This is a genomic window from Kitasatospora sp. NPDC051914 (assembly GCF_040680995.1).
Lineage (GTDB): Bacteria > Actinomycetota > Actinomycetes > Streptomycetales > Streptomycetaceae > Kitasatospora.
Map to the genome: position 1 here is coordinate 1 of NZ_JBFAXX010000007.1, position 115343 is coordinate 115343.

Sequence of the window (115343 nt, forward strand, 5' to 3'; positions counted from 1 at the left end):
CGCTCCCGGGGCGGGCCCCCCACCAGCCGGGGCCCCCCCGCGCCCGCCCCCCCCGGCCCGCCCCCCCCGCCCCCCCCGCGCCCCCGCCCCCCCCGGCGGGTGGCCGCGGGCGGACAGGACAGCCGGTCCGGCTACGGCAGCCAGTCCGGGGCCGGCTGCATCACGACCAGCCGGTCGACCTCCATCGTCGCGGGGCGGGAGTCCTGCGGCGGGGTGTGGAAGTTCCCGTCGTCCACCGACAGGTTGAGGATCGGGTACGCGGCGAAGCCCTTGCCGACGCCCAGGTCGTCCTCGTACGCGCGGACCAGGTGGCCCAGATCGGTGCCGACGTACCAGGCCACGCTGTCGGCGCCGAACCGTGCACCCACCCAGAGCCAGCGACCCGCACCGATCTCCGGCCCCGAGTACAGCGCGCCCGAGCCGGGCGACAGGACGTGGTTGGCGAACTCGATGGTGCTCGGATTGTCGGCGTGCCACTCGAAGACGTCCAGCTCGTTGTGGCCGTCCCGCCACGTCCACAGCGCCGGCCAGGTGCCGGAGCCCGCGGCGGGCAGCCGGACGTGGGTCATCAGCAGGCCGCCGGTGCGGATCTGCGCACCGGCGCCGCCCGAGTCGCAGGAGTCCCCGGTGGTCAGCAGCCCGGTGTTCCACTGCCCGTCGGCCCGCCGCGTGGCGGTGATCGTCAGGTGCCCGGAGGCCGTGCTGAGCGCCGTCGTGGTGAGGTGGTCCAGCTTGTACTGGCCGGGATTGGTGATGCACTGCGAGTGCGCGGCGCTCTGCCAGCCCCAGGTGCGGCCCGGACCGAGGTCCAGCCTGCGGAAGGTCTCGTCCAGCACGGTGGTCGGGGACCGCTCCGCGGCGGCTGCAGGTGCCGCAGCCACCGAGCACAGCAGCGCGGCCGAGGTCAGCAGGCGCAGGAACATCGAGCTCTCCGATCGTGGCGGGACCGCCGGTGCTCCCACCATGGGGCCGCTGCCCGAGATCCTCATCCCGACTGGCCCGTGCGGGCTATCGTGTCGCGCTGACCGTAGGCTCGTAGGGACTGCATGTTCGGATGCTCGAAGCGCCGTACCGGAGGGGCCATGGCAGTGGAGGAGCGGACCGGCGGCCGGACGAGCCGCCTGGAGGTCCGGCTGGTCCGGCGCGGATTCGCGGACCCGGACGCCGCGGTCCGGCGCCTCGCCGAACCGGCGCTGCACGGGCTCGCCGAGGACCCGCTGCTGCTGGACGCGCTCGGCGCCACCGCCGACCCGGACCTGGCCCTGCTCGGACTGTCCCGGCTGCTGGACGCCCTCGACGAGCCCGAACGGCACACCCTGCGCGACACCCTCACCACCTCCAAGCCGCTGCGCGACCGCCTGCTCGGCGTCCTCGGCGCCTCCGCCGCCCTCGGCGATCACCTGGCCCGCCACCCGGAGGACTGGCACGCCCTGGTCACCTTCGAGACGCACGACATCCACCCCGGCCAGGCCGAGTTCCGCCACGCCCTGACCGAACGCGTCTGGGCCGCCGAACCGTTCCGCCGCCCCGACGTCCTGCGCACCGCCTACCGCCGCTGCCTGCTCGCCATCGCCGCCCGCGACCTCACCGGCACCACCGACCTCCCGCAGACCTCCGCCGAACTCGCCGACCTGGCCGGCGCCACCCTGCAGACCGCCCTGGACATCGCCTCCGCCGAGGACCCGGACGCCGCGGCCGCCTGCCGGCTCGCCGTCATCGGCATGGGCAAGTGCGGCGGCGGCGAACTCAACTACGTCTCCGACGTGGACGTGGTCTTCGTCGCCGAGGCCCGGGAGGGCACCGACGAGCACCGCGCCCTCCAGGCCGCCACCCGGCTCGCCGCCCGGCTGATGCGGGTCTGCTCCGACACCACCGGCGAGGGCGTCATCTGGCCGGTCGACGCCAACCTGCGTCCGGAGGGCCGCAACGGGCCGCTGGTGCGCACCCTGGCCAGCCACCTCGCCTACTACCAGCGCTGGGCCAAGACCTGGGAGTTCCAGGCGCTGCTCAAGGCCCGGCCGGTCGCCGGCGACACCGAACTCGGCGCCGCCTACACCGACGCCATCTCCCCGCTGGTCTGGCAGGCCGCCGCCCGCGAGAACTTCGTCGCCGACGTGCAGCAGATGCGCCGCCGCGTCGTCGACGCCATCCCCGCCACCGAACTCGACCGGCAGCTCAAGCTCGGCCCGGGCGGGCTGCGCGACGTCGAGTTCTCCGTCCAGCTGCTCCAGCTGGTGCACGGCCGCACCGACCCCGCCCTGCGCAGCGGCAACACCCTGCAGGCCCTGCAGGCGCTCAGCGCCGGCGGCTACGTCGGCCGCGCCGACGCCGCCTCCCTCGACACCGCCTACCGCTTCCTGCGCTCGCTCGAGCACCGCATCCAGCTGCACCGGCTGCGCCGCACCCACCTGATGCCCACCGGCGAGGACGACCAGCGCAGGCTCGCCCGCTCCCTCGCCGCCCTGATCAACGACGACACCCGGGCCGACCCGGTGGCCGCACTCCAGCGCGAGTGGAAGCGGCACGCCGTCGAGGTCCGCCGACTGCACGAGCGGCTGTTCTACCGCCCGCTGCTGGACGCCGTCGCCGAGCTGCCCGCCGGCGCCGCCGGCCTGCGCCCGGAGGCCGCCAAGGCGCGGCTGGAGGCACTCGGCTACGCCGACCCGGCCGCCGCGCTGCGCCACCTGACCGCGCTGGCCGCCGGCGTCAGCCGCAAGGCCGCCATCCAGCGCACCCTGCTGCCGGTGCTGCTCGGCTGGTTCGCCGACTCCGCCGACCCGGACGCCGGGCTGCTCAACTTCCGGCAGGTCTCCGACGCCCTCGGCCGCACCCCCTGGTACCTGCGCCTGCTGCGCGACGAGGGCGCCGCCGCCGAGCAGCTCGCCCGGGTGCTCTCCGCCGGCCGGCTCGCCCCCGACCTGCTGCTGCGCGCGCCCGAGGCGGTCGCCATGCTCGGTGACCCGCAGGGCCTGGTACCGCGCGGCCGGGCCGCCCTCGAACAGGAGATCCTGGCCGCGGTCGGCCGGGCCGGGGGAGCCCCGGCCGGCGTCGCGGCCGCCCGCTCCGTCCGCCGCCGCGAGCTGTTCCGCACCGCCGCCGCCGACGTGCTCGGCCGTTTCGGCGAGGACCCGGCGGAGGCGGTCGACGCCGCCGGCGAGGCCCTCACCGCCCTCAACGCGGCCACCCTCCAGGGCGCCCTGCGCGCCTGCATCGCCGGCTGGGAGGCCCGCAACGGAGAACTGCCGACCCGGCTCGCGGTGATCGCCATGGGCCGTTTCGGCGGCCACGAGCTCGGCTACGGCTCCGACGCCGACGTCCTGCTCGTCCACGAACCCGTCCTGGAGGCGCTCGAGGAGGACGCCGCCAAGGCCGCCCACGCGGTCTGCCACGAACTGCGGACCCTGCTCGCCGCCCCCTCCACCGAGCCGCCGCTGCTGGTCGACGCCGACCTCCGCCCGGAGGGCCGCAACGGCCCGCTGGTGCGCACCCTCGGCTCGTACGCCGCCTACTACCGGCGTTGGTCGCACGTGTGGGAGAGCCAGGCACTGCTGCGCGCCGAGCCGGTCGCCGGCGACCCGGGCCTGGGGGAGCGGTTCCGGGCGCTGATCGACCCGCTGCGCTACCCGGGCGGCGGCGTGCCCGAGCGGGACCTCACCGAGATCCGCCGGATCAAGGCCAGGATCGAGTCCGAACGGCTGCCGCGCGGCGCCGACCCCACCACCCACACCAAGATCGGCCGCGGCGGCCTGGCCGACGTCGAATGGGTGGTGCAGCTCTACCAGCTCCAGCACGGCCACGAGCTGCCCGGGCTGCGCACCACCCGCACCCGCAAGGCCCTCGCGGAGGCCGCCCGGGCCGGGCTGCTGTCGCACGAGGACGCGATGGTGCTGGACGCCGCCTGGGTGCTGGCCTCGCGGGTGCGCAGCGCCGTGATGCTGGTGCGCGGCCGGCCCGGCGACAGCTTCCCCGGCGACGCCCGCGAGCTGTCCGGCGTGGCCCGTTACCTGGGGTACGGGGTCGGCCACAGCGGGGAGCTGGTGGACGACTACCGGCGGACGACCCGCCGGGCGCGGGCGGTGGTGGAGCGGCTGTTCTACGGGCCGTGACGGGCCCGGCGGCGGGCCGCCGCGGTCAGCGGCGGCCGGCGGTGACCGGCGTCGTCCAGTCCACCGGGACGGTGACCGGGCGCTCGCTCGGCCCGCCCGGCACCCTGGGCAGCTGGTACACCCAGACGTGGTACAGCAGCCGGGCGGCCAGGAAGCCGACCGCGAGGCAGGCGATGCCGCCGACGGCGTCCATCCAGAAGTGGTTGGCGGTGGAGATGATCACGACCAGGGTCGCCACCGGATAGACCAGGCCGAGCACCCGCACCCATGTCCGCCGGGCCAGGAAGAAGATCGTCAGACCGCACCAGAGCGACCAGCCGATGTGCATGGACGGCATCGCCGCGTACTGGTTGGAGACGTGCGCCGCCGGGCCGGAGGCCATCGAGCCCCAGGTGTTGTGGAGGGCGACGGTGTCGATGAAGCCGCCGCCCGTCATCAGCCGGGGCGGGGCCAGCGGGAAGCAGTAGAAGCCCACCAGGGCGATGCCGGTGGTCACGAAGAGGACGGTTCGGGTGGCCGCGTAGCGGCCGGGATGTCTGCGGTACAGCCAGACCAGCACGCCGATCGTGACGATGAAGTGCAGGGTCGCGTAGTAGTAGTTCATACCGACGATCAGCCACTCGGCCCGGTCGACCGTGTGGTTGACCGCCCTCTCTATGCCGACGCCGAGGGTGCGCTCGAAGCGCCAGATCCAGTCCGCGTGCTTCTGGGCGATGGTCGCCTGCTCGGGGACGGCGTTGCGCACGAGCGAGTACAGCCAGTAGCTGATGCCGATCAGCGCCAGCTCGAACCAGAGCCGGGGCCGGGCCGGGGTGCGCCGCTGGGCGTTGACGCGGCCGCGGAGCGCGGCGGAGCGCGTACGGGCGGCGCTGGTGGCTCCGTCCGGCAGCGGGCTCCTGTCGGTGGCCTCGCCCGGGACGGAACCGCTGGACACCGCGCCGGCGCGGTCGGCGTCGGCTGTCTGGATATCGGTCGGTTCCCCCATGGACGAGAAGTCTGCCAGACGTCCCGTGGCCGTCCGCTCATCCTCTGGTCGGGGATTCTTCACCGGCTGTCCCCCTGCGGATGGAGGGGGAGTGAGCCTGGGGGGACGCATGCAATCCATTGTTGCCTGCGCTCAACACGGGGGTCGACCCCGGGGTGCACCGGGAGTCCCCCTCGCGAGCAGCCCCCTCGCGCCCGGAGGCGGGTTGAGGAAGAGAGGCCCGTCGGGCTCTGTCAGGGTTCCGGACCGGTTTCTCCGGACCCGACGGGCAACCGTCTCCCCGCGCGGGGCGCGCCGCTTCTTGCGGCTCCGCGCGTCGTGCCCGGCTTCCGGCGGTCATGCCCGGGCACGCCTATGACTCTGCGGCCTCGGCAACGGTTCGGTCAAGAGGTTGGTTGCAACATTTTCAGCATCTTGCTGAAACATCTTGCAGCGCGCTACCGTCCACGCCACCTCAACTCAATGACGAACGAGCCGCCCCAAGGGAGCCCGCTGTGGCCGATGTGCAGCCCCGCCGTTCTCGGAGCACCACCCCGTACCGCAGACCCCGCCGAGCAGCCGTCCTGCTGGCCGCGTCCCTGATCTCCGCCACCCTGGGTTCCGCGCCGCTCGCCGCGGCCGCCGCCCCTCCCGCCCCGCCGTCGGACGCCGCGCTGGCCGCCACCGCGGCCCGGCACGACCTGACGAAGGAGCAGTTCTACTTCGTCCTTCCCGACCGCTTCGCCAACGGAAACACCGCCAACGACAACGGCGGCGTCACCGGCGGTCGCCTCGACAACGGCTTCGACCCCGCGGACAAGGGCTTCTACCACGGTGGCGACCTCCAGGGCCTGATCGACAAGCTCGACTACATCGAGGACCTCGGCACCACCGCCATCTGGATGGCGCCGATCTTCAAGAACAAGCCCGTGCAGGGCGCCGGCGCGGACGCCTCCGCCGGCTACCACGGCTACTGGATCACCGACTTCACCCAGGTCGACCCGCACTTCGGCACCAACGACCAGCTCAAGGAGCTGATCCGCAAGGCGCACGACAAGGGCATCAAGGTCTTCTTCGACGTCATCACCAACCACACCGCCGACGTCATCGACTTCGCCGAGCACAGCTACGACTACCGCTCCGCCGGCGCCTACCCGACCCTGGACGCGGACGGCAACCCGGTCGACGAGACCGCCGTCGCCGACGCCGGCACCGCCTGGCCGAAGATCACCAAGGACTCGTTCCCGTACAGCCCGGTGCTGCGCTCGCCGGCCGACGCGAACGCGAAGACCCCGTCCTGGCTGAACGACCCGTCGCTGTACCACAACCGCGGCAACTCGACCTTCGTCGGCGAGTCCTCCACCGAGGGCGACTTCTCCGGGCTGGACGACCTGGACACCCAGAACCCCAAGGTCGTCGAGGGCTTCAAGAAGATCTACCAGACCTGGGTCGCCGAGGCCGGCGTGGACGGCTTCCGGATCGACACCGTCAAGCACGTCAACATGGCGTTCTGGCAGAACTGGGCGCCCGCGCTCAAGCAGTTCGCCGCGCAGCGCGGCAACAAGGACTTCTTCATGTTCGGCGAGGTGTACTCCGCCGACCCGTCCGTCACCGCCCCGTACGTCACCAAGGGCAAGCTGCAGGCCACCCTGGACTTCGCCTTCCAGGACGCGGCCCGCCGGTTCGTCTCGCAGAACGGCTCCGCCAAGTCCCTCGCCGAGCTGTACGCGCAGGACTACCGCTACACCACCGGCGCCACCGACGCCTACGAGCTGCCGACCTTCCTCGGCAACCACGACATGGGCCGCTTCGGCAGCTTCCTGCAGAGCGACAACCCGGGCGCGAGCCAGGAGCTGCTGCTCAAGAAGGACCTGCTCGCCAACGAGCTGCAGTTCCTCACCCGGGGCCAGCCGGTCGTCTACTACGGCGACGAGCAGGGCTTCACCGGCGCGGGCGGCGACAAGGACGCCCGGCAGGACATGTTCGCGTCCAAGACGGCCTCCTACAACGCGGACAACGTCATCGGCGGCAGCAAGGGCTCCGCCGACCGCTACGGCAAGCACGGCGCGCTGTACGAGGGCATCTCCGACCTCGCCTCGCTGCGCGAGGCCCACCCGGCGCTCGCCGACGGAGCCCAGGTCGAGCGGTACGCCGCCGACGGCCCCGGCGTGTACGCCTTCTCCCGGATCGACGCCAAGCAGCAGGTCGAGTACCTGGTCGCGGTGAACAACGCGGCCGAGCCGAAGACCGTCGCCCTGGACACCTACTCCGCCGGCATGGACTTCCGGCCGGTCTACCCGGCCGCCGGTGCCAAGACCACCACCGGTGCCGACCGCAAGCTCACCGTGACCGTGCCGCCGATGTCCTCGGTGGTGTACAAGGCGTCCGGCAAGCTGGCCAAGCCCGCCGCCGGCCCGCAGATCACCCTGCAGGCGCCCGCGGACGGCTCCTCCGGCACGGTCACCGTCGGCGCCCAGGTGCCCGGCACCGGCTTCAACCGGGTGACCTTCGCCGCGCAGGTCGGCAACGGCCCCTGGCAGGTCCTCGGCACCGCCGACAACGGCTCCTTCAAGGTCACCCAGGACGTCTCCTCCGCCGCCCCCGGCACCGTCGTCCGCTACAAGGCCGTCGTCCAGGACTCGGCCGGCACGCTCGCCTCCGCCACCGGCTCCTTCACCACCGGCGCCCCGGTGCCGCAGCAGGCCCCGAGCGCCACCTCCCGCCCGTACGCCGTCGTCCACTACCAGCGCAAGAACGGCGACTACGACGGCTGGAACCTCTACGCCTGGGGCGACATCGCCGACGGCGAGGCCACCACCTGGCCGGACGGGCACGGCTTCGTCGGCCGTGACGCCTACGGCGCCTTCGCCTACGTGAAGCTGAAGACCGGCGCCTCCGACGTCGGCTTCGTGGTGGAGAACAACGGCACCAAGGACGTCGACGCCGACCGCCACATCGACCTCGGCACCACCGGCGAGGTGTGGATCAAGGAGGGCGACCCGACCGTCCGCACCGCCAACCCGGACCCGGCGGTGCCGGTGAAGGAGAACACCGCGGTCATCCACTACCACCGCGCGGACGGCAAGTACGACGGCTGGGGCCTGCACGACTGGACGGGCGCCGCCACCCCCACCGACTGGGGCAACCCGCTGATGCCGGCCCGCAAGGACGCCTTCGGCGCGGTCTTCGAGGTGCCGCTCGCCGAGGGTGCGACCAGCCTCAGCTACATCGTCCACAACGGCAACGACAAGGACCTCCCGCAGGACCAGTCGCTGAACTTCGCCTCCAGCGGCCGCGAGGTCTGGATCATCGGCGGCCAGGAGGGCTACCTGCTGCCGCAGGCCTCCGGCGCCTCCTCCCAGCTCGACCTCTCCTCCTCGCGCGCCCAGTGGATCGACGCGAAGACCGTCGTGGTGCCCGCCAACTACGGCGCCGGCGACGCCGCGCTCAAGGGCGGCACCAGCGCCCAGCTGATCTACGACCCGGCCGGCGGCATCGCCGTCGACAAGGGCGTGCTCACCAAGCCCGGCCGCTGGATCCGGCTCACCCCAGGCGCCCTCACCGACGCCCAGAAGGCCGCCTACCCGCACCTGGCCGGCTACCGCGCCTTCACCGTCGACAGCCGCGACGCGGGCCGGATCACCGACGCCCTGCGCAGCCAGCTGATCTTCAGCGAGCACCTGCCGAACGGCGCCGCCCTGGCCGCCACCGGCGTCCAGATACCCGGCGCCCTCGACGACCTGTACGCCGCGAAGGCCGCCAAGGCCCAGCTCGGTCCGGTCTACAGCGGCCGCAAGGAGGAGGGCTGGTTCGGTGACGACAACCGGAAGGTCACCCTGTCGCTCTGGGCGCCGACCGCCACCGAGGTCTCCGTCGACCTGTACGACAAGGCCACCGGCGGCAGCCCCGAGAACGTGCCGCTCAAGCGGGACGAGGCCACCGGCGTCTGGTCGCTCACCCGCGACCACGAGGACCTGGACGGCAAGTACTACACCTACAAGGTCGAGGTCTGGGCGCCCAGCGTCCAGCAGGTGGTGACCAACACCGTCACCGACCCGTACTCGGTCGCGCTCTCCACCGACTCCAGGCGGAGCCTGGTCGCCGACCTCGGCTCGCAGCGGACCAAGCCCAAGGGCTGGGACCAGCACCGCAGCCCGGCGGGCATCCCGGCCGCCAAGCAGCAGATCCAGGAGCTGCACGTCCGCGACTTCTCCAGCGCCGACACCACCGTGCCGGCCGCCGAGCGCGGCACCTACCTGGCGTTCACCCGGTCCAAGTCGGCCGGCATGCAGCACCTGCGCGACCTCGCCAAGGCCGGTGTCACCACCGTCCACCTGCTGCCGACCTTCGACATCGCCACCATCCGCGAGAACCGGGCCGACCAGAAGCTGCCCGCCTGCGACCTCGCCTCGCTCGCCGCCGACAGCGAGCAGCAGCAGGAGTGCGTCGCCGCCGTCCAGGCCGAGGACGCCTACAACTGGGGCTACGACCCGCTGCACTACACCGTGCCCGAGGGCTCGTACGCCACCGACCCCAATGGCACCGCCCGCACCGTGCAGTTCCGCGAGATGGTGCAGGCGATGCACGACGCCGGCCTGCGGGTCGTCCTCGACGTGGTCTACAACCACACCGCGGCCGCCGGACAGGCCGAGCACTCCGTGCTCGACAAGATCGTCCCCGGCTACTACCAGCGGCTCAGCGACGCCGGCAAGGTCACCACGGACAGCTGCTGCGCGGACACCGCGCCCGAGCACGCCATGATGAACAAGCTGGTCGTCGACTCCGTGGTCACCTGGGCGCGGCAGTACCGCGTCGACGGTTTCCGCTTCGACCTGATGGGCCTCGACCCGAAGTCCACCATGCTCGACGTGCAGTCGGCGCTGCGCGGCCTCACCAAGCAGAAGGACGGCGTCGACGGATCGAGCGTCTTCCTGTACGGCGAGGGCTGGAACTTCGGCGTGGTCGCCAACGACGCCCGGTTCGTCCAGGCCACCCAGACCAACATGGCCGGCACCGGCATCGCCACCTTCAACGACCGCATCCGCGACGCCGCCCGCGGCGGCAACTACATGCTCTCCTCGGCGCCACAGCAGGGCTTCGCCTCCGGCCTGTTCACCGACCCCAACGGCTCGGCGGACAACGGCACCGCGGCCGAGCAGAAGGCCCGCCTGCTGCACCAGATGGACCAGGTGAAGGTCGGCCTCACCGGCAACCTGGCCGGCTACTCCTTCACCGACACCGCCGGAAAGACCGTCACCGGCAAGGCCGTCGACTACAACGGTGCCCCCACCGGGTACGCCGCCCAGCCCGGCGAGGCGGTCGAGTACCTGGACGCGCACGACAACGCCGACCTGTTCGACGCGCTCGCCTACAAGCTGCCCGTCGGCACCTCCCCGGCCGACCGGGCCCGGATGCAGGCGCTCGGCCTGTCGCTCACCGCGCTCAGCCAGGGCCCCGGCTTCATCCAGGCCGGCAGCGACCTGATGCGCTCCAAGTCGCTGGACGCCAACTCCTACGACTCCGGCGACTGGTTCAACTCCATCCACTGGGACTGCACCCAGGGCAACGGCTGGGGCCGCGGCCTGCCGATGGCGGCCGACAACCGCTCGATGTGGCCGACCGCCAAGTCGCTGCTCGCCGACCCGAAGCTGGCCGTCGGCTGCAACGAGATCAACGCGTCGGCCTCGATGTACCAGCAGTTCCTGCGGATCCGGCAGTCCTCGCCGCTGTTCTCGCTGAGCACCGCCGCGGAGGTGCAGAAGCGGCTGTCCTTCCCGCTCTCCGGCACCGCAGGGGAGGCGCCCGGCGTGATCACCATGCACCTGGACGGCACCGGCCTGCGCGGCGCCGAGAAGGGCATCACCGTGGTCTTCAACGCCACGCCCACCACCCAGCGGCAGACCCTGGCCGCCCTCAAGGGCACCGGCCAGGCGCTGCACCGGGTGCAGGCGGCCGGCGCCGACGCGGTGGTCAAGAACTCCGCCTTCGACCCGGCCACCGGCACCTTCACGGTGCCCGCCCGGACCGTGGCGGTGTTCGTCCAGAACTGACGGAACGTCCGTAGGCAGAAGGGGCTCCGCGGCCATGCGGGGCCCCTTCCGCATTGGCCGAAAACCGCCCTACGGAGGCGGGATGGCGCACCGGTGCCGGCACCGGACGGCGGGTTCGCACACCCACCGGCCCGGCCACCGGGCCGGTCGGGGCCAATGAGACCGGCTGTCAGCCGGCCGCGGGCGCGGCGGACGTCCGCCGAGTCGATCGAGGCGACTTCCCGTCAGGCGTTAACGCCCGTTGGCGTTTCCCTGCCATCTTGGTGGCATGCATCTGTCACTCACCGGTCGTTTGCTGCCACGATTCCTCCGGCCGCAAGCGGGCTGGACCCCAACCCCCCGGTGCGGCCGCACCAACGACATGTAAAGCGCCTCCGCAACACCTGCACGGCCCCCACTTGCACCGCACCCGTGCCGCGCACCCACCGGCCGGGCCCCCGCTGCGCCGCAACCCCGCGGCCCAGGTTCTCTCCACCGTTCGTGACCCCGCGACCGGTCGGAAAAGGAGTCCGCATGTCCCGCTACACCCCTGCCCGGGTGAGTATGGCCGCGCTGGCGGCCACCACCGCTCTGCTGGTGTCCGGCATCCCGGTCGTGGCGAACGCCGCGCCGGCCGCGCCCTCGGCCGTGGCCCCGCAGGCGGCCCTGAACCGCGCCCAGCTGCTCTCCGACGCCGGCCAGCGCAGCGCCGCCGTCGCCCAGACGCTGGGCCTCGGCTCGCAGGAGAAGCTCGTCGTCAAGGACGCCGTGGTGGACGCCGACGGCAGCCGGCACCTGCGCTACGAGCGCACCTACGCCGGACTCCCCGTCCTCGGCGGCGACCTGGTCGTGCACCAGAACGCGGCCGGCGCGACCAAGAGCGTGGACAAGGCCAGCCAGGCCGCCCTGACCGGCATCGCCACCACGCCGAAGCTGGCCGCCCCGAAGGCCCAGGCCGCCGCGCTGGCCGCCGAGTCGGGTTCCGCCCTCGACACCGCCCCGCGCCTGGTCGTCTGGGCCGCCGACGGCTCGCCGCGCCTCGCCTGGGAGACGGTCGTCTCCGGCACCGAGTCGGACGGCACCCCGAGCCGGATGCACGTCGTCACCGACGCCACCAGCGGCAGCGTCATCCACAAGTTCGAGGGCATCAAGACCGGCACCGGCACCGGCGTCTTCGTCGGCAACGTCACCATCGGTACCACGCTGTCGGGTTCGACGTACCAGATGAAGGACGCCGGCCGCGGCAACGGCTACACCACCAACCTGAACCACGGGACGTCCGGCACCGGCACCCTCTACACCAAGTCGACCGACACCTGGGGCAACGGCTCGGCCTCCAACTCGGAGTCCGCCGCGGTCGACGCCCACTTCGGCGTCGCGTCCACCTGGGACTACTTCAAGAACGTCCACGGCCGCAGCGGCATCAAGGGCGACGGCGTCGGCGCCTACAGCCGCGTGCACTACGGCAACAACTACGTGAACGCGTTCTGGGACGACGACTGCTTCTGCATGACGTACGGCGACGGTGCGAGCAACACCCACCCGCTGACCGAGCTGGACGTGGCCGGCCACGAGATGAGCCACGGCGTCACCTCGAACACGGCCAACCTCAACTACTCCGGCGAGTCCGGCGGCCTCAACGAGGCCACCTCCGACATCTTCGGCAGCATGGTCGAGTTCTACGCCAACATCCCGTCGGACAACCCCGACTACCTCATCGGCGAGCTCATCGACATCAACGGCAACGGCACGCCGCTGCGCTACATGGACAAGCCGTCCAAGGACGGCAACTCCGCCGACTACTGGTCCTCCACCGTCGGCAACAAGGACGTCCACTACTCGTCCGGCGTCGCCAACCACTTCTTCTACCTGCTGGCCGAGGGCAGCGGCGCGAAGGTGATCAACGGCGTCAGCTACAACTCGCCGACGTACAACAACATCGCGGTCACCGGCATCGGCCGCGACAAGGCCGCGAAGATCTGGTACCGGGCGCTGAGCGTCTACATGACCTCGACCACCAACTACGCGGCCGCCCGCACGGCCACCCTCAACGCCGCCACCGACCTGTACGGCAACGGCAGCGCCGAGTACAACGCGGTCGCCACCGCCTGGGCCGCCGTCAACGTCGGCTCGCTGCCCAGCGGCACGGTCACCGTGACCAACCCGGGCAACCAGACCACCGCCCTCAACGGCACCGCCAACCTGCAGATCCAGGCCAGCGGCGGCACCGCCCCGCTGACCTTCACCGCCACCGGCCTGCCGACCGGCCTCTCGATCAGCTCCGGCGGCCTGATCACCGGCACCGCCACCACCGCGGGCACCTACAACGTGACCGTGACCGCCAAGGACGCCGCCAACAAGACCGGCACCACCAGCTTCACCTGGACGGTCAACTCCGGCGGCGGCGGCACCTGCACCCCGGCGCAGCTGCTCGGCAACGCCGGCTTCGAGTCCGGCAACACCACCTGGACGGCCTCCAGCGGTGTGATCGACAATTCCGCCTCCCAGGCCTCGCACAGCGGCTCCTGGAAGGCCTGGCTGAACGGCTACGGCTCCAGCCACACGGACACCCTCTCCCAGACGGTGACCATCCCGGCCGGCTGCAAGGCGACCCTGAGCTACTGGCTGCACATCGACACGGCGGAGACCACCACCTCCACCCAGTACGACAAGCTGACCGTGACGGTCAACGGCACCACCGTCGCCTCGTACTCGAACCTCAACAAGGCGACCGGCTACAGCCAGAAGACGATCGACCTGTCGGCCTACGCCGGCCAGTCGGTCACCCTCAAGTTCACCGGCGTGGAGGACTCCTCGCTGCAGACCAGCTTCGTGATCGACGACACCTCGATCCAGACCAGCTGAGCCTGAACCGGTAGCCCGCAGGGGCCCGGCCGCACTGTGCGGCCGGGCCCCCGCGCATGCCCCGCCGGCCCTGCGGATTCCCCCGGCGGCTGCCCGCACTGTGAGACTCCGGAAATCCCGGCGCAACACGAAACACCGCGGAAACACCGCCGTCCGCGGCGGGTAATACGGCCCGGACACACTCTCCCGATCGGTGCGCCCCCACCACCCGCCGGCGCACCCACGGGAAGGTTCCGCATGCTGCTCGCTGACTCCACGGCCGGCCTCGACACCGGCGACACCGCCTGGCTGCTGGCCAGCACCGCGCTCGTCCTGCTGATGACCCCGGGCCTGGCGCTGTTCTACGGCGGCATGGTCCGCACCAAGAGCGTGCTCAACATGATCATGATGAGCTTCGTCTCCATCGCGGTGGTCACCGTGGTCTGGCTGGTGGCCGGCTACTCGCTCGCCTTCGGCCCGGACGCCGGCGGCTGGGGCCTGATCGGCGGCCTGGACCACCTCGGCATGGCGGGGATCACCCCGGCGAGCCTCACCGGTCACGTGCCGACCCTGCTCTTCGCGACCTTCCAGCTCACCTTCGCGATCATCACCGCGGCGCTGATCAGCGGCGCGGTCGCCGACCGCACCCGGTTCGGGGCGTGGGTGGCGTTCACCGCCGCCTGGACCCTCCTGGTGTACGTGCCGGTGGCGCACTGGGTGTTCTCGCCCGACGGCTGGGTGCTGGCGAAGCTCGGCGCGCTGGACTACGCGGGCGGCATCGTGGTCGAGGTCAACTCCGGCGCCAGCGGCCTCGCCCTGGCCCTGCTGCTCGGTCCCCGCCTGGGCTTCCGCAAGGAGGCCATGCGGCCGCACAACCTGCCGCTGGTGCTGCTCGGCGCCGGCCTGCTCTGGTTCGGCTGGTTCGGTTTCAACGCGGGCTCCGCGCTCGGCGCCAACGGCACCGCCGCGGCCGTCCTGCTCAACACCCAGGCGGCCGGCTGCACCGGCCTGCTGGGCTGGCTGCTGGTGGAGAAGCGCCGGGACGGCCACGCCACCACGCTCGGAGCGGCCTCCGGCGCGGTGGCGGGCCTGGTCGCGATCACCCCCTCCTGCGGCAGCGTCGACCTGCTGGGCGCGCTGGCGATCGGCCTGGCGGCCGGCGTGGTCTGCTCGTACGCGGTGAGCTGGAAGTTCCGTTTCGGCTACGACGACTCGCTGGACGTGGTGGGCGTCCACCTGGTGGCCGGCGTGATCGGCACGGTGCTGATCGGCGTGTTCGCCTCCGCGGTGATGACCGGCGGCCCGGTCGGACTGCTGCACGGCGGCCTCACCCTGATCGGCAAGCAGCTGCTCGCGGTGCTGGTGGTGGGCGCCTACGCCTTCGGCGCCACCTACGGCATCGGCAAGGCGATCGACCGCCTCATGGGCCTCCGGGCCCCGGCCGAGCACGAACTGACCGGCCTGGACCTCGCCGTGCACGCCGAGACGGCGTACGATCACGGCGTCCTGGGCCACGGCACGACGGCCCACGCCACCGTGCTGGCACAGCACCCGTCCGACAAGGCCGCCACCGCATGAAGCTGATCACCGCCGTCGTCAAGCCGTTCAAGCTGGACGAGGTCAAGACCGCGCTGCAGGAGCGCGGGGTGCACGGGCTCACCGTCACCGAGGCGAGCGGCTACGGGCGCCAGCACGGCCACACCGAGGTCTACCGCGGCGCCGAGTACCGGATCGACCTGGTGCCCAAGGTGCGGATCGAGGTCGTCGTCGAGGACGAGGACGCCGAGGACGTGATGGACACCATCGTCGCCGCGGCCCGCACCGGGAAGATCGGCGACGGCAAGGTCTGGTGCGTGCCGGTCGACGGCATCGTCCGCGTCCGCACCGGCGAGCGCGGGCCGGACGCGGTCTGACCCGCTGTCGCCCGCTCGCCTCCGGGCCCTCCCGACCCGACGCCGACACTCGTCGCTCCGTCGCTGCGCTCCCGCGCTCCTCGCTTTCGGCGCCGGCGGGCCCTTTGGCTCGGGGCGGGGGTCGCCCGCTCGCCTCCGGGCCCTCCTGACCCGACGGCCCGGGCCCGGCCCGGCGCTCACTCCTGGATGGCGGAGGCCCGGTTGGCGCCGTCCCTGGCGGTGTCGACCGGGATCCGCAGGCTCCACAGCGGGGACTTGGCGACGTCGCCCCAGAACTTCGGCGTCTGCGGCGGTTCCTGCCGGGTCTGGGTGATGGGCTTGTCGTAGTGGGCGGGGCGGAGCTGCCCGCTGTAGACGGCCAGCTCGACGGCCGAGCCGTCCTTCCGCTTGAACAGGAACCGGTAACTGTGGGGGAGCGCGTTGCCCGGGAACGACTCCTGGTGCAGCTCCCCGACGGGGATGTCCGTGCAGGCGTGCGCCTGCGGGCTGTCGCCCACCGGGCAGACGTCCTTCACCCAGTCCTTCCTGAGCTCCACGGTGACGGTGCTGGGCAGGTGGTCGCCGAAGTCCACGTCGACCCGCATCGTGGCGGACCGGTCCTGGAAGCCGCTGCCGGTGAACGAGGTGAACCGGGTCGAGTCGGGCAGCAGCTCGGCGAGGATTCCGAGCAGCCCGGCCCCGGTGGTGGCGACCTTGCCGTTCACCGGGGGGTCGGTCGGGCCGAGGACGGACAACGCCGTGGGGCTCGCCGTGCTCGCCGCGGGCGCCTGGGAGCGGTTGAAGGTGTCGGGGTCGAACGCGGCCACCCCGCCGGTGATCAGGACCACCGCGGCGGCCGCGCCGACGGCCCTGGTGATCCGGCGGCGCCGGCGCAGCCGGCGGCCGCGGACGGTCGCCTCGGCGACGATGGTCTGCACGGGGATGTTGAGCTGGTCGGCGCCTGCGCCGAGAAGCCTGCTGAGATCGGCTTCGATGTCCATGGTGGGTGCTCCGGGGGCAGTGAGGGGACGGGCAGGAGTCAGAGCCGGAAGAGGAGTTCGCGGTCGTCGCCGAGGATGTCCCGCAGCCGGGCCAGGGACCGGGTGTTGAGGCTCTTCACCGCGCCTGCGGAGATGCCCATCATGTCGGCGACCGCCTCGATGCTGTGGTCCTCCAGGTACCGCAGGACCACCACCGCCCGGTTGCGCGGCGGCAGCTGGCCGAGCGCGGCGGTGAGGGTGAGGCGCAGGTCGCTGCCGTGGCCGGCGGGCTGCGGGTTGTCCGGCAGGTCGGCGAGCACCACCTCGGTGGAGCGCTTGAGCCGGCGCTGCGAGAGGTAGCTGCGCAGCAGCACGGTGCGGGCGTAGGCGTCGAGCCCGGCCTCGTCCTCGCGCCGCTGCAGCCGGGGCCAGACCGAGAACATCTTGGCGAGCGCGGTCTGGACGAGGTCCTGGGCCTGGTGCCAGTCGCCGCACATGAGGTACGCGACCTGGAAGAGCCTTCGCGTGCGGGTGCTCGCGAACTCCTCGAAGTCGAGAGCTCTTTGCATGCCGTCGTTCCCCCGTGTGTGCGTGGTCGGTGTGGTTGTCGTCCCCCTCATAGACGCGCCGGGGTGCAGATGAGGTATCAGTGGAGTCCGGCGATGTTACCGGCGAGTCCGATTCGTTGCCTTCCACGGTCTTGACGCTCTGTTCACGCCCGCCGTAAGTTCGGCGCGCTGAAAGTTTCCTGCAAGTTTCAATGGTCTTGCAGAAAACATAAGCGGCGGGTTGCGCGAAGACGGCGTATCGCGGTCGCGCACCCACTCGTGCTCCACCGCCCGCCACCCCTGCGCCGCGGGCGGTCCTGGCTCACCCCCACCCAGCCCCAGGAGACACCGTGGTCACCACCGTCAGCGCAGGCCGTCGCGGCCGCGCGATCGGCGCACTCACCGCGTCCGCCGCCCTGGCCCTCTCGATCGGTGCCGGGCTCTCGATCGCCCCCACCGCCGAGGCCACCCCGCCCAGCACCAAGGACGTCACCGCCACCCTCTTCGAGTGGAAGTTCGACTCCGTCGCCAAGGCCTGCACCGACACGCTCGGCCCCAAGGGCTACGGCTTCGTCGAGGTCTCGCCGCCCCAGGAGCACATCCAGGGCTCCCAGTGGTGGACCTCCTACCAGCCGGTCAGCTACAAGATCGCCGGCCGGCTCGGCGACCGCACCGCTTTCCAGTCCATGGTGAGCACCTGCCACGCCGCGGGCGTCAAGGTGATCGCCGACTCGGTGATCAACCACATGTCGGCCGGTTCCGGGACGGGCACCGGCGGCACCAACTACACCAAGTACAACTACCCGGGTTACTACCAGGACCAGGACTTCCACTCCTGCCGCCAGGCGATCAGCAACTACGGCGACCGCTCCAACGTGCAGAACTGCGAACTGGTCAACCTCTCAGACCTCAACACCGGCGCCGCGTACGTCCAGCAGACCATCGCCAACTACCTCAGCGACCTGCTCACCCTCGGCGTGGACGGCTTCCGGATCGACGCAGCCAAGCACATGGCCGCCTCCGACCTGGCCGGCATCAAGGCCAAGATGAGCAATCCCAACGCCTACTGGGTGACCGAGGTCATCTACGGCGCCGGCGAGCCCGTCCAGCCCTCCGAGTACACCGGCCTCGGCGACGTCGACGAGTTCCGCTCCGGCACCTGGCTGAAGAGCGCCTTCAACGGCGGGAAGATCTCCGACCTCTCCACCTGGGGCAACGGCCTGCTCGCGAGCAACCAGGCCCGCACCTTCGTCGACAACTGGGACACCGAGCGCAACGGCTCGACCCTCACCTACAAGTACGGCTCCGCCTACACGCTGGCCAACGTCTTCATGCTGGCCCACCCGTACGGCTCGCCGAACGTCTACTCCGGCTACGCCTTCACCGACCACGACGCCGGCCCGCCGAACGGCGGCACGGTCAACGCCTGCTACAGCGACGGCTGGAACTGCACCCACGCCTGGCGCCAGGTCGCCAACATGGTCGGCTTCCGCAACGCCGTCTCCGGCACCGCGATGACCAACTGGTGGTCCAACGGCAACAACGCGATCGCCTTCGGCCGCGGCGACAAGGGCTTCGTCGCGATCAACCGCGAGTCCGGCCCGATCACCCAGACCTTCCAGACCTCGCTGCCCGCCGGCACCTACTGCGACGTCCAGCACGGCGACCCGGTCTCCGGCGGCTGCAGCGGCACCAGCTACACCGTCGGCTCGGACGGCAGGTTCACCGCCACGATCGGTGCCGGCGACGCCGTCGCCGTCTACGTCGGCGCGGGCGGCCAGCCCACCTCCACCCCGACCGCCACGCCCACCGGCAGCAACAGCACCACCGTCTTCTACTCCACCAACAAGAACTGGTCCGCCTACTACCTGCACTACGCACCCACCGGTGGCACCTGGACCACCGTCCCCGGCGTCGCGATGACCGCGGCCTGCACCGGCTGGGTCAAGTACACCGCGAGCCCGGGCAGCGCCACCGGCCTCACCGCGACCTTCAACAACGGCTCCGGCACCTGGGACAACAACAACAGCGCCAACTACGCGCTCGGCACCGGCAACGTCACCGTCAAGGACGGCGTGGTCGGCACCGGCGACCCGTGCGCCACCGCCACCCCGACGGCGACCCCGACCTCCAGCACCATCGGGGCGTCGTTCGCGGTCAACGCCACCACCGTGACCGGCCAGAGCATCTACGTGGTCGGCAACAACGCGGCCCTCGGCAACTGGAACACCGGCTCCGCCCTGCTGCTCTCCTCGGCGGCCTACCCGGTCTGGAAGCTGGACGTCGCGATGGCCGCCGGCACCGCCTTCGAGTACAAGTACATCCGCAAGGACGCGAGCGGGAACGTCACCTGGGAGAGCGGCGCCAACCGGACGGCCACCGTCCCGGCGAGCGGCCTGGTCACCCTGAACGACACCTTCCGCAGCTAGCCACCCGCCCCACCCGGACGGCCGCCGCACCCACGGTGCGGCGGCCGTCACGGTTGCCGGGACGAAACCCCCCGAAGGAGTGGAGTACCGGCGGAGCCGACGCTCACCGCCCCGCCCGGCTGCCAGCATCGCCGGGGTGACCAGAACCCCCACCACATTCACGATCCTGGAGACCGAGCTCTGCGGCGGCCGCTGGGACGGCCACCTGAAGCGCGTCCACGCCTTCGCGCCCCCTCCCTTCCTGCGCATGGTGCTGCGCGCCGACCTCCCGGTCCCCGAGGCCGGCGAGTACTGGCCCACCACCAGCGTTTACCGCCTCGACACCGGCGGCCCCCACCCGTGCTACCGGCACTCCCACGACGAGTGAGGCCGACCCCGGCCGGCGGACGGCACGGCCGCGCCGCCGCCCTGCCGGGGGTGCAGCGGCGCGGCCGCGGGGGTGTCAGTGGCCGAAGTCGAACCAGTTGACGTTCACGAAGTCGGCCGGCTGTCCGCTGGTGAAGGTCAGGTAGACGTCGTGGGTGCCGGTCACCGCGGAGATGTTGGCCGGTACCGTCCGCCAGTTCTGCCAGCCGCCGGTGTCGCCGATCGCGAAGGAGCCGATCGGGGCGTTGCTGCGGCTGTCGAGGCGGACCTCCACCAGGCCGCTGACCCCGCCGCCGGCGCCGGAGGCGACCCGGGCGAGGAACTGGGTGGCCGGGCTGGAGCCGAAGTTGACGCCCTTGTACTGGGCCCAGTCGCCGTTGGCCAGCCAGCCGATGTCCTGGCCGCCCTCGCTGCAGGTCTCGGTGGCGATGCCGGACTGGCTGTTGAAGGACTCGGCCTGGATCGGGCTGTAGGCGTCCCGGTTGCCGGGCGGCGGGGTGGTGGGCGTGGGCGTCGGGGTGGGCGTCGGGGTGCTCGACCCGCCCGACCGCCAGACGCTCACGTAGTCGACCACCATCGGCACGCCGGAGACGGTGCCGCCGTCGGGGCCGCCGCCGAAGGCGCCGGGGAAGCCGCCGCCCATGGCCACGTTGAGGATGACGAAGAAGCCGTGGTTGGTGGCGTTGTTCCAGGTCGTCGCGTCCACCTGGTTGGAGTTGACGGTGTGGAACTGCACGCCGTCGAGGTACCAGCGCAGCTGCTGCGGGCTGGTGGAGCGGTCCCATTCGACCGCGTAGGTGTGGAAGCCGCTCTGGCAGGTGGGCGTGCAGGCGCTCTGGCCGCCGATGCCGGTGGTCTCGTTGCACGGGCCGCCCGGGCTGGTGCCGCAGTGCAGGGTGGCCCACACGTTGTTGAGGCCCTGGACGTTCTCCATGATGTCGATCTCGCCGATGCCCGGCCAGTTCCACCAGTTGCCGCGGAACGGCTCGCCGAGCGCCCAGAACGCCGGCCAGTAGCCCTTGGCGGCGGCGCCGGTGACGTTGGGCATCTGCAGCCGGGACTCGATGCGCAGCTTGCCTCCGGCCGGGGGCTGGAAGTCGGCCCGGTTGGTCTCGATCCGGCCGGAGGTCCAGTTGCCCGCCGCGTCCCGCAGCGGGGTGATCCGCAGGTTGCCGTTGCCGTCGAGGGAGACGTTGGCGGTGCTGGCGGTCATCGTCTCGATCTCGCCGGTGCCGAAGCCGGCGGGGCCGCCGGGGTACGAGGTGCCGGTGGTGTAGCGCCAGTCGGCGGTGTTGACGCCCGACCCGGCCGGGCCGTTGAAGTCGTCCGCGAAGACCTGGGTCCAGCCGGAGGGAGCCGGGGGGACGCTGGCCTCGGCGCTCATGGTGCCGGCCAGGCCGGTGGCCAGCAGGCCGAGCAGCCCGGCTGCGGTGAGGACGTGCCGTATGCGTGGTCTGAGCCGCATGGGTGCCTCTCGTGGGGGTGGTAGCCAAGGGAGTGAGAGCGCTCTCGAATGTGGTACCGAAGGCGGCAGTTGGTGTCAACGACTGAAGGCGGATCAGACCTTAAGGCAGGGTTATCCTTCATGACTCGTACGCAATGCCTTGACAGTCGCGGGTTCGGCCGCCACCCTCCGATCGAGAGCGCTCTCATCACGGACAGGGCCGACGCCCGGTCACAAGCCGCATCCGGCAGAACCTCCGCCCGGAACAGCGGGTTTCAGCCGCGCCCGATGTACGGCATCGCGGTGGCCATCACGGTGGCGAACTGGACGTTCGCCTCCAGCGGCAGCTCCGCCATGTGTCGAACGGTGCGCGCGACGTCCGCGGCGTCCATGGTGGGCTCGGGCGCGATCCTGCCGTCGGCCTGCCGGACGCCGGCGGTCATCGCGGCGGTCATGTCGGTGGCGGCGTTGCCGATGTCGATCTGGCCGCAGGCGATCCGGTAGGGGCGCCCGTCCAGCGACAGCGAGCGGGTCAGCCCGGTGACGGCGTGCTTGGTCGCCGTGTACGCGATCGACTGCGGGCGGGGCACGTGCGCGGAGATCGAGCCGTTGTTGACGATCCGGCCGCCCTGCGGGCGCTGCGCCTTCATCTGTCGGAAGGCGGCCTGCGCGCACAGGAAGGCGCCGGTGAGGTTGAGGTCGACGACGGCCCGCCAGTCCTCCACGGCGAGGTCCTCGACGGGGGTGGGCGCGCCGAATGTGCCGGCGTTGTTGAACAGCAGGTCCAGCCGGCCGAAGCGCTCGGCGGTCTCGGCGAACAGCGCGTCCACCGCGGCCGGGTCGGTGACGTCGGTGGGCACGGCCACCGCCCCGCCGCCGGCCAGCGCGGCGGTCTCCCGCAGCGGCCCGGCCCGCCGCCCGGCGAGCACGGTCCGCCAGCCGGCGGCGGCGAGCTCCAGCGCGACGGCCCGGCCGATCCCGCTGCCGGCCCCGGTCACGACGGCGATCTGCTGCGGCACGGCGGGGCTCCCTCGGTTCGGCGTCCGGGCGGTCCCCCGATGATCGCGCCGCCGTCCGGGCGGTGTCACTCGTGGCGGCGTCCAACACGCCGCCCGTCCGGCCGCCGCCCGGCTGGTGCAACCTCCCGAACCCCGCCGTCCGGCGGGGGCGCACCCCGCCGAACGGCCGGTTGCCCGTCCTGTCGCAACCGGGTCCGCGCAGGTCGGCGTCATAGGATCACGGACGGCACGGACGCCTCCCACCCGGGCGGCCGTGCCGTCCCGGGGTGCCCGGGGCCGTCGCGCCGCGCCCCGGACAGGCCCCGCCCGGGGCGCCCGCCCGGCCGCCCCGGGGCGTCACACCGTCGGAGAGATCGATCGTGCACCCGCAGACCACCCGCGCCCGCAGCCGGGCCGTCCGTACCCGTACCCTCGTGGCGGCCGGCGCAGCGGCGGCCCTCGCCGCCGCCCTGTCCGCCTGCGGGAGCACCGCGGAGACGACGAACTCCCAGGACGGGGCCAAGCCCGCGGCCGCCTCCGGCGCCCCGGCGAGCCCCACGCCGCCGCCCAGGCCCAAGAAGGTGCTGATGCCCACCGGGCCGGCCGCCGACCTGAAGAAGGTCCGCGACACCGAGGCCGGGCCGATCATGATGACCACCCTGAACGGCCCCAAGTCCGGGGTCAGCGGCAAGGTCTGGGTCTGGCTGCCGCCGCAGTACGACGACCCCGCCTACGCGCACCACGGCTTCCCGGTGCTCACCCTCTACGCGGGCGGCCAGAGCGCCGGCTACAACACCTGGACGGACAACCAGCTGCCGATCCAGAAGATCGACGCCGAGCTGTCCAAGGCGGGCAAGGCGCACCCGTTCATCCTGATCATGCCGGTGCAGAACCTGAACTCCAGCGAGTCCAAGGCGCTGGAGTGCTCCGACATCCCCGGGCAGCCGAAGATGGGCACCTGGATGGCCGAGGACCTCCCGGACTTCGTCCGCGCCAACTTCCGCACCGTCAAGGGCCGGGACGGCTGGGGCCTGATGGGCGCCTCCACCGGCGCGTTCTGCAGCGCCAAGCTCGCCCTGCAGCGCCCCGACGTCTTCAAGGCCGCGGTGCCGATCGACGGCTACTTCAACCCCGATTCCCCGCTGTGGAAGGGCCACGAGCAGGAGCGGCTCGCCAACAGCCCCGGCGAGCTGGTCGCCAAGGGCAAGGCGGACGTCCGGATGCTCGCCACCGCCGGCGGCGCCAACGCGTACGAGACCGGGCTGGTCAAGGCGTGGGTGAAGAAGGCGGTGCCGCCGCTGACCGTCGAGTACTACGAGCAGCCCGGCGGCAAGCACCTCACCTCGGACTTCAAGAAGATGATCCCGGACACCCTGATGTGGCTGAGCAAGAACCTGGCGGGCCCGCAGGCCGACTGACGCGCCGCCCGGGGTCCCGCGTGTACGAATTCGGCGAGTTCGCCCCCGCGGGGCCCCGCGGAGCGGGATACTCCATTCCGGCGGCGGGCGCAGCCCGCCGGCCCGCGCCCGTTCCAGCCGCAGCGCGCCCCGAGCGGGCGCCGGGCACCCCGGCGCCCGGGCCCGCGGCGATCGACCGGATCGTTCGGAACGTCCCGATCACCCCGCTGACCTGCGCGTCAATCGGTCATTGATTCGACTCTGATGGGCTTTCCGCACGCTGGAGCCCTGGCCGAGCACCACTCGCGGTGCCGGAGCCGTTCCAGCCCCAGTCAGCCGCGAAGAGAGCGCCATGTCCTGCCACCTGCTCCCTGTCGACTCGCCCCAGATCCCCGCCCAGCCGCTCTCGGAGCGCCGGATGCCGGAGGTCGAGCCCATCCCGTTCGCCGGACTTCGCCTCGTGCACGCCGCCCTGCGCCGCGACCTCGCCCGGCTGCCCAACGCCCTGCGCCTGCTGCAGCCCGGCGACGACACGACCGCCCAGGCCCTGCAGCGCCACTGGGACTTCATGACCGCCATGCTCACCTGCCACCACGAGCAGCAGGACACCCGGCTGTGGCCGCTGCTGCGCCGCTTCGCCCCGGAGCTGCGGCTGCTGCTCAACTGGCTGGAGGCCGACCACCACAACCTCGACCACTCCTTCACCCGGGTCACCACCCTGGTGCGGATCGCCACCCGCGACCCGGCCAGCTCCTGGCCGGTCGCCTACGCGGTGGAGGAGCTCGCCGCGCGGCTGGAGACGCACCTGCGGATCGAGGAGCGGCAGCTGCTGCCGCGGATGGCCGGCGTCTTCCCGGCCGGGTCGCGCATCGGCACCCTGCCCGAGCTGCTCGACCTGCTGCGCGCCGCCGACGGCCCGGCCGCCTCGGACGCCCTGGTCTGGCTGCTGGACGGTGTCGACGAGGCCCAGATCGACCGGCTCCTCGCCGACTGCGACGACTCCACCGCCCGCCACTGGCCGCACTGGCGCGCCACCTACGCCCGCTGCTCCGAGCAGCTGTGGGGGCCGGACCGCTGACCGGCGGTCAGGCGGCGCCCAGGGTCGCCAGGTACGGGCCCAGGTCGGCCGCGTCCGCGGTCGCCAGCCCGATGTAGCCGTCCGGCCGGACGAGCAGGTAGCCCTCGCCGTACCCCTCGGCGACCCGTGCCGTCCGCACCTCCGCGGGCAGCCCCGCCGGGTCGGGCAGCGCGGTGCCGGCCACGACCAGCGTCAGGTGCGTGCCGCGCAGCACGTCGAACAGCCGCCCGGTGCCGTCCGGGGTGGTGCACCGCGCGTCCGGGGCCCGGTCGCCGGCCTGCAGGTCGTCCTCGGCGAGGCCGTCGCGCCGCTCCTCGGCGAGCGGGCCGCCGCGGTAGCCGAGGCCCAGCTGCTCGGTGTGCGGGCCGCGCTTGGCGGAGACGCCGACCGCGCCGGCCCGGTGCAGCGAGGTGGACATCTCCAGCACGTCCGCCGCGACCGGCAGCCGCTCCAGCTCGTAGCTGTCCAACAGCGCCTCGGGAGCGCCGTGGCGCAGCACCCGGCCGAACTTCCAGCCCAGGTTGTAGGCGTCCTGGACGCTGGTGTTGAGGCCCTGCCCGCCGGCGGGGGAGTGCACGTGCGCCGCGTCCCCGGCGAGGAACACCCGGCCGGCCCGGAACCGGTCGGCCAGTGCGGCCCGCGGCCGGAAGCCGGAGGCCCAGCGGACCTCGGTCACCGCCTCCCCGGACAGGTGGGTGCGCTCGGCGACGATCCGCCGCACGGCCTCGGCCGAGGTGTCCGGCTCGCCCTCCTCGTACTGCGCGAACAGCTGGAAGTCCGCCTCGGTGCCGCCGGGCATCGGGCACAGCAGGGCCGCCCCGCCGGGGGCGTGCTGCCAGACGTGCCAGTGGCTGCGGGCCAGCCCCTCGATGCGGACGTCGGCGACCAGCGCGGCCTTCTCGTCGACCGTCTCGCCGGCCATCGGGATGCCCGCCGCGCGGCGCACCGTGCTGCGGCCGCCGTCCGCGGCGACCAGGTAGTCGGCGGTGGCGGTGCCGGCCGTGGTGTCGACCTCGACGCCGTGCGCGTCCTGGCGGACGGCGAGGACGCCGGTGCCGAACTCGACGGAGCCGCCCAGCTCCAGCAGCCGCGCGTGGAGGATCTCCTGGGTGCGCCACTGGGGGAGCATCCACACCTCCGGGTAGGGCGCGCCGTCCTCGGCGGGCCGGCGCTCCATCAGGTCCCACTCCGGGCCGGGCTCGCCGCCCTGCCAGTTGCGCATCAGCGGGTACGGGGAACCGGAGGCGTGGACGGCGCCGATCACCCCGAGGTCGTCGAAGACCTCCTGGGTGCGCGGCTGCAGGCCCTTGCCGCGGGAGCCCGGGAAGAGGCCGGGCGCCTGCTCCAGCAGGCGGAACCGGACACCGCGGCGGGCCAGGTCGCAGGCGAGGGTGAGGCCGGTCGGGCCGGCTCCGACGATCAGGACTTCGGTGTGCATCCCCGTCTCCTTAACGCTGTTAAGTGGCTGTGGTCAGAGCATCGCCTTAACGGTGTTAAATTGTCAAGGGGGGATTCGACAGGAGACAGTGCGGCGCAGAACCGGCGCCGACCCGGAGGTGGACGTGGCAGCCAAACTGGAACGCACGAAGGTGGTCGACACCGCCCTGCGGCTGCTCGACGAGACCGGTCTCGACGGCCTCACCCTGCGCCGGATCGCCACCGAACTCGACGTCAAGGCCCCCGCCCTGTACTGGCACTTCGCCAACAAGCAGGCCCTGCTCGACGAGATGGCCACCGAGATGCTCCGCCGGATGACCGCGTCCGCCGAGCCCCCCGGCCCCGACGCCGGCTGGCAGGACTGGGTCCTCGCCACCTGCCGCACCCTGCGCCGCGCCCTCCTCGGCCACCGAGACGGCGCCAAGGTCTTCAGCGGCACCCGGCTCACCGACACCGGCCACGCCGACCGCTTCGAGGAGCAGCTGCGCGCCTTCGTCCGGGACGGCTTCTCCCTCGACGCCGCGATCGAGGCCTACTTCACCGCCTACTCCTTCACCATCGGCTTCGTCATCGAGGAACAGGCCGTCCACCCGCTCCCCGGCGAGCGCACCCCCGGGTACGACACCGGCGAGCGCGCCCGCGCCATGGGCCCCGACCACCCGCTCGCCGCGGCCTCCGGCGAGGGCCTCTTCACCGACTACGACCGGCGCTTCGAACGCGGCCTCGCGGTGGTCGTCGCCGGCGTCGACGCGGTGCTCAGGCCCTGACCCGAGGCCTCCTGAGCCGGATCGGCAGACCTGGCCGACTGGTCGGGGGAATTCGGCCGGAGGCGTACCGGCCGCCCGGGCGGGCGCTCCTACGGGTGCGCGGTGCCGGGTGCGTCGGTGCCGGGAGCGGCCGGGGCGGGGACCGAGGTCAGCCCGGCCTCGACGGCGTTGGCGAAGCCGTCGTCGACGGCCACCACCTCGCGGCCCGCCGCGTCCAGTAGCGAGGCGGCGATCGCCGCCCGCATGCCGCTCGCGCAGTGCACCCAGACCCGGCCGGGCGGCACCTCGCCGATCCGGCCCGGCAGCAGGTGGACGGGGATGTGCACGGAGCCGCTGACCGCTCCGCCGGCCCGCTCGGAGGACCGGCGGACGTCCAGTACCACCGGCCGTTCGGCGTCCGGGGCCACGGCCGGTTCGAGCGCCGCCGCCAGGGCGGCGAAGTCCGCCCGGGGGAAGGATCGCGGCCGATCGCCGTCGGCCGTCCAGTCCTGCGGGCCGCCGGTGGCGGCCGCGGCGGGCCGGTCGATCCCGACCCGGGCCAGTTCGCGCTGGGCCGCGGCGATCTGCTCGGGGCTCTCCGCGAGCAGGGTCACCGGCCTGCCCCACGGGATCAGCCAGGCGAGGTAGGTGGCGAGGCTGCCGCCGCCCTCGATGTTGAACGAGCCCGCCAGGTGCCCCTCGGCGAAGGCGACCCGGCTGCGCAGGTCGACCACCCACTCGCCGGCGGCCAGCCGGGCGGCGAGTTCGGCGGCGTCGGCGCGCCGCGGCGGGGTCAGGTCGATGGGAGCGGGACCGGCCGCGTTGGCGGGGCCCATGTGCGCGTAGTAGGCGGGGATGTCGTCCAGCCCGGCGAGCAGGTCGGCGACGAAGGTGTCGGCCTCCTTGACCAGGGCCTCGTTCTGCTTCCGCTCGGTGCCGATGGTCGTCCCGCTGTGGCCGTCGGCGGAGTGCCCGGCCGCGCAGAAGCTGCCGAAGCCGTGGGTGGGCAGCACCGCGGTGGTGTCCGGGAGGCTGTCGGCGAGCCGGTGCGCGGAGGCGTGCTGGGCGCGGGCGAGCTGTTCGGTGAGCCGGGGCTCCACCAGGTCGGGGCGGCCGACGGTGCCGATGAGCAGCGAGCCGCCGGTGAACGCGGCGACCGGGCGGCCGTCCTCCTCCAGCACGTACGCGGTGTGGTGCGGGGTGTGGCCGGGGGTCGCGACGGCGCGCAGTGCCAGGCCGGCGTCCACCTCGAACACGTCGCCGTCCGCGACCGGCACCCGGTCGAAGGCGACGCGGGCCGCGGCCGGCACCAGGTAGCGGGCGCCGGTGAGCCGGGCGAGCTCCAGCCCGCCGGTGACGTAGTCGTTGTGGAGGTGGGTCTCGACGACGAGCGCGATCCGGACGCCCTGCCGGGCGGCGGCCTCGACCAGCCGGTCGACGTCGCGCGGCGGGTCGACCGCCACGGCGGCGGTCGCGCCGCCCGCCAGGTAGCTGCGGTTGCCGAGGCCTGTGAGCTCCACGGTGTCGATGAAGAACATCGCCCTCCCTTCCCGTTCCACGGTACCCATAGGGGTATCTGTTCTCCACCGTGAACGGAGATACCCCTAGGGGTATTTGGAGCAGGTGGCGGGCAAAAGTCGCACCGCCGGGCGGGAATGCGCTGGTAGCGTCCGCCGGATGACCACCCCCGCCCTGTTCGAGCCCCCGCTGCTGACCCGGCTCAAGGCCGCCGACCGCATCCTGATCGCCGGCGCCGGCGGCGGCTTCGACGTCTACGCCGGCCTGCCGCTCGCCCTGGCGCTGCGCGCCGCGGGCAAGGAGGTGCACCTCGCCAACCTGTCCTTCAGCCACCTGTACGGGCTGGACGCGGACGTCTGGCTGGAGCCGGAGGTCGCCGAGATCCGGCCGGACACCCGCAGTGCCGAGCGGTACTTCCCGGAGCGCACGCTGGCCCGCTGGCTGCGGCTGCACGGCATGCCCGACACGGTCTGGGCCTTCGCCTCGGTGGGGGTGCAGCCGCTGCGCGCCGCCTACCGGGCACTGACCGACCGGCTCGGGGTGGACGCGGTGCTGCTGGTCGACGGCGGCACGGACATCCTGATGCGCGGCGACGAGGCCGGGCTCGGCACCCCGGAGGAGGACATGGCCAGCCTGGCCGCCGTCGCGGGCCTGCGCCACATCCCGACCCGGCTGGTCGCCTGCCTGGGCTTCGGCATCGACGCGTACCACGGGGTCAACCACACACTGGTGCTGGAGAACCTCGCGGCGCTCGACCGCGCCGGCGGCTACCTCGGCGCCTTCTCGCTGCCGCGGGAGAGCCGGGAGGGCGCGCTCTACCTGGACGCCGTCGAGCACGCCCGGGCGGCCTGCCCCGAGCACCCCAGCATCGTGCACGGCTCGGTCGCGGCGGCGCTGCGCGGAGAGTTCGGCGACGTCCGGTTCACCGAGCGGACGAAAGGCGGCGAACTGTTCGTCAATCCGCTGATGACGATCTGGTTCGGCGCCACGGTGGAGGCGCTCGCCGCCCGGCACCTCTATCTGGACCGGATCGAACGCACCGTGCTGATGCGGCAGATCAGTTCGGTCGTCGAGGAGTTCCGGGACGGGCTGCCCGCACAGCGCCCACCTCGGTTTTTCCCGCACTGAGCGGCGGGCCGAGCACGTCCAGGAGCGTACGCCGGACGATGCGCGCCGGATGCGTGGGAGTTCGCGCCCGGCGCGTACCGGCACTACGTGCCTCCGCGCCCGCCCCGCCGACGGCGTGTCGCCGCCGCGCCTCGGGCAGACTCCGGCGCGATCATGACCGTCGGCCCGGACGACCCCGTCCGGCGCTCGCCGACGGCCGAGGAAAGGCGACACGGCAGTGCCACAGCCCTTCGAGCTGCCGGACTTCTACGTACCGCACCCCGCCACGCTCAACCCCCACCTCGAACACGCCCGCACCCACACCAAGCAGTGGGCCCGCGGCATGGGGATGCTGGAGGGCTCGGGCATCTGGGACGAGCACGACCTCGACTCCCACGACTACGCCCTGCTGTGCGCGTACACCCACCCCGACTGCTCGGCCGGGGAACTCGCCCTCGTCACGGACTGGTACGTGTGGGTGTTCTTCTTCGACGACCACTTCCTGGAGCTGTTCAAGCGCACCCAGGACCGCAAGGGCGGCAAGGCCTACCTGGACCGGCTCCCCGACTTCATGCCGATGGACCCCTCCGCCGGCATGCCCGAGCCCACCAACCCCGTCGAGGCCGGCCTCGCCGACCTGTGGCTGCGCACCGTGCCCGGCACGTCCACGGCCTGGCGCGAGCGGTTCCGCGAATCCACCGAGCACCTGCTGTACGAGTCCATGTGGGAGCTCTCCAACATCAACGCCGGCCGGGTCTCCAACCCCGTCGAGTACATCGAGATGCGCCGCAAGGTCGGCGGCGCCCCCTGGTCGGCCGGCCTGGTCGAGCACGCCGTCGGCGCCGAGGTGCCCGCGGCGATCGCCGCCTCCCGGCCGATGCGGGTGCTGCGGGACGCCTTCTCCGACGGCGTCCACCTGCGCAACGACCTCTTCTCGTACCAGCGCGAGGTCGAGGACGAGGGCGAACTCTCCAACGGCGTCCTCGTCCTGGAGACCTTCCTCGGCTGCTCCACCCAGGAGGCCGCCGAGCGCGTCAACGACCTGCTGACCTCCCGGCTGCACCAGTTCGAGAACACCGTCTTCGCCGAACTGCCGCTGCTCTTCGTCGAACACGGCCTCGACCCCGCGGCCTGCACCGACGTCATGAAGTACGTCAAGGGCCTGCAGGACTGGCAGTCCGGCGGCCACGAGTGGCACATGCGCTCCAGCCGCTACATGAACGACGGCGGCGCGATGGCCGAACGCACCCCCGACCTCCCGGGCCCCACCGGCGTCGGCACCCAGGCCGCCGACCTGCTCAAGTCACTGCGCGGCCCGGGCGGCCCCGCCCGCGCCCGCAGCTTCGGCCACACCCCGTTCCGCAAGGTCGGGCCCTCGCTGCTGCCCGACTTCGAGATGCCCTTCCCCACCCGGCTCAACCCGCACCTGGAGGCCGCGCGGCGGGGCGTCGTCGACTGGGCCCACCGGGTGCGGCTGATGGACCCGGTGCCCGGCATCTGGCACGAGGAGAAGCTGGTCGACTACGACTTCGCGCTCTGCGCCGCCGGCATCGACCCGGGCGCCACCCCCGAGGAGCTCGACCTCGTCACCGGCTGGCTCGCCTGGGGCACCTACGGCGACGACCTGTACCCGGCCGTGCACGGCGCCGCCCGCGACCTCACGGGCGCCAAACGGCGCAACGACCGGCTGCTGGAGTTCATGCCGCTCGACGGCCCGGTCACCGCCGTCCCGCTCGACGGCCTGGAGCGCGGCCTCGCCGACCTGTGGGCCCGCACCACCGCGCCGATGGACGACGACTCCCGCCGCCGCTTCCGCGCCGCGGTCGAGAAGATGCTCGACGCCTGGCTGTGGGAGCTCCTCAACCGGGCGCAGAACCGCATCCCCGACCCGGTCGACTACCTGGAGATGCGGCGCCTCACCTTCGGCGCCGACCTCACCATGAGCCTCGCCCGCCTCGGCCACGGCCGCAGCGTCCCCGACGAGGTCCACCGGCACGCCTCCGTGCAGGCCCTGGAGAACTCCGCCGCCGACTGGGCGATGCTCGTCAACGACGTCTTCTCGTACCAGAAGGAGGTCGAGTACGAGGGCGAGGTGCACAACCTGGTGCTGGTCACCCAGAACTTCTTCGACTGCGACTACCCGACCGCACTCGGCATCGTGCACGACCTCATGAAGTCCCGGATGAGCCAGTTCCAGCACATCGCCGCCCGCGAACTCCCGCAGCTCTACGACGACTTCGAACTCGACGCGGCAGCCCGCGCGGTGCTCGACGGCTACACCGCCGAACTCCGGGACTGGATGGCCGCCGTCCTCACCTGGCACCGGGACTGCCACCGCTACGCCGAGCCCGACCTGCTGCGCCACCACCGCCCGCCCGTGCCGCTCGGCCCGACCGGCCTCGGCACCTCGGGCATCCGCCTACCCGCCCCGGCCCTGCGGTAGCCGCCCCGGCCCGTCGGCGGACACCCGCCGACGGGCCCGCGGATCACTTCCGCGCCGCCGCGAGGATCTTGACGGTGGTGTGGAAGAACCGCGAGGTCGCCGTCCCGGCGTAGGCCTTGCCGAAGAGGGTGGCCGGGTTGCCGCCCATCCGGCCGTCCCGCAGGTGCAGCACCACGAAGGCGGCGTACGGCAGGGCACCCACCAGCTCCCAGTCGCCCTTGGGCGAGGCCGTCGGCGGGGCGAGCTCCTCGGGCAGCGGCTCGGACAGGAACAGCACGCACAGCCGCAGCTCCGGGGTGACCTCGATCCCGGCGAACGGGTCGGCGTCGACCACCGCGGCGAGCTCGTCCACCGTGCACAGCACGGTCGGCACCGCGTAGCCGAGCGCCTGCTCCAGGTGCTCCTCGATCCGTGCGGTGAGCGCCGCCCGGTCCTCCCCGCCGGTGGTGAAGAAGACGTTGCCGCTCTGGATGTACGTCCGTACGTCCTGCAGCCCGAGCTCCCCGAACAGCTCCCGGAGCCGCTCCATCCTCACCGTGCGCCCGCCCACGTTGACCGCACGGAGGAAGGCGATGTACGTCTGCGTCATGGCGCCAGTGTGACAGCGACCACTGTCAGACTGGCGCCATGACGACATGGCAGGACTTCGAGCACGAAGCGCCCGACCTCGCCCCGCTGGTACGGGCCAGGTTCGAGGCCAACGAGCACCACGTGCTGGCCACCCTGCGCCGCGGCGGCGCGCCCCGGGTCAGCGGCATCGAGGTGGAGTTCGTCGGCGCCGACCTGACCATCGGCTCCATGTACGGCGCCGTGAAGGCCCTGGACCTGCGCCGCGACGGCCGCTTCGCGCTGCACAGCAACCCCGGCGACGAGACCATGGAGGACGGCGACGCCAAGGTCTCCGGCACCGCCGTCGAGATCACCGACCCGGCCGAGCTCGCCGCCTACGAGGGCGACCTCCCGCAGCCGCCGCCCGGCCCCTACCACGCCTTCCGGCTGGAGCCCGGGGAGGTCGTGCTGACCTGTGTCGAGGGCGACCGGCTGGTGATCCGCTCCTGGCGGCCGGGCGAGCAGGTCCGCGTCTTCGAGCGGACCTGACGGCTCACCCCGGCTGCACGGCTCACTCCGGCAGCACCGAGCGGACGGCCTCCGGCGTCCGCGCCACCACCGCGTGCCCGTCGTCCGCCGTGATGATCGGGCGCTGGATCAGGATCGGCTGCTCGGCGAGGGCCGAGATCCAGCGCCCGCGCTCGGCAGCCCCGCGCGGCCACTGCTTCATGCCGAGCTCCTTGGCGGCCGGCTCGTCGAGGCGCGTGATGTCCCAGGGCTCCAGGTTCAGCCGGGCCAGCACGTCCTCCAGCTCGGCCGAGGTCGGCGGCTCGTCCAGGTAGCGCCGCACGGTGTACTCGACACCGGCCGCGTCCAGGTCCTCGACGGCGCTGCGGCACTTGCTGCACCGCGGGTTGATCCAGATCTCCATGCCGTCACCCTATCGAGCGGCCTCCGGGCAACCCGGGAACTCCCACCCCGCCCACCGCGGTTCTACCCCGTGACGTGCGCCACCGGGACGCGAGAGGGGAGCCGCGGGTGGACGGCGAGGCGATCATCGAGCAGTTGATGACCCCCGAGGGGCGGGCCGACCCGTACCCGCTCTACGAGCTGGCGCACGGCCTCGGCCCGGTCGCGCCCTGCGGCCCCGGCCTGCTGATGGTCACCGGCCACCGCGTCTGCGACCAGGTGCTGCGCACCCCCGCCTTCGGGGTCGCCGACCCGCAGCAGCGCGAGCTCTGGGAGCCGGACCACGCCGACCACCCCGCCAAGGTCCTGCTGGGCCGGTCGATCCTGGAGACCAACCCGCCGGACCACGGCCGGATGCGCTCGCCGATCGCCTCCGTGTTCACCGCCCGCCGGGTCGCCGCCCTGGAGCCCGCCGTCACCGCCGCCGTGCACCGGCTGCTGGACGCGATGGCCGAGCGGGGCGCCGACGGCACCCCGGTCGACTTCATGGAGGAGTTCGCCTTCCGGCTGCCGGTCGGCGTGATCTGCGAGCTGCTCGGCGTGCCCGAGGCCGACCGCTACCGCTTCCGCGGCCTCGCCGCCGACCTCACCACCACCCTGGAGCTGATCTACGACACCGAGGAGCTCACCGCCGCCGACGAGGCCGCCGAGGAGCTCGCCGACTACTTCACCCGGCTGGCCGCCGACCGCCGCGCCCACCCGCAGGACGACCTGGTCAGCGCCCTCGTCCAGGTCGCCGCCGCCGAACCCGGGCGGCTCTCCGGCCACGAGTTGCTGGCCAACCTGGTGCTGCTGCTGGTGGCCGGCTTCGAGACCACCACCAACCTGCTCGGCAACGCGGTCGCGCTGCTCTTCGAACACCCGGAGGCCGCGGCCGGCCTGCGCGGGGGCACCGTCACCCCCGCCGGGCTGACCGAGGAGGTGCTGCGCCACGACTCGCCCGTCCAGTTCACCTCCCGGATCGCCCTCGCCGAGGGCCTGGACGTCGGCGGGGTCCCCGCCCCGCCCGGCACCGGCGTCTTCCTGCTGCTCGGCGCGGCCAACCGCGATCCGTCCCGCTACGAGCAGCCCGCCCGCTTCGACCCCGCCCGCAGCAACAGCCACCCGCTGAGCTTCGGCGGCGGCCCGCACTACTGCCTGGGCGCCCAACTGGCCCGACTGGAGGCACAGGTCGCGCTGCCCGCCCTGCTGCACCGCTTCCCGGCACTCGCCCCCGGCGGCCCCGCCGAACGCAGGGACCGCCTCGTCCTGCGCGGCTACCGCACCCTCCCGGTCCGCCTGGCCTGACCGGGTGCGCCGTTGCGTCCTCAGCCCTCCGGCCCGGCCCACTCCATCAGGTTGGCGAACAGCTCCGCCTGCTCGCGGGCGTCGTCCAGGGCGTGGTGGGTGTGCGGCAGGTCCGGCCGCAGCCCGGCCGGCATCGACCGCTTGCCGATCCCCGCGAACGGCACCCCGGCCCGGGTCGCGTACAGCGTCTTCACGTCCAGGCACCCGGAGTGCCCGAACGGGCTGCGCCCGGCGAACTCCATCAGGTACCAGTACAGGAACAGCCAGTCGTACGGCGCCGGGTACCCCACCATGACCGGCCGCCACCGCTGCCCGTCCGCGCCGCGGCACACCTGCTCCACCCAGGCGCAGAAGGCCTTCATCGCGGCGGCCGGCTCGGCCCCCTCGCGCAGCAGCACCGCCCGGTCCAGCCCGGAGACGGCCAGCGCCGACGGGTCGAACCGCTCCGAGACCGGCCGCAGCTCCCGGTAGAACCCCGCGGACTGCAGCCCGGCCCGCCGGAACCCGTCCGCGTCGTGGTACCCGGCGACGACCGCGCCGAAGGAGATCATGGAGAAGGAGCCGGGGATCGGGCCGTCGGCCTCCACGTCCACGGAGATGTACAGGGTCGGGGTGGTGCGGCGGGCAGTTGACATGCCGCGGATTCTTCCCGTCCCGAAGACCCCACCGCGACCGCTTTTACCGCGAGAATCGGCGCATGGCCCAGCCCGCCCTGATCCCGCCCGTCCCGCCCCGGCTGCCCGAACGCGTCCGCTGCCGCCGCTGCGGCCGCGCCCTGCACGACCCGGTCTCCCGGATGCTGCGGCTGGGCCGCGAGTGCCGCGGCCCGCAGGACCCGGTGCGGGTCGTCGCCGGGGAGCAGGAGACCCTGCCCGGGCTGGCCGCCCCCACCGCGACGGAAGGCGCTGCGCCGTGACCGAGGACCTCCGCGCCCGGCTGGACACCCTGGCGACCGAGGCGTACCGACCCGAACTCGCCGGGCTGGACCGGCTGCCCACCCTGGAGATCGCCGCGCTGATGAACGGCGAGGACCGGACCGTCCCCGAGGCGGTCGGCCGGCGCCTGCCGGAGATCGCCGCCGCGGTGGACGCGATCGCCGAGCGGCTCGCCCGCGGCGGCCGGCTGGTCTACGCGGGTGCGGGCACGGCGGGGCGGATCGGTGTGCTGGACGCCGCCGAGTGCCCGCCGACCTTCGGCACCGACCCCGGGCTGGTGGTCGGCCTGATCGCGGGCGGCCCGCAGGCGGTGCTGAACGCGGTCGAGGGCGCCGAGGACAGCCGGGAACTCGCCCGCGCCGACCTGGACGGGATCGGTCTGACCGCCGACGACGCGGTGATCGGCGTTTCCGCCTCCGGCCGGACGCCGTACGCGGTGGCCGCCGTCGCCCATGCGCGGGCGTGCGGTGCACTGACCGTCGGCCTGGCCTGCACCGAGGGTTCCGACCTCGGCGCGGCGGCCGAGCACCCGATCGAGGTGGTGGTCGGCCCGGAGATCCTCACCGGCTCCACCCGGCTCAAGGCCGGCACCGCCCAGAAGCTGGTGCTCAACATGGTCTCGACGATCACCATGGTCCGGCTCGGCCGCACCTACGGGAACCTCATGGTCGACCTGCGGGCCACCAACGAGAAGCTCCGCGCCCGCTGCCGCCGGATCGTCGCCCTGGCCACCGGCGCCGCCCCCGAGGCCGCCGACCGCGCCCTGGACGCGGCCGGCGGAGAGGTGAAGCCCGCGGTCCTCGCGCTGCTCACCGGCCTCGGCCCGGCCCGGGCGGCCGCCCTGCTCGCCGAGCACGGCGGCCGCCTGCGCGAGGCCCTGGACGCCGCCGGGACGCACGCCGGCCCCCGCCCCGCGAAGGGGGACGGGGGCCGGTGAACCGTGGGCCCGCAGGAATCCGCGGGGCCTACAGGTCGAAGTAGAGCTCGAACTCGTGCGGGTGCGGCCGCAGTGCGATCGGGGCGATCTCGTTGGTGCGCTTGAAGTCGATCCAGGTCTCGATCAGGTCGGGGGTGAACACCCCGCCCGCGAGCAGGTACTCGTGGTCGGCCTCCAGCGCGTCGAGGACGGCCGGCAGCGAGGAAGGCACCTGCGGGACGGCGGCGTGCTCGTCGGGCGCCAGCTCGTACAGGTCCTTGTCGACCGGCTCCAGCGGCTCGATCTTGTTCTTGATGCCGTCCAGGCCCGCCATCAGCATGGCGGAGAAGGCCAGGTACGGGTTGGAGGACGGGTCGGGCGCGCGGAACTCGATGCGCTTGGCCTTGGCGTTCGACCCGGTGATCGGGATGCGGATCGCGGCCGAGCGGTTGCGCTGCGAGTACACCAGGTTGACCGGCGCCTCGAAGCCCGGCACCAGGCGGTGGTAGGAGTTCACCGACGGGTTGGTGAAGGCCAGCAGCGAGGGCGCGTGCCGGAGCAGGCCGCCGATGTAGTACCGGGCGGTGTCGGAGAGGCCCGCGTAGCCCTGCTCGTCGTAGAAGAGCGGGGAGCCGTCGCTCCACAGCGACTGGTGGACGTGCATGCCGGAGCCGTTGTCGCCGAAGATCGGCTTGGGCATGAAGGTGGCGGTCTTGCCGGCCCGCCAGGCCACGTTCTTGATGATGTACTTGAACAGCATCAGGTCGTCGGCGGCGTGCAGCAGGGTGTTGAACTTGTAGTTGATCTCCGCCTGGCCGGCCGTGCCGACCTCGTGGTGCTGCCGCTCGACCTGCAGGCCGGCGGCGGCGAGCTCCAGCGACATCTCCGCGCGCAGGTCGGCGAAGTGGTCCACCGGCGGCACGGGGAAGTAGCCGCCCTTGTACTTCACCTTGTAGCCGCGGTTGCCGCCCTCCTCGATCCGACCGGTGTTCCACGCGCCGGCGATCGAGTCGATGTGGTAGTACGAGGCGTTGGCGCTGGTCTCGTAGCGGACCTCGTCGAACACGTAGAACTCGGCCTCCGGGCCGAAGAACGCGGTGTCGGCGATGCCGGAGGAGGCGAGGTAGGCCTCCGCCTTCTTGGCCACGTTCCGCGGGTCGCGGCTGTAGGCCTCGCCCGTGATCGGGTCCTGGATGAAGAAGTTGATGTTGAGGTGCTTCTCGGAGCGGAACGGGTCGAGCCTGGCGGTCGCCAGGTCCGGGACGAGGGCCATGTCGGACTCGTGGATGGCCTGGAAGCCCCGGATCGAGGAACCGTCGAACATCAGGGTCTCGGACGGGTCGAAGGTCGACGCAGGCACTGAGAAGTGCTGCATGACGCCCGGCAGGTCGCAGAACCGGACATCGACGAACTTGATGTCGTTGTCCGTGATGTACTGCCTGACCTCGTCGGCGTTGGTGAACATCCATCCTCCTCAGCGTGCGGTACGGCCCACGGTAGGAGCCGGCCGTTTCCGGTTGGTGATTTCCCCGTCCTCTGCATGTTAACCAGCGGCACCTGCCATGTGGGCAAAGTCATACGGCCCGGGGCAAATCACCCACCCGGCGCCGCACCCCTCGCGCAGTGGTCCAGACCACTCGGTGCGGCGCGGACACGCGCCGGGGGAGGCCGCCGAAGATCGCCCGTAACGCCCGGATACTGTGGATTTCGTGGATACCAGAGATGCGTTGGGATCGTGGCTGGACGGGCCGAAGGCCGCCGCCGAGAAGATGGGCGCCGAGTTCGGCTACCGCGGCGAGCGCCTCGGCCTGCCGAAGGAGGGCCCCGGCTCCGTCGCCGGCCCGGGCCGCCGCCTCGGCGCCCTGTTCGTCGACGGCTGGCTCTGCAGCCTCGTCGCGTACGGGCTGCTCGCCGGCGGCGACCAGGGCTCGGCGAACCTGTGGACGACCCCGCTGTTCTACCTCGTCACCGTGCTCCTGCTGACCACCAGCGGCACCACGGTCGGCAAGCGGCTGTTCGGCCTGCGGGTCGTCCGGCTGGACGGCGCCCGCGCCTCCATCCCCCAGGTGCTGCTGCGCACCCTGCTGCTCTGCCTGATCATCCCCGCCGCCATCTGGGACCGAGACACCCGCGGCCTCCACGACAAGGCCGTGGGCTGCGTAGAGGTCCGCATCTGACGCAGGGCACCACTCAGGGGCGCGTGGGGGCACCTCCCGGCCGAAGGCTGGGGGAGAACCGCGCGATCCGGATGCGGTTCATGTTCGCCGGTCGGGGTGAACCACACACGGATCGCGCAGTTCTCCGAGGCCCCTCGGTATTCGGCATTCGCCCCCGGACGTCGAACGGCCCCGCCGCAAGGGATTGCGGCGGGGCCGTGGTGTGAAGTCGGGTGGGGCCGGTCTCAGCGGACCTGGCCGCCCTTGGGCATCCGGGCGCCCTTGGGCATCGGGCCCTTGGGGATCGGCGCCCGGGAGAGCAGGTCGCCCAGCGCGCGGAGCCGGTCGTTGGTCTCGGTGACCTGCGCCGGGGTGATCGCCCGCGGCAGGCGCATCAGGTGGATCTGCAGCTTCTTCAGCGGGATCTCGCCCTCGCCGTTGCCCACCATGATGTCGTGCACCGGGACGTCGCCGACCACACGGGCCATCTTCTTCTTCTCGGCGACCAGCAGCGCACGCACCCGGTTCGGGTTGCCCTCACCGATCAGCGCGATGCCGGGACGGCCGACCGCGCGGTAGACCGCGTCCTGGCTGCGGGTGACCGCGACCGGGGTCGGGTTGGCGCTCCAGCCGCGCCGGATGTTGTTCAGCACCGCCGCGACCGCGCCCGGCTGGCCCTCCATCTGCCCGAAGGCGGCCCGCTCGGCACGGCGTCCGAAGACCACCGCCATCGCCAGGAAGCCCACGACGAAGCCGAGGATGCCCAGGTAGACGGGGTGCCCGATCGCGAAGCCGATGGCGAGGAACACGCCGAAGGTGATGAGGCCGACGCCGGCGATGATCAGGCCGATCTTGCTGTCGACCTGCTTGGTCATGGTGTACGCCTGGCGGATCTGCTTCAGCCGCCCGGGGTTCTCGGATGTTTCCCTCGCCATAGGGCTCATGGTACGTGCCGGGGGGGCGGGATATCCAAGGGCGGTGCCCCTGGGGCACCGCACGCCTCCCCGCGAGGGATCAGGCGTGCCGCCGTGCGGCCGACAGCGGGCCCTCCGCGGCCGCGTCCAGCTCGCGCTCCGCCGCGTGCCGCCGGTTCTCGCAGACCGCCGCCCAGGCGTTCCTGCGGGCCTGCCGCTGGCCGCCCGCCAGCAGCACGCTCTCGGCGTACCGCAGCGCACTGGCCACCGACGGCACCCCGGCCGGCAGCAGACCGCGCGGCGCTCCGCTCACTGCCTCCATGCTCAACAGCTCCCCTCAAGACCGACGGACGGCTGACCGTTCCAGGCTCGCCCGGCGGTGTTACCGATCGGTGACCTGCCGGTCAAAGTCGCATGAAAGCCGCACGACCGCAAGACGGCCGCGCCGCAGGTACGCCGGAGGGCGGCAGGCCGAGCCCGCCGCCCCCGGAAAGTCCGTGCACACCCGCACGGGCCGCCTCGGACCGACCCGCGCTCCCTGTCGCCGGTCGGTCTCAGACCGCCGCCCGCTCGCGGTGCTCCAGTGCCTGCCGGTACAGCCGCCCGGCCCGGTACGAGGAGCGCACCAGCGGCCCGGACATCACACCGGCGAAGCCGAGCTCCTCGGCCTCCTCCTGCAGCTCCACGAACTCCTGCGGCTTCACCCAGCGCTCCACCGGGTGGTGGCGCAGCGAGGGCCGCAGGTACTGGGTGATGGTGATCAGCTCGCAGCCGGCGCCCACCAGGTCGGCCAGCGCCTGGCTGACCTCCTCGCGGGTCTCGCCCATGCCCAGGATCAGGTTCGACTTGGTCACCAGCCCGGCCGCGCGGGCCTGGGTGATGACGTCCAGCGAGCGCTCGTAGCGGAACGCCGGGCGGATGCGCTTGAAGATCCGCGGCACGGTCTCCACGTTGTGCGCCAGCACCTCGGGCCGGGAGGAGAACACCTCGGCGAGCTGCTCCGGCACCGCGTTGAAGTCCGGGATCAGCAGCTCGACGCCGGTGCGGCCGCCCTCGCGGGCCGCCGTCATCGCGTGCACCTGGCGGACCGTCTCGGCGTACAGCCAGGCGCCGCCGTCCTCCAGGTCGTCGCGGGCGACACCGGTGATCGTCGCGTAGTTCAGGTCCATCGTGACGATGGACTCGGCGACCCGGCGCGGCTCGTCCCGGTCGAACTCGGCGGGCTTGCCGGTGTCGATCTGGCAGAAGTCGCAGCGGCGGGTGCACTGGTCACCGCCGATGAGGAAGGTCGCCTCGCGGTCCTCCCAGCACTCGAAGATGTTCGGGCAGCCGGCCTCCTGGCAGACCGTGTGCAGCCCTTCCTTCTTCACCAGCGAATGGAGGGCGTTGTACTCCGGGCCCATCTTCGCCCTGGTCTTGATCCACTCGGGCTTCCGCTCGATGGGGGTCTCGCTGTTGCGGACCTCCAGGCGGAGAAGCTTCCTGCCGTCGGGCGCGACAGCGGACACGTGCAACTCCTAGAACTAGACGGGGTACCCCCAGGGTACGCCTGTGCTTTCAGGGCCTGTACCGGGCCTGCGCCCGGCAATCGCAGGCAACCGGGCTACCGATCGGTAGATTCCCGGGGTCAGTGGGCGAGCGCGGGCTCCGGCAGCTCGGCGAGGACGGCCGCCAGGTGCTTCTGCACCACCGGCAGCGCATCCGCGACACCGAACGGCCGGTCCAGCTCCCCGGCCAGCGAGCCCACCCCGGCATCCCGGATCCCGCACGGCACGATCCGGTCGAACCACGTCATGTCGGGGTCGCAGTTCAGCGCGAACCCGTGCATCGTCACCCCGCGGGCCACCCGCACACCGATCGCCGCCAGCTTCCGGTCGTCACCGCGCTGGCCCGCGTTCGACGGCGCGTACTCCGGGCCCGCCAGCCGCGGGTCGATCCCCAGCGGCAGGCCCATCCGCAGCGTCAGCTTGCCGATCTCCACCACCTGCGACGGGTCCACCACCGCATCCGGGAGATCCTCGCCCAGCACCCACACCCCGCTGCGGCCCTCGACCCGGGACGTCGCCACCCCGAACTCGCCGCAGGCGCGGATCAGCGCCTCCTCCAGCCGGCGCACGTACGCCACCACGTCGATCGGGTCCGGCAGCTTCACGATCGGATAACCCACCAGCTGGCCCGGGCCGTGCCAGGTGATCTCACCACCGCGGTTCACCTGCACCACCGGGGTGCCGTCCAGCGGGTAGTCCTCCGGGTTGGTGCGCCTGCCCGCCGTGAAGACCGGCGGGTGCTCCAGCAGCAGCACGGTGTCGGGGATCTCGTCCGCGACGCGCAGGGCGTGCAGCCGCTGCTGCTCCTCCCACGCGTCCGGGTACGGGACGGCACCCTCGCCTATCCCCATCGTCACGAACCGTACGTTCTCGCTCACCGCTGCTCCTTGCCAGGCGTTCGAGACCAACCCGGTCACTGTACGCCTGCCCCGGACCGAGCCCTCCCGAGCGGCGCCCCTACGGGCCCGCCAGGAGCTGGAGCCTGAGGGCGAGCTGCAGTTCCAGTGACCGTTCCGGGGAGTTCCAGTCGGGGCCGAGCAGTACCTCGATCCGGTCCAGCCGTTGGACGACCGTGTTCACGTGCACGTGGAGTTCGTCCTTGGCGCGGGTGAGGCTGCCGCCGCAGTCGAAGTAGGCCCGGAGCGTCCGCACCAGTTCCGTGCCCCGCCGGGCGTCGTAGTCGACCAGCGGGCCGAGCACCGAGCCGACGAACGCGCCCACGTCGTGGCCGTCGCCGAGCAGGACGCCGAGGAAACCGAGCCCGGCGGCGGAGGCGCCGTGGCCCTCGCGTCCGAGCACCCGCAGGGCCCGCACGCACCGCACCCCCTCCCCGTGCGCCGCGGCGAGTGCGGCGGGCCCGGCGGCGGGGCCTCCCGCACCGACGGTGACGGGGCAGCCGGCGAGCCGGGCGAGGCGTTCGGCGGCCTCGGCGGCGGCGCGGTCGGGCGGACTGCCGTCGTCGGGGAGCAGCAGGACGACGGCCTCGCCGTGCTCGGCGCTGATGCCGCGGGTGCCGAAGAGGTAGCGGGAGGCGGCGCCGGCCAGCCGGGCCCGGTCGGCGGGGTCGGTCGCGGCGACGAGGACGAGGTGGGGGCGGCCCAGGTCGACGCCGAGCCGGCGGCCGCGGGCGGTGAGGCCGGCCGGGTCGCGGCCGGGGGCGGTGAGCAGGTCGGCGAGGAGTTCGCCGCGGACGCGGTTCTCGGTCTCGGCGACGGAGCGCCGCAGCAGCAGGAGCAGGGCGGTGACGACGCTGGCCCGTTCGAAGATCCGGCGGTCGGCGTCGTCGAGGTCGGGCCGGCCGCGCAGGACGAGGCCGCCGAGCAGGTCCTGGCCGGCGAGGACGGCGCAGATCCAGTCCTGGCCGCGGCGGACGGCGCGGCCCTCGGCGCGGGAGGCGGAGAGCGCCTCGGCGAGGCCGTCGTGGCCGCCGGGGCGGCCGGTGAGCTGGTGGCCCTCGGTGTCGTGGACGGCGACCTCGCCGCCGAGCAGGGTGGCGACCTCGGCGGCCACGTCGCCGACCTCGGCGCCGCGCAGGACGAGGTCGGTGAGCCGGTCGTGGGCCTGTTCGGCGCGCTGGACGGCGGCCGCGTGGGCCTGGATGACGTGGTTGGCGGCGGCGAGGTCGGCGAGGGCGTCGCGGGTGTCGGCGAGCGCGTTCGCGGTGTCGAGGGCGACGGCGGCGTGCGCGGCGAGGGTGCAGAGCAGCGCGACCTCCTCGGGGGAGAACGCGCGGGGTGTGCGGTCGGCGGCGAACAGCACGCCGATGACCTGTCCGCCGAGCAGCAGCGGCACGCCGATGATCGCGACCAGGCCCTCGTCGAGGACGCCGGCGTCGATCGTCCCGGTGTGGTGGAACCGCTCGTCGGTGCGGTAGTCGGGGGTGGCGTACGGCCGGGCGGTCTGGGCCACCAGGCCGCCGAGGCCGTCGCCGAGGCTGAGCCGCAGGTTCTGGAACAGCTGGGAGACCGAGCCGTCGGTGACCCGCATGTAGGTGTCGCCCGCCTCCTCGTCCGGGAGGGTGAGGTAGGCGGTGTCGGTGCCGAGCAGCATCCGGGCCCGGCGGACGATGGCCTGCAGCACCGCGTCGAGGTCGCGGGAGGCGGCCAGGTCGCCCGCGGTGTCGAACAGGGCGGTCAGTTCGGCCTCGCGGCGGCGGTGCTGGCGCAGCGTCCGGTGCACCCGCAGGGCCTGCCAGGTCGCGGTGTCGATCTCGGCGAGCACCGGGGCGGGGGCGCCCTGTCGGCGGGCCTCGGCGAGCACCTCGGCGAAGTCCTCGGTCGCCGCGCCGGAGGCGAGCAGGTCGATCAGCCGGCGCAGGGCGGGTGCGGAGCTGTCGTGGGGCTCGTTCATGGTGCGGGCCATCGTGCCATTCATCCGTGCCGTTCGGGAGCGGAGCGGCCAGGGGCGCCCGGCCGGTGGACCCGGGCGCCCCGGAGGGTTCAGCCGACCGGGACGGTCTCGCGGGCCGTCTCGACCTCGGCCAGGTCGCCGCCGCGGGTCTCCCGGGCGCAGAGCACCGCGACGATCGTGACGGCGGCGGCGATCGCCACGTACACCGCGATCGGGGTGGCGCTGCCGTAGTCCTTGAGCAGGGCGGTGGCGATCAGCGGCGCGGGGGCGCCGGCCGCGACCGAGGAGAACTGGGCGCCGATGGAGGCACCGGAGTACCGCATCCGGGTCGCGAACAGCTCGGAGAAGAACGCCGCCTGCGGGGCGTACATCGCGCTGTGGAAGACCAGGCCGACGGTCACCGCCGCGACCAGCGCGCCGAAGGACCCGGTGTCCACCATCCCGAAGAAGACGAACGCCCAGATGCCGACGCCGGCCGCACCCACCAGGTACACCGGCCGGCGGCCGACCTTGTCGGAGAGCGCGCCGAACAGCGGGATCAGCGCGAACTGGATCGCGGAGGCGATCAGCACCGCGTTCAGCGCGGTCTGCTTGGGCAGGTGGACGTGGCCGACCGCGTACGCCAGCACGAAGGTGGTCATCACGTAGTACGAGATGTTCTCTGCCATCCGGGCGCCCATGGCGACCAGCACGTCACGCCAGTGGTTGCGCAGCACCGCGACGATCGGCGGCTGCTCGGCCGTCTTCCGGGCCCTCGCCGCGGCCAGCGCCTGCTGGAACAGCGGCGACTCGTCCACCGAGAGCCGGATCCACAGGCCGACCATCACCAGCACCGCGGACAGCAGGAACGGCACCCGCCAGCCCCACGACAGGAAGGCCGCGTCCGACTGCACCGTCGTCATCAGCGACAGCACACCGGCCGCCAGCAGGTTGCCCGCCGGTGCGCCGCCCTGCGGCCAGGACGCCCAGAAGCCGCGCCGCTTGCGGTCGCCGTGCTCGGAGACCAGCAGCACCGCACCGCCCCACTCGCCGCCCAGCGCGAAGCCCTGCACCAGCCGCAGCGCGGTGAGCAGCAGCGGCGCGGCGACACCGATCTGGCGGTACGTCGGCAGACAGCCGATCAGGGTGGTCGCGCCGCCCATCAGCAGCAGGCTGAGCACCAGCAGCTTCTTGCGGCCGATCCGGTCGCCGAAGTGGCCGAAGACCAGGGCGCCCAGCGGCCGGGCGGCGAAGCCGATGGCGTAGGTGAGGAAGGACAGCAGGGTGCCGGTCAGCGGGTCGCTGTCCGGGAAGAACACCTTCCCGAAGACCAGCGCGGCGGCGGTGCCGTACAGGAAGTAGTCGTACCACTCGATCGTGGTGCCGATGAGGCTGGCACCGACGACCTTGCGGAGCGGGGCGCCTGGTCTCGCGACGTCGGGAGAGTGGGCCATGGTGTCACCTGATTCTCGGGGGAGGGGCTGTGCGGGAGGGTCGGGCACCGGTCGGGGGCACCGGTCGGCGGGGGGTCAGTGCGCGGTCCAGCCGCCGTCCACGGGGAGGCTGGCACCGGTGATGTACGAGGCGGACGGCGAGCACAGCCAGAGCGCCAGCTGCGCCACCTCGTCCGGCTCGATCAGCCGCTTGACGGCGGTGCGGTCGAGCATGATCTGCTCCACCACCTCGTCCTCGCGGATGCCGTGCGCCAGCGCCTGGGCGGCCACCTGCCGCTCGACCAGGGCGGTGCGCACGTAGCCGGGGTTGATGCAGTTGCTGGTCACGCCGTAGGGGGCGCCCTCCAGGGCGGCGGTCTTGCTGAGCCCCTCCAGCGCGTGCTTGGCGGTCACGTACGCGGACTTGAAGGCGCTGGCGCGCAGGCCGTGCACGGAGGAGATGTTGACGATGCGTCCCCACTCGTTCCCGTACATGTGCGGCAGGGTGCGCCGGATGATCCGGAACGGGGCCTCCACCATGACCCGCTGGAGCAGGGTGAAACGGTCGGTGGGGAACTCGTGCAGCGGCGCGACGTGTTGCAGGCCGGCGTTGTTGACCACGATGTCGGCGTCGTCCGGCAGGGCCTCCACCGCCCCGGGGTCGGAGAGGTCGGCGACGACGGCGACCCCGCCGATCCGGTCGGCGAGCTCCTCGGCCGGGTCGGCGGCGAGGTCGACGACGTAGACCTTCGCGCCGGCCGCGGCGAAGGCCTCGGCGCAGGCCCGGCCGATGCCGGAGGCGGCGCCGGTGACCAGCGCCGTCCGGCCTTGCAGCGGCGGCCGCGGGTCGGTGGCTGAAGTGGTGTCCATGGCCGAGAACGGTAGGAAGGCGGCGGCCGCGCTCCTATGTGTCCGGTGGACACAGGGCCGCGTCGCGGGGTGTGGGGTTCTCACACGGGCCGGCCCCGGGCGCACCGGTGGTGCGTCCCAAACACTGTGTGCGCCCGCTTCCCCGTATTGGGCGCCCTTGCATCACCCGTTCGGAGGATTGCACGCCCGAATCGACCCATAGCGCCCGAATGCTCGCTACTGTCACGCCGATTCCCGACAGGGGCGTCGCCCGAAAACCGGGGGGACCGGAGCGGCGCTCGAGAGGTGTTGACTGACATGCCCCAACGGCCTGTGACCGACAGCCCGGCGTACGGACCGCTCGATGCGCTCGACCCGCACGAAGTGCAGGCCGGGGCCCCTCCGCACGTGTCCGGCGAAGACGACGACCGCCCGGCGGAGGCCGGCCCCGGCGGCCACCGCACGCAGAACCCGCAACTCGCCGCGCTCATCGAGGAGTCCGGCTTCTCCCACGCCGGCCTGGCCAGACGCGTGGACCAGCTCGGCCTGGAACACGGCCTCGACCTGCGCTACGACAAGACGTCCGTCACCCGCTGGCTGCGCGGCCAGCAGCCGCGCGGCGCCACCCCGGCACTGATCGCCGAGGTCTTCACCCGGCGGCTCGGCCGCCGGCTCACCGCCCAGGACGTGGGCCTGGACGCCTGCGCCCCGGTCTACGCCGGGCTGGAGTTCGCGGAGACCCCGCAGGAGGCGGTCGACATCGTCGCCTCCATGTGGCGCAAGGACAACGGCCCGTACGCCGAGCTCCGCAAGATCGCCTTCACCCCGGCCGGCCTGGTCGTCCCCAGCAGGGACTGGCTGATCGGCCGCACCGACGAGCGGGTCGCCCGCGACGCCACCACCCTCTCCCCGGAGGAGCTGGCCGGCCACCGGCCCGCGCCGGGGGCGGCCCGCCCGGGGGCGGCCCGGCCCGTCCCCGGGCGGGTGCCGCAGCAGGCCCGGCGGCCGCTGCCCGGTGCGGAGGGTGCCGAGGGGTCCGCGCCCGGCCGCGACAGCCGGCCCGCGGTGCGGGTCGGCCGCGGCGACATCGCCGCGATCCGCGCGGTCGGCGACCTCTTCCGCGCCCTCGACCACGCCTACGGCGGCGGGCACGCCCGCCAGGCGCTGGTGCGCTACCTGGAGTCCGAGGCCGAGCCCATGCTGCGCGGCCGCTACGGCGAGCAGATCGGCCGGGCGCTGTTCGGCGCCGTCGCCGACCTGACCCGGCTGGCCGGCTGGACGTCCTTCGACATCGCCGCCCACGGCCTCGCCCAGCGGTACTTCGTCCAGTCGCTGAGGCTCTCCCAGGCCGCGGGCGACCGGGTGCTCGGCGGCTTCGTGCTCACCACCATGAGCCAGCAGGCCGTCCACCTCGGCCACGGCCGGGAGGCGATCCAGCTGGCCCGGGTCGCCCAGCAGGGCGTCGGCACCTCCGCCGCCCCGGTGGTCCAGGCGCTGATGCACGCGGCCGAGGCCCGCGGCCACGCGCTGATCGGCGACGTGCGCTCCTGCACCGCCGCCATGGTGCGCTGCGAGCGGGCGCTCGCCACCGCCCGGCCCGGCGACGAGGCGCCGTCCTGGTCGCGCTACTTCGACGAGGCCCAGCTGGCCGACGAGTTCGCGCACTGCTACCGCGACCTGCAGCAGTGGCGCCCCGCCGCCCAGCACGCCGAGAAGTCGCTGCGGCTGCGCGCCCCGGCCTACGCCCGCAGCCGCATCCTGTGCCGCCTGGTCCTCGCCACCGCCCGGCTGGGCATGGGCGAGGTCGAGGAGTCCTGCACGATGGCGGGGGAGTCGCTGCGCGCCGCCGGCGAGATGCGCTCCGCCCGCACGGTGGAGTACCTGCGCGACTTCCACCGGCGGCTCGCCCCCTACCGGGCCACGCCGACCGTCCGCGCCTTCGAGGAGGCGGCCCGCCAGGCCGGGGTGATCTGAGCGCCCGTCGGCCCGCCCGGTGTCCGGGCGGGCCGACGCGGTGCCGCGGTCAGGCCGCCACGTCGGAGGCCCGCACCGCCGTCTCGAGACCGAGGTCGCGCAGCACCGCCTGCGCGGCCCGCCGCCCGGACACCAGCGCGCCCTGCACGCTGCTGGTGTCCCGGTGGTCGCCGCACACGTACAGCCCGGCGAGCACCCGCACCGAGCGGCGGAAGTGGTGCGGCGCGGGCATCGCCGGCACGGCGTCCGGCGCGTGGCGCACGCTCAGGAACTCCCACCCGGCGGTGGAGGTGCCGTACAGCTCCGCCAGGCGCCGGCGCACCACCGGCTCGAACCCGGCCGGGCCGCCGATGTCGTAGGTGCGGCGGCCCAGTACGGTGGTGGCGACCAGGGCCCGGCCGACCGGCGCGTACGAGGGGTGCACATCGCTGAGCACCAGCGTGTGGGCGACCCCGGAGCGGTCGGCGTCGAGCAGCAGCGCCGGCTCGCCGAGCGGGGAGCGGTCGGCCGCGTGGAAGTACGTGGTCACCGAGTGGAAGTCGGGCAGCCGCAGCCCGGGCAGCAGCGCGGCCGCGGAGCGCGCGTCGCAGGCCAGCACCACGGCCTGCGCGCCGATCCGGCCGTGCCGGGCGGTCTCCACGCCGTCCGCCGACACCGCGGTCACCTCGACGTTGAGGCGTACGGTGCCGGCCGGCAGACCCTCGGCGAGCTGAGCGGGCACCGCCGCCGTTCCGCCTGCGGGCAGACAGAGCCGGCCGCGGGCGTAGGAGCGCAGCACCAGGTCGGCGACCCGGCTGCTGGTGCCGAGCGACCGGTCGGCGAGCAGGGCACCGAACAGCGGCCGCAGGAAGCCGTCGACGGTGCGGCCCGTCAGGCCGCGGTCGGCGAGGGCCCGGGCGGCCGTGGTCTCCGGCCGGGCGAGCAGCCGGGGGACGGGCGTCGCCGCGAGCCGGCCGAGGGCGGCGGCCAGCCGGGCCCGGTCCAGCGGGCTGCCCAGCGGACCGCCGAGCGCGCCGCGGCCGCCGGCCGTCCGCGCGGAGGCCTGCGGCGGGATCCCCACCCGGTGCCGGCGGCCCGCGCTGTGCACCAGGACACCGGGCGCGAGGGGGCGCAGCTCCAGGCGGTCGAGGTCGAGGCGGCGGGCGGGCTCCGGGTGGTCGGTGTTCAGCAGGTGGATGCCGTGGTCGAGCCGGAATCCGTCCAGCCCGTCCGAGGCCATCCGGCCGCCGATGCGCCGGGTGGCCTCCAGGACCTCGACGCTGAGGCCCTGTCCGGTCAGCGCGCGGGCGGCGGCCAGGCCCGCGAGTCCGGCACCGACCACGACCACGTCCGGATCGGACGGCTGGCGGGTGCGGCGGGTGAAGTCGTATGCGGGCACGGGTGTGCTCCCTCCCTGACGGCGGCCTCCGGCCCGCGCGGCGGCGGCCGGGCCCGTGGAGCTCCGGCCGAGGCGGGCAGCGGGGTGCCGGGATACGGTCCGTCAACGTGATGCCCCGTCACTGCGCGGATAGACAAGCACGTCCGGCCGAATCGGGGAAACGTTCGGGGCGTGGTGGCACTGCGGAGGGGCACGGTCACCGACCGTGCGCCGGACCAGCGGCGATCCGGCGGCGCCGGGCGCGTATGGTCACCGGGGGCGCAAAGGCGCGCCCTTCGTGTGCAACCATGCGCCCCCGTGCGCCGGGCAGTGGACCGGGTCCGCCCCCGCACACAGGGGCGGATACCCGGAAGCGGACCCTCTCAGTCCTCCAGCGCCGAACGCACCGCGGAGTCGACGTCCGGGTGCCGGAACCGGAACCCGGACGCCAACAGCCGGTCGGGCACCACCCGGTGGCTGCCCACCACCTCCACCGCCATCTCGCCCAGCACGGCCTGCAGCGCCAGGGTCGGCACCGGCAGCACCGTCGGCCGCACCAGCGCGCGGCCCAGCGCCTCCGTCAGCTCGGTGTTGGTCACCGGCTCCGGGCCGGTCAGGTTGACCGGCCCGGAGATCTCCGGACGGTCGATCAGGAACCGCAGCGCCGCCACCTCGTCCGCCCGCGAGATGATGCTCCAGTACTGCCGGCCGGAGCCCAGCCGCCCGCCCAGCCCCAGCCGGAACAGCGGCACCATCCGCCCGGCGGCGCCGCCGGCGGCCGACAGCACCAGGCCGGTGCGCGGGTGCACCACCCGGATGCCCGCGTCGGCGGCCGGCCTCGCGGCGGCCTCCCACTCCTGGCACACCCCGGCGAGGAAGTCGTCCCCGGCCGGCGCGGTCTCGTCGATCACCCGGTCGCCGGTCTGCCCGTAGTAGCCGACCGCGGAGGCGCTCACCAGCACCCGCGGCGGCCGCTTCAGCTTCGCCAGCGCACCCGCCACCGTCTCGGTGCCGAGCACCCGGCTGTCCCGGATCTCCTGCTTGTACGCCCGTGTCCAGCGCCGGTCGCCGACCCCGGCGCCGGCCAGGTGCACCACCGCGTCGGTGCCCTCCAGGCCGGCCGCGTCCACCTGCAGCAGGTGCGGGTTCCAGCCCACCCCGACCGTGCCGTCCGGCTGCTCGCCGACCCGGCTGCGGTGGCGCACCAGGCGCACCACCTCGTGGCCGTCCGCGAGCAGCGAGCGGACGAGAGCGGAACCGATCAGACCCGTGGAACCTGTCACCGCAATGCGCATGCCCCCCATCCTTCCAGGGCTTGCGGCCAAACCTCGGCCATTGCCCCTCATGCGTGCCGACCACCCCTGACGGCACCGCCTACCATGGCGCGGTGCACACCGACGAGCTGATGATCCGTACGGGCCGCGCCGAGGACGACGCGGCGCTCGCCGCGCTGGACCGCTCGGTCTGGTCCACCCTCAGTGAGGTGGCCCCGCAGAGCCCCGAGGGCAGCGCGTTCTTCGACGAGCGGCACACCCCCGACGAGTACCTCGTCGCCGAACTCGGCGGAGCCGTCGTCGGCTACACCCGCCAGGTGCCGCCCACCCCGCTGGCCAGCAACCGGCACGTCCGGCAGATCCAGGGCCTGGCAGTGGCCCGCGAGGCCCGGGGCCGGGGCGTCGGCCGGGCCCTCGTCGAGGCCGCCTGCGAGGCCGCGGCGGCGGCCGGCGCCCGCCGCATCACCCTGCGGGTGCTCGCCCACAACGAGCCCGCCCGCCGCCTCTACGAGCAGTGCGGCTTCCGGGTGGAGGGCGTGCTCCCGGGCGAGTTCCTGCTCGACGGCGAGTACGTCGACGACGTCTGGATGGGCCGCAGCCTGCTTGCCTGACGGGCTGTGTTGTCGCCCGCTCGCCGCTGTTTGTCGCCCGCTCGCCTCCGGGCCCTCCTGATCCGGCGCCGACGGTCGTCGCTCTGTTTGTCGCCCGCTCGCCTCCGGGCCCTCCTGATCCGGCGCCGACGGTCGTCGCTCCGTCGCTGCGCTCCCTCGCTCCTCGCTTTCGGCACCGGCGGGCCCTTCGGCTCGGGGCGGAGGCGCTCCCTCGCTCCTCGCTTTCGGCACCGGCGGGCCCTTCGGCTCGGGGCGGAGGCGCTCCCTCGCTCCTCGCTTTCGACACCGGCGGGCCCTTCGGCTCGGGGCAGGACGCGCCCGCGCACGCAGGGCTTCTGACGGCCGGTCCAATCGTGACCTTGCCGCCCCTGCCGGGCTGCACCCCGGGACCGGTACCGTACGGCCGTGAGCACATCGACTCCTCCCGGCTGGTACCCCGTCCCGGAGACCGGGCCGGGCGGCGCCGCGCAGGAACGCTGGTGGGACGGCACCGCGTGGACCGCCGAGGTCCGCCCCGCCCAGTCCGCCGCGGCCGCGCAGCCCGCGCAGATCGCCGACGCCCCCACCCAGGCCTGGTCGGGCCAGCCCGTGGCGCCCGCCCAGGGGTACGGCTACCCGCAGCAGCAGTCGGCGCCCTACGGCTACCCGCAGCCCGGCCCGCCGTACGCGTACCCCTCGGCCGTGCCCGGCCCGAAGAACCGCAACGGGCTGATCATCGGCATCGCGGCCGGCGTGCTGGCCCTGGCCGTGATCGCCGGCGTGGTGCTGGTGCTCGCGGACGGCGACGACGACCCGCCGGTGGTGGTCGCCCCGCCGCCGTCCGCCGCGTTCTCGGCGTCCCCCCGGACGAGCCCCAGCCTGCCGCGGACCAGCCCGAGCCCGCGCAGCAGCTCCTCCGCGCTCGCCGGCAGCACGCTCACCGACATCATCCACGGCTGGCGCGTCCCGCGGCCCACCGGCTGGACGGTGCACAGCAGCAACGGCTCGCAATCGGTGTGGGAGGTCACCGGCCCGTACGACTGCGGCATGGAGACCCAGTGCATCCGCGGCCAGTTCTCCGTGGAGACGGTGTCCGTGCCCGGCACGGACGCCGCCACCGTCGCCAAGGCCGCCATGGCCGAGTACGCCCCGCGGATCTTCGGTGACCTCGCCAGCCACGAGGAGCTGACCTCCGGCTCGATCACCGTCGCCGGCGCCACCGGCTACGCCGTCCGCTGGCACGTCACGCCCAAGCAGGGTGCCTCGGGCTACGTCCTGATGGTCGCCGTGCCGGACGCCCGCGGCAGGGGCTTCGTGATGATGCACGGCGGCGTGGACGACGACCCCAAGGCGCCGGACCCTGGCACGCTCGACGCCATCGTCAAGGGAATCCGCTCCACCACGGCCGGCAGCAACGCCTGAACGGCAGCCCGGTCGGCACTGTGCCGGCCGGGCTCACTCCTCGCCGAAGCGCTCCCACAGCCGGGGGAAGCGCTTCGCCATGATGTCCGCGTCCTCGAAGTCGAAGGGCGCGCCCTCCGGGCCGTCCTGCTGCTCCAGCCCCAGATCGGGCAGCGGCAGACCGGTCAGCTGCTCGTGCGCCTCGTCGGCGGCGTAGCCGAGGTCCTCGGCCTCGCCGTCCTCCTCCTCGTCGAAGTCGGGGACCAGCACGGCCAGCTCGTCCGGTTCGTGCACCGCGTGCTCGTACACCTCGCGGCCCTGGCCGATCAGCCAGCACCGGAAGAAGTCGAAGTCGTCCGCAGTGGCGCCGCCCAGCATCAGGTGCGCGGCACCCCAGAGCTCGGTCGTGAAGGCCCGCTGGAAGCGTGCCTCGAACAGCCGGGCGAAGTCGATCACATCGTCCGGGGTGAGCTGCACCAGCCGGTCGACCAGCGCGTCCGCCTGGTCGTCCGGATCTCCCTCTGCGGCCGCGCGGGTGTCGTCGATCAGCTGCCAGAAGTCCGTCTCGTACATCACCGCTCCAGCATCCACGCTGACCCCGGTGAATGCATGCGAGGCACGCGAGGAGCGGCTCAGCCGATCCTGGACGGCGCGAAACCCCCGCCCCGAGCCGAGGGACCCGCCGGTGCCGAAAGGGAGGAGGGAGGGAGCGCAGCGACGGAGCATGGGGGGCACCTCCCAGCCGCCGGGCCGGGGGAGGGTGCCGGCGCCGGGTTCAGAGGGCCCGGAGGCGAGCGGGCGACAGAACAGCCCCCGCCCCGGCGAACCGGGGCGGGGGCTGTGCATGCCTTGCGGCGTCGTCCTTACAGGCCGAGCTCGACCTCGAACTCGCCGGCCTCCAGGATCTCCTTGACGGCCACCAGGTAGCGGGCGGCGTCGGCGCCGTCCACCAGGCGGTGGTCGTAGGAGAGCGACAGGTAGGTCATGTCGCGGATGCCGATGGCGGTGCCGCCGTCGGACTCGATGACCACCGGGCGCTTCACCGTGGCGCCGATGCCCAGGATCGCGACCTGGTTCGGCGGCACGATGACGGTGTCGAACAGCGCACCGCGCGAGCCGGTGTTGCTGATGGTGAAGGTGGCGCCGGACAGCTCGTCCGGGGTGATCTTGTTGCCGCGCACCTTCTGGGCCAGCTCGGCGGTCTTCTTGGAGATGCCGGCGATGTTGAGGTCGCCCGCACCCTTGATGACCGGGGTCATCAGACCCTTCTCCGAGTCCACCGCGATACCGACGTTCTCGGTGTCGAAGTAGGTGATGGTGCCCTCGGCCTCGTTGATCCGGGCGTTGATGACCGGGTGGGCCTTCAGCGCCTGGGCGGCGGCCTTGACGAAGAACGGCATCGGGGACAGCTTCACGCCCTCACGGGCGAGGAAGGAGTCCTTGGCCTTGCCGCGCAGCGACATGATCTTGGTGACGTCCACCTCGACCACGCTGGTCAGCTGGGCCTGCTCGTGCAGGGCCTTCAGCATGTTGTCGCCGATGGCCTTGCGGATGCGGGTCATCTTGACCGTCTGGCCGCGCAGCGGGGACGGGGCGGCGGCAGCCTTCGGCGCGGTGGCCGGGGCGGCGGCGGGCGCGGCCTGGGCGGCCTTCGCGGCCTCGGCGGCGGCCAGCACGTCCTGCTTGCGGATACGGCCGCCGACACCGCTGCCGGTGACGGCCGAGAGGGCCACACCGTGCTCGGCGGCGAGCTTGCGCACCAGCGGGGTGACGTACGCGTCGCCGTTGTCCGCGGCCGGGGCGGTGGCGGCCGGGGCCGGAGCAGCCACCGGGGCGGGCGCGGGCGCCGGGGCGGCCGGAGCCGGGGCAGCGGCCACGGGGGCCGGAGCCGGAGCGGGCGCCGGCGCGGGGGCCTCGGCCACGGGAGCCGGAGCCGGAGCCGGAGCAGCAGCCGGAGCCGGGGCGGCGGCGGGCGCCGGGGCGGTGGCGACCGCGCCCGCGGCACCGATCAGCGCGAGCTGGGCGCCGACCTCGGCGGTCTCGTCCTCGCCGACCAGGATCTTCACCAGGGTGCCGGCGACCGGCGACGGGATCTCGGTGTCGACCTTGTCGGTGGAGACCTCGAGCAGTGGCTCGTCGACCTCGACGGTGTCGCCCTCGGCCTTCAGCCAGCGGGTGACGGTGCCCTCGGTGACCGACTCGCCCAGCGCGGGCAGCAGCACCGGCGTGGCGTCCGTCGGGGCGGCGGCCGGGGCCGGAGCGGCGTCTGCGGCCGGGGCGGGGGCAGCGGCGGGGGCCTCGGCGGCCGGGGCGGCGGCCGGCGCAGCCTCCGCGGCCGGGGCCGGAGCGGCCGCGGGGGCGCCCGAGCCGTCGTCGATGATGGCCAGCTCGGCGCCGACCTCGACCGTCTCGTCCTCGCCGACCTTGATCGACGCGAGGATGCCGGACGCGGGGGCCGGGATCTCGGTGTCGACCTTGTCGGTGGAGACCTCGAGCAGCGGCTCGTCGGCCTCCACGCGCTCACCCTCGGCCTTCAGCCAGCGGGTGACGGTGCCCTCGGTCACGCTCTCGCCCAGTGCGGGCAGTGTTACTGAGACCGCCATGGTTTCAGCGACTCCTATCAAGTCTTGCGTACAGGAATGGACAACTAAGGGGTGCCGCGGATCAGTCGTGCGCGTGCAGCGGCTTGCCGGCCAGCGCCAGGTGCGCCTCGCCCAGGGCCTCGGACTGGCTGGGGTGCGCGTGGATGAGCTGCGCGACCTCGGCGGGCAGGGCCTCCCAGTTGTAGATCAGCTGGGCCTCGCCGACCTGCTCGCCCATGCGGGCGCCGACCATGTGGACACCCACCACGGCGCCGTCCTTGACCTGGACGAGCTTGATCTCGCCGGCGGTCTTCAGGATCTTGCTCTTGCCGTTGCCGGCCAGGTTGTACTTGAGCGTGACGATCTTGTCCTTGCCGTACTGCTCGACGGCCTTGGCCTCGGACAGGCCGACGGACGCCACCTCGGGGTTCGAGTAGGTGACGCGCGGGATGCCGTCGTAGTCGATCGGGACGGTCTTCAGGCCCGCCAGGCGCTCGGCGACGAGCATGCCCTCGGCGAAGCCGACGTGGGCGAGCTGCAGGGTCGGGACGAGGTCGCCGACGGCCGAGATGGTCGGCACGTTGGTGCGCAGGTACTCGTCGACCAGGACGTAGCCGCGGTCCATCGCGACGCCGGCCTCCTCGTAGCCGAGGCCTGCCGAGACCGGGCCGCGGCCGATGGCGACGAGCAGCACGTCGGCGTCGATCTGCTTGCCGTTCTCGGTGGAGACGCGGACACCGTTCTCGGTGTACTCGACGCCCGAGAAGCGGGCCTTCAGCTCGAACTTGATGCCGCGCTTGCGGAAGGCGCGCTCGAGCAGCTTGGAGCTGTTCTCGTCCTCCAGCGGGACGAGGTGCGGCAGGGCCTCGACGATGGTGACGTCGACGCCGAAGGACTTCCACACGGACGCGAACTCGACGCCGATGACGCCGCCGCCGAGGATGACGGCCGACTTCGGGATGTAGTCGAGCTTGAGGGCGTGGTCCGAGGAGATGATCCGGTTGCCGTCGATGGTCAGACCGGGCAGCGACTTCGGCACCGAGCCGGTGGCGAGGACGATGTGGCGGCCCTCGACGCGCTGGCCGTTGACGTCCACCGAGGTCTGCGAGGACAGCCGGCCCTCACCCTGGATGTAGGTGACCTTGCGGGAGGCGACCAGGCCCTGCAGGCCCTTGTACAGGCCGGAGACGACGTCGTCCTTGTACTTGTGGACGCCCTTGATGTCGATGCCCTGGAAGGTCGCGAGCACGCCGAACTCGGCGGCCTCGCGGGTCTCGTCGGCGACCTCGGCCGCGTGCAGCAGGGCCTTGGTGGGGATGCAGCCGCGGTGCAGGCAGGTGCCGCCCAGCTCACCCTTCTCGATCAGCGCGACGCTCAGACCCAGCTGGGCGGCGCGGAGCGCCGCGGCGTAACCGCCGCTTCCGCCTCCGAGAATGACTACGTCGAAAACGGTGCTGGCGTCGTTCGCCACGTCACGTCCTCCATGCAAAGGGGTGCGGTTCGCCGGGCCGGTCGCGGTCCGGTGCTGTGGGAAGCCTTTGTGAGGCGCCCAGTCGTGCCGGAAATACATCTTTGCACTTGTTCGAGGCGACTGGTGTCCGGGGCCGCCCCCACCGGCGCAGCCGGGCGGTCACAGGGCGCTCGAATGCCCCGTACGGGTGGGTATCACCGCAGCTCACGGCGGTGGTGCAGGGGCGGAGAGCGGGGGCGCCGGAGGCCTGGGACCGGGCTTCTTCCGCTCTGCGGAAGAGAGTTTCGCCCGCGGCGAACACCGTCTCGGAATGTGGCCTCCGCCACCCCCTCGGTATTACCGGCTGGTAATAGGAAAACGCCGAGGGGTCCGGCGCCCACCCGGGCACCGGACCCCTCCGCGGATTTCCGCAGGCCGTCAGGCGCCGGCCGCCACGTCCTCCGCGTACCGCACCAGGGTGCGCACGGCGCTGGCGGTGCCGCCCTTCGGGGTGTAGCCGAACGGGCCGCCCTCGTTGAACGCCGGACCGGCGATGTCCAGGTGCGCCCAGTCGGTGCCCTCGGCCACGAACTCCTTCAGGAACAGGCCGGCCACCAGGCCGCCGCCCATCCGCTCGCCCATGTTGGCGAGGTCGGCGATCGTCGACTCGACCATGCCCTTGCGCAGGTCCGCGGGCAGCGGCATCGGCCAGGACTGCTCGCCGACCGCGGTCGCGGTCTCGTGCAGGCGGGTGCGCAGCTCGTCGTTGTTGGACATCACGCCGAAGGTGCGGGTGCCCAGGGCCAGCACCATCGCGCCGGTCAGGGTGGCGACGTCCACGATGACGTCCGGGTTCTCCTCGCCGGCCCGGACGATCGCGTCGGCCAGCACCAGGCGGCCCTCGGCGTCGGTGTTGAGCACCTCGACGGTCTTGCCGCCGTACATCCGCAGCACGTCGCCGGGGCGGGTCGCCGTGCCGGACGGCATGTTCTCGGCCAGCGCCAGCCAGGCGGTGACGTTGACCTGCAGGCCCAGGCGCTTGGCGGCGACCACGGCGGCGAACACCGCGGCGGCACCGGACATGTCGCACTTCATGGTCTCGTTGTGGCCGGCCGGCTTCAGCGAGATGCCGCCCGAGTCGTAGGTGATGCCCTTGCCGACGAAGGCCAGCGAGGCCTTCGCCTTCGGGTGGGTGTAGGCCACCTTCACCAGGCGGGGCGGGTTCGCGGAGCCGTTGCCGACGCCCAGGATGCCGCCGAAGCCGCCCTTGAGCAGCACCTTCTCGTCCAGCACCTCGACCTTGAGGCCGTGCTCCTTGCCGGCCGCCTGGGCGAGCGCGGCGAAGGACTTCGGGTTGAGGTCGTTCGGCGCGGTGTTGACCAGGTCGCGGGCGCGGTTCATCTCCTCGCCGACCGCGGTGGCGCGCTCGACCGCGGCCTTGGCGTCCTTGCTGCCCTTGCGGGTGGCGAGCAGCACCAGCTCGCCGATCGGGGCCTTGCCGTTCTCGCCCTTGTAGGTGCCGAAGGAGTACGCACCGAGCAGACCGCCCAGCGCGACCGCCTCGAGCTCCTCCGCGGTCTCGGCGGGCAGCAGCAGCGCGGCCTTCTTCGCACCGGCCAGCGTGCGGGACGCGACACCGGCGGCGCGGCGCAGCGACTCCGCGGCGAAGCCGTCCTCGGACGCGTCACCGAGGCCGACCGCCAGCACGAGCGGGGCCTTCAGCCCGGCGGCCGCCGGGACCTTGACCGCCTCGCCCTCGGCGCCGGTCGCGCCCAGGGTGGCGAGGACCTCGGCCAGCGTGCCGTCGAACGCCTCGGCCACGGCCTCGGCGCCGGGGGCGAGCACCAGGCCCTTGGGGCCCTTCGCCACGCCGACCACCAGGGCGTCCGCGCGCAGGCTTGCGGCGGAGGAGGTGCTCACAGACAGAGTTGTCACGACGATGCGTCCTGTTCTTTCGCGGTCCACGGCCGGCGACGGCTCGGGGTGTGCCGTACCGGCATAACCCCGGCTCACTCCGCGGGGAAACGGGGCGCAGGGCTACGGTGCACCCCGCATGGTAGTCCGCATACTGGGACTCCGCGGCGGCAGGGCGCCCGGGCCCCGGACGGCCGGGCGTACACGGTATGACGAACCGCGCGAACCGGACGCTTCCGCCGGCCGCCGCTCAGCCCGTCCCGATCAGTGCCAGCGCCACCAGTGCGCCGGTCGCGGCGGTCTCCGCCATGGCGCCGAGCACGTCCCCGGTGATCCCGTCCAGCCGCCGCACGCAGCGCCGCAACAGCAGCACCGCGCAGCCCAGCCCGACCGCCAGCGCCGCCGGCCACACCGGGGCCCGCAGGCCGAACGGCAGCCCGGCCGCACCCAGCAGCACCGCGCAGCCCGCGGTCACCGCCACCGCCCCGAGGGCCGGCACCGTGCCGGCGACGGCGGCGCCCAGCCCGCCCGGCCGGGCGGCGGGCACGCCGGCGCGGCAGCCCCAGCCGAGCGCACAGCGCCCGGCGACCGCGGCGGTGAGCACAGCCAGCGCGCCGCGGCCGAGCGAGGCGTCGAACTGCCCAGCTATGACCGCTATCTGAGCCAGCATCACCAGAACGAGCGTCAGCACGCCGAACGGCCCGATGTCCGACTGCTTCATGATCCGCAGCGCGTCCTCGGCCGGCTTCCCGCTGCCGAGCCCGTCCGCGACGTCGGCCAGCCCGTCCAGGTGCAGCCCGCGGGTCAGCGCGGCGAGCACCCCGACGGCGGCCACCGCACCGAGCAGCCCGCCCGCGCGCCAAGCCGCCAGCGCCCCGGCACCCGCCGCCAGCGCACCCAGCACCACACCCACCAGGGGAGCGGCGAGCATCGCCCGGCCGGCCGTCGGCCGGTCCCAGCGGTCGACCCGGACCGGCAGCACCGACAGCGTGCCGAAGGCGAAACGCAGCCCGTCCGGCACGTCAGCCCAGGCCCAGCAGCTCCGCCGCGGTCGGCAGCTTCGCCGGCGGGCGGGGCTCGGCCGGTGCGGCGGCCGGCACCGAGGCGGGCTCGGCCAGCGCGTCCGAGGCGGCCTGCAGCAGCGGCAGCGCCAGCAGGGCGCCGACACCCTCGCCGGCCGTCACACCGAGCTGCTGCAGCGGCGTCAGGGTGAGCCGGTCGTACGCCTTCGCCTGGGCGGGCTCGCCGCTGTCCTGGCCGGCCCGCCACCACTCGGGGGCCCGGAAGGCGACCCGCTGGGCGACCAGTGCACAGGCCGCGGACACCACGCCGTCGAGCACCACCGGCAGCCGGCGCACCGCGGCCTGCAGCAGGAAGCCGGTGATCGCGGCGAAGTCGGCGCCGCCGGTCGCCGCGAGCAGCGCCAGCTGGTCGCCGAGCACCGGGCGGGCCCGGCGCAGCGCGTCGCGGACGGTGGCGCACTTGACCATCCACACCCGGTCGTCGATGCCCGAGCCGCGGCCGGTCACGGCGGCCGCGTCGGTGCCGCACAGGGCGCCGACCAGGACGGCCGCGACGGTGGTGGAGCCGGCGCCGATGTCGCCGAGCAGCACCAGGTCGGTGCCGGCGTCGGCCTCCTCGTCGGCGATCGCCATGCCGGCCCGGAACGCCCGGGCGGTCTCCTCGGCGGTCAGCGCGTCCTCGACGTCGATCCGGCCGGAGCCGCGCCGCACGCGGTACTGCGACACCTCGGCCGGGAACTCGCCGGGGTCGGCGTCGACCGCGAGGTCGACGACCCGCACGGCGGCGCCGTAGCGGCGGGCGAGCAGCGCGACCGGTGCGGTGCCCTCCAGCACGGCGTGGACGCGATCCGCCGTGGTGCGGCCGGGGACGGGCCGGGAGACGCCGAGCCCGGCGACGCCGTGGTCGCCGGCGAACAGCAGCACCTTCGCGGCGGCCACCGGCCGCAGCGGGGCCGCACCCTGGACGGAGGCGAGCCAGGCGCCGAGCTCCTCCAGTGCGCCGAGACCGCCCGGCGGCAGGCCGAGCTGCTGCCGGAACTCCTCGGCGGCCTTGCGGGCGGCCTCGTCGGGCCGCTCGACGAGGGAGGAGAAACTGTCGAGATCCACGGTCGTGTCCATCGCTCGGAAGGCTACACGGCGGCGGCTTTCACGGTCAGCACCTGCCCGGCCACCACCAGCAGCACCTGCTCCGAGGCGTCGGCGACGGCCATGTTGAGCCGCCCGAGGGTGTCCCGGAAGCGCCGCCCGGCGGGGGTCGCGGGCACCACGCCCATGCCGACCTCGTTGCTCACCGCGACGGCCCGGCGCCGGGTGCCCCGCCAGGCCGCGGCGAGCGCGTCGCAGCGCCGCTGCACCGCCTGTTCGCCGCCGTCGTGCCAGCTGTCGTCGGCCCAGGCGCCGTGCTCGTCCATCACCGCGGTCAGCCACAGGGCGAGGCAGTCGATCAGCACCGGGGCGCGGTCGCCGTCGTCGGCGAGGACGGCCTCCAGGTCGCAGGTCTCCGCGGTGCGCCAGCCGGCCGGCCGCCGGTCGCGGTGCAGCCTGACCCGCTCCGCCCACTCCCGGTCGCCGTCGCGGGTGCCGCCGGTCGCCACGTACAGCACGTCGTCGTGCGCGCCGAGCAGCTGCTCGGCGCGGGTGGACTTGCCGGAGCGGGCGCCGCCGAGGAGGAGGGTGCGGGGGAGTGCCATGCGGATCATCCTGCCCTACCAGGTATGGGGCGCGGCCGGGCGGGCACGCTAGTGTGCGCACGACGGCGTGGTCACCGAGCGGGAGGAGTCCGACACATGGTGTGGACGTGGCGGTTCGAGCAGCAGGACGGCACCGGGGTCGACCAGCCCGGCGGCCAGGAGGAGTTCCCCGGCCAGGGCGACGCCGAGTCGTGGATCGGCGAGACCTGGCGGCAGCTGCTGGAGGACGGCGTGGACCGCGCCGTGCTGCTGGAGGACGACCGGGTCGTCTACTCGATGAGTCTGCACGAGGGCTGAGCGGCGCAGCAGGGAGGCCGGCCGGTCCTGCTCCGCGCGGCCCCGGTCGGCTGCGCCTTACTTGGTGCCGACGAGGTGGAGCAGGGCGGCGACCTGGCGGTACGGGTCCTGGCGGCCGGCGCGTTCCTCGGCGTCGAGCAGCTGGGCGAGCTGCCGGCCGTCCACCGGCGCCGCCTCCTCGGGGGTGGCGTCGGTGAAGACCCGGACGCCGTACCAGTGCCGCAGCGGCACGGAGATGCCGGAGAGCGTGGTGGTCAGCTCGGCGAGGTGGTGGGCCCGGGCGGGCACGCCGTACCGGTCGGTGCAGCGGTAGGAGTCGAAGGCGGCGAGTGCCGCCCGCCAGTCGCCGGCCAGCGCGGGCCGCATGGCCAGGGCGTCCGCGTTGCGGACGAGCAGCGACAGCACGCCGCCGACGTCCAGCACCCGGGCGAGCGCGGCGAGCAGCGGGTCCGGATCGGCGAGGTACATCAGGGCGCCGTGGCAGAGCACGGCGTCGAAGGATCGCGGCGGGAACCACCGGCCGCAGGCGTGCCCGTCGCCGCCGATCAGCCGGACGCGTTCCTGGACGTCGGCGGGCTCGGCTGCCACGGCGGCCTGGGCCGCGCCGAGGGTGACCGGGTCGGGGTCGACCCCGGTGACCCAGTGCCCGGCGCGGGCGAGCCGAACCGTCTGGGTGCCCTGGCCGCAGCCCACGTCGAGGACGCGCAGGCCGGTGCGACCGGCCAGCTGCTCGGCGAGCTGCCGGGTCAGCAGTTCGTCGCGGACGACGGTCTGCAGACCGCCCGGGCGGCCGGGCCACGGCCCGGCCGCGTGCCGGCCGCCGCCGCCGACGGCAGGCAACCGGTCGTGCCCGCCGGCGCCCTGGCCGGGCAGCGCGTACAGCCCGGATGCCTCCTGCTGGACGGGCAGGGCCCAGGGCGGCGGCACCGGCTCCGCGGTCAGGGCCGCTCGCCCCGCTTCACCTGCGGCTTGGGCAGGCGCAGGCGGCGCATCTGCAGGGTGCGCATCAGGCCGTAGGGGACGGCGCCGCGGGTGTTCTGGTCGGGGAAGCGCTCGCGCAGGGCCTTGCGCAGGCCGAGGCCGAGGCGGACGAAGTCGAGGATGACCACGACGAAGAAGACCAGGAAGAGCAGCGTGGAGAGCAGCCGCAGGATGTCCACCTGGACGATGCTGAGCACCAGCACCACGACCGCGTACGGCAGGAAGAACTCGGCCATCGACCAGCGGGAGTCGACGTAGTCGCGCACGTAGCGGCGCACCGGGCCCTTGTCGCGGGCGGGCAGGTAGCGCTCGTCGCCCTCGAGCAGGGCGGTCCGCTGCTTCTCGCGCTCGGAGCGCATCCGCTCGCGGGACTGCCGGGCGGCCTCCTTGCGGTCCTTGGGGACCGTCACGCGGGTGCGCCGGCCGGCCTCGGCCTCGCTGCGCTTGGGCGTGGGGCGGCCCTTCTTGGCCTGCGGGTCGCGGGGGGTCTTCTCGTCCTGCTCGGCCAGCGCGGTCGCGGCGGAGGAGGCATCATCACGGCGTCGGAACACACCCCCAGCGTACGTGTTGGCCGGATGCTTTCCGCAGCGCCGGTCGGCACGAACGGATATCGATCGTCCCCGTCTCCCGTACGGGGGCCCCTCGTCCGTCCGGATCATGGTCTCAGGGTCGTGTCCACCCCAGGGACGATGCCGGACAGTGTGCGGCTGTAGCAGTCTTGTTGCAGCTCGTGCACTGCGGCGACCGGCTCGCTGCACATAGACTCGACGTGTTACGAGACGGAATTCGCAGGCCCGTAGAAGGGGGCACCCGAGGCCCATGAGCGACGGAATCATGAAGCGTATGGGGCTGATCTTCCGCTCCAAGGCCAACAAGGCACTGGATCGTGCGGAGGACCCGCGGGAGACGCTCGACTACTCCTACCAGAAGCAGCTGGAGCTGCTGCAGAAGGTGCGCAGGGGTGTCGCCGACGTGGCCACCTCGCGCAAGCGCCTGGAGCTCCAGCTGACCCAGCTGCAGCAGCAGTCCTCGAAGTACGAGGACCAGGGCCGCAAGGCGCTCTCGCTCGGCCGCGAGGACCTCGCCCGCGAGGCGCTCACCCGCAAGGCGAACCTGCAGTCCCAGATCACCGACCTCGAGACGCAGTACCAGCAGCTGCAGGCCGAGGAGGAGAAGCTCACGCTCGCCTCCCAGCGGCTGCAGGCCAAGGTGGACGCCTTCCGCACCAAGAAGGAGACCATCAAGGCGACGTACACCGCGGCTCAGGCGCAGACCCGGATCGCCGAGTCCTTCTCCGGCATCTCGGAGGAGATGGGCGACGTCGGCCTCGCCATCCAGCGGGCCGAGGACAAGACCGCCCAGATGCAGGCCCGGGCCGGCGCCATCGACGAGCTGCTCGCCTCCGGCGCGCTCGACGACGCCAGCGGTCTCGGTCGCAAGGACGACATCGAGGCCGAGCTGGAGCGGGTGGCCGGCGGCAGCGACGTCGAGCTGGAGCTCGCCCGGATGAAGGCCGAGCTGACCGGCGGCTCCCCGGCCGCCGCCCCGCAGGCGATCGAGCAGGGCCAGCAGGACTCGGGGAAGATCAACTACAACAAGTAGTACCGGACAGCAACACGTACCCGGACAGGGAGACGCGCCGGCATGATCATGAGGGTCATGGGTGAGGGGCAGTTCGAGGTGGGCGAGAGCCACCTGAACCGGCTCAACGAGCTGGACGACGAACTGCTCAAGGCTGTGGAGTCGGGGGACGACGAGAAGTTCCGGGCCGCACTGGAGGGCCTGCTGGGCGCGGTCAAGGAGTTCGGCAGCCCGCTGCCGGACGACTCCCTGGAACCTTCCGACCTCATCCTGCCGGACGTGGAGGCGACCATCGCCGAGGTCCGCGAGATGCTGCGCGGCGAGGGGGACGGCCTGATCCCCGGCCTGCCGGAGTAGGTCCCGTGACACGCGAAGGGCGGGCACCCCGTACGGGGCGCCCGCCCTTCGGCGTGCTGCGGTGCGGCGGAGCGTTACGGCAGGGCCAGCATCCGGTCGAGCGCGGCCTTGGCGTACTTCTCCGTCTCGGGGTCGACGGTGATCACGTTCGGCACCCGCCCCTCGACCAGCGACTCCAGCGCCCACACCAGGTGCGGGAGGTCGATCCGGTTCATGGTCGAGCAGAAGCACACCGTGCGGTCGAGGAAGACGACCTCCTTGTCCGGGTGCGCCTTGGCCAGGCGGCGGACCAGGTTGAGCTCGGTGCCGATGGCCCACTTGGAGCCGGGCTCGGCGGCGTCCAGCGCCTTGATGATGTACTCCGTCGAGCCGACCATGTCGGCCGCGGTGACCACCTCGTGCCGGCACTCCGGGTGCACCAGCACGGTGACGCCCGGGATGCGCTCGCGGACCTCGTTCACCGAGTCCAGGTTGAAGCGGCCGTGCACCGAGCAGTGCCCGCGCCACAGGATCATCTTCGCGTCCCGCAGCTGCTCGGCGGTCAGGCCGCCGTTCGGCTTGTGCGGGTTGTAGAGCACGCAGTCGTCCAGGGAGAAGCCCATCTCCAGGACGGCGGTGTTGCGGCCCAGGTGCTGGTCGGGCAGGAACAGCACCTTCTGGCCCTGCTCGAACGCCCACTCCAGCGCCCGCTTCGCGTTGGAGGAGGTGCAGATGGTGCCGCCGTGCTTGCCGGTGAAGGCCTTGATGTCGGCCGAGGAGTTCATGTACGAGACCGGCACGGTCACGTCCGCGATGCCCGCGTCGGTGAGCACGTCCCAGCACTCGGCGACCTGCTCGGCGGTGGCCATGTCGGCCATCGAGCAGCCGGCGGCGAGGTCCGGCAGGACGACCTGCTGGGCGTCCGAGGTGAGGATGTCCGCGGACTCGGCCATGAAGTGCACGCCGCAGAAGACGATGTACTCGGCCTCCGGGCGGGCCGCCGCGTCGCGGGCCAGCTTGAAGGAGTCGCCGGTCACGTCGGCGAACTCGATGACCTCGTCGCGCTGGTAGTGGTGGCCGAGGATGAAGACGCGGTCGCCCAGCTTCGCCTTGGCGGCGCGGGCGCGCTCGACCAGGTCGGGGTCGGAGGCGGCGGGCAGGTCCCCGGGGCACTCGACGCCGCGCTCGCTCGCGGGGTCGGCCTCGCGGCCGAGCAGCAGCAGCGCCAGGGGCGTCGGGTCGGGGTCGACGCCGTAGGTCTCGGTGGTGGTGGTCACGGGCGGGTGCCCTCCTGTGCGGCCGATCTTCCGGCCCCTGCCGAGCTGCGGCTTCACCGCGGGGCCTTCTCGTCTATCTGACGCTATCTATGATAACCCGTTAGCGTCACTCTGACGATGGCCGTTCTGTCGATGTGACGAGAACCGCTCGCCGGATCGGCGCCTTCACCGGCGTGGCCCGGCCGCCATCGGGCCGCCATCGCGTTGTCTTGGACCATGAAGGCGATTGTGATCAGGAAGTACGGCGGCCCCGAGGTCGTCGAGTACACCGACGTGCCCGATCCCAAGGTCGGACCGGACTCCGTGCTGGTCCGGGTCAGGGCCGCCGGCGTCAACCCGGTCGACTGGAAGCTCCGCGAGGGGTACCTCGACGGCATCATGGACGTCCACTTCCCGCTGATCATGGGCTGGGACATGGCCGGCACCGTCCAGGCCGTCGGCGGCGGCGTCACCGAGTTCAAGCCCGGCGACGAGGTCGTGGGCTACGTCCGCAAGGACTCCGCCGAGCACGGCACCTACGCCCAGCTCGTCTCCGCCCCCGTCCGCACCCTCGCCCGCAAGCCCGCCTCGCTCGACTGGGCCCAGGCGGGCGGCCTGCCGCTCGCCGGGCTCACCGCCCACCAGGCCCTGGTCACCACCCTGCGCATCCGCGAGGGCCAGACCGTCCTGGTGCACGCCGCGGCCGGCGGCGTCGGCAGCCTCGCCGTCCAGATCGCCACCGCCCACGGCGCCCGGGTCATCGGCACCGCCGGCGAACGCAACCACAACTACCTGCGCGAACTCGGCGCCGAACCGGTCACCTACGGCGAGGGCCTGGCCGACCGCGTCCGCGCACTCGCCCCCGACGGCGTCGACGCCGCCCTCGACCTGATCGGCGGCGACGCCGTCGAGGTCTCCGCCCAACTCGTCCGCGACCCCTCCGGCATCGCCTCGATCACCGACTACGGCGTCGTCGCCCGCGGCGGCCACTACGTCTGGGTCCGCCCCGACGCCGCCGGCCTCGAGGCGCTCGGCCGCCTCGCCGACGAGGGGAAGCTCCGCGTCCCGGTCGCCTCCACCTTCCCGCTCTCCCAGGCCGCCTCCGCCCAGGCCCTCAACGCCGAGGGCCGCACCCGCGGCAAGATCGTGCTGCTGGTGGACTGAGACCGACCGGCAACAGGGAGCGCCGGTCGGTCCGAAGCCGCGCGTCCGCCAGAATGGGGCGGTGTGCCGTCCCACCCCGACGGCCCCACCGCCCTCGCACGCACCACCAGTGGAGTCCCCGGCATGAGCACGCACCGACCCTCGGACCCGGGCGGGGCGTCGCTCGACGAGACCGACCGCCTCCTGCTGGAGCACCTCAGCAAGGACGGCCGCGCCTCCTACGCCGAGATCGGCCTGCTCGCCAACCTCTCCGCCACCGCCGTCCGCCGCCGCATCGACCGGCTCCGCGCCCGCGGCATCGTCCGCGGCTTCACCGTCGTCCTCGACCCCGCCCTGCTCGGCTGGCAGACCGAGGCCTTCGTCGAGATCTACTGCCGCGAGCGGACCAGCCCCGAGGAACTCCTCGCCAGCCTCCGCCAGTTCCCCGAGGTCGTCGCCGCCTGGACGGTCACCGGCGACCCGGACGCCCTCGTCCACCTCCGCGCCGCCGACACCCGGCACCTGGAGGCCGTCATCGAGCGCATCCGCAAGGAGCCCGGCGTCCAGCGCAGCCGAAGCTCCGTCGTGCTCTCCCGGCTCATCGGCTGACCCCTCCGGCACCACGCAGGAAAGCTGCGCGCCCCCCCTCGAACACGCACGAAAGCTGCCCGCGCGGCCCCGTTCCGACGCGCGCCGCAACAGCGCCGCTGCCTACGCTGATCGTGTCCGGTACGCCCCAGAAACCCCACTGGCACCGGCCCGCACAGCCCCGCAGCCCGAACGAGAGGGACCACCGTGTCCGCAGCCCCCGACCGCATGCACCAGCCCGACAGCCGGCTCGTGGAGCTCGTCTTCGACTACATGCGCGAGCGGCTGCAGTACAACCCCGTCCCGCTCGACCACCCCGGCGACGGCGAGCACCTGCGCACCCACCTCTCCGGCCTGCTCAACGAGCACGGCAACGACCCCGGCGACGTCCTCAAGCTCTACGACCACGAGCTGTCCCGGGCCGTCATCTCCGCCGACAGCCCCCGCTACCTCTCCTTCATCCCCTGCGCCCCCACCAAGGCCGCCCTGCTCTTCGACATGGTCGTCTCCTGCGCCTCCCTCCAGGGCATCTCCTGGCTCGAGGCCGCCGGCGCCATCGCCGCCGAGAACCAGGTGCTCCGCCTGATAGCGGACCGCGCCGGACTGCCCGCCTCCGCCGGCGGCACCTTCGTCTCCGGCGGCTCCGCAGGCAACCTCTCCGCCCTCGTCGTCGCCCGCGACACCGCCCGCCGCAAGCTCGGCGTGGGGCCCGAGGCCCGGCTGCGGATCGCCGTCGCCGACCAGGTGCACTCCTCGGTCAAGAACACCTTCAACATCATCGGCGTCGAGGCCTTCGTCGTCCCGACCGTCGACCGCCGATTCACCGGCGAGGCCCTGCACGCCGCCCTGGCCGCCGACCCGAACCCCGAGACCGTCATCGCCGTCGTCGGCACCGCCGGCACCACCAACGAGGGCATCGTCGACGACCTCCAGGGCCTCTCCGAGGTCACCCGCGAGCGCGGCCTGTGGTTCCACGTCGACGGCGCCTACGGCGGCGCCGGCCTCTTCGCACCCTCCGTCCGCGAGCGCTACAACGGCATCGAGCACGCCGACTCCTTCGTCGTCGACCCGCACAAGTGGCTCTTCGCGCCCTTCGACTGCGCCGCCCTGCTCTACCGCAACCCGCAGCTCGCCCGCGCCGTGCACACCCAGGACGCCTCCTACCTCGACGTCCTGCACACCGAGGGCGACGAGTGGAACCCCACCGACTACGCCTACCACCTCACCCGGCGCGCCCGCGGCCTGCCGCTCTGGTTCTCCCTCGCCGTCCACGGCACCCAGGCCTACACCGACGCCATCGAGACCGGTCTCGAGCTCGCCCGGGACACCGCACAGCTCATCCGCGACACCGAGCACCTGGAACTGCTCCACGACCCGCAGCTCTCCGCGGTCTGCTTCCGCCGCAAGGGCTGGACCCGCGAGGACTACTACCGCTGGTCGCAGCAGCTGCTCGCCGACCAGATCGGCTTCGTCACCCCCACCGGCTGGGACGGCGAGACCGTCGCCCGCTTCGCCTTCCTCCACCCCGGCACCACCATGGACATGGTCGAGGAGATCCTCGCCACCATGGCGTGAGACCAACAAGGGCGCGCGCGGGTGGGCCTCCCGGCTTCCGGCCGGGAGGCCCACCCGCGCCCCCTCGTGGTCGACCCCGTCAGAGAAAGGCGCCGCTGGGGATGTACGGCAACGGCGGCCGCATCCCCCGCAGGCCCAGGTAGCCCCGGGTCTCCAGGCTCAGCCCCACCTCCAGGCCGACGTCCACCGCCCACTCCTGCTCCGCCGTGAGGAACTCCACCCGGGCCTCCGTCCCGTCCGGCACCCGCGCCAGCGCCTCCCGCAGCAGCCGCGTCGCGATCCGCTTCGACGTCGCCGCCAGCGCCTTCACCCCGCCGCCGTCCCGGTAGCAGTAGCCGCTGCCCGCCAGCGAGTCCGCGACCAGCAGCTCCTCGTAGTGCGCCAGCATGAACCCGTGGTCCGGGCCGCGCGCGGCCCCCCGCAGCCGGCGGTCCACCGAATCCAGCAGGTGGAACTGCGCCGGCCCGCCGGGGTGCACCGGGATGTCGCCCGGGTCCAGCAGGCCCGCCCGGTCGACCTGCCCGCGCAGCAGCATCGCCGGGTGCAGCGTGAACCCGGCCAGCCGGTACCGCCGCGCGGCGGCCGGCGACGGCGAGGCGCACAGCATCCCGCGCAGGCACCCCCGCCCGTGCCCGGCCGCGTGCTCCAGCAGCAGCCGCCCCACCCCTCGGCCCTGCACCGCCGGGTCGACCACGTACAGCGCCAGCAGCCACAGGCCCTCGCGCCGCAGCGACAGCGCCGCCCCGACCGCCCGGCCGTCCTGCTCGGCCAGCCAGCACCCCTGCGGGTCGGTCTGCGCGAGGTGCCGCGTCCGCGACTCGTGCCGCACCGCCCGCACCGCCCGGCCGGGCCCTTCGAGGGGCTCCCCGAAGGCCGCCCACGCCACCTCCCTGACGGCCGCGGCATCCGCGGCACTGTCCCTGACCCGGCGAACGATCACGCATCTCATCCTGGCCCCCGGCGACCCCCGCCGCGGCGGGTTTGCCGAGATCGGACGCCCAGCTCCGTGCGACGGTGTGCGAGCATGGGAGACGTGGGGGAGCGGGCGACGAAAACGTCCCCCGGAAATACCACCGACCGGAAATGAATCCGGGAGGCCGCCGGTTGGCACTGGCGGCACACTGTCGTCACAGACCGGGAGTAAGCATGACCGTCCAGGACGAGACCACCGTCGAGAGTGGCATCATCCTCACCGACGCCGCCGCGGCCAAGGTCAAGGGCCTGCTCGAGCAGGAGGGCCGCGACGACCTCGCGCTGCGCGTCGCCGTGCAGCCGGGCGGCTGCTCCGGCCTGCGCTACCAGCTGTTCTTCGACGAGCGCTCGCTGGACGGCGACGTCGTCAAGGACTTCGGCGGCGTGAAGGTCGTCACCGACCGCATGAGCGCCCCGTACCTCGGCGGCGCCACCGTCGACTTCGTCGACACCATCGAGAAGCAGGGCTTCACGATCGACAACCCCAACGCCACCGGCTCCTGCGCCTGCGGCGACTCCTTCAGCTGAGCCGCACCACAGCCGAACCGCCGGAGGGCGGCCCCGATGCGGGGCCGCCCTCCGGCGTTCTGCGGCATCAACCGTCCGGGGTCAACGCGGCCCGCCCGGCGCGTCACCCAGCACGGTGAGCCCCGTCCCCGACGTCATGTCGATCACATTGCGCTCGCCCAGCGGCTGCGCCAGCTGCGCCGACACGGAATCCCGCTTCGCGAGCGCCGGGCACTCCTTGCCGCGCGGCGCCGGCTTCGACACCACCACCCGGACGCGCACCAGCCCCGGCGCCTGCTCGTCCGCCCTCAGGGCGTACTCCTCGCACACCCCGCCGTAGAAGTACACGGTCAGGTGCGTGCGGTCCGTCAGCGAGTACCCGATCGCCGGCAGGCTGGCCGCGGTCGGCGCGGGCTCGCCGACGGCTATCCCGGGACCGGTCGGCTGCCCCGGCTCGGGGGCCGCCGTCGGGCTGTCCGACGGGCCCGGCGAGGGCGACCCGGACGGGGCGCTCGCGCTCGCCGTCGGCTGCGCGGAGGGCGCGCCGCCCGCGCTGCCCGCGGTCTGCGACCCGCAGGCCGCCACTGCCGAGACGGCGAGCGCCACCCCCGCCGCCAGCACGGCGGCCCGCCGCCGGCGAGCGGCCCCGAACGGTACGACTGCGGTCCTTGCGTCCATGGTGCGACTTCCTCCCGAGGGTCCAGCGAACCCGCCACCGAAGCGGTGCTGCGCCGGTTTGACGTGCCCCGGAGAAAACCGGTTCCACCCGGCCGGAAGGCGCAGGAGGGATGCGGGGAGAGAGGGGGTGGCGCTGGGTCGGTCAGCTGCCGTACTCGGCCATCGACGCGACCAGCCGCTGCGCGCCGGAGGGCACCGACACGCCCGAGGGCCGGACGGCCGCGGGCTGCGGGCCCGCCGCCAGCAGCGGCCAGAACAGGCCGAGCCGACGGGACGAGCTGACCAGGGCGTCGAGGGTGTCCCCGTCCGCCTCCCCGCAGAGCGCGCTCGGGACAAGGCCGGGGGACTGGGTGGGCATCATCGCTGTCTCGCTCCGATCGCCGGGCCGCGGCCTCGTTGCCACGGCGCGCCTGGCCGGGGCCGGACGACGCCGGCCCCGTGTTGCGACCCTAGGCCGCCGCAGGTCACCCCACCAGGGCTACTCCGGGGTAGTACCGGTTCGGGTCGACCCGGTCTCCCGGGCACTTGGCTGTACCGTAGGTGGGTCCACCGCTGCTTCCGGCCGCCATCAGGCCACCCGAGGAGACCCCCGTGCGTATCGCCGTCGCCGGCTCGATCGCCACCGACCACCTGACGACCTTCCCCGGCCGCTTCGCCGACCAGCTGGTCGCGGAGCAGCTGCACACCGTCTCGCTCTCCTTCCTGGTCGACACCCTCGACATCCGCCGCGGCGGCGTCGGCCCCAACATCGCCTTCGGCATGGGCGTGCTCGGCCTGCGCCCCGTCCTGGTCGGCGCGGCCGGCGCCGACTTCGACGAGTACCGCAGCTGGCTGGAGCGCAACGGCGTGGACACCGCCTCGGTGCACATCTCCGAGACCCGCCACACCGCCCGCTTCATGTGCACCACCGACCTGGACCACAACCAGATCGCGTCCTTCTACACCGGCGCCATGGCCGAGGCCCGCAACATCGAGCTCAAGCCGATCGCCGACCGCGTCGGCGGCCTCGACCTCGTCCTGATCGGCGCCGACGACCCGCAGGCGATGGTCCGCCACACCCAGGAGTGCCGCAGCCGCGGCTACGCCTTCGCCGCCGACCCCTCCCAGCAGCTGGCCCGCCTGGAGGGCGACGACATCCGCGAGATCGTCGACGGCGCCGCGTACCTCTTCACCAACGAGTACGAGGCCGCGCTCATCGAGTCCAAGACCGGCTGGGACGCCGAGGAGCTGCTGAACCGCGTCGGCACCCGCGTCACCACCCTCGGCCCCAAGGGCGTCCGGATCGAGCGCAAGGGCGAGCCCGCGATCACCGTCGGCTGCCCCGCCGAGGAGCGCAAGGCCGACCCGACCGGCGTCGGCGACGGCTTCCGCGCCGGCTTCCTCGCCGGCCTGTCCTGGGACCTCGGCCTGGAGCGCGCCGCCCAGGTCGGCTGCATGCTCGCCACCCTGGTGATCGAGACCGTCGGCACCCAGGAGTACGAGCTGCGCCGCGCCCACTTCACCGACCGCTTCGCCGCCGCGTACGGCGAGGAGGCCGCGGCCGAGGTCCGCGCCAAGCTCGCCTGACCCCGCCCGGCCGCCGGGTGAACGCTCAGTCCACCCGGCGGACCAGGTAGGCCGTGCCCCGGTCCGCGCCGTACTGCGCGGCCGGGGCCTCGCCGAGGTACTCCTGCTCGCGCATGGCGCACCAGGCCGGGATGTCCAGCCGGGCCGCCTCGTCGTCGGCGAGCACCACCACGGTGCCGCCGGGCGGGACCTCGCCGATCCGCCGGGCCAGGTCGATCACCGGCAGCGGGCAGCGCTTGCCGAGGTCGTCCAGCACCAGCGTCTCCGCGTCCTCCTCCGCCGGGCCGTCCGCCGCGTCGTCGTCCGCCGGCTCCTCCTCGGCCGTCACCGCTGCTGCCGCGGGCGCCGGCAGGTCGAGGCCGAGCGGCGCCCGCACCCCGGAGACCAGCTCCGGCAGCACCGCGAGGAACCGTTCCACGTCCTCCTCCGCGGCCCCGAACGGCAGCGAGACCCGCACATTGCCCTCGGTCAGCACCCCCATCGCGGCCAGCACATGGCTCGGTGTCAGGGTGGAGGAGGTGCAGGAGGAGCCGGAGGAGACCGCGAAGCCCGCCCTGTCCAGTTCGCCGAGCAGCACCTCGCCGTCGACGTAGAGGCAGGAGAAGGTGACGATGTGCGGCAGCCGCCGCACCGGGTCGCCGACCACCTCGACCTCCGGCACCAGCTCCGGCACCCGGGTGCGGATGTGCTCCACCAACCCGTGCAGCCGGGCGTTCTCCCGTTCCGCGTCGGCGCGCACGGCGCGCAGCGAGGCGGCGGCGGCCACGATCGCCGGCACGTTGACGTAGCCGGGCACCCGTCCGCGCTCCCGCTCGTCCGGAGGCAGCGGGGAGGCGTACCGGACGCCCTTGCGGACGGCGAGCACACCGACGCCGGCCGGCCCGCCCCACTTGTGGGCACTGGCCGCCAGCAGCGACCAGCCGTGCGGGACGGGCAGCCGCCCGGCGCTCTGCGCCGCGTCGACCAGCAGCGGGATGCCGACGTTGCCGCACAGGTCGGCCACCTCGTCGACCGGCTGGACGGTGCCGACCTCGTGGTTGGCGCTCTGCAGCACGGCGAGCGCGGTGGTGTCGCGGAACCGGGCGGCGAACTGGGTGGCCTTCACCCGTCCGTGGCGGTCCACCGGGACGACCGACACCTCGCCGCCCTGCGCCTCGTGCAGCTCGGCGGTGTGCAGCACGCTCGAGTGCTCGACGGCGGAGTGCACCAGGTGGGCGCCGCGGCGGCGGTTGCCGCGCAGGGCGCCGAGCACGCCGAGCTGCACGGCCTGGGTGCCGCTGGCGGTGAAGGAGACCTCGTCCGCCCGGGCGCCGAGCTCCGCGGCGACGGTCTCGCGTGCGGCGTCCAGCAGCATCCGGGCCTGCCGGCCGGAGCGGTAGAGCCGTGCCGGGTCGGCCCACCCCTCGTCGATCGCCGCGTTCAGCGCCTGCCGGGCGACGGGGTGCAGGGGTGCGGTGGAGGCCACATCGAAGTACGACACCCTTCCACGCTATCCCCGCTCGGCGGGTCGGCGTGCAGGCGCCCGATTTCGCCGTGTTCGTCCCGTCCGACGGGCCGTCACCCGCGTGTCGCATCCGGGTCCCCCGATCGGGCGTGCGACCCTCGAATGCCCGCCATGACCTGGGCCTACGGACTTGCCGGGGCTGATCGGGTAGGCGGGCGGCGCGTTAGCGGGGGCTGCTCGTGAGTGCCGCATAAGGATGGAGTAGCGTTTGGCCCGCATAAGCATTCAAACCGTGCCCGTGGCCGGGTCGCCGGGGAGGCGAACAGCACTCCCGGAGGCGGCGCGATCGCGGGCGAGACTTCGGGAAGGCGCTACGTGAGTCCCAACGGCTCCGACCGCTCGCCGCGGCGCACGATGCGGCGGAAGCTGCCTCAGGCGCTGGCACTGGGCCTCGTCATCGCGACCGCCACCGGCTGCTCGGCCAACGACCTCCCCAGGCTTGGCCTCCCCTCCCCCGTCACCGAGGAAGGCCCCCTGGTCCTCCACATGTGGCAGGGCTCGTGGATCGCGGCGCTGGCAGTGGGCGCACTGATGTGGGGTCTGATCCTCTGGAGCGTGATCTTCCACCGGCGTAGCCGCACCAAGGTGGAGATCCCCGCTCAGACCCGGTACAACGTGCCCATCGAGGCGCTGTACACCGCGGTCCCCCTTGTCATCGTCTCGGTGCTCTTCTACTTCGTCGCCCGCGACGAGGCGCGCCTGACCGAGGTCAGCGCGAAGCCGCAGCACGTGGTGAACGTGGTCGGCTTCCAGTGGAACTGGGCGTTCAACTACGAGAACACCGAGATCCCGGACCCGGCGAACACCAACGCCGCGTACGACGTCGGCACGCCGGCCGAGGTGCCGACCCTGTACCTGCCGATCAACGAGTCGGTGGAGTTCGTGCTGACCTCCAACGACGTGATCCACGACTTCTGGCCCGTCAACTTCCTCATGAAGATGGACGTCGTGCCGGGCGTGGTGAACAAGTTCCAGGTGACCCCGACCTCCTTCGGCACCTTCGCCGGCAAGTGCGCCGAGCTCTGCGGCCAGGACCACTCCCGGATGCTGTTCAACGTGAAGGTCGTCACCCACGACCAGTACGAGCAGCACCTGAAGGAGCTCCGGGCCAAGGGCCAGTCCGGCGCGGTGCCTTCGGGCCTCCTCGGCGCCGGCAGCGCCGGCGAGAAGACCACGGGAAGTGAAAAGAAGTGACCATCCTCAACGAGCCCGCCGCGGCCGGCGGGGGCGCCGGGAGCGTCACGGCCGGCAAGAGCGCCCGCGTCGGCAGGCGGGGCAACGCGATCATCAAGTGGCTCACCACCACCGACCACAAGACGATCGGCACGCTCTACCTGGCGACCTCCTTCGCCTTCTTCCTGATCGGCGGCATCCTCGCCCTGGTCATGCGCGCCGAACTCGCCCGTCCGGGGACGCAGCTCCTCTCGAACGAGCAGTTCAACCAGGCGTTCACCATGCACGGCACGATCATGCTGCTGATGTTCGCGACCCCGCTGTTCGCGGGCTTCGCGAACTGGATCATGCCGCTGCAGATCGGCGCCCCCGACGTCGCCTTCCCGCGTCTGAACATGTTCGCCTACTGGCTCTACCTGTTCGGCTCGATCATCGCGGTGGCCGGCTTCCTCACCCCGCAGGGCGCCGCCGACTTCGGCTGGTTCGCCTACTCGCCGCTGTCCGACGCCGTCCGCTCGCCGGGCGTGGGCGCCGACATGTGGATCATGGGCCTGGCCTTCTCCGGCTTCGGCACCATCCTCGGTGCGGTCAACTTCATCACCACCATCATCTGCATGCGCGCCCCCGGCATGACGATGTTCCGGATGTCGATCTTCGTCTGGAACGTCCTGCTGACCGCCGTGCTGATCCTGCTGGCCTTCCCGGTCCTGGCCGCCGCCCTGTTCGCCCTGGAGGCGGACCGCAAGTTCGGGGCGCACGTCTTCGACCCGGCCAACGGTGGCGCCATGCTGTGGCAGCACCTGTTCTGGTTCTTCGGCCACCCCGAGGTCTACATCATCGCGCTGCCGTTCTTCGGCATCGTGTCGGAGATCGTCCCGGTCTTCAGCCGCAAGCCGATGTTCGGCTACTCCGGCCTCATCGCGGCCACCATCGCGATCGCCGGTCTGTCCGTGACCGTGTGGGCCCACCACATGTACGTCACCGGCCAGGTGCTGCTGCCGTTCTTCTCCTTCATGACCTTCCTGATCGCCGTCCCGACCGGTGTGAAGTTCTTCAACTGGGTTGGCACCATGTGGAAGGGCTCGCTCAGCTTCGAGACCCCGATGCTGTGGACGATCGGCTTCCTGGTCACCTTCCTCTTCGGCGGTCTGACGGGTGTTCTGCTCGCCTCCCCGCCGATCGACTTCCACGTCTCGGACTCGTACTTCGTCGTCGCCCACTTCCACTACGTGGTCTTCGGCACCGTCGTCTTCGCGATGTTCGCCGGCTTCCACTTCTGGTGGCCGAAGATGACCGGCAAGATGCTCGACGAGCAGCTCGGCAAGATCACCTTCTGGACGCTGTTCATCGGCTTCCACACCACATTCCTGGTCCAGCACTGGCTCGGTGCGGAGGGCATGCCCCGCCGCTACGCCGACTACCTGGCCTCCGACGGTTTCACCACGCTGAACGGCGTCTCCACCGTCGGCTCGTTCCTGCTCGGCCTGTCGATCCTGCCGTTCCTCTACAACGTCTGGAAGACCGCCAAGTACGGCGAGAAGATCGAGGTGGACGACCCGTGGGGCTACGGCCGCTCGCTGGAGTGGGCGACCTCCTGCCCGCCGCCGCGGCACAACTTCCTCACCCTGCCGCGCATCCGCTCGGAATCCCCGGCGTTCGACCTGCACCACCCGGAGATCGCCGCGCTGGACTACCTCGAGAACCACGGTGAGCAGGCCAAGCACTTCGCGGGCGTGACCCCGGCGCAGTACGACCGTCCGCAGCTGGGCAAGTCCAAGAAGGAGGGCGACGCCTGATGAAGGAGCAGGGCAAGATCTTCGGCGGTTTCGCCGCCTTCATCCTGATCATGGCCGTCGTCTACGGTCTGTGGTCGAAGGAGCCGGCCGGTACGACCGCGCTGTTCCTGGCGTTCGGCCTGTGCGCCTTCATCGGCTACTACCTGGCCTTCACCGCCCGCCGGGTCGACAGCGGCGCCGGCGACAACCCCGAGGCCGAGGTCGCGGACGACGCCGGCGAGCTGGGCTTCTTCGCCCCGCACAGCTGGCAGCCGCTCTCGCTCGCGGTCGGCGGCGCGCTCGCCTTCCTCGGCGTGATCTTCGGCTGGTGGCTGCTCTGGTGGTCGCTGCCGATCATCCTGGTCGGCATCTACGGCTGGGTCTTCGAGTTCTACCGCGGCGAGGACCAGAACCAGTAAGGTTCCGGCACGTCGGAGCAAGGGCCGGGCACCCCCTCGGGGGCGCCCGGCCCTCGCGCGTTCCCCGGGCAGCCCCACGATCTCTCACCCGCCTGGTGCAACGGCCGTCCCTCCCGGGGTGCTGACGGCTCCCGCCCGTTCCTAGGCTCTGGTACATCGTCGGGAGACCTCGGAGGCACCGGTGAACGGTTGTCGGAGACTCGCACACGGCCGGGCCGGCATAACGGCCATCATCCTGCTGGCCCCGATCGCGGCCTGCTCGTCCGGAAGCCCGGACCCGGCCGTCGGGCCGGTGACCCGGATCGTGGACGCCGCACCCCTGGTGCGGACCCCGTCCGGCGAGCGGGTCGACCCCGGAAAGCCCTTCACGGTGACCGCCGAACCCGGGAGCACCCTCACGGACGTCACCGTCTCCGGCCCGGACGGCCGCCTGGTGGCCGGCCGCCTGTCGGAGGACGGGCACAGCTGGCAGACCACCGGGAAGCTGCGGGCCGGCACGGCCTACACCGTCCGAATAGCCGCTGACGACGGCAAGGGCGGCCGCGGCGAGACCACTTCCTCGTTCAGCACGCTGGCGGCGCAGAACCTGCTCACCGCCCAGCTCGGCCCGGACTCCTCCGGCAGCGGCGTCTACGGCGTCGGCCAGCCGCTCACGGTGAAGCTCTCCGCCCCGGTGAAGGACCCGGCGGCCCGCCGCGAGGTCGAGCAGGGCCTCACGGTGACCTCCCAGCCCGCCGTCACCGGCGCCTGGTACTGGGTCGACGACAGCAACCTGCACTTCCGCCCGCAGGAGTACTGGCCGGCCAACGCCACGGTGAGGCTGTCCTTCGACCTCACCGGCGTGCCGGTCTCGGACGGCCTCTACGGCGGCGAGCCCAGCAGCCTCTCCTTCCGCACCGGAGACCGGGTGGAGGCCGTCGTGGACGCGGCCTCGCACCAGCTGACGTACCGCCGCAACGGCGAAGTGGTCCGCACCATCCCGGTGACCACCGGCAAGCCCGGCTTCGACACCCGCAACGGCATCAAGGTCGTGCTCGGCCAGGAGGCCAGCGTCCGGATGAGCGGCGACACGATAGGCATACCCTCCGGCAGCGCCGACTCGTACGACCTGCAGGTGGAATGGGCCACCCGGGTGACCTGGAGCGGCGAGTACGTGCACGCGGCCCCCTGGTCGGTCGGCTCCCAGGGCCGGGCCAACGTCAGCCACGGCTGCACCGGGATGAGCACCGAGAACGCCAAGTGGTTCTACGACAACACCCGGGTCGGCGACATCGTCCAGGTGGTCAACAGCCTGGGCCACGAGATGGAGCCGTTCGGGAACGGCTTCGGCGACTGGAACATCTCCTGGACGGACTACGTGAAGCACTCGGCGACGGGCGGTCAGATCTCCACCGCCGGTGCCGCCGAGAGCGCCGCCGGGGCCTCCGGGGACATGCAGCCCCAGCTCTGACAGCCACCCCGCCGGGCCTCAGCCCCGGAAGGCGACCTGGAGGGCCGTGTCGACCGCGGCCAGCGCCTCGTCCCGGGTGAGGCCCAGCCGGTGCACCCGCTCGGCGAACTCGGCGGCCGCCGCCGCGGCCAGCCGGTGGGCGCTGTCGCCGGTCGCGGCGATCGTCGTGCCGCGCCGGCCGTGCGTCTCCACCACGCCGTCGGCCTCCAGCTCCCGGTAGGCCCGGGCGACGGTGTTCGCGGCCAGGCCCAGCTCCCCCGCCAGTGCGCGGACGGTCGGGAGCTTCAGCCCCACGGGCAGCGCCCCGCTGCGGGCCTGCTCCGCGATCTGGCTCCGCACCTGCTCGTACGGGGGAGTGGCGGCGGTGTGATCGATGCTCAGCTGCACAGGGTCATTGTGACAGGGCACCGGGCGGTGCCGGGCCCTCCGCGGCCGTGCGGGACGGGGAAAGGCCGAGGGCCCCTGCCGGATTCGGCAGGGGCCCTCGGACCGTGGCGATCAGTACGGGATCAGTGGTGGCCGTGGCCGCTCGTGATCTCGTGGTGCTCCTCGGCGGTCGGCTTGGCGATCTGGGCGCCCTCGCCGTAGAAGGCCTCGGAGAGCTTGGCGCGGGTCTTCGCGATGCGGCCGACCTTGCGGGCGACACCGTTCTCGTCGACCTCGGCCGGCAGCTCGATCGGCTGCGGCTGCTCGTGCGCGGTGAGCTTGTACAGCTTGTCCTGCGGGAGCTGCTCGTGGACCTCGACGAACTCGCCGTGCGGCAGGCGCTTGATGATGCCGCTCTCGCGGCCGTGCAGCACCTTGTCCTTGTCGCGGCGCTGCAGGCCCAGGCACCACCGCTTGGTGATGAAGAAGACCAGCACCGGCAGGACGAAGAAGCCGATCCGGACGAAGTAGGTGATCGAGTTGATCGACAGGTGCAGGTGCGTCGCGATCAGGTCGTTGCCACCGCCGATGAGCAGCAGCACGTAGAGGCTGATCCAGGCCGCACCGAAGCCGGTGCGGACCGGCGCGTTGCGCGGGCGGTCGGCGATGTGGTGCTCGCGCTTGTCACCGGTGACCCAGGACTCGAGGAACGGGTACAGCCAGATGACGGCCAGGACCAGCGGGAAGACCATCAGCGGGATGAACACGCCCAGGTTCAGGGTGTGGCCCCAGGCCCGGATCTCCCAGCCCGGCATGACGCGGATCAGGCCCTCGGAGAAGCCCATGTACCAGTCCGGCTGGGCGTCCGTGGACACCTGGTCGGGGCGGTACGGGCCGTACGCCCAGATCGGGTTGACGGTCGCGATCGCCGAGGCGGCCGCGATGACGCCGAACACCAGGAAGAAGAAGCCACCGGCCTTGGCCATGTAGACCGGCATCAGCGGCATGCCGACGACGTTCTTCTCGGTGCGGCCGGGGCCCGCGAACTGGGTGTGCTTGTGGTAGAAGACCAGGATCAGGTGGGCCACCAGCAGGCCCAGCATGATGCCCGGGATCAGCAGCACGTGGATGGTGAAGAACCGCGGCACGATGTCGGTGCCGGGGAACTGACCGCCGTACAGGAAGAACTGGAGGTAGGTGCCGACCAGCGGCACCGCCAGGATGGCGCCCTCCATGAAGCGGATACCGGTACCGGACAGCAGGTCGTCCGGCAGCGAGTAACCCATGAAGCCGTCGAACATGCCGAGGAAGAGCAGACCGGCGCCGAAGAGCCAGTTGATCTCGCGCGGCTTGCGGTACGCGCCGGTGAAGAAGACGCGCATCATGTGCACCAGCATCGCGGCGACGAAGACGATCGCCGCCCAGTGGTGGATCTGGCGGATCAGCAGACCGCCGCGCACCTCGAAGCTGATGTCCATGGTCGAGGCGTACGCCTCGGACATCCGGATGCCGTTGAGCGGGGCGTACGAACCGTGGTACACGGTCTCGGCCATGCTCGGCTGGAAGAACAGCGTCAGGTAGACGCCGGTCAGGATGATGATGATGAAGGTGTAGAGGCAGATCTCGCCCAGCATGAAGGACCAGTGGTCCGGGAAGATCTTGCGCAGGTTGGACTTGGCGAGGGTGTAGATACCCAGCCGTCCGTCCGTCCAGTCAGCGGCCGCCTCCCACTTGCTCGCGGGGTTCGCGCGGGTGCTGGCCGGCTTGGAGGCGCCGCTGTTGGCGCTGTTCGCGGTGCTCACGGCCGCTCCCAGTAGCTCGGGCCGACGGGCTCCTCGAAGTCGCCGGTGGCGACCAGGAAGCCCTTCTCGTCAGTGGTGATCTTCAGCTGCGGCAGCGGGTGGCCGGCCGGGCCGAAGATGACGCGCGCGCCGTCCGCCAGGTCGAAGGTCGACTGGTGGCAGGGGCAGAGCGCGTGGTGGGTCTGCTGCTCGTAGAGGCTGATCGGGCAGCCGACGTGGGTGCAGATCTTCGAGTAGGCGAGGATGCCCTCGAAGCCGAGCTCCGCGGACGACTTGTCCTTGATGTCCTCCGGCGCGATGCGGACGATCATCAGGGCGTCCTTGGCGATCTGGACCTGGAAGTCCTCCTGGTCCTCCTCCAGGCCCTCGGGCTTGGCGAACGTCAGCGAGCCGACCACGATGTCCTCGGGCTTCATCGGCTCGTTGGTGTTCATGTTGATCAGCGGCAGCGGCTTGGCCGGGGTGGCCACGCGCCAGCCGGTGTGCGCCAGCTTGTCCTCGGGCAGCGGGCCGAGGTCGCGCAGCAGCACGACGCCGGACAGCGGCACCAGGGCCATCGAGCCGATCAGGGTGTTGCGCAGCATCTTGCGGCGGCCGAAGCCGGACTCCGCGGCGCCGGTCTGGAACTGCTCGATGACGTCGGCACGCAGCTCGTCGTCGGCCTCGATCGGGTGGCGCTCGGCCGGGATCTCGTGGTCCGACATCAGGGTGCGCGCCCAGTGGACGGCGCCCGCACCGATGCAGAAGAGCGCCACACCGAGGGTCATGCCGAGCGCGAAGTTCAGCGCGCTGACGTGGCCCAGCGGGAAGATGTAGACGATCTTGTCGATGTCGATGGCCACGTACGAGGCGATGAAGCCCACGGTGGCGAGCATCGAGACGATGAACAGCAGGGAGACCTGCCGCTCGGCGCGCTTGGCGGCGCGCTCGTCGATGTCGGTCCGGCGCGGCTCGTGGGCCGGCAGACCGGGGTCGGCGAACGGGTCGCCGTGGACGGCGATCTCGTGCCCTTCGGAGCCGTGCGGCTCCGGCAGCTTCTCGTCAGACATCTCGTGGCTCATGACTTCTTGGCCTTGGTGGTGTGGGCGGCGACCCAGATCGCGGTCACGATGAGCGCACCGAGGGCGAAGATCCAGCCGAACAGACCCTCGGTCACCGGACCGAGGCTGCCCAGGGCCAGGCCACCGGGGTTGGGCTCGTCGTTGGTGTGGCTGACCCAGGCCACGATCTGCTTCTTCTGCTCCTCCGGCATGGTGGTGTCGGGGAACGACGGCATGTTCTGCGGGCCGGTCTGCATGGCCTCGTAGATGTGCTTCGGGGAGGTGCCCTCCAGCGACGGGGCGTACTTGCCCTTCGTCAGGGCACCGCCCTTGCCGGCGAAGTTGTGGCACTGGGCGCAGTTGGTCCGGAAGAGCTCGCCGCCCTTGGCCACGTCGTTCGGGTCGGTGGAGGTGTACTGCTCCTTGGCCGGAGCGACCGGGCCGGGGCCGAGCGAGGCCACGTAGGCGGCCAGCTGGTCGATCTGCGCCTGGGAGTAGACGACCTTCTTCGCGGGCGCCTGGGCGCCGCTCTGCTGGGCCGGCATGCGGCCGGTGCCGACCTGGAAGTCGACCGCGGCGGAGCCGACGCCGACCAGGCTGGGGCCGTCGGAGGAGCCCTGGCCGTCGAGGCCGTGGCAGGAGGAGCAGCCCACGGCGAAGAGCTTCTTGCCCTCGTCGATGGCGAGCGACTGCGCGGAGGTGTCGGCCTGCGCCTTCTCGGCGGGCGCGAACGCGGCGTACAGCCCCCCGGTGGCCGCCAGGGCGAGAAGTAGGACGACCAGCGCCGCCAGTGGGTGGCGCCGTCGTGCGGAGAGCTTTTTCACGGATTAACCCCGGTGTCAGGATCTGGTCGGCTGGGTGGCTGCGCCCGAGGGGCCGGTCTGCTCGGGGCCGGTACCCGGGTCGGGGCGGACTGGTCGGCGGGGCTCCCGCGTGGGGCGGGTGCTCTCCGGCCGGCGGCCAGCGACCTGATCAGCCTTTACTTGATCAGGTAGATGGTCGCGAACAGGCCGATCCACACGACGTCGACGAAGTGCCAGTAGTACGACACGACGATCGCGGCGGTGGCCTGCTCGTGCGTGAACCGCCTGGCGGCGTACGTCCGCCCCAGGACCAGCAGGAAGGCGATCAGACCACCCGTCACGTGCAGACCGTGGAAGCCGGTGGTCAGGTAGAACACCGTGCCGTACGGGTCGGAGGACAGGGACAGACCGTCCACCTTGACCAGCTCGGTGTACTCGAAGATCTGGCCGCCGATGAAGATCGCACCCATCACGAAGGTGATGTAGAACCACGAGCGGAGCTTCTTGACGTCACCGCGCTCGGCGGCGAACACGCCGAGCTGGCAGGTGAGGGAAGAGAGCACCAGGATCGTGGTGTTCACCGAGGAGAACGGCACGTTGAGGGCGTCCGCCTTCTCGGTCCAGAACTCTGGGCCCATGACCGAGCGGAGCGTGAAGTACATCGCGAACAGGGCCGCGAAGAACATCAGCTCCGAGCTCAGCCAGACGATGGTTCCGACGCTGACCAGGTTCGGCCTGTTGACCGCTCCGTGCGCGTGTCCGGTTTCTGTTGCTGTTGCTGTCGCCACGACGGACATTATGTCGGTCCCTTATTCCGTCTTCACGCCGGGGGGTGCTCCTCGGAGTGTCCGGTGCGTGGGGTATGCCCCCCTGGTCGCGACCTGCCGGAACGCGCTGCCCCGGCCCGCAGGGCCGCCCGTTTTCTGACGGTTGTTCGATACGGGTGACCCCGGGTACCCCGCACGGGTGAGATCCGTGCGCGGCGACTTGAGAGAGATCGCGTCAGGGGGTCACCGGAAGCCGCCCTCCGGAGTAGCATCCGAAGACGGACGTGGCCCGGATCACACTGGGCCGTTCGGAGCGGCACATATTAAGAGGACGAGCACCCGGGAGCAGGGCCCATGGCGCACACGACCGACGAGACGCTCACCGTTCTCGTCTACAGCGACGACCGCAACACCCGCGAGCAGGTGACCCTGGCACTCGGCCGCAGGCCCGCCGCGGACCTCCCGGCCGTGGAGTACCTGGAGTGCGCGACCACTCCCGCCGTGCTGCGCGCCCTGGAGAAGGGCGGCATCGACCTGTGCGTGCTCGACGGCGAGGCCGTCCCGGCCGGCGGCCTCGGCCTCACCCGCCAGCTCAAGGACGAGATCTACGGCTGCCCGCCCGTCCTCGTGCTGATCGGCCGGCCGCAGGACTCCTGGCTCGCCGCCTGGAGCCGGGCCGACGCCGCCATCGCCCAGCCCGTCGACCCGGTGGCCCTCGCCGAGGCCGCGGCCACCCTGCTCCGCGCCCGGATCGCCAAGCGGACGCCCGCCCACCGCTGACCGGGCACGCGGCGACCACCCGTCTCACCAGGAGAGAAGGGGCGGCGGGATCGGCGCGGCCGCCCGCCGCCGCTCGCTAGGCTGACTCCGTCCCCGTATCGGCGCACTACCGATGAGAGCTGGAGTCGGCCATGGTGAACGTGAACCCTGCGAACGGCGGCAAGGACCCCGTGCAGGTGGTCCGCACCTGGCCGGACGTCCTGTCGGCACTGCTGCGCGGCGAGGACCTCGCAGAGGCGGACACCGCATGGGCGATGGACCAGATCATGAGCGGCGAGGCCTCGCCCGTCCAGGTGGCCGGCTTCATGGTCGCGCTGCGGGCCAAGGGCGAGACCGTCGAGGAGATCGCCGGCCTGGTCGACGCGATGTACGCGCACGCCGAGCCGCTGCACATCCCAGGCCCCGCCGTCGACATCGTCGGCACCGGCGGCGACCGAGCCAAGACCGTCAACATCTCCACCATGTCCGCGATCGTCGCGGCCGCGGCCGGCGCCAAGGTCGTCAAGCACGGCAACCGGGCCGCCTCCTCGGCCTCCGGCTCCTCCGACGTCCTGGAGAAGCTCGGCATCAGCCTCGACCTCGGCGCCCGGCGGGTCGCGGAGGTCGCCGAGGAGGTCGGCCTCACCTTCTGCTTCGCCGCGAAGTTCCACCCCGCGATGCGGCACGCGGCCACCGCCCGGGCCGGCCTCGGCGTGCCCACCGCCTTCAACATCCTCGGCCCGCTGACCAACCCGGCCCGGGTCACCTCGCACGCCGTCGGCTGCTTCGACACCCGCCTCGCCGGGCTGATCGCCGGCGTCCTCGCCCGCCGGGGCGCCTCCGCCCTGGTCTTCCGCGGCGACGACGGCCTCGACGAACTCACCGTCTGCACCACCTCGCACGTGTGGATCGTCAAGGACGGCACCATCACCGAGACCTCCTTCGACCCCCGGGACGTCGGGCTGGAGCTCGCCGGGATCGAGGCGCTGCGGGGAGCGGACGCCGAGTTCAACGCCGGTGTCGCACGGCGGCTCTTCGCCGGCGAGAAGGGGCCCGTCCGGGACGCCGTCCTGCTCAACACGGCCGCCGCACTCACCGCACTCGACCTCACGGACGCCCCGCTCACCGAGCAGCTCGCGGCCGGCATGGAGCGGGCGGCCGCCGCCATCGACTCGGGCGCGGCCGAGGCCACGCTCGAGCGCTGGGCCGAGGCGACCAACAAGTAGGGCGAGTCACTGAGGGGCGCGGCGAACTGCGCGGCGGAAGGTGCGGCACCGTCACTTCCGTCCTGCGCAGCTCGCCGCGCCCCTGTCTGTGGTTGACCAGTTGCACAGAGGTCACCTAGAGTCTGCGTCAGGTCATGAGTGGCAGCGTCAAGCCCCAGCTTGCTGTCCGGCAACCCTCCGTCCGTGGCGGGGTGCCCTGGGTGAGGACCGGGCCGTGCGGCAGACCGTCCGCGTGGCAAGCGCGGACTTCCGGCGATGCTTCCCCGGGGTCCCCACCCCGTGAAGGAGTGCATCCTCGTGTCGCTGTCCACCGAAATCTGCGCCCCCCTCGCCGTCCTCGGCCACGACGTCCAGGTCCCGCTCGCCACCGGTGAGAAGGTCGGCTACGCCGCCCTCGACTACGCCGCCAGCGCCCCCGCCCTGCAGCGCGTCTGGGACGACATCGCCGCCTACGCCCCCTACTACGGCAGCGTCCACCGCGGCGCGGGCTACCTCTCGCAGCTCTCCACCGACCTGTTCGAGCAGAGCCGCCGCACCGTCGCCGACTTCCTCGACCTGCGCGAGGACGACCAGGTGGTGTTCACCCGCGCGACCACCGACTCGCTCAACCTGCTGGCCGGCGCGGTGCCCGCCGGCACCCGCGTCTACGCCTTCGAGACCGAGCACCACGCCTCCCTGCTGCCCTGGCGGCACGCCGGTCTGACGGTGGAGTACCTCCGCGCCCCGCGCTCCCGCGCCGAGGCGGTCGCCGCCCTCGACGCCGCGCTCGCCGCGGGCACCCCGGACGGCCCGCGCCTGCTGTGCGTCACCGGGGCGTCCAACGTCACCGGCGAGCTGTGGCCGATCGCCGAGCTCACCGAGACCGCCCACCGGCACGGCGCCCGGGTCGTCCTGGACGCCGCCCAGCTCGCCCCGCACCACCGGCTGTCGGTCCGTGAACTCGGCGTGGACTGGGTCGCGTTCTCCGGTCACAAGCTGTACGCACCGTTCGGCGCCGGCGTGCTCGCCGGGCGCAGCGACTGGCTGGACGCGGCCGAGCCGTACCTCGCCGGCGGCGGCGCCAGCCGTACGGTGGCCAGGGAGGCGGACGGCTCGGTGGCGGTGGAGTGGCACGGCGGTCCGGCCCGGCACGAGGCCGGTTCGCCGAACGTGATCGGCGCGTACGCGATCGCCTCGGCCTGCCGGGCGCTGACCGAGGCCGGGTTCGACGCGCTGGAGGCGCGCGAGCAGGCGCTGATCGAGCGGCTGACCGACGGGCTGGCCGCGATCCCCGAGGTCCGGGTGCTCAACCTGTTCGGCGAGGGCTCGGCCCGGGTCGGGGTGCTGTCCTTCGTCGTCCGCGGCTGGAACAGCTCGCACTTCTCGGCGGCGCTCTCCGCCGAGTACGGGATCGGCGTGCGGGACGGCCTGTTCTGCGCGCACCCGCTGGTGCGGACCCTGCTCGGCGGGGAGGAGGCCGCGCCCTCCGAGTGCGGTGCGCCGGAGCCCTCGCTGCCCGGGGAGCGGAGCCTGAACGCGATCCGGGTCAGCTTCGGCGCGGGCACCCCGGTGGAGCACGTGGACCGCTTCCTGGCCGCCGTCCGCGAGCTGGTCACCGACGGCGCCCGCTGGACCTACCGCAACGAGGGCGGCCGCTGCGTCGCGGACACCGACCGGGCGGCCTGAGCGGTCGCCCCTGGGCGGGTTGCCCCTACTCGTCGAGGCCGAGGGCGAAGGCCGCCTCGAGGTCGTGCTGGGAGTAGGTGCGGAACGCGATCTGGGTCTCGGTGTGCTCCACGCCCGGCACCTTGTTGACCTGACCCGGGATCACCTCGGCGAGGTCCTCGTGCCGGCGCACCCTGACCATCGCCACCAGGTCGTAGCTGCCGGTCACCGAGTAGACCTCGCTGACGCCCTCGATCGCGGCGATCGCCTCGGCGATCTCGGGGATCCGGTCGACGCTGGTCTTGATGAGGACGATCGCGGTGATCACTCTTCGGCTCCTGTGTGTGGGGTACGGCTCAGCGTATCGGCCGTCGGCCGGGCCCGTCTGCCCTGCCGGAGGCCCGCCGCCCACATCGCCAGCCAGCCCGCGCTGAAGCCGATGACGTGCACCAGGTACGCCACCCCGGGCACCGCCGGGCCGAGCGGCCACCACTGCAGGGCGAACCACAGGCCGAGCACCAGCCAGGCCGGGAACCGCAGCGGCAGGAAGAGCAGCAGCGGCACCAGGGCGGTCACCCGGGCCCTCGGGTACAGCCGCAGGTAGCCGCCGAGCACCCCGGCGATCGCGCCCGAGGCGCCGACCAGTGCGCGCGCCGATTCCGCGGAGTCGGCCTCGGCCAGCGCCCAGCCGTACGTCGCCAGGTAGCCGACCCCCAGATAGAAGAGGAGGAAGCGCAGCCGGCCGAGGCGCTCCTCCAGGTCGGGGCCGAACACGTAGAGGAAGAGGAGGTTGCCGACCAGGTGCAGCCAGCCCGCGTGGACGAACAGCGAGCTCAGCACCGACAGGAACGGGATCTTGTGCGGTGCGGGGGAGAGCGTGCAGCCCGGTACCGCCGGCGGCAGGGCGGCCAGCCGGCCGGCGTCCAGCGGACGGTCGGCCAGCAGTTCGGCGGGGACGGCGCCCCAGTGCTGCTCGAAGCGCTGCTCGGCGCAGACCCGGGCGTTGCCGGTGCCGTACCGCGGGTTGAGGCCGAAGCTGGGGCCGGCCAGCAGGACGACGGCGCTCAGTGCGATCAGCGTGTAGGTGACCAGCGGGGTGCGGGCAGCGGCCCTGGCGCCGGCGCCCGCCGGTTCGCGCACCGGTGCGGGGACGGGGGCGGGGACGGCCATACCGGCGAGCATTCCTCGGAGCCCGCACCGCGAACCGGCCGCTGCTGCAAGCGGGTGACCTGTCCGTTCCCCAAGACCGGTGACCGTCGGCCGGGCCGTACGCAATAGGCTTGGACGACCGGACCCGGGACCATCCGAGAGGACCTCCGATGACCATCGCCGCCCCCACCGCCGAGACCCGCTGGCGCTGCACGCTCTGCGGGAACCTCACCCGCTTCGACGTGACGCGCTCGGCCCGGGTGGTGGAGTACCTGCACTTCGACCTCAGCGGCGAGTCGAAGGTGGAGGAGACCGAGGTGCTCAGCGAGACCCTCGAATCGGTCCGTTGCCGCTGGTGCAACGCCGTCGACCAGGTCGAGCTCGTGGCCCGGCCCGGGGCCGAGGCCGCCGCGGAGCAGGCCGAGGACGAGTCGAAGGCCTGAGCCTTCCGCTTCCGACACACCCCGGTGGAGCTCCTGCGCCACCGGGGTGTGTGGCGCGGTGCCCGGCTGGGCACGGTAGACGGGACAATTGCACAGAGCGGTGCATTCGAGGGCAGCGGCCACCGGCCGCGCGGGCCCGGGGAGCAGGATCGGAGCCGAGGACGTGGTGGACGCAGCGAGCGGGCCGGCCGAGCCGCAGGGGCAGCAGCCCGCCGCGGACGCGGAGCTGCCGGACGCTCCCGGGGCCGGGCCGACGGCCGGGGACGCGCCGTCCGAGCAGTTGGACCGCCCGCTGCCCGAAGGGGTGCGCCGCCGTGTGGTGGGCATCGCCGCCGACGCCCTGGGCGCCATCCCGGTCGGCGAGCTGCCGTCCGGCCTGCGCCCGTACGCCAAGTTCACCCCCGCCCGGCGGGCCAAGTACGCGGGGACCGCGCTGGCCGCGGCGCTGGACGCGGAGCCGGTGTTCCGGGTCCGGATAGCCGATCGGCTGCGGCTCGGGCAGCCCGACCTGGTGAAGGCGCTGGAGTCCGGAACCGTTCCGGCCGCCGCCGATCCGATGGACGTGGCAGCCGCCGCCTACCTGCTGCGCCCGGTCGGCTGGAGCCGGCTGGTCGTCGACGCGGGGGACGAGGTCGAGCGGGCGGACGCCGAGGGCGCCGCCGCGGAGGCCGCCCGGGTGGTGGAGAAGCTCCAGGCGGAGCTCACCGAGGTGCGTGCCTCGGCCCGGGCGGACCTGGAGCGGCAGCGGGCCGATGCGGAGGGGGTGCGCCGGGAGGCGGAGTCGCTGCGCAAGCGCGTCCGCTCCCTGGAGAGCGACACCCGGCGCGCGCAGGCGGAGGTCCGCAAGCTGCAGGCCGAGTTGGACGCCGCCCGGGCCGCCGCCGCGGTCGAGCGCAGTGCGGCGGAGGGCGAGGCGCGCCGGCTGCGGCACCGGATCACCGAGCTGGAGACGGCCGCCGAGGCCGGCCGGCGTTCGGCGCGCGAGGGCCGGAGCGTGGAGGACATGCGGCTGCGGCTGCTGCTCGACACCGTGCTCCAGTCGGCGCAGGGCCTGCAGCGGGAGTTGGCGCTGCCGGTCTCCCAGCTGCGGCCGGCCGATCTGGTGGACGCGGTGGAGCCCGGTTCGGCGAACCCGCACGACGTGGCCCGGCGCGGGCTGGCCGAGGACGACCCGGCGCTGCTCGATCAGCTGCTGGCGATCCCTCAGGTGCACCTGGTGGTGGACGGCTACAACGTGACCAAGACCGGCTATCCGACGCTGCCGCTGGAGCAGCAGCGGATGCGGCTGCTCGGCGGGCTGGCGATGCTGGCGCAGCGCACCCAGGCCGAGGTGACCTGCGTCTTCGACGGGCAGGACCTGGACGTTCCGGTGATCATGGCGCCGCCGCGCGGGGTCCGGGTCCGCTTCAGCCGCACGGGGGAGACCGCGGACGAACTGATCCGCCGCCTGGTGCGGGCCGAGCCGCAGGGCCGGCCGGTCGTGGTGGTCTCCACCGACAAGGAGGTCGCGGACGGCGTGCGGAAGGCGGGAGCGCGTCCGGTCGCGTCGATTCTGCTGCTCAACCGGCTCGCCAGGCCCTGACGGGCCGTCGGCCCAGGTGGCGGGGTTGTGTCGGGGTGGTGAAATCCGGGTCCGTGCGACAAGTTCGCCCGGTCGGGGAGTGGCGCCGGGGACGGATCTTCACTAGGGTCTGGCGTCAAACCTATTTTCCGGACGTCCACTCGATCGGGTGAGTCCAGCAGGAAGAAGGAGCTAGTCCCTTGGCCTCCCACCGCCGTCCCAAGCAGCCGAGCCGCGCGCGGGTCACCGTGCTCACCGCTGCCGCCGCGACTGCGGTCGCCCTCTCGGCCCAGGCCGCCGCACACGCCGCGCCGGCCAAGCCGAGCAAGGACGAGGTGAAGGTCCAGGTCGACAAGCTGCTCGAGGAGCAGGAGCAGGCGGCCGAGAAGTACAACGGCGCCAAGGAGCGGGCCGACCAGCTCCGCAAGCAGGCCGACCAGCTGCAGGACCAGATCGCCCGCGGCCAGGAGCAGCTCTCCCAGGTGGCGTCCGGCCTGTCCGCGGTGGCCGCCGACCAGTACCGCACCGGTGGCGTGGACCCGACGGTCGCGCTGATGCTGGACTCGAACCCGGACAACTACCTCGACCGGGCGTCCAGCAACGAGCAGGCCACCGACACCCAGGCGTCCACGCTGAAGGGCCTGCGGGACCAGCAGCGCCGGCTGGACCAGCAGAAGCAGGAGGCCGCGGCCATCCTCGCCGAGCTGGACAACTCCACCCAGGCGCTGAACGACGCCAAGTCGGAGGTCCAGAAGAAGCTCTCCGAGGCCCAGCGCCTACTGAGCACGCTGACGGCCGCCGAGCGCGCCGCGATCCTCGGCAGTGACCGCGCCTCGCGCAGCGACGACCGCTACGACGTCGGCAGCCTGCCGCCGGCCGCGGGCTACGCGGCGACCGCCGTCTCGGCGGCGATGGGCAAGCGCGGCACCCCGTACGTCTGGGGCGCCACCGGCCCGAACTCCTTCGACTGCTCCGGTCTGATGGTGTGGGCGTACGCCAAGGCCGGCGTGTCGCTGCCGCGCACCTCGCAGTCGCAGGCGAGCGTCGGCACCCGCGTCCCCTCGTTGGCCGCCGCCCAGCCGGGTGACCTCGTCATCTACTACTCGGACGCGCACCACGTCGGCATGTACGTCGGCAACGGCCTCGTCGTCCACGCGCCGCGCACCGGCGACGTGGTGAAGCTGATGGATGCGGACATCCTGCCGATCAAGACCATTCGCCGCGTCTGACCCATCGGTAGCAATTCGGACATATGCCCCACCTGCGGCGTTTCTGACGCTGCATGACACGCCCGGGCGCGTCGTGATCACCGTGTGATCTCCGACACGCCCGGGCGTCGGCTTTGTCGGGCGTGCGGTGAAAACTCGTCAGCCGAGCGTGGATTATCGGTCACCGGCAGTCGCAATCACATTTTCACGACAACATTCCCCCGATGTTTTTCTGACAAGGATTTGAACGGATCACGGATCGGTTACTAGGGTCATGACCCACGGACCGCCGCACAGTCGAGCGCCCAACCCGGGCGACGGTGGCGGTCACCGCCGAGTCCGCGACGCAGCAGGGCAGCCCGACTGCCCACGGGGAGCCCCTGCGGGGGCGCTGTCGAACGGAGCCGGGGAACCACGTTTCCCCCGGGGTGAATCGGCGTCAGGTCGGCCGCGCCGGCCGGGCCGCGGATCGGACCGCGGACCGTGCAGGGGTGGCCGTGAGGCGTCGTAGGGCAATGCTTCCGGCCCGAACCCGTCAGCTCACCCGGTAGGCGGTGTGAGGAAGAAGGAGTCCGCCTTCGTGGCGTCCCATCGTCGTCCCAAGCCCGTCGGCCGTACCCGCGCCTCGATCCTGACTGCGGCAGCCGCCACTGCGGTGGCACTCTCCTCGCAGACCGGTGCGCACGCCGACCCGGCGCCCACCAAGGAGCAGGTCGCGGCCCAGGTCGACCAGCTCAACGAGCAGGCCGAGGCCGCCAACGAGGAGTACCTCGCGGCGACCGAGAAGCAGCAGGACCTGCAGAAGCAGGTCACCCGGCTCCAGGACCAGGTCGCCCGCCAGCAGGCGGAGGTGAGCGGCGTTCAGGGCCGCCTCGCCGAGGTGGCCGCCCAGCAGTACCGCGACGGCGGCATCTCGCCCACGGTCAAGCTGATGCTCTCCAGCAACCCCGGCGACTTCCTCGGCCAGGCCGGGGCGGTCAGCCGGATGAATGCGACCCAGGCCGACACGCTCAAGTCCTTCAAGGCCGAGCAGGCCAAGCTGGACGTCCAGAAGACCGAGGCCGAGCACAAGCTCGCCGAGCTGGACACCAGCACCCGGGCCCTCAAGGCCAAGAAGGAGGAGTTCCAGGGCAAGCTGGCCAAGGCCAGTGCCCTGCTGAACACCCTCACCCAGAAGGAGAAGGAAGAGCTGGCCGCGGCCGAGGCCCGCGCCGCGGCCGCCGCCAAGGCCACCGCCGACCGGGCCTCGCGCGACACCGTCCGTCCCGACCTCGGCACCGCCGACGTGCCGACCGGTTCCTACACCGCCCGGGCGATCGAGGCCGTGAAGTCCAAGCTGGGCTCCCCGTACGTGTACGGAGCCGCCGGCCCCAACCAGTTCGACTGCTCCGGTCTGATGCAGTGGGCGTACCGCCAGGCCGGCGTGTCGATCCCGCGGACCTCGCAGTCGCAGGCCGGTGCGGGCACCAACGTCGGCACCAACATCGCCAACGCCAAGCCCGGCGACCTGGTCATCTACTACAGCGACCGGCACCACGTCGGCATGTACGTGGGCGGCGGCCAGGTGATCCACGCGCCGCACACCGGCGCGGTGGTCCGCTACGTCTCGGCGACCGCGATGCCGATCTCGGCGATCGTGCGGATCTGACCTTCCGTCCGGCGGCCTGCCGCGGGCCCGGCTCCCCAGGGGGCCGGGCCCGCGGCCGTTCCCGCAGGCAGGCGGGCTGATTCGGCTGAATGTCCGATTGAAGGTCAAATATTCGTGGATGACAGGGTTTGGACTAGATCGGCGGGACTCGCTAACGTCTGCCCCCGGACCTCCGCGAGGACGACCGCCCGTCGGGGCGGCCGCGGGCGTCCGGCCGCAGGAACGGAGCCGCCGCCGCATGTCCGTGCACCGTCGCCCCCAACTGCCGGGCGGTCACGCCCTCGCCCGAGCCCTGGTGCTCACCGCCGCGGCCACCACCGCCGTGGGCGCCTCCGTCGGCACCGGCGCCTGGGGCGCCCCCGCGGCGCCGGCCGACCCCTCCCGGCGGCCGGCCGACGTCAAGTCCAGGGTCGACCGGCTCTACGACGAGGCCGAGCAGGCCAGCGAACGGGCGAACGCCGCCCAGGAGGAGCAGCGGAGGCTGCAGGACGAGGCCACCCGCCTCCAGGAGCAGGTCGCCACCGGGCAGGAGGAGCTCAACGGCCTCTACACCGACCTCGCCACCGCCGCCGCCGCGCAGTACCGGGACGGCGGCCTCGACCCGGCCGTCCGGCTGATGCTGGAGTCCGACCCGGCCGGGTACCTCACCCGGGCCCGCGCCCTTGACCAGGCCGCCGGCCGCCAGAGCGAGACCCTGCGCCGCGTCCTCGAGCGCCAGCGCAGGCTCGACCAGCGGCGTGCCGAGGCCACCTCCAAGCTCGCCGAGCTGGAGGACGTCCGCCGCTCCCTCGCCGCGAGCAAGGAGGAGATCCGGCAGCGGCTCGGCGACGCCCAGCGGCTGCTCGACGGTCTCACCGCCGCGGAGCGCGCCCGGCTGGCGGAGGACGACGCCGCCGCCGCGGCCCGCCGTGCCGCCCGGGGCCTCGAGCGCCCCGACCTCGGCGACCGGCCGGCCTCCTCCGAGCGCGCGGCCGCCGCCCTGGCCGCCGCCATCAGTAAGATCGGATCTCCGTATGTGTACGGATCGACCGGCCCTCGTACCTTCGACTGCTCCGGTCTGATGTACTGGAGCTGGCGGCAGGCCGGAGTCACCCTGCCGCGCACCTCGCAGGCGCAGGCGAACGCGGGGCGGCGAGTGAGCCTGTCCGAGGCGCAACCGGGAGACCTGGTGATCTTCTACAGGGACATGCACCACGTCGGCATGTATGCCGGCGGCGGCGTCGTCGTGCACGCTCCCTACCCGGGCGCCCGGGTCCGCTACGAGAGCGTCAACGCCATGCCCGTCAGCGGGGTGGTGCGGGTCTGAGCACCGTCCACCGGCAGCCCGGCCCGTCCGGCGGGGAGGCCGAACCCCTGGTCACCGACCTGCCCCGGCATTCCGCGGCGGGCCGTTCCGCACCTCCCGCCGGAGGGCGGCTCTCCCGGCGTGCCGCGCTGCTGCTCGCCGCCGGCGGCCTCCTCCAGCTGTCCGCACCCCATGTGGTGCCCGCCGCCGACCGGCGGGCCGCGGCCCTGCTGCCGCAGGGCGCGCCGAACGCCGGCATCCGGGCCCGGATCGACGACGTGCTCGCCGGCCGGGCCCGCGCCCTGCTGCGCGCCGACCGCGCCGCGCTGCTCGCCGGCACCGCCCCGGCCGCCCGCGCCGCCCAGGACCGGGCCGCCGCCAGGGTCGCCGCCGTGCCCTTCTCCGCGGTCGAGTACCGGATCAGCGAGATCGGCGAACCGGCCCCCGACGGGCGGCTCACCGTCACCGCGGGCCTCTCCCACCGGCTGCGCGGCATCGACGAGCACCCCGCCGTCCTCCCGCGCCGCCTCACCTTCGACCGCACCCCCGCCGGCTGGCTGCTCTCCGGGGACGAGCCCGACGGCAGCGCCGCCCTCTGGGACCTCGGCGAGACCCGGGTCGCCCAGGGCGAGCGCTCCCTCGTCCTCGGCCTCGGGACGGCCGAGGAGCTCGCCGGCCTGGCCGCCGTCGCCGACCGTGCGGTGCCCGCCGTCTCCGAGCTGTGGGGCGACGGCTGGCCCGGCCGGCTGCTGCTGCTCAGCCCCGCGACCGAGCCCCAGTTCGCCCGGATGCTCGACGTCACCGCAGGGTCGTACCAGGGCATCGCCGCGGTCACCGTGGCCGCCGGCGGCGAGCCCGCCGCCACCCCGGCCGACCGGGTGCTGGTCAACCCGGAGGCGTTCCGCGGGCTCAGCGACCTCGGCCGCCGGGTGGTCGTCACCCACGAGGCCACCCATGTGGCGACCCGGGCCGCCACCCGCAGCTGGACACCGCTCTGGCTCTCCGAGGGCGTCGCCGACTACACCGGCTACCGCGGGGCCGGCCGCACCCCGAAGCAGATCGCGCCCGAGCTGGGCCGGGACGTCGCCGCCGGCCGGGTGCCCACCGCGCTGCCCGCCGACGCCGACTTCGCCGCCGGCGCCCCCGGCATCGCCCAGGCCTACGAGCAGGCCTGGCTGGCCTGCGAGATGATCGCGAACAGGTACGGCCCGCAGCGGCTCGTCCGGCTCTACCGGGAGGTCGGCGCCATGGGCGACCCGGCCAGGCTCGAGGCCGTGCTGCGCGCCGAGCTCGGCCTCGACCTCCCCGCCTTCACCAAGGCCTGGGCGACCGAGCTGGTGCGTCAGCTGCGGCGCTGAGACCGGTCGGTCCTGACCGCGGCGAGCCCGGCGGCCAGGCCCTCGGCGTCGATCAGGCCGCCGTGCGTGCCGGCGGTGGTGCAGGCGTGCGCCCCGGCCACCGAGCCCGCCAGCATGCACTCCTCGGCCGGCCGCCCGGCCAGCCAGGAGTCGAGGAAGCCGCTGACGAAGGCGTCGCCGGCGCCGTTGCTGTCCACCACCGGGCGGCCCGGGTCGACCGCCGGCACGTGCCGGACTTCGGTGTCGCCGCGCTCCAGCAGGTAGCTGCCGTCGGCGCCGGCGGTGGCCACCACCAGCCGGGCCCGGCCCCCGGCCAGTACTCCGCGCATGACCTCCTCGGGCCGGCCGCCCAGGCCCGCCGCGGAGAGGAAGACCAGGTCGGCGCGGAGCGCGTAGTGCCGATGGTGCTCGTTCACGCCGTCCCAGGCGTGCAGGTCGGTGGAGCTGGTCGCACCGAGCCGCTCGATGTCCTGGTGCATGTCCCGGTTGATGTTGGTGATCGACAGGTGCACGTGCCGGGCCCGCTCCAGGAACGGCAGGTAGAAGTCGGACGGCAGCCGCAGATCGGCGGGGTGACGGCCGTCGTAGAAGGAGAAGCGCAGGCCGTCGGCGTCCACCAGGTTCACCCCGCGCGGGGTGCCGGCGGGGGAGACCAGGTGGCTGAAGTCCAGGCCGGCGCGGCGGAAGGCGGCCAGCACCAGCTCGGCCTGCGGGTCGTCGCCGAGGAAGTCGAGGAACTTGGTGCGCAGCCCCAGCCGGTGGCAGCCGAGCGCGACGCCGCTGCCGGTGTGGCCCGCGTAGTCGTGGACCGGCGGCACCCCGACGGAGTCGGAGCCGGGGATCTCCAGGCGCTCCACGCGGACGATGGTGTCCACGCCCGCACCGCCCACCACGAGGACGTCGAAATCGGAGCTCTCGGGCATGCGGGCCCTCCACAGGCGGCATCGGCTGACGGGGCACGATGCTGCCAGGGCGCCGACATGCCTGCAAGGCTTTGCAGAAACTTTCAGCGATGGCTCTCCGAGGCGCGGGGCACGCCCCGGCCGGTCACGAGGTCGGCGCCGTCCGCGGGCTGTCCAGATCGTCCAGCAGCGCCTGCTCGTACGCGATGCCCGGGCGCACCGGGTACCCCTGCACCGGCGGCTCCGGCGGCAGCACCAGCGTGGCCTGCGCATCCGGCCCTCGGGTGGAGCGCCACAGCCTGCGGCAGGACACCACGGTGGCCGCCAGCAGCAGCAGGTTGCGCGCGGTCAGCACCGCCACACCCCACGGCTCGCTGCGCTGCACCGCACCGAACAGGATCGGGAACTCCACCGTGGTCAGCACCGTCGCGACCAGGATCAGCACCGCCACCGGCTTCTGCCGGGTGCCCCGGACGGTCAGGCACACCGCCGCCAGGCCCACCAGCCACACCAGGTACTGCGGGCTGATCACCCGGCTCGTCACCGTGAACACCAGCAGCGCCGCCAACGCCGCGTCGTACGCCGTCGACGGCTGCCAGCGCACCGCCCGCAGCCGCCACAGCAGCAGCCAGCCGAAGCCCAGCAGCGTGCCCGCGACGCACACCTTCGACACCACCGGCACCCACGGGCCGAGCATCTCCAGCGAGCCGTAGTTCATCGTCACCTGGCCGTCCCAGGCACCGGCCAGCTTGGCGAAGTGCAGCGGCAGCGCGCCCAGCGACTCCACCTCGATGCCGCGCTCCTTCTGGAAGGTCAGGAACTCGAACGCACCGTTCATCCCCGCCGTCAGCAGGAAGCCCAGCGCCGCCGCCGTCGCCGCCGCGGCCGTCCACGCCCTCCGGGTGCGCCGCCCGCGCGGCGTCCCCGCCAGCGCCAGCACCGGCCACACCTTCACCAGGCCGCCCAGGCCCAGCAGCACACCGCCCAGCGCCGGCCTGCGCAGCACCAGCAGCAGGCCGCCCACCGCGATCGCCGTCACCACGATGTCGTACCGGCAGTACACCGTCGGGCCGAGCAGCGGCACACCCGCCACCCACATCCACGCCCCGGTGAAGCTCCGGCCCCGGCGGGTGCCCACCCGCATCAGCGCACCCACCGTCAGGGCGTCGAACAGCCCGCACAGCACGAAGAAGGACACCAGGTACGACCAGGGCAGCACCCCCGGCAGCAGGATCACCAGGGCCGCACCCGGCGGGTACTGCCAGGTCACGTCGTCCAGCGGGTAGGTGCCGGTCTGCAGCACCTCGTACCAGCCGTGGTAGATCACCGAGATGTCGGAGCTGACGTCCGTCCCCGAGATCCGCAGCACGCCCACGGCCATCAGCACGATCAGCGCCCGCGTCGCCACCCAGGACACCCCGAGCGCCCACAGGGCGCCGCCGGCCGGTGCGGGAGGCGGAGAGCCGGTGAGGGCGAGGCGCTCGGTGCTGCTGGTGCTGCCGGTGCGCCCGGTCGGGGCCAACTCCACTGCGCTCCCTCGTTCGTCTCGCTACCGCCGGTCGCGGGTGGCAACCGCACACAGGCCCCCGGGACATAGGACCGGCCCGGAGCGGAAACGGTTGCGCTGCAACACTTCGTTCCCGGCGGGCCGTGGTGTTGACCTATGGTACGGATCACCGACCCCTGCACCGAGCAACCCCCGACCGAGCGAGCCGTGGCATGCACAAGACCCTCATCGTCACCAACGACTTCCCGCCCAGGCCGGGCGGAATTCAGGCCTTCGTGCACAACATGGCCGTGCGCCAGCCTCCGGGTTCCATCGTGGTGTATGCATCCACCTGGCGCGACGGGAGCGAGGTCGCCCGGTTCGACGCCCAGCAGCCGTTCCCGGTGATCCGCGACCGGACGAAGACGATGGTGCCCACCCCGCGGGTGACCCGGCGGGCCGCCGAGATACTCAAGGCCGAGGGCTGCAGCTCCGTCTGGTTCGGCGCCGCCGCCCCGCTCGGCCTGATGGCCCCCGCCCTCCGCCGGGCCGGCGCCGAACGGCTGCTCGGCATGACCCACGGCCACGAGGCCGCCTGGGCCCAGCTGCCCGCCTCCCGCCAGCTGCTGCGCCGGATCGGCGCCGGCACCGACACCCTCACCTACCTCGGCGAGTACACCCGCTCCCGGATCGCCGACGCGGTCGGCCCCGAGGCCGCCCGGCGCATGGTCCAGCTGCCCCCCGGCGTCGACGAGAAGACCTTCCGGCCGGACTCCGGCGGCGCCGAGATCCGCGCCAGACTCGGACTGACCGACCGGCCCGTCGTCGTCTGCGTCTCCCGCCTCGTCAAGCGCAAGGGCCAGGACACCCTCATCGAGGCCATGCCGCAGATCCTCGCCGACGTGCCCGACACCGTCCTGCTGATCGTCGGCGGCGGGCCCTACCGCAGCGACCTGGAGAAGCTCGCCGAGGCCCGCGGCGTCACCGGCTCCGTCCGCTTCACCGGAGCCGTCCCCTGGGAGGAGCTCCCCGCCCACTACGGCGCCGGGGACGTCTTCGCCATGCCCTGCCGGACCCGCCGCGGCGGCCTCGACGTCGAGGGCCTCGGCATCGTCTACCTGGAGGCCTCCGCCACCGGCCTGCCCGTCGTTGCCGGAGACTCCGGAGGGGCACCGGACGCCGTCCTCGAGGGCGAGACCGGGTACGTCGTGCCGGGACGGTCTGCGGTGGCGGCCGCGGAGCGGATCGTGCGGCTGCTCCACGACGAGCAGCTGCGGCAGACCATGGGAGAGGCCGGCCGCCGCTGGGTCGAGCGCTCCTGGCGCTGGGACCTGCTCGCGCAGCGGCTCACGGGGCTGCTGGCCTAGTTCCGGGCCCGCGGGCGCTGCGGGAGAAGCACCGAAGGGCGCGGGTTCCCCGCGCCCTTCGGTGGTTGCCTGGCTCAGCGCTGGTAGAGGGACTCGACCTCGGCGGCGAAGTCCTTGAGGACGACGTTGCGCTTGAGCTTGAGGGAGGGGGTGAGGTGGCCGCTCTCCTCGGTGAAGGCGGTGTCGAGGAGGCGGAACTTCTTCACGGCCTCGGCGTGCGAGACGGCCTGGTTGCCGTCGTCCACCGCGGCCTGGACGGCGGCCAGCAGGCCGGCGTCGGCGGCCAGGTCGGTGAGGGTGGCGTCCGCGGGCTTCCCGTTGACCTCCTTCCACTTGGCGAAGAAGTCCGGGTCCAGCGTGATCAGGCAGGCGATGAACGGCTTGCGGTCGCCGACCACCATCACCTCGCCGATCAGGGCGTGCGCGCGGATGCGGTCCTCGATCACCGCCGGCGCGACGTTCTTGCCGCCCGCCGTGACGATGATCTCCTTCTTGCGGCCGGTGATGGTGAGGTAGCCCTCGGCGTCCAGCGAGCCGATGTCGCCGGTGGCGAACCAGCCGTCCTGCAGGGCGTCGGCGGTGGCCTGCGGGTTCTCCCAGTAGCCGGTGAAGATCTGCGGGCCCTTGAGGAGCACCTCGCCGTCCTCGGCGATCTTCACCGAGGAGCCGGGCAGCGGCTGGCCGACGGTGCCGATCTTCGGCTTGTCGTGCGGGTTGAAGGCGGTGGCCGCACAGGTCTCGGTGAGGCCGTAGCCCTCCAGGACGGTGAAGCCGATGCCGCGGTAGAAGTGGCCGAGCCGCTCGCCGAGCGGGGCACCGCCGGAGATGGCGTGGGTGGCCCGCCCGCCGAGGGCGGCCCGCAGCTTGGTGTACACCAGCTTGTCGAAGACGAAGTGCTTGATCCTCAGGCCGAGCCCGGCGCCGCCGGCGTCGAGTGCGCGGCTGTAGGCGATCGCGGTGTCGGCGGCCTTGTCGAAGATCTTGCCCTTGCCGTCGGCCTGGGCCTTGGCGCGGGCGGTGTTGAAGACCTTCTCGAAGACGCGGGGCACGCCGAGGATGAGGGTCGGACGGAAGGAGCCGAGCTCGGCGGTGACGTCCTTGATGTCGGAGACGTGGCCGAGCTTGATCGGGGCGATCGCGGCGGCGATCTCGGCGATCCGGCCGAGCACGTGGGCGAGCGGCAGGAAGAGCAGGACGGAGCTCTCGCCGGTGCGGAACAGCGGCTCCAGGCGCGCGGTGACGTTGCCGAGTTCGGCGAGGAAGTTGCCGTGCGTCAGCTGACAGCCCTTCGGGCGGCCGGTGGTGCCCGAGGTGTAGACGATGGTGGCGATGGAGTCGGCGTTCGGCACCGAGCGGCGCTCGGCGACGGTGGCGTCGGAGACCTTCGCGCCGGCCTCGGCGAGGGCGGCGATCGCGCCGTCCTCGATCTGCCAGGTGTGCCGGAGCTGCGGCAGCCGGCCTTGGACCTCGGCGACCACGGCGGCGTGGGCGGCGGTCTCGGTGACGACGGCGACGGCGCCGGAGTTGCCGAGGATCCACTCGACCTGCTCGGCGGAGGAGCTCTCGTACACCGGCACGGTGATGGCGCCCGCGCACCAGACGGCGAAGTCGAGGAGCGTCCACTCGTACCGGGTGCGGGACATGACGGCGACCCGGTCACCGGGCTCGACGCCGGAGGCGATGAGTCCCTTGGCCGCCGCGTGAACCTCGGTCAGGAACTGCGCCGCGGTGAGGTCCTGCCACTGCCCGGCCACCTTCCGGCTGATCACGGCCACGCCCGAGTGCTGCTCGGCGTTCTGGTGGATCAGGTCGGAGAGGTTTCCGCCGCTCGGAACCTGGTAGCGGGCCGGAAGGCTGAACTCGAGCAAGACTGCTCCTCGTCTGCGACGCTGCGGGACGGCAGGACGTTACTGCCCAGTAGCAGGATTCGACCAGAGCTGTCGGCTCCGTTGTTCGAAGAGTCACACCGCGCAGGCCGGTGGGAATGGTTTCGACTCGCACCCTACGGCAGCCGGAGCCCGTTCCGCCGACAGCCCCGTCCGGCCCCGCTGCCCCGGCCCGACCGCTCCCGCCGGTGCGCCGCGACCGGAACGCGACCCCGTTCGCCGAGGGCGGCGCCCGGCGTGCACCTGCGGGCGCGATAGCCTGCCCTGGGCGCACATCTGAACAGACGCGGAGGGCCGTGATGGCGGAGCACACCAGGTCGAGCATCATCATCGACGCGACCCCGGCCGAGGTGATGGCCGCGATCGCCGACTTCGCCGCCTACCCGGAGTGGACGGGCGAGGTCAAGGAGATCGAGGTGCTGAGCACCACCGCCGAGGGCCGCGGCGCCGAGGTGCGCCTGGTCCTCGACGCCGGCGCCATCCGCGACGAGCACGTCCTCGCCTACACCTGGGAGGGCGACCGCGAGGTCAGCTGGACGCTGGTGAAGAGCCAGATGCTGCGCGCCCTCGACGGCTCCTACAGCCTCGCCGCGGTCAAGGGCGGCGGCACCGAGGTCACCTACCAGCTCGCCGTCGACGTCAAGATCCCGATGCTCGGCATGATCAAGCGCAAGGCGGAGAAGGTCATCATCGACCGGGCCCTGGCCGGCCTGAAGAAGCGCGTCGAGGGCTGACCCGGGGTGTCACCGCGCACCGTCCTCGTCACCGGCGAGGGCTCGGCCGCCGTCGCCGCCGCCACCGCCCTGCACAGCGCAGCCCAGGGCCGGCGGACCCTGCTGCTCGCCGCCGACGACCCGCACCGCACCCTCGACGACCTGTTGGGCGCCCGGCTCACCGACGCCCCCGCCCCGTACGCCGAGCGCCTCGTGGTCGCCAGGATCGACGAGCAGGCCGCGCTGCGCAGCGCCCTCGACGGCTTCGGCGCCCGGATCGCCCCCGCCCTCGACCTGATCGGCGCCGAGCCGCTCGACCCGGAGGAGCTCACCCCGCTGCCCGGCACCCGGCAGCTCGCCCTGCTGCGCGCCCTGCGCACCGCCGACGCCGAGACCGTCGTGGTCGCCGGCCCGCCCCCGGCCGAACTCCTCGCCGTCCTCGCCCTGCCCGAGCAGCTCGACCGCTACCTGGACCGCCTCCTGCCCGAGCAGCGCCAGGCCGCCCGGGCGCTGCGCCCGCTGCTCGCCGCCCTGGCCGGCGTCCCGATGCCCGCCGACTGGCTCTTCGAGGCCAGGGCCGCGGCCTCCGCCGCACTCGCCGAGGCACGCGCCGTCGTCGAGGCGCCCGGCACCTCCGTCCGCCTGGTCGTGGACGCCGACGCCCACGGCACCGGGGAGCTGCGCCGCATCCGCGCCGGCCTCGCCCTGCACGGCCGCCGGCTGGACTCGGTGGTCGCCCACCGGGTGCTGCCCGCCGCTGCATCCTCCTCGCCCGACCCCTGGCTGGCCCGCCGGGCCGCCCACCAGAACGAGCGCCTCGCCGAGCTGGCCGCCGAACTCGGCGGCGTCCCGCTGCTCACCGCCGAGTGGCCCGAGGTCGCCCTGGAGGAGATCGCCGGCCAGCTGTACGCGGCGGGCGAACCCGAACCCGGCGAGGCACCGGAGCCCTGGGTCGAGGACCGGCTGGCCGCGGACGGCCTGCTGGTCTGGCACCTGGCGCTGCCCGGCGCGGACCGCGCCGGACTGGAGCTGGTGCGCCGCGGCGACGAACTGGTGGTGGGCACCGGCGGGTACCGCCGCCTGCTGCCGCTGCCCTCGGCGCTGCGCCGCTGCACCGTGAGCGGCGCCGGGCTCACCGGCGGAGTGCTCTCGGTGCGGTTCGCGCCGGACCCTGCGCTCTGGCCGCGCGGCTGAGCCCCGCGCACGGCTGATGTGCCGGGGCGTGCGGGAGAACTGTGCGCGCCCGGCGTGCATCCGGTACGCCGGACGGCCCTCGGTGCGCCGTCCGGTAGCGTCTGGGCCCCGGCCGGGTCGCGCCCGGCGGCCCCGACCCGGGCCGGCGACGCACCGAAGTCGTACTGAGGACCCACTGGGAACCCACTGAGGGAGGCGCCGGATGGCGGACGAGAAGGCGGACGGCACGAGCAGGCAGGACCTCGGTGCGGAGCTCGGCCCGCTGGTCGACGAGGTGCGGAAGTTCGCCCTCGCGCTCGGCGGCAAGGCCCTCGAGTACGGCGTCCGGCTGCGCGAGCAGAACCCGGAGGTGTACGGACATCTTGCCGCGGCGGGCGGCGAACTGGTCGCTGCGTACCGCGCTGCCGTCTCAGGTCATGAACAGCGCTGGGCCGGTGCCGGACACGCCGAGGCCGAGCGGATCGACCTGGACCAGACCACCGACAACTAGTGAACCCGCAGGTCAGAGGAGGTAACCCTGGCGCCTTCCTGCATCACTCAAAGGTACGAAGTCTACGACTTCTGAACGCGCACGACCGCTCTGTCCAGAAATTGTCTTCGGTTAATGTATGCCGCACTGTGTACGAGAGGACTGCTCAGCGGGTACCGTTCCGCTCAGCGGGAACGAGTGAATAGCTGAGGGACACATGGCTCTGACCATCGGCGTCGACGTCGGCGGGACGAAGATCGCGGCCGGCGTGGTCGACGAGACCGGCGAGATCCTGGCGCGTACCCGGGTACCCACCCCGGCCGACCCCCAGTGGGCGGTCGACGCGATCGCGCAGGCCGTGCGCGAGCTCAAGGAGGAGTACCCGGAGGTCTCCGCCGTGGGCGTCGGTGCCCCGGGTTTCGTCGACCGCGACCGCTCCACGGTGATCTTCGCCCCCAACATCGACTGGGAGAACGAGCCGCTCAAGCAGCGCATCGAGGAGCTCACCGGCCTGGAGACCGTCGTCGAGAACGACGCGAACTGCGCCGCCTGGGCGGAGTTCCGCTTCGGTGCCGCGGCCGACTACGAGGACATGGTCCTGATCACCGTCGGCACCGGCATCGGCGGCGGCATCGTCCTCGACGGCCGGATGCACCGCGGCCGCTTCGGCGTCGCCGGCGAGATCGGCCACCTCAACATGGTCCCCGACGGCCTGGCCTGCGGCTGCGGCGGCCTGGGCTGCTGGGAGCAGTACGGCTCCGGCCGCGCCCTGCGGCGCTACGGCCGCGAGAAGGCCGCCGGCGACCCGATCGCCGGCAAGCGCATGCTGGAGCTCAACGACGGCGTCGCCGAGACCATCCGCGGCATCCACATCACCGAGGCCGCGGCCGAGGGCGACCCGCTCGCCCTGGAGTGCTACGCGGAGCTCGCCGACTGGCTCGGCCGCGGCATGGCCGACCTGGCCGCACTCTTCGACCCGGGCGTCTTCGTGCTCGGCGGCGGCGTCTCCGACTCGGGCAGCCTGCTGCTCGACCCGGTCGCCGCGGCCTTCGAGAACTACCTGACCGGTGGCGCGCACCGCCCGCGCGCCGAGGTCGTGCTCGCCACCATGGGCTCGGCCGCCGGCATCGCCGGCGCCGCGGACCTCGCGCGCGTCTGACAGCACGTTCCCGCACGGAGGCGGGGCCGGGACCCATCCCGGCCCCGCCTCCGGCGTGTCCCCGCTGCGACGCCCTAGCATGGCCGCCATGCCCGTCGAGCAGCCGCCCGCCGCCCCCGGCCCAGTGCCGCCCGCACGGGAGGACGACCTGCCCGAGCTGCCTTCCTCCGGCGCGGAGCCGGACGGCGCCCAGCGGGTCCGCGTGCTCAGCTACAACATCCGCTCGCTGCGCGACGACCGGGAGGCGCTCGTGCGGGTGGTGCGCGCCTGCGAGCCGGACGTGGTCTGCATCCAGGAGTCGCCGCGCTACTGGAAACCGGAGAAGCAGGCCGCCTGGCTGGCCCGCCGCACCGGCAACGTCGTCCTCTCCGGCGGCGGCCGGATCGCCGCCGGTCCGCTGCTGCTCGGCCGCCTCAAGGTGGACGTCCTGGCCGTCCGCGACCGGTTGCTGCCCAAGACCCGCGGACTGCACGCCCGCGGCTTCGCCACCGCCCTGCTGAGGATCGGCGGTTCGGCGCCGTTCGCGGTGACCAGCTGCCACCTCTCGCTCGACCCCGCCGAGCGGCTGCGGCAGTTCGAGCTGCTGCCCGGCCAGTTCGACCCCGGCGAGCCCGGCCTGATCGCGGGCGACTTCAACGAGCACCCGGACGGGCCGGGCTGGCGGAGCCTGGCCGCCCGCTACCAGGACGCCCACACCGTCGCCCCCTGGGGCGGCACCCACACCTCCGTGCCGGACAACCCGTACCAGCGGATCGACGCGGTCTTCGCCACCCCGGGCGTCGAGGTGCTGGCCTGCGGGGTGCCGCACGGCCTGCCCGGCGTCTCGCCGGCCGACCTGCTGGCGGCGACCGACCACCTGCCGGTCCTGGCGGTGGTCCGCATCCCCGCAGCGGGCTGACCACCGGGGCGCTGCCACTGCGAGGCGTCCTCGAACGCGACGGTGCACCGCCCGGTCCCGGCGTACGGCACCGTTCCTCCCGGGTCGCGCAGTTCTCCCCGTGTCCATCGTGGGCAGCCGACCGCCTACGGCGACAGCCACCCGCGGATCAGTGGATCGAGGCGGCGACGATCTCGCCGTTGCGGACGGTGTAGGTGCCCGTGTAGTGGCGGTGGGTGCCGTCGGTCTGCAGGGCGTCCAGGCGGACGGCGACGGTGTCGCCGCGGACGCCGACGACCGTGAGGCTGTCGGACGCGGTGCCGGCGAAGCCGTTGACGAACTGCCAGTAGCCCGGTGCCAGGTTGCGACCGCCGAGGGCCCAGGCGCGGGCGTAGTCGCGGGCGTTGAGCGCGGCGTAGTAGTCCTCGACGACCTGGCGCGGTGCGGCCGCGGCGGTCGGCCGGGGGCTCGCGGCGGCCGTTGCGGTGACCGTCGTGGTCTGCGTGGCCGTGGCGGTCGGGGTGGGAGCCGCGGTGGCGGAAGGCAGGACCCACTGGCCGGTCTGCGCGGCGAAGCCGGAGTTCAGGGTGAACTGGGCCTTGGCGAGCCGGGAGCCTGCCGGGACGTCGAAGGCGAGGTAGCCGAGTGCGGTGTCCCCGGGGGCGATGTGTACCCCGGCGGGGAACCCCGGTCCGGCGGTGACCTCGGCGGCCAGCGCGGTGTTGAAGCCCTGCCCCTGCTCGTCGATCACGGCGGCGCTGTTGGCCGGGGCGTCGGAGTACACCGCCGAGCCGATGTTGTGGAGCCGGAACTGCACGGCGACCAGCCGTTCGCCGGTGCCCGGTGTGGAGAGGAAGTTCGCTGCGGTCGCCGGGTCGGTCACCGCCGTCACCGTCACGGCCATCCGGGCGCCCTGCTCGTTGCCGACCAGTTCCAGGGTGTCCCCGACCTGTGCCGACTGCGGTGACCCGGTAGAACCGGAGCCCGGGGCGCTCGTCGGGCTGCTCGCCGGGGCCGTCACCACCGAGTGGCTGCTGCAGCCCGCGGCGGCCGCCGAAAGCAATGCCGCTCCTAACGCCGCTGTTCCCGCCAGGGTGCCGATCCGTGCCATGGCCGTCGCCTCCCGCCCTTCCAGGCTACGGGCGGGCGACGGCCACTGCTCGGGGTCGGCAGGCGGTCAGACGACGGCGCCGCCCATCGGGTCGTCCGGCTCGTCGTCGTCCTTGTCCTTCATCCGGGCGACGAGGGTGACGAAGCCGCCGAGGAAGGCGGTGATGCCGACCCAGGCCGGCCAACCGGCGATCTCGCGCCAGACGACGGCGTCGAGGAGCAGCAGGGTCGGGCCGCCGAGGACGGCGAGCCAGGCGAACTTGGCGGTGGTGTCGGCCTTCGGGAGCGGCGGGGGCTCCGGCGGCACGAAGTGGCCCTCGTCCGGGTCCTCCTGCAGCTCGAAGTCGCGCGGGCCGGAGACCGGCCCCGCGACCTGCTCGGGGGTGGTCGGCCGGGGCCGCGGGCGCGGCTGCGGGGCGAAGTCGTCCAGGGAGTCGGTGCCGGAGGAAGCCTCCTTGGCGCGGAGGTTCTCGATCTCGGGCCAGTCCGGGTTGGTCAGGTCGACGGGGTCGTCGAACTGCGCGACCAGGGCGGCGAAGATCGCGTCCTGTTCGGCCTGGCTGCCGGCCGCGGGACGCCGGGCGGGCGCCTCGGGGCCGGCGGTCTCCTCGGCCGGTTCGCGCTCGGCGGCGCCGTCCTCGGGCAGCTCCTCGCCGCCGCCCGCCTTGCTGGTCTCGTTCACTACCGGCCCTTCAGCCCAGGTGGTGCTCGGCATCGGTCGTCGCATCGGTCTTCGCTGCCGGTGCCAGCCGCCGGACGAACTCGAGGCTCTCCTCGAAGATCATCCCGGCGTCGTGGTCCAGCGTGGCGACGTGGAAACTGCGCTCGCACAGTTTCTCCGTCACGTCGGTCGAGGATATCCGGGCGAGCACCAGTTCCGAGTTGGCCGGTGAGACCACGTGGTCCCCGGGGCTGCGGAGCAGCAGCAGCGGCTGCCGTACGGCGGGCAGTTCGGCCTGGACGGTCTTCCACAGCCGGGACAGCGACCAGGCGGCGTGCAGCGGGGTCCGGTCGTAGCCGCCCTCGGTGGCGCCCTCCAGGGCGATGTCGTCGGTGATGCCGGGCAGGCTCGGCACCACGTGCCGCAGGGCGGGCAGCAGGACGCTGGCCGGGTTGTCGGAGCGGACGGAGGGGTTGACCAGGACCAGGCCGGAGACCGCGTCGCCGTGCCGGGCGGCGAGACGCAGGGCGAGTGCGCCGCCCATGGAGAGGGCGCAGACGAAGACCTGCTCGCAGCGCTCGGCGAGGGCCCGCAGTTCGCGGTCGGCCTCGGCGTACCAGTCCTCCCAGCGGGTCTGCTGCATGTCCTGCCAGCGGGTGCCGTGCCCGGGCAGCAGCGGCAGTGCGACGGTCAGCCCGGCGGCGGCCAGGTGGTCGGCCCACGGGCGCATCGACTTCGGGGAGCCGGTGAAGCCGTGGACGAGCAGCACGCCGACCGGCCCGCCCTCGTGGTGAAACGGTTCTGCGCCCGGCAGCAGCGGCATCGTCTGGGTGCTCCTTCGCTCGAAGTGCCCGGGTGACGGGAATGGGTGAGGTGCGGGAGGTGCAGGATGTGCGTGGGGTACGTGAGGTGCATCGGGACGTACGGCGTGCGCAGCGCCGGCGCTACCCGCCGGTACCCGGAGCGGCATCGTCCCACGCGCACGGCGGCCCGTACAGGGCAGCACCCGCCGCTTCACGGGCCTGCCGGTGCACACGGGCGCGCCTGCGGGCATTAGGATCGACCGGTCCGCACAACAGGAGGCCCGGGTTGTTCTACCGACTGATGAAGATGATCGTCGCGCCGTTGCTGCGGATCTTCTTCCGGCCGTGGATCGAGGGCGCGGAGAACATCCCCGACGAGGGTGCCGCGATCATCGCGAGCAACCACCTGTCCTTCTCGGACTCCTTCTTCTTCCCCGCGCTGATCAAGCGCCGGATCACCTTCATCGCCAAGGCCGAGTACTTCAACACCCCCGGCCTCAAGGGCAAGCTGACCGCCGCCTTCTTCAAGGGCGTCGGCCAGCTGCCGGTGGACCGGTCCGGTGTCCGCGGCGCCGGCGAGGCCGCCATCCGCAGCGCCGTCGCGGTGCTGGAGCGCGGCGAGCTGTTCGGCGTCTACCCGGAGGGCACCCGCTCGCCCGACGGCAAGCTCTACCGCGGCAAGGTCGGCGGCCTCGCCCGCGTCGCGCTGCAGACCGGCGCCCCGGTCATCCCGGTCGCGATGATCGACACCGAGAAGGTGCAGCCGCCCGGCCAGGTCGTCCCCAACTTCGGCATCCGCCCCGGCATCCGGATCGGCCGCCCGCTGGACTTCTCCCGCTACCACGGCATGGAGAACGACCGCTTCATCCTCCGCTCGGTCACCGACGAGGTGATGTACGAGATCATGCGGCTCTCCGGCCAGGAGTACGTGGACATCTACGCCACCGCCGCCAAGCGCCAGATCACCGAGGACAAGAAGCGCGCCGACGCCGAGCGCCGGGCAGCGCAGAAGGCCGAGAAGGCCGCGGAGAAGGCCGCCAAGGAGGAGGCCGCCCGCGAGGAGGCCGCCCGTTCGGAGCAGGAGCAGCAGGCGGAGCAGGGCCGGCAGGAGACGCAGGACAAGCCGGAGTAGCACCGGCCGGGTCGGGGGGACGTACATGGCGGAGGACCACAGAGCCGGGCTCGCGACGCGCCCGGCCGGCACCGTCGCGGCCGTGACGCAGCGGGCGAGCGCGCTGACCGCGGGCGGCATGTCCGTCGAGCTGCCGCTGTGGCGGGCGATCGGCTACTTCCGGGTGCTCGCCCTGGCCTACGCGATCCTGCGCTACATCAACTCCTTCCACGACTTCCTCCACCCGGTCTCCGGCTGGATCTACCTCGGCGCACTCACCCTGTGGACGCTCGCCAGCTCCCGGGCCTTCGCCGGCCCCCATCGCTGCACCTGGTACGTGCTCGGCACCGACCTCGCGTTCGCCGTCACCGGCATCGTGATGAGCGGGATCATCGACAAGCCGGATCGCATCCACGCGGGCGCCCCCACCCTGCCCACCATCTGGGCGGCCGGCACCGTGCTTGGCTTCGCCGGCAAGGGCGGCTGGAAGCCCGCCGCCTTCGCGGCCACCGTGATCGGCCTCGCCAACATCCTCGGCCACGGCGGCATCACCCCCGACAACATCCACAACATCGTGCTGCTGATGGTGGCCGGCTGCGCCATCGGCTACGTCATCGAACTCGCCCGCGCCAGCGAGACCGTGCTCACCCGGGCACTGCAGGTCGAGGCCGCCACCCGCGAGCGCGAGCGGCTCTCCCGCGACATCCACGACGGCGTGCTCCAGGTGCTCGCCCTCGTCCAGCGCCGCGAGGGCGACCTCGGCGACCTCGGCCGGCTGGCCGGGGAGCAGGAACGCGCCCTGCGGGCCCTGATGGCCGGCGGCCCGCTGCCCGCCCAGGGCGCCGGCGGGCAGGAAAGCGCCGAGAAGGACCTCCGGCAGTTGGTCGGCGTCCACGCCGACGAGCGGATCACCGTCTCCGCGCCCGGCACCCCCGTCCTGCTGCCCGCGCACGCCGCCGCCGAACTCGCCGCCGCGGTCGGCGCCGCCGTCGACAACGTCCGCCGGCACGCGGGGGAGGGCGCCCGCGCCTGGATCCTCGTCGAGGACGAGCCCGACGCCGTCACCGTCTCCGTCCGCGACGACGGCGCGGGCTTCGCCGCCGACCGGCTCGGCGAGGCGGAGCAGGCCGGGCGCCTCGGCGTCTCGCAGTCCATCCGCGGACGGCTGCGCGACCTCGGCGGCACGGCCGAGCTGTACTCGGTGCCCGGCGAGGGCACCGAGGTGGAGATACGGGTGCCCAGGAAGGGGCAGTGATGTCGGATCAGGTGCGGGTCATGGTCGTGGACGACCACCCGATGTGGCGGGACGCCGTCTCCCGGGACCTCGCCGACGCGGGCTTCGCCGTCGTCGCCACCGCCGGCGACGGCGAGGAGGCCGTCCGCCGCGCCCTGGCCACCACCCCGCAGGTCGTCGTCCTCGACCTCAACCTGCCCGCCCTGCCCGGCGTCGAGGTCTGCCGCCGGATCGTCACCCACGACCCCACCGCCCGGGTGCTGGTGCTCTCCGCCAGCGGCGAGCACGCCGACGTGCTGGAGGCCGTGAAGTCCGGTGCCACCGGCTACCTGGTGAAGTCCGCGGGTCGCGAGGAGCTCATCGACGCCGTCCGCCGCACCGCGCTCGGCGACCCGGTCTTCACCCCCGGCCTGGCCGGCCTCGTCCTCGGCGAGTTCCGCCGGCTGGCCACCGAGCCCGCCCCGGCCGCGGCCCCCGCCGCCCCGCAGCTCACCGCCCGGGAGACCGAGGTGCTGCGGCTGGTCGCCAAGGGACTGTCGTACCGGCAGATCGCCGACCGCCTGGTGCTCTCGCACCGCACGGTGCAGAACCACGTGCAGAACACCCTCGGCAAGCTCCAACTGCACAACCGGGTCGAACTCGTCCGCTACGCCATCGAGCAGGGCCTGGACGACGAGCTGTAACGGCCCGGGGCCGCCGCCGCTCAGCAGCACTCGGTCACGCAGAGCAGGACGAGGCCGTCCGCCGAGGCGTACTCGTGCGCCTCGTGGCCGGGCGGCTCCTGCACGTAGAGGCGCTTCCTGACGGACTGCCAGAACTCCTGGCGCCGGGCCGGCGGGACCTCCTCCAGCTCGTGCAGCCAGTGCCCGGCCAGCAGGACGTCGGCCCGCCCGGCCAGCCGGCGCGCCGAGCGGGGGTCGAGCATCGCCCGCACCAGCCGCCAGCGCCGCCCCTGCGCGTCCACGAACTCCGCCTCGCCGGGCAGGCCGTTGCGGGCCCGCTCGGCGGCCCACTCCCGCTGCTCCTCGGAGACGGCCGGCGCGGCCGGCAGGGCGGCGACGGTCTCGGCGAAGGTCGCGGTGTTCGGACGCTTGCGGGGCATGCCCCGCAGTCTGCTGCATGCCGCCCGGCCCGGTGAAGGCCGCCGGGCCGGGTGGCAGTTGCTCAGCCTCGGACGGCGGCCGCGGTGTGCAGCAGGCCGGCGACGATGTCCACGCCCTCGCGGGTGAGCACCGACTCGGGGTGGAACTGCAGGGCGGCGAAGCCCGGTCCGCGCAGGGCGTGGACGTCCCCGGTGAGGGTGTCGCGGGCGACCTCGATGCCCTCGGTGGCGAGCCGTTCGGCGGCGGCGTCGTCGCAGCGGGCGGTGAAGGTGTTGTAGAAGCCGACCGTGCGGCGGGTGCCGAACAGGTCGACGGTCTCCTGGGCGCCCTGGTACGGCACGGCCTTGCGGGCCAGCGGCAGGCCGAGTTCGGCACTGAGCAGCTGGTGGCTGAGGCAGACGGCGAGCAGCGGCGCGGTGCGCGTGCCGGCCCGTACGGCGGCCAGGGCGTCGGCGACGACCGGGCGGAGCACGGCCATCTTGGGGTCGGCGGGGTCCGCCGGGTCGCCGGGGCCGGGGCCCAGCACCAGCGCGCCGGTGTGGGCGGCGACCCGCTCGCGCAGCCCGGGCGTGTCGTAGCGCAGCACGGTGACCCGGTGGCCGAGCGAGGTCAGCAGGTGGGCCAGCATCGAGGTGAAGGTGTCCTCGCCGTCGACCACCAGGGTGTCGAGCCCTTCGGCGGCAGGCGCCGGCTGCTGCATCCGCAGCCAGAACGGTGCGAGGCCGGCCCGGCGGGCGTCCAGGGCGGCCTGCACCCGGTGGTCGTCGGCCAGCCGCGGCCCGCCGCTGCGGGCGGTCGTCCTCGGCGGCGCGGGCCGGGCGCCGATCGCGGTGAGCACCCCGGCCGCCTTGGCGTGCGTCTCGGCGACCTCGGAGTGCGGGTCGGAGTGCCGCACCAGGGTGGCACCGACCCGCACCACCAGGTCGCCGGTGGCCGGGTCGATGTCGGCGGTGCGGATGCAGATGGGGGAGTCGAGCTGCTGCCCGCCGCTGGCGGAGCGGCCGATCAGGGCCAGTGCGCCGGAGTAGTAGCCGCGGCCGGTCGCCTCGTAGCGGCGGACGACCCGGGTGGCGTTCTGCACCGGGCTGCCGGTGACGGTCGCCGCGAACATGGTCTCCTTCAGCACCTCGCGGACGTCCAGCGAGGTGCGCCCGCGCAGCTCGTACTCGGTGTGGGTGAGGTGGGCCATCTCCTTGAGGCGCGGGCCGAGCACCTGGCCGCCGAGGTCGCCGACGGTGCACATCATCTTGAGCTCCTCGTCGACCACCATGGTGAGCTCCTCCAGCTCCTTGGGGTCGTGCAGGAACTCCAGCAGCGAGTCGACGGTCGGCCCGCCGGCCGGGTGGCGGTAGGTGCCGGAGATGGGGTTCATCACGACGGTGCCGCCGGACTGCCGCACGTGCACCTCCGGCGACGCGCCGACCAGGATCCTTTCCCCGGTGTGCACCAGGAAGGTCCAGTACGCGCCGCGCTCCTGCTCCAGCAACCGCCGGAACAGGGTGAGCGCGAGGGCGGTGTCGAAGCCCTCCAGCCGGCCGTGGAAGTCGCGGCGGACGACGAAGTTCGCGCCCTCGCCGCGGCCGATCTCGTCCTCGATGACCCGGCGGACGATCCCGGCGTACTCCTCGTCCCCGATGTCGAAGGCGCCGCCGCCCAGGCGCACCGGGCGCTCCGGCAGGGCGGGCAGCAGCTCCTCCAGCCGGAAGGCGTACTGCTCCTCGACGGCGAGCGCCTGCAGCGGGGTGCCGTCGTCGTGGGCGTCGAAGCCGCGCTCGCGGATCTGCCGGTACGGGACCAGGGCGAGCAGGTCGTGCCGGGGGCCGTCGGCGGGGACACCGTTGCGCACCGGCAGTTCGGCGAGGGTGTCGTGGACGCCGACCGTGCCGACCAGGACCTCGACGGTGTCCGGGGCGAGCCGCGGGGCGCGGCGGTGCAGCAGGGCGAACGCGGGGGCGCCGGGGGCGGTGAGGCGGGCGAGCAGTTCGGCGGGGCTGGTCACGGTGCGGCGTTCCTTCCGGGAGGCGGGCGGTGGCTGGTCGCTCTTCGCGGGAGGGCCGCCTGCTCCTCGGAACACGCAGACGGCCGCCCCGAAGGGCGGCCGTCGTGTCGTCTCAGGGACGCGCGAGCTGTGGGCCGCCCATCGGGCTGGCCCACCACCAGGAGAAGGTGTGCGGCGCGGTCACGGGGACGAGCGTAGCGGATGCTCCGGCGGTGCGAAGTCGCTCACCGAAATGTCCATCACCCGTCTCACCCATCGGGCGGCGGGCACAATTCGCTTGTCACAACCCGTAGCCTTGGCTCCGTGACCGTGACAACTGAGACAAACGGGGCCGCCTTCTCCTGGCAGTCCCTGCCCGCGGCGCAGCAGCCCGAATGGCCGGACCACGAGGCACTGCGCAAGACCCTTGCGGACCTCGCCTCGTATCCGCCGCTCGTCTTCGCC

Annotated in this window: 100 protein-coding genes, 1 pseudogene and 2 riboswitches (1 of these 103 running past the window's edge); of the genes and pseudogenes, 51 read left to right on the forward strand and 50 right to left on the reverse strand. The window is 73.1% G+C overall.

The window, feature by feature from the left end; all coding sequences use genetic code 11:
• Positions 1–131: 131 nt before the first annotated feature.
• Positions 132–923 carry a beta-glucanase gene (locus AB0M03_RS06720; protein WP_363489181.1) on the reverse strand — a complete coding sequence of 264 codons (792 nt, stop codon included), beginning with the start codon at positions 921–923 and terminating at the stop codon, positions 132–134.
• A 159-nt stretch (positions 924–1082) separates the two neighbouring features.
• Between AB0M03_RS06720 and AB0M03_RS06725 the strand changes: the two genes are divergently transcribed.
• Positions 1083–4106, forward strand: a complete 3024-nt coding sequence (locus AB0M03_RS06725) for a bifunctional [glutamine synthetase] adenylyltransferase/[glutamine synthetase]-adenylyl-L-tyrosine phosphorylase (RefSeq protein WP_363489183.1) — start codon at positions 1083–1085, stop codon at positions 4104–4106.
• Positions 4107–4131: 25 nt separating this feature from the next.
• Here AB0M03_RS06725 and AB0M03_RS06730 read toward each other — a convergent pair whose 3' ends face one another.
• The gene (locus AB0M03_RS06730; protein ID WP_363489185.1) at positions 4132–5091 is read right to left on the reverse strand and encodes a phosphatase PAP2 family protein; all 960 of its coding nucleotides are present in this window, start codon (positions 5089–5091) and stop codon (positions 4132–4134) included.
• Positions 5092–5585: 494 nt separating this feature from the next.
• Between AB0M03_RS06730 and pulA the strand changes: the two genes are divergently transcribed.
• The 4 genes from pulA (at position 5586) to AB0M03_RS06750 (ending at position 15856) form a co-directional block, all read left to right on the forward strand.
• On the forward strand, positions 5586–11120 hold the full coding sequence (pulA, locus tag AB0M03_RS06735; RefSeq protein WP_363489187.1) for a pullulanase-type alpha-1,6-glucosidase: 5535 nt from the start codon (positions 5586–5588) through the stop codon (positions 11118–11120).
• 513 nt (positions 11121–11633) lie between these two features.
• Positions 11634–13964 carry a M4 family metallopeptidase gene (locus AB0M03_RS06740; RefSeq protein WP_363489189.1) on the forward strand — a complete coding sequence of 777 codons (2331 nt, stop codon included), beginning with the start codon at positions 11634–11636 and terminating at the stop codon, positions 13962–13964.
• Between the two features lie 237 nt (positions 13965–14201).
• On the forward strand, positions 14202–15521 hold the full coding sequence (locus tag AB0M03_RS06745; protein ID WP_363489191.1) for an ammonium transporter: 1320 nt from the start codon (positions 14202–14204) through the stop codon (positions 15519–15521).
• Positions 15518–15856 (forward strand): P-II family nitrogen regulator, encoded by a 339-nt coding sequence (locus AB0M03_RS06750; RefSeq protein ID WP_030269157.1) that lies wholly within the window; start codon positions 15518–15520, stop codon positions 15854–15856. The genes AB0M03_RS06745 and AB0M03_RS06750 overlap by 4 nt, the downstream gene beginning before the upstream one ends.
• Positions 15857–16032: 176 nt before the next feature.
• Here AB0M03_RS06750 and AB0M03_RS06755 read toward each other — a convergent pair whose 3' ends face one another.
• Entirely contained in the window at positions 16033–16836 is an 804-nt protein-coding gene (locus tag AB0M03_RS06755; protein WP_363489193.1) for a hypothetical protein, read from the reverse strand.
• 38 nt (positions 16837–16874) lie between these two features.
• A complete protein-coding gene (locus AB0M03_RS06760; protein WP_363489195.1) occupies positions 16875–17384 on the reverse strand; it encodes a SigE family RNA polymerase sigma factor in 510 nt (169 codons plus the stop codon).
• A gap of 368 nt (positions 17385–17752) precedes the next feature.
• On the opposite strand from AB0M03_RS06760, the gene AB0M03_RS06765 reads away from it, so the two are divergent.
• Together AB0M03_RS06765 and AB0M03_RS06770 are read left to right on the forward strand one after the other, a co-directional pair.
• Complete coding sequence (locus AB0M03_RS06765; RefSeq protein ID WP_363489444.1) at positions 17753–19792, forward strand: carbohydrate-binding module family 20 domain-containing protein; 2040 nt, start codon at positions 17753–17755, stop codon at positions 19790–19792.
• A 136-nt stretch (positions 19793–19928) separates the two neighbouring features.
• Positions 19929–20159 (forward strand): hypothetical protein, encoded by a 231-nt coding sequence (locus AB0M03_RS06770; RefSeq protein ID WP_363489197.1) that lies wholly within the window; start codon positions 19929–19931, stop codon positions 20157–20159.
• Between the two features lie 75 nt (positions 20160–20234).
• Here AB0M03_RS06770 and AB0M03_RS06775 read toward each other — a convergent pair whose 3' ends face one another.
• Entirely contained in the window at positions 20235–21623 is a 1389-nt protein-coding gene (locus AB0M03_RS06775) for a carbohydrate-binding protein (protein WP_363489199.1), read from the reverse strand.
• A gap of 254 nt (positions 21624–21877) precedes the next feature.
• Positions 21878–22621 carry an SDR family oxidoreductase gene (locus AB0M03_RS06780; protein ID WP_363489201.1) on the reverse strand — a complete coding sequence of 248 codons (744 nt, stop codon included), beginning with the start codon at positions 22619–22621 and terminating at the stop codon, positions 21878–21880.
• A gap of 359 nt (positions 22622–22980) precedes the next feature.
• Here AB0M03_RS06780 and AB0M03_RS06785 point away from each other — a divergent pair, with 359 nt between their 5' ends.
• Together AB0M03_RS06785 and AB0M03_RS06790 are read left to right on the forward strand one after the other, a co-directional pair.
• A complete protein-coding gene (locus AB0M03_RS06785; RefSeq protein WP_363489203.1) occupies positions 22981–24018 on the forward strand; it encodes an alpha/beta hydrolase-fold protein in 1038 nt (345 codons plus the stop codon).
• Between the two features lie 331 nt (positions 24019–24349).
• Positions 24350–25075 (forward strand): hemerythrin domain-containing protein, encoded by a 726-nt coding sequence (locus tag AB0M03_RS06790; protein WP_363489205.1) that lies wholly within the window; start codon positions 24350–24352, stop codon positions 25073–25075.
• 7 nt (positions 25076–25082) lie between these two features.
• Here the strand turns inward: AB0M03_RS06790 and AB0M03_RS06795 are convergent, their stop codons facing one another.
• Positions 25083–26513, reverse strand: a complete 1431-nt coding sequence (locus AB0M03_RS06795; RefSeq protein ID WP_363489207.1) for an FAD-dependent monooxygenase — start codon at positions 26511–26513, stop codon at positions 25083–25085.
• Positions 26514–26637: 124 nt separating this feature from the next.
• Here AB0M03_RS06795 and AB0M03_RS06800 point away from each other — a divergent pair, with 124 nt between their 5' ends.
• Complete coding sequence (locus AB0M03_RS06800; RefSeq protein ID WP_363489209.1) at positions 26638–27279, forward strand: TetR/AcrR family transcriptional regulator C-terminal domain-containing protein; 642 nt, start codon at positions 26638–26640, stop codon at positions 27277–27279.
• A gap of 89 nt (positions 27280–27368) precedes the next feature.
• Here AB0M03_RS06800 and AB0M03_RS06805 read toward each other — a convergent pair whose 3' ends face one another.
• Positions 27369–28796 (reverse strand): MBL fold metallo-hydrolase, encoded by a 1428-nt coding sequence (locus AB0M03_RS06805; protein ID WP_363489211.1) that lies wholly within the window; start codon positions 28794–28796, stop codon positions 27369–27371.
• A gap of 139 nt (positions 28797–28935) precedes the next feature.
• Here AB0M03_RS06805 and AB0M03_RS06810 point away from each other — a divergent pair, with 139 nt between their 5' ends.
• Entirely contained in the window at positions 28936–29904 is a 969-nt protein-coding gene (locus AB0M03_RS06810; RefSeq protein ID WP_363489213.1) for a DUF1152 domain-containing protein, read from the forward strand.
• Between the two features lie 217 nt (positions 29905–30121).
• The gene (locus tag AB0M03_RS06815) at positions 30122–32326 is read left to right on the forward strand and encodes a terpene synthase family protein (protein ID WP_363489215.1); all 2205 of its coding nucleotides are present in this window, start codon (positions 30122–30124) and stop codon (positions 32324–32326) included.
• Between the two features lie 43 nt (positions 32327–32369).
• Here AB0M03_RS06815 and AB0M03_RS06820 read toward each other — a convergent pair whose 3' ends face one another.
• Positions 32370–32915, reverse strand: coding sequence for a DUF1697 domain-containing protein (locus tag AB0M03_RS06820; RefSeq protein WP_363489217.1), 546 nt, complete (start codon positions 32913–32915; stop codon positions 32370–32372).
• Positions 32916–32953: 38 nt separating this feature from the next.
• Here AB0M03_RS06820 and AB0M03_RS06825 point away from each other — a divergent pair, with 38 nt between their 5' ends.
• Complete coding sequence (locus AB0M03_RS06825; RefSeq protein WP_363489219.1) at positions 32954–33424, forward strand: pyridoxamine 5'-phosphate oxidase family protein; 471 nt, start codon at positions 32954–32956, stop codon at positions 33422–33424.
• A 22-nt stretch (positions 33425–33446) separates the two neighbouring features.
• Here the strand turns inward: AB0M03_RS06825 and AB0M03_RS06830 are convergent, their stop codons facing one another.
• Positions 33447–33806: an ArsC/Spx/MgsR family protein gene (locus tag AB0M03_RS06830; RefSeq protein ID WP_363489221.1), complete on the reverse strand. Its 360-nt coding sequence runs from the start codon at positions 33804–33806 to the stop codon at positions 33447–33449.
• A 107-nt stretch (positions 33807–33913) separates the two neighbouring features.
• Between AB0M03_RS06830 and AB0M03_RS06835 the strand changes: the two genes are divergently transcribed.
• On the forward strand, positions 33914–35131 hold the full coding sequence (locus tag AB0M03_RS06835) for a cytochrome P450 (RefSeq protein WP_363489223.1): 1218 nt from the start codon (positions 33914–33916) through the stop codon (positions 35129–35131).
• A gap of 20 nt (positions 35132–35151) precedes the next feature.
• Here the strand turns inward: AB0M03_RS06835 and AB0M03_RS06840 are convergent, their stop codons facing one another.
• Positions 35152–35766, reverse strand: a complete 615-nt coding sequence (locus AB0M03_RS06840; RefSeq protein WP_363489225.1) for an exonuclease — start codon at positions 35764–35766, stop codon at positions 35152–35154.
• A gap of 62 nt (positions 35767–35828) precedes the next feature.
• Between AB0M03_RS06840 and AB0M03_RS06845 the strand changes: the two genes are divergently transcribed.
• Together AB0M03_RS06845 and murQ are read left to right on the forward strand one after the other, a co-directional pair.
• On the forward strand, positions 35829–36047 hold the full coding sequence (locus AB0M03_RS06845) for a DUF6011 domain-containing protein (protein ID WP_363489227.1): 219 nt from the start codon (positions 35829–35831) through the stop codon (positions 36045–36047).
• Complete coding sequence (murQ, locus tag AB0M03_RS06850; protein WP_363489229.1) at positions 36044–37003, forward strand: N-acetylmuramic acid 6-phosphate etherase; 960 nt, start codon at positions 36044–36046, stop codon at positions 37001–37003. Before AB0M03_RS06845 ends, murQ begins: the two co-directional genes overlap by 4 nt.
• A 28-nt stretch (positions 37004–37031) precedes the next feature.
• Here murQ and glnA read toward each other — a convergent pair whose 3' ends face one another.
• Entirely contained in the window at positions 37032–38447 is a 1416-nt protein-coding gene (gene glnA, locus AB0M03_RS06855) for a type I glutamate--ammonia ligase (protein ID WP_363489231.1), read from the reverse strand.
• Between the two features lie 244 nt (positions 38448–38691).
• On the opposite strand from glnA, the gene AB0M03_RS06860 reads away from it, so the two are divergent.
• Complete coding sequence (locus AB0M03_RS06860) at positions 38692–39159, forward strand: RDD family protein (protein WP_363489233.1); 468 nt, start codon at positions 38692–38694, stop codon at positions 39157–39159.
• Positions 39160–39383: 224 nt separating this feature from the next.
• On the opposite strand, the gene AB0M03_RS06865 is transcribed toward AB0M03_RS06860, so the two are convergent.
• The 7 genes from AB0M03_RS06865 to AB0M03_RS06895 form a co-directional block, all read right to left on the reverse strand.
• A complete protein-coding gene (locus AB0M03_RS06865; protein WP_363489235.1) occupies positions 39384–40073 on the reverse strand; it encodes a DUF4191 domain-containing protein in 690 nt (229 codons plus the stop codon).
• Between the two features lie 79 nt (positions 40074–40152).
• On the reverse strand, positions 40153–40374 hold the full coding sequence (locus AB0M03_RS06870) for a hypothetical protein (protein ID WP_363489237.1): 222 nt from the start codon (positions 40372–40374) through the stop codon (positions 40153–40155).
• Between the two features lie 232 nt (positions 40375–40606).
• Positions 40607–41560: a lipoyl synthase gene (gene lipA / locus AB0M03_RS06875; RefSeq protein WP_363489239.1), complete on the reverse strand. Its 954-nt coding sequence runs from the start codon at positions 41558–41560 to the stop codon at positions 40607–40609.
• Positions 41561–41679: 119 nt separating this feature from the next.
• Positions 41680–42450 carry a lipoyl(octanoyl) transferase LipB gene (gene lipB / locus AB0M03_RS06880; RefSeq protein WP_363489446.1) on the reverse strand — a complete coding sequence of 257 codons (771 nt, stop codon included), beginning with the start codon at positions 42448–42450 and terminating at the stop codon, positions 41680–41682.
• A gap of 106 nt (positions 42451–42556) precedes the next feature.
• Positions 42557–44449: a GAF domain-containing protein gene (locus tag AB0M03_RS06885; protein WP_363489241.1), complete on the reverse strand. Its 1893-nt coding sequence runs from the start codon at positions 44447–44449 to the stop codon at positions 42557–42559.
• A gap of 89 nt (positions 44450–44538) precedes the next feature.
• Positions 44539–45882: an MFS transporter gene (locus AB0M03_RS06890; RefSeq protein WP_363489243.1), complete on the reverse strand. Its 1344-nt coding sequence runs from the start codon at positions 45880–45882 to the stop codon at positions 44539–44541.
• A 75-nt stretch (positions 45883–45957) separates the two neighbouring features.
• Entirely contained in the window at positions 45958–46731 is a 774-nt protein-coding gene (locus AB0M03_RS06895; RefSeq protein WP_363489245.1) for a 3-hydroxybutyrate dehydrogenase, read from the reverse strand.
• Positions 46732–47028: 297 nt separating this feature from the next.
• Here AB0M03_RS06895 and AB0M03_RS06900 point away from each other — a divergent pair, with 297 nt between their 5' ends.
• Positions 47029–48684: a regulator gene (locus tag AB0M03_RS06900; protein ID WP_363489247.1), complete on the forward strand. Its 1656-nt coding sequence runs from the start codon at positions 47029–47031 to the stop codon at positions 48682–48684.
• Positions 48685–48733: 49 nt separating this feature from the next.
• Here AB0M03_RS06900 and AB0M03_RS06905 read toward each other — a convergent pair whose 3' ends face one another.
• A complete protein-coding gene (locus AB0M03_RS06905) occupies positions 48734–50062 on the reverse strand; it encodes an FAD-dependent oxidoreductase (RefSeq protein ID WP_363489249.1) in 1329 nt (442 codons plus the stop codon).
• Between the two features lie 362 nt (positions 50063–50424).
• Positions 50425–51345 (reverse strand): TIGR01777 family oxidoreductase, encoded by a 921-nt coding sequence (locus AB0M03_RS06910; protein ID WP_363489251.1) that lies wholly within the window; start codon positions 51343–51345, stop codon positions 50425–50427.
• Between the two features lie 101 nt (positions 51346–51446).
• Between AB0M03_RS06910 and AB0M03_RS06915 the strand changes: the two genes are divergently transcribed.
• Together AB0M03_RS06915 and AB0M03_RS06920 are read left to right on the forward strand one after the other, a co-directional pair.
• Positions 51447–51926: a GNAT family N-acetyltransferase gene (locus tag AB0M03_RS06915; RefSeq protein WP_363489448.1), complete on the forward strand. Its 480-nt coding sequence runs from the start codon at positions 51447–51449 to the stop codon at positions 51924–51926.
• A gap of 405 nt (positions 51927–52331) precedes the next feature.
• Positions 52332–53327, forward strand: a complete 996-nt coding sequence (locus tag AB0M03_RS06920; RefSeq protein ID WP_363489253.1) for a DUF2510 domain-containing protein — start codon at positions 52332–52334, stop codon at positions 53325–53327.
• 33 nt (positions 53328–53360) lie between these two features.
• Here AB0M03_RS06920 and AB0M03_RS06925 read toward each other — a convergent pair whose 3' ends face one another.
• The 7 genes and pseudogenes from AB0M03_RS06925 to cobU form a co-directional block, all read right to left on the reverse strand.
• Entirely contained in the window at positions 53361–53879 is a 519-nt protein-coding gene (locus AB0M03_RS06925; RefSeq protein WP_363489450.1) for a DUF4240 domain-containing protein, read from the reverse strand.
• Between the two features lie 290 nt (positions 53880–54169).
• On the reverse strand, positions 54170–55909 hold the full coding sequence (gene sucB / locus AB0M03_RS06930) for a 2-oxoglutarate dehydrogenase, E2 component, dihydrolipoamide succinyltransferase (RefSeq protein ID WP_363489255.1): 1740 nt from the start codon (positions 55907–55909) through the stop codon (positions 54170–54172).
• Between the two features lie 61 nt (positions 55910–55970).
• Entirely contained in the window at positions 55971–57359 is a 1389-nt protein-coding gene (lpdA, locus tag AB0M03_RS06935) for a dihydrolipoyl dehydrogenase (RefSeq protein ID WP_363489257.1), read from the reverse strand.
• Positions 57360–57776: 417 nt separating this feature from the next.
• Positions 57777–59273, reverse strand: a complete 1497-nt coding sequence (locus AB0M03_RS06940) for a leucyl aminopeptidase (protein ID WP_363489259.1) — start codon at positions 59271–59273, stop codon at positions 57777–57779.
• A 229-nt stretch (positions 59274–59502) separates the two neighbouring features.
• Positions 59503–60273, reverse strand: coding sequence for an adenosylcobinamide-GDP ribazoletransferase (locus tag AB0M03_RS06945; protein WP_363489261.1), 771 nt, complete (start codon positions 60271–60273; stop codon positions 59503–59505).
• A gap of 1 nt (position 60274) precedes the next feature.
• The gene (locus tag AB0M03_RS06950; protein ID WP_363489263.1) at positions 60275–61393 is read right to left on the reverse strand and encodes a nicotinate-nucleotide--dimethylbenzimidazole phosphoribosyltransferase; all 1119 of its coding nucleotides are present in this window, start codon (positions 61391–61393) and stop codon (positions 60275–60277) included.
• An 11-nt stretch (positions 61394–61404) separates the two neighbouring features.
• Positions 61405–61953 (reverse strand): annotated as a pseudogene (cobU, locus tag AB0M03_RS06955) (bifunctional adenosylcobinamide kinase/adenosylcobinamide-phosphate guanylyltransferase); the annotation flags it as partial.
• A 108-nt stretch (positions 61954–62061) separates the two neighbouring features.
• On the opposite strand from cobU, the gene AB0M03_RS06960 reads away from it, so the two are divergent.
• Positions 62062–62262: a hypothetical protein gene (locus AB0M03_RS06960; RefSeq protein WP_363489265.1), complete on the forward strand. Its 201-nt coding sequence runs from the start codon at positions 62062–62064 to the stop codon at positions 62260–62262.
• A gap of 57 nt (positions 62263–62319) precedes the next feature.
• On the opposite strand, the gene AB0M03_RS06965 is transcribed toward AB0M03_RS06960, so the two are convergent.
• Both AB0M03_RS06965 and AB0M03_RS06970 read right to left on the reverse strand, forming a co-directional pair.
• Entirely contained in the window at positions 62320–63189 is an 870-nt protein-coding gene (locus AB0M03_RS06965; protein ID WP_363489267.1) for a methyltransferase domain-containing protein, read from the reverse strand.
• An 11-nt stretch (positions 63190–63200) separates the two neighbouring features.
• Positions 63201–63794, reverse strand: a complete 594-nt coding sequence (locus tag AB0M03_RS06970) for a DUF3043 domain-containing protein (RefSeq protein ID WP_363489269.1) — start codon at positions 63792–63794, stop codon at positions 63201–63203.
• Positions 63795–64062: 268 nt separating this feature from the next.
• Here AB0M03_RS06970 and AB0M03_RS06975 point away from each other — a divergent pair, with 268 nt between their 5' ends.
• On the forward strand, positions 64063–64845 hold the full coding sequence (locus AB0M03_RS06975) for a PspA/IM30 family protein (RefSeq protein WP_363489271.1): 783 nt from the start codon (positions 64063–64065) through the stop codon (positions 64843–64845).
• A 42-nt stretch (positions 64846–64887) separates the two neighbouring features.
• Entirely contained in the window at positions 64888–65181 is a 294-nt protein-coding gene (locus AB0M03_RS06980; RefSeq protein ID WP_363489273.1) for a hypothetical protein, read from the forward strand.
• A 74-nt stretch (positions 65182–65255) separates the two neighbouring features.
• Here the strand turns inward: AB0M03_RS06980 and nadA are convergent, their stop codons facing one another.
• On the reverse strand, positions 65256–66437 hold the full coding sequence (nadA, locus tag AB0M03_RS06985; protein WP_363489275.1) for a quinolinate synthase NadA: 1182 nt from the start codon (positions 66435–66437) through the stop codon (positions 65256–65258).
• Between the two features lie 216 nt (positions 66438–66653).
• Between nadA and AB0M03_RS06990 the strand changes: the two genes are divergently transcribed.
• From AB0M03_RS06990 to AB0M03_RS07000, 3 genes are all read left to right on the forward strand, one after another.
• Complete coding sequence (locus AB0M03_RS06990; protein ID WP_363489277.1) at positions 66654–67580, forward strand: NADP-dependent oxidoreductase; 927 nt, start codon at positions 66654–66656, stop codon at positions 67578–67580.
• A 123-nt stretch (positions 67581–67703) separates the two neighbouring features.
• Complete coding sequence (locus tag AB0M03_RS06995; RefSeq protein WP_363489279.1) at positions 67704–68168, forward strand: Lrp/AsnC family transcriptional regulator; 465 nt, start codon at positions 67704–67706, stop codon at positions 68166–68168.
• Between the two features lie 186 nt (positions 68169–68354).
• Entirely contained in the window at positions 68355–69722 is a 1368-nt protein-coding gene (locus AB0M03_RS07000) for a pyridoxal-dependent decarboxylase (RefSeq protein WP_363489281.1), read from the forward strand.
• Between the two features lie 79 nt (positions 69723–69801).
• On the opposite strand, the gene AB0M03_RS07005 is transcribed toward AB0M03_RS07000, so the two are convergent.
• Positions 69802–70662 (reverse strand): GNAT family N-acetyltransferase, encoded by an 861-nt coding sequence (locus AB0M03_RS07005; RefSeq protein ID WP_363489283.1) that lies wholly within the window; start codon positions 70660–70662, stop codon positions 69802–69804.
• Between the two features lie 206 nt (positions 70663–70868).
• Between AB0M03_RS07005 and AB0M03_RS07010 the strand changes: the two genes are divergently transcribed.
• Complete coding sequence (locus AB0M03_RS07010) at positions 70869–71222, forward strand: iron-sulfur cluster assembly accessory protein (RefSeq protein WP_055587162.1); 354 nt, start codon at positions 70869–70871, stop codon at positions 71220–71222.
• Positions 71223–71303: 81 nt separating this feature from the next.
• Here AB0M03_RS07010 and AB0M03_RS07015 read toward each other — a convergent pair whose 3' ends face one another.
• Positions 71304–71879: a hypothetical protein gene (locus tag AB0M03_RS07015; protein WP_363489285.1), complete on the reverse strand. Its 576-nt coding sequence runs from the start codon at positions 71877–71879 to the stop codon at positions 71304–71306.
• Between the two features lie 142 nt (positions 71880–72021).
• A complete protein-coding gene (locus AB0M03_RS07020) occupies positions 72022–72237 on the reverse strand; it encodes a hypothetical protein (RefSeq protein ID WP_363489287.1) in 216 nt (71 codons plus the stop codon).
• 233 nt (positions 72238–72470) lie between these two features.
• On the opposite strand from AB0M03_RS07020, the gene AB0M03_RS07025 reads away from it, so the two are divergent.
• A complete protein-coding gene (locus AB0M03_RS07025; RefSeq protein WP_363489289.1) occupies positions 72471–73445 on the forward strand; it encodes a carbohydrate kinase family protein in 975 nt (324 codons plus the stop codon).
• A gap of 25 nt (positions 73446–73470) precedes the next feature.
• Here AB0M03_RS07025 and AB0M03_RS07030 read toward each other — a convergent pair whose 3' ends face one another.
• On the reverse strand, positions 73471–74925 hold the full coding sequence (locus tag AB0M03_RS07030) for an aminotransferase class V-fold PLP-dependent enzyme (protein ID WP_363489291.1): 1455 nt from the start codon (positions 74923–74925) through the stop codon (positions 73471–73473).
• 339 nt (positions 74926–75264) lie between these two features.
• Between AB0M03_RS07030 and AB0M03_RS07035 the strand changes: the two genes are divergently transcribed.
• The 4 genes from AB0M03_RS07035 (at position 75265) to AB0M03_RS07050 (ending at position 79766) form a co-directional block, all read left to right on the forward strand.
• On the forward strand, positions 75265–76143 hold the full coding sequence (locus AB0M03_RS07035; RefSeq protein ID WP_363489293.1) for a cytochrome c oxidase subunit II: 879 nt from the start codon (positions 75265–75267) through the stop codon (positions 76141–76143).
• Between the two features lie 89 nt (positions 76144–76232).
• Entirely contained in the window at positions 76233–77918 is a 1686-nt protein-coding gene (gene ctaD, locus AB0M03_RS07040; RefSeq protein WP_363489452.1) for a cytochrome c oxidase subunit I, read from the forward strand.
• Positions 77918–78316 (forward strand): cytochrome c oxidase subunit 4, encoded by a 399-nt coding sequence (locus AB0M03_RS07045; RefSeq protein ID WP_363489295.1) that lies wholly within the window; start codon positions 77918–77920, stop codon positions 78314–78316. Before ctaD ends, AB0M03_RS07045 begins: the two co-directional genes overlap by 1 nt.
• A gap of 292 nt (positions 78317–78608) precedes the next feature.
• Positions 78609–79766, forward strand: a complete 1158-nt coding sequence (locus AB0M03_RS07050) for an Ig-like domain-containing protein (RefSeq protein ID WP_363489297.1) — start codon at positions 78609–78611, stop codon at positions 79764–79766.
• 18 nt (positions 79767–79784) lie between these two features.
• Here AB0M03_RS07050 and AB0M03_RS07055 read toward each other — a convergent pair whose 3' ends face one another.
• The 5 genes from AB0M03_RS07055 to AB0M03_RS07075 all read right to left on the reverse strand — a co-directional run bounded on the left by AB0M03_RS07055 (position 79785) and on the right by AB0M03_RS07075 (position 84574).
• Complete coding sequence (locus AB0M03_RS07055) at positions 79785–80153, reverse strand: GntR family transcriptional regulator (RefSeq protein ID WP_363489299.1); 369 nt, start codon at positions 80151–80153, stop codon at positions 79785–79787.
• Positions 80154–80275: 122 nt separating this feature from the next.
• Positions 80276–81934 (reverse strand): cytochrome bc complex cytochrome b subunit, encoded by a 1659-nt coding sequence (locus AB0M03_RS07060; protein ID WP_363489301.1) that lies wholly within the window; start codon positions 81932–81934, stop codon positions 80276–80278.
• Complete coding sequence (locus tag AB0M03_RS07065) at positions 81931–82983, reverse strand: Rieske 2Fe-2S domain-containing protein (protein ID WP_363489303.1); 1053 nt, start codon at positions 82981–82983, stop codon at positions 81931–81933. Before AB0M03_RS07065 ends, AB0M03_RS07060 begins: the two co-directional genes overlap by 4 nt.
• 8 nt (positions 82984–82991) lie before the next feature.
• A complete protein-coding gene (locus AB0M03_RS07070; RefSeq protein WP_363489305.1) occupies positions 82992–83798 on the reverse strand; it encodes a c-type cytochrome in 807 nt (268 codons plus the stop codon).
• 155 nt (positions 83799–83953) lie between these two features.
• Positions 83954–84574: a heme-copper oxidase subunit III gene (locus AB0M03_RS07075; protein WP_363489307.1), complete on the reverse strand. Its 621-nt coding sequence runs from the start codon at positions 84572–84574 to the stop codon at positions 83954–83956.
• A gap of 324 nt (positions 84575–84898) precedes the next feature.
• Here AB0M03_RS07075 and AB0M03_RS07080 point away from each other — a divergent pair, with 324 nt between their 5' ends.
• The 3 genes from AB0M03_RS07080 (at position 84899) to AB0M03_RS07090 (ending at position 88194) form a co-directional block, all read left to right on the forward strand.
• Positions 84899–85324: a hypothetical protein gene (locus AB0M03_RS07080; RefSeq protein ID WP_363489309.1), complete on the forward strand. Its 426-nt coding sequence runs from the start codon at positions 84899–84901 to the stop codon at positions 85322–85324.
• A 131-nt stretch (positions 85325–85455) separates the two neighbouring features.
• Positions 85456–86529, forward strand: coding sequence for an anthranilate phosphoribosyltransferase (gene trpD / locus AB0M03_RS07085; RefSeq protein ID WP_363489311.1), 1074 nt, complete (start codon positions 85456–85458; stop codon positions 86527–86529).
• Positions 86530–86659: 130 nt separating this feature from the next.
• Positions 86660–86777, forward strand: a riboswitch (SAM riboswitch).
• 49 nt (positions 86778–86826) lie between these two features.
• Positions 86827–88194: an aminotransferase class V-fold PLP-dependent enzyme gene (locus tag AB0M03_RS07090; RefSeq protein ID WP_363489313.1), complete on the forward strand. Its 1368-nt coding sequence runs from the start codon at positions 86827–86829 to the stop codon at positions 88192–88194.
• Positions 88195–88219: 25 nt separating this feature from the next.
• Here AB0M03_RS07090 and AB0M03_RS07095 read toward each other — a convergent pair whose 3' ends face one another.
• A complete protein-coding gene (locus AB0M03_RS07095; protein WP_363489315.1) occupies positions 88220–88501 on the reverse strand; it encodes an Lrp/AsnC ligand binding domain-containing protein in 282 nt (93 codons plus the stop codon).
• Positions 88498–89343 (reverse strand): rhomboid family intramembrane serine protease, encoded by an 846-nt coding sequence (locus tag AB0M03_RS07100; RefSeq protein ID WP_363489317.1) that lies wholly within the window; start codon positions 89341–89343, stop codon positions 88498–88500. Before AB0M03_RS07100 ends, AB0M03_RS07095 begins: the two co-directional genes overlap by 4 nt.
• Positions 89344–89492: 149 nt before the next feature.
• Here AB0M03_RS07100 and AB0M03_RS07105 point away from each other — a divergent pair, with 149 nt between their 5' ends.
• From AB0M03_RS07105 to AB0M03_RS07130, 6 genes are all read left to right on the forward strand, one after another.
• Complete coding sequence (locus AB0M03_RS07105) at positions 89493–89765, forward strand: hypothetical protein (RefSeq protein WP_363489319.1); 273 nt, start codon at positions 89493–89495, stop codon at positions 89763–89765.
• Between the two features lie 226 nt (positions 89766–89991).
• The gene (locus tag AB0M03_RS07110) at positions 89992–91347 is read left to right on the forward strand and encodes an NYN domain-containing protein (RefSeq protein WP_363489454.1); all 1356 of its coding nucleotides are present in this window, start codon (positions 89992–89994) and stop codon (positions 91345–91347) included.
• 179 nt (positions 91348–91526) lie between these two features.
• The gene (locus AB0M03_RS07115) at positions 91527–92555 is read left to right on the forward strand and encodes an NlpC/P60 family protein (RefSeq protein ID WP_363489321.1); all 1029 of its coding nucleotides are present in this window, start codon (positions 91527–91529) and stop codon (positions 92553–92555) included.
• A 358-nt stretch (positions 92556–92913) separates the two neighbouring features.
• Positions 92914–93104: riboswitch (cyclic di-AMP (ydaO/yuaA leader) on the forward strand.
• A 10-nt stretch (positions 93105–93114) separates the two neighbouring features.
• Positions 93115–94182 carry an NlpC/P60 family protein gene (locus AB0M03_RS07120; protein WP_363489323.1) on the forward strand — a complete coding sequence of 356 codons (1068 nt, stop codon included), beginning with the start codon at positions 93115–93117 and terminating at the stop codon, positions 94180–94182.
• A 238-nt stretch (positions 94183–94420) separates the two neighbouring features.
• Entirely contained in the window at positions 94421–95488 is a 1068-nt protein-coding gene (locus AB0M03_RS07125) for an NlpC/P60 family protein (protein WP_363489325.1), read from the forward strand.
• A gap of 176 nt (positions 95489–95664) precedes the next feature.
• The gene (locus AB0M03_RS07130; protein WP_363489327.1) at positions 95665–96825 is read left to right on the forward strand and encodes a hypothetical protein; all 1161 of its coding nucleotides are present in this window, start codon (positions 95665–95667) and stop codon (positions 96823–96825) included.
• Here the strand turns inward: AB0M03_RS07130 and AB0M03_RS07135 are convergent.
• The gene (locus AB0M03_RS07135) at positions 96810–97748 is read right to left on the reverse strand and encodes a PfkB family carbohydrate kinase (RefSeq protein WP_363489329.1); all 939 of its coding nucleotides are present in this window, start codon (positions 97746–97748) and stop codon (positions 96810–96812) included. The genes AB0M03_RS07130 and AB0M03_RS07135 overlap by 16 nt on opposite strands.
• Before the next feature lie 124 nt (positions 97749–97872).
• Positions 97873–99255: a glycosyltransferase 87 family protein gene (locus AB0M03_RS07140; RefSeq protein ID WP_363489331.1), complete on the reverse strand. Its 1383-nt coding sequence runs from the start codon at positions 99253–99255 to the stop codon at positions 97873–97875.
• Positions 99256–99446: 191 nt separating this feature from the next.
• On the opposite strand from AB0M03_RS07140, the gene AB0M03_RS07145 reads away from it, so the two are divergent.
• Positions 99447–100580 (forward strand): glycosyltransferase family 4 protein, encoded by a 1134-nt coding sequence (locus tag AB0M03_RS07145; protein WP_363489333.1) that lies wholly within the window; start codon positions 99447–99449, stop codon positions 100578–100580.
• 74 nt (positions 100581–100654) lie between these two features.
• Here AB0M03_RS07145 and AB0M03_RS07150 read toward each other — a convergent pair whose 3' ends face one another.
• A complete protein-coding gene (locus AB0M03_RS07150; RefSeq protein WP_363489335.1) occupies positions 100655–102448 on the reverse strand; it encodes an AMP-dependent synthetase/ligase in 1794 nt (597 codons plus the stop codon).
• A 317-nt stretch (positions 102449–102765) separates the two neighbouring features.
• On the opposite strand from AB0M03_RS07150, the gene AB0M03_RS07155 reads away from it, so the two are divergent.
• The 5 genes from AB0M03_RS07155 to AB0M03_RS07175 all read left to right on the forward strand — a co-directional run bounded on the left by AB0M03_RS07155 (position 102766) and on the right by AB0M03_RS07175 (position 106899).
• Complete coding sequence (locus AB0M03_RS07155; protein ID WP_363489337.1) at positions 102766–103200, forward strand: SRPBCC family protein; 435 nt, start codon at positions 102766–102768, stop codon at positions 103198–103200.
• A 6-nt stretch (positions 103201–103206) separates the two neighbouring features.
• Positions 103207–104373, forward strand: coding sequence for an ArsA-related P-loop ATPase (locus tag AB0M03_RS07160; RefSeq protein ID WP_363489339.1), 1167 nt, complete (start codon positions 103207–103209; stop codon positions 104371–104373).
• Positions 104374–104575: 202 nt separating this feature from the next.
• Positions 104576–104863 (forward strand): DUF5304 family protein, encoded by a 288-nt coding sequence (locus tag AB0M03_RS07165; RefSeq protein ID WP_363489341.1) that lies wholly within the window; start codon positions 104576–104578, stop codon positions 104861–104863.
• Positions 104864–105059: 196 nt separating this feature from the next.
• Positions 105060–106001 (forward strand): ROK family glucokinase, encoded by a 942-nt coding sequence (locus tag AB0M03_RS07170; RefSeq protein ID WP_363489343.1) that lies wholly within the window; start codon positions 105060–105062, stop codon positions 105999–106001.
• 88 nt (positions 106002–106089) lie between these two features.
• Positions 106090–106899, forward strand: coding sequence for an endonuclease/exonuclease/phosphatase family protein (locus AB0M03_RS07175; RefSeq protein WP_363489345.1), 810 nt, complete (start codon positions 106090–106092; stop codon positions 106897–106899).
• Between the two features lie 148 nt (positions 106900–107047).
• Here AB0M03_RS07175 and AB0M03_RS07180 read toward each other — a convergent pair whose 3' ends face one another.
• From AB0M03_RS07180 to AB0M03_RS07190, 3 genes are all read right to left on the reverse strand, one after another.
• Positions 107048–107989: a DUF4352 domain-containing protein gene (locus tag AB0M03_RS07180; protein WP_363489347.1), complete on the reverse strand. Its 942-nt coding sequence runs from the start codon at positions 107987–107989 to the stop codon at positions 107048–107050.
• 66 nt (positions 107990–108055) lie between these two features.
• Complete coding sequence (locus AB0M03_RS07185; RefSeq protein WP_363489349.1) at positions 108056–108670, reverse strand: hypothetical protein; 615 nt, start codon at positions 108668–108670, stop codon at positions 108056–108058.
• 10 nt (positions 108671–108680) lie between these two features.
• Entirely contained in the window at positions 108681–109472 is a 792-nt protein-coding gene (locus tag AB0M03_RS07190) for an alpha/beta fold hydrolase (RefSeq protein WP_363489351.1), read from the reverse strand.
• Positions 109473–109738: 266 nt separating this feature from the next.
• On the opposite strand from AB0M03_RS07190, the gene AB0M03_RS07195 reads away from it, so the two are divergent.
• The 3 genes from AB0M03_RS07195 to AB0M03_RS07205 all read left to right on the forward strand — a co-directional run bounded on the left by AB0M03_RS07195 (position 109739) and on the right by AB0M03_RS07205 (position 112480).
• On the forward strand, positions 109739–110584 hold the full coding sequence (locus AB0M03_RS07195) for a lysophospholipid acyltransferase family protein (protein ID WP_363489353.1): 846 nt from the start codon (positions 109739–109741) through the stop codon (positions 110582–110584).
• Between the two features lie 118 nt (positions 110585–110702).
• A complete protein-coding gene (locus AB0M03_RS07200) occupies positions 110703–111818 on the forward strand; it encodes a DUF5931 domain-containing protein (protein WP_363489456.1) in 1116 nt (371 codons plus the stop codon).
• Entirely contained in the window at positions 111818–112480 is a 663-nt protein-coding gene (locus tag AB0M03_RS07205) for a response regulator transcription factor (protein ID WP_363489355.1), read from the forward strand. The genes AB0M03_RS07200 and AB0M03_RS07205 overlap by 1 nt, the downstream gene beginning before the upstream one ends.
• Positions 112481–112500: 20 nt before the next feature.
• Here the strand turns inward: AB0M03_RS07205 and AB0M03_RS07210 are convergent, their stop codons facing one another.
• A complete protein-coding gene (locus AB0M03_RS07210) occupies positions 112501–112899 on the reverse strand; it encodes a hypothetical protein (protein ID WP_363489357.1) in 399 nt (132 codons plus the stop codon).
• A 62-nt stretch (positions 112900–112961) separates the two neighbouring features.
• A complete protein-coding gene (locus AB0M03_RS07215; RefSeq protein WP_363489359.1) occupies positions 112962–114899 on the reverse strand; it encodes an anthranilate synthase family protein in 1938 nt (645 codons plus the stop codon).
• A gap of 303 nt (positions 114900–115202) precedes the next feature.
• Between AB0M03_RS07215 and AB0M03_RS07220 the strand changes: the two genes are divergently transcribed.
• Positions 115203–115343, forward strand: partial view of a class II 3-deoxy-7-phosphoheptulonate synthase gene (locus AB0M03_RS07220; protein WP_363489361.1) — the 5' end (the start) only. The gene runs 1209 nt beyond the window's last position; the window shows 141 of its 1350 coding nt (coding positions 1–141); the start codon lies at positions 115203–115205; its stop codon lies off the right edge, out of view.

Coding starts and splice junctions, on each gene's coding strand:
- AB0M03_RS06720 (WP_363489181.1), bottom strand. CDS start 923: ATGTTCCTGCGCCTGCTGACCTCGGCCGCGCTGCTGTGCTCGGTGGCT.
- AB0M03_RS06725 (WP_363489183.1), top strand. CDS start 1,083: ATGGCAGTGGAGGAGCGGACCGGCGGCCGGACGAGCCGCCTGGAGGTC.
- AB0M03_RS06730 (WP_363489185.1), bottom strand. CDS start 5,091: ATGGGGGAACCGACCGATATCCAGACAGCCGACGCCGACCGCGCCGGC.
- AB0M03_RS06740 (WP_363489189.1), top strand. CDS start 11,634: ATGTCCCGCTACACCCCTGCCCGGGTGAGTATGGCCGCGCTGGCGGCC.
- AB0M03_RS06745 (WP_363489191.1), top strand. CDS start 14,202: ATGCTGCTCGCTGACTCCACGGCCGGCCTCGACACCGGCGACACCGCC.
- AB0M03_RS06750 (WP_030269157.1), top strand. CDS start 15,518: ATGAAGCTGATCACCGCCGTCGTCAAGCCGTTCAAGCTGGACGAGGTC.
- AB0M03_RS06755 (WP_363489193.1), bottom strand. CDS start 16,836: ATGGACATCGAAGCCGATCTCAGCAGGCTTCTCGGCGCAGGCGCCGAC.
- AB0M03_RS06760 (WP_363489195.1), bottom strand. CDS start 17,384: ATGCAAAGAGCTCTCGACTTCGAGGAGTTCGCGAGCACCCGCACGCGA.
- AB0M03_RS06775 (WP_363489199.1), bottom strand. CDS start 21,623: ATGCGGCTCAGACCACGCATACGGCACGTCCTCACCGCAGCCGGGCTG.
- AB0M03_RS06790 (WP_363489205.1), top strand. CDS start 24,350: ATGTCCTGCCACCTGCTCCCTGTCGACTCGCCCCAGATCCCCGCCCAG.
- AB0M03_RS06795 (WP_363489207.1), bottom strand. CDS start 26,513: ATGCACACCGAAGTCCTGATCGTCGGAGCCGGCCCGACCGGCCTCACC.
- AB0M03_RS06805 (WP_363489211.1), bottom strand. CDS start 28,796: ATGTTCTTCATCGACACCGTGGAGCTCACAGGCCTCGGCAACCGCAGC.
- AB0M03_RS06810 (WP_363489213.1), top strand. CDS start 28,936: ATGACCACCCCCGCCCTGTTCGAGCCCCCGCTGCTGACCCGGCTCAAG.
- AB0M03_RS06820 (WP_363489217.1), bottom strand. CDS start 32,915: ATGACGCAGACGTACATCGCCTTCCTCCGTGCGGTCAACGTGGGCGGG.
- AB0M03_RS06825 (WP_363489219.1), top strand. CDS start 32,954: ATGACGACATGGCAGGACTTCGAGCACGAAGCGCCCGACCTCGCCCCG.
- AB0M03_RS06830 (WP_363489221.1), bottom strand. CDS start 33,806: ATGGAGATCTGGATCAACCCGCGGTGCAGCAAGTGCCGCAGCGCCGTC.
- AB0M03_RS06840 (WP_363489225.1), bottom strand. CDS start 35,766: ATGTCAACTGCCCGCCGCACCACCCCGACCCTGTACATCTCCGTGGAC.
- AB0M03_RS06845 (WP_363489227.1), top strand. CDS start 35,829: ATGGCCCAGCCCGCCCTGATCCCGCCCGTCCCGCCCCGGCTGCCCGAA.
- glnA (WP_363489231.1), bottom strand. CDS start 38,447: ATGTTCACCAACGCCGACGAGGTCAGGCAGTACATCACGGACAACGAC.
- AB0M03_RS06865 (WP_363489235.1), bottom strand. CDS start 40,073: ATGGCGAGGGAAACATCCGAGAACCCCGGGCGGCTGAAGCAGATCCGC.
- AB0M03_RS06870 (WP_363489237.1), bottom strand. CDS start 40,374: ATGGAGGCAGTGAGCGGAGCGCCGCGCGGTCTGCTGCCGGCCGGGGTG.
- lipB (WP_363489446.1), bottom strand. CDS start 42,450: ATGGGGATAGGCGAGGGTGCCGTCCCGTACCCGGACGCGTGGGAGGAG.
- AB0M03_RS06885 (WP_363489241.1), bottom strand. CDS start 44,449: ATGAACGAGCCCCACGACAGCTCCGCACCCGCCCTGCGCCGGCTGATC.
- AB0M03_RS06890 (WP_363489243.1), bottom strand. CDS start 45,882: ATGGCCCACTCTCCCGACGTCGCGAGACCAGGCGCCCCGCTCCGCAAG.
- AB0M03_RS06895 (WP_363489245.1), bottom strand. CDS start 46,731: ATGGACACCACTTCAGCCACCGACCCGCGGCCGCCGCTGCAAGGCCGG.
- AB0M03_RS06900 (WP_363489247.1), top strand. CDS start 47,029: ATGCCCCAACGGCCTGTGACCGACAGCCCGGCGTACGGACCGCTCGAT.
- AB0M03_RS06910 (WP_363489251.1), bottom strand. CDS start 51,345: ATGGGGGGCATGCGCATTGCGGTGACAGGTTCCACGGGTCTGATCGGT.
- AB0M03_RS06915 (WP_363489448.1), top strand. CDS start 51,447: ATGATCCGTACGGGCCGCGCCGAGGACGACGCGGCGCTCGCCGCGCTG.
- AB0M03_RS06925 (WP_363489450.1), bottom strand. CDS start 53,879: ATGTACGAGACGGACTTCTGGCAGCTGATCGACGACACCCGCGCGGCC.
- sucB (WP_363489255.1), bottom strand. CDS start 55,909: ATGGCGGTCTCAGTAACACTGCCCGCACTGGGCGAGAGCGTGACCGAG.
- AB0M03_RS06950 (WP_363489263.1), bottom strand. CDS start 61,393: ATGGACACGACCGTGGATCTCGACAGTTTCTCCTCCCTCGTCGAGCGG.
- AB0M03_RS06960 (WP_363489265.1), top strand. CDS start 62,062: ATGGTGTGGACGTGGCGGTTCGAGCAGCAGGACGGCACCGGGGTCGAC.
- AB0M03_RS06975 (WP_363489271.1), top strand. CDS start 64,063: ATGAGCGACGGAATCATGAAGCGTATGGGGCTGATCTTCCGCTCCAAG.
- AB0M03_RS06980 (WP_363489273.1), top strand. CDS start 64,888: ATGATCATGAGGGTCATGGGTGAGGGGCAGTTCGAGGTGGGCGAGAGC.
- AB0M03_RS06990 (WP_363489277.1), top strand. CDS start 66,654: ATGAAGGCGATTGTGATCAGGAAGTACGGCGGCCCCGAGGTCGTCGAG.
- AB0M03_RS06995 (WP_363489279.1), top strand. CDS start 67,704: ATGAGCACGCACCGACCCTCGGACCCGGGCGGGGCGTCGCTCGACGAG.
- AB0M03_RS07010 (WP_055587162.1), top strand. CDS start 70,869: ATGACCGTCCAGGACGAGACCACCGTCGAGAGTGGCATCATCCTCACC.
- AB0M03_RS07015 (WP_363489285.1), bottom strand. CDS start 71,879: ATGGACGCAAGGACCGCAGTCGTACCGTTCGGGGCCGCTCGCCGGCGG.
- AB0M03_RS07020 (WP_363489287.1), bottom strand. CDS start 72,237: ATGCCCACCCAGTCCCCCGGCCTTGTCCCGAGCGCGCTCTGCGGGGAG.
- AB0M03_RS07045 (WP_363489295.1), top strand. CDS start 77,918: ATGAAGGAGCAGGGCAAGATCTTCGGCGGTTTCGCCGCCTTCATCCTG.
- AB0M03_RS07065 (WP_363489303.1), bottom strand. CDS start 82,983: ATGTCTGACGAGAAGCTGCCGGAGCCGCACGGCTCCGAAGGGCACGAG.
- AB0M03_RS07075 (WP_363489307.1), bottom strand. CDS start 84,574: ATGTCCGTCGTGGCGACAGCAACAGCAACAGAAACCGGACACGCGCAC.
- AB0M03_RS07080 (WP_363489309.1), top strand. CDS start 84,899: ATGGCGCACACGACCGACGAGACGCTCACCGTTCTCGTCTACAGCGAC.
- trpD (WP_363489311.1), top strand. CDS start 85,456: ATGGTGAACGTGAACCCTGCGAACGGCGGCAAGGACCCCGTGCAGGTG.
- AB0M03_RS07100 (WP_363489317.1), bottom strand. CDS start 89,343: ATGGCCGTCCCCGCCCCCGTCCCCGCACCGGTGCGCGAACCGGCGGGC.
- AB0M03_RS07105 (WP_363489319.1), top strand. CDS start 89,493: ATGACCATCGCCGCCCCCACCGCCGAGACCCGCTGGCGCTGCACGCTC.
- AB0M03_RS07125 (WP_363489325.1), top strand. CDS start 94,421: ATGTCCGTGCACCGTCGCCCCCAACTGCCGGGCGGTCACGCCCTCGCC.
- AB0M03_RS07135 (WP_363489329.1), bottom strand. CDS start 97,748: ATGCCCGAGAGCTCCGATTTCGACGTCCTCGTGGTGGGCGGTGCGGGC.
- AB0M03_RS07145 (WP_363489333.1), top strand. CDS start 99,447: ATGCACAAGACCCTCATCGTCACCAACGACTTCCCGCCCAGGCCGGGC.
- AB0M03_RS07155 (WP_363489337.1), top strand. CDS start 102,766: ATGGCGGAGCACACCAGGTCGAGCATCATCATCGACGCGACCCCGGCC.
- AB0M03_RS07165 (WP_363489341.1), top strand. CDS start 104,576: ATGGCGGACGAGAAGGCGGACGGCACGAGCAGGCAGGACCTCGGTGCG.
- AB0M03_RS07170 (WP_363489343.1), top strand. CDS start 105,060: ATGGCTCTGACCATCGGCGTCGACGTCGGCGGGACGAAGATCGCGGCC.
- AB0M03_RS07175 (WP_363489345.1), top strand. CDS start 106,090: ATGCCCGTCGAGCAGCCGCCCGCCGCCCCCGGCCCAGTGCCGCCCGCA.
- AB0M03_RS07180 (WP_363489347.1), bottom strand. CDS start 107,989: ATGGCACGGATCGGCACCCTGGCGGGAACAGCGGCGTTAGGAGCGGCA.
- AB0M03_RS07190 (WP_363489351.1), bottom strand. CDS start 109,472: ATGCCGCTGCTGCCGGGCGCAGAACCGTTTCACCACGAGGGCGGGCCG.
- AB0M03_RS07200 (WP_363489456.1), top strand. CDS start 110,703: ATGTCCGTCGAGCTGCCGCTGTGGCGGGCGATCGGCTACTTCCGGGTG.
- AB0M03_RS07205 (WP_363489355.1), top strand. CDS start 111,818: ATGTCGGATCAGGTGCGGGTCATGGTCGTGGACGACCACCCGATGTGG.
- AB0M03_RS07210 (WP_363489357.1), bottom strand. CDS start 112,899: ATGCCCCGCAAGCGTCCGAACACCGCGACCTTCGCCGAGACCGTCGCC.